Origin of the sequence: Ancylobacter amanitiformis (assembly GCF_030814815.1) — a bacterium.
Taxonomy (GTDB): domain Bacteria; phylum Pseudomonadota; class Alphaproteobacteria; order Rhizobiales; family Xanthobacteraceae; genus Ancylobacter; species Ancylobacter amanitiformis.
Window position 1 is genome coordinate 1 of the sequence record NZ_JAUSVR010000013.1, and the last position, 110481, is coordinate 110481.

Consider the following 110481-nt stretch of genomic DNA (forward strand, 5'->3'; position numbering starts at 1 on the left):
GCTATGATCGTTGCGCCCACACCTTCTTCTCAGCCATCTGCATCGCCGCTACCGTCATCTTCTGGCTCGGTAATCAATGAGTCCTGAGCCTAGATGACCGCGGCCCTCGCCAGCATGCTCATGGCGGAGGCGAAGCTGATCTTCGATCGAGGCTTCCCGCTGATGATCTGAGGAATAGCGGGCATAGGGCGCGACGCGGGTCATCGACCTTCCTGTCGTGTCTCCATGGTCAGCGGCGGACGGCACCACTTTTCTTCGCTCGTGCCAGTTCGATGAAGCTGGTCTTGATCTTCGCGAACAGCCCTGGCGGGATGAATCCGTAGCTGAACTCGCCCGGCTTGCCAGGAACCGGCGACAGCCCGCCATTCGGCCATTCGTCAATATTGTGCTCCGATACGATCACCCAACTCGGCTCGCTGTCGAGGCCGATAGCCTCTTTCACCGTCGCCGGAATCTCGATCCGCACCGTATCTCCGGACGGCGGCGTATGGGTGATCGGCAGCAGCACGACATAGCGAGGACGCACAAGGGAATCGGTCGCGGCAATGAGGCAGGTCGGGCGATCCTTGCCTTGATCGCGGCCGGCAGCGGCCTCGTGCGTCCAGAGATGATCATAGCGGAGGATGAGGCCGGGTTTTGGCTCGGGAAACGCCACGCCGAGCGCCTTACTTCAACAGGTCGTTCAGCTGCGCGTGCTCGGCGTCCATCTCCGCGCGCTCCACCGCGTCGATCACCACATCGATGGCATCGGCCGTGCGGTGGCTCCGCTGCGCGGCGGCCCGAAGCCAGTCATAATGGTCAGCCGACATCAGCACGAACTCGCGGCGTCCGTGCCGCGTGATCTCCACCGGCTCGCGCTGGGCCTGATGCTGGAACTCGCCGAACTTGCGCTGGAATTCGAGGGCGCCGACTCTCGCCATGGCGGGCATCCTTTCAGATCGAATGCCAGAATTATACGTATAATTTGTCTATCAGCAAAGCTGGAATCACACCTCCTCACCCGTCGACCGTTTCCTCCGCCCCATTGCATCCGAGAAACCCGAACCGGAAAGGCCCGGGAACGACCGAAGACCGATCCGAGCGCACGGGAAAGCCCCTGACGACGGCCGTGCGGCGCATAGGACGCCATCACGTACAAACAGGATGCCTTGACTGAGAGGTTACAGGCGCCTCAGCGAAAGCAAGGGCGCCGAATGCGCGGTTCCTGTCCCGAATGAGCGGCTTGTCAATCTGTCCCTCACGGTGCGTCTGCCTGCACTGCTACGAACGGATTGCGCATGCGGGAACAGACGCCACTTCTCTGCGCGACCTGTCGGCGAAGCTTGACGCGCTGATTGTTATCGGAGCTGATGGCGCCGAGGGGCGACAATTCCCGTGGCCGCACGGCGGCGCATCCGCAGGGATGTTGCACCATTGCTGCCGTTGTAGCGGCACGATGCAACCGGCTTCATTGCTTGACGCAGCGCTCGCGATGCCTGCGCAGCAAGCGCGAGCGCGTGGCTAAGACGCCAGCTTCTTGGTGTCGGCGGGAAGCATCTCCCAAAGCCGTATCAACTCGCCCACCGAACGGCTGCGCAATTTGCGCATCATATTGCCCCTATGCAGTTTCACCGTAATGAGGCTGATACCGAGATCGAACGCGATCTGCTTGTTCAGGCGGCCCGCGACCACGTGGTGAAACACCTGACGCTCCCGCTGGGTCAATTGGGCGAGCAGCGATTGGCTCAGGCGAACCTCGTCCCGACGATCGCGATGGCTCCGGTCGAGGGTAATGGCCTGACCGACCGCGTCGAGCAGCGCCTGATCACGAAACGGCTTGGTGAAAAAATCGACCGCCCCTGCCTTCATTGCCTGCACGGTCATGGGTATGTCGGCGAAGGCCGTGAGAAAGACGATCGGCTTCGAAATGCCGTCGTTCAGCAGTTGCCGTTGAAAGTCCAGCCCGCTAAGCCCCGGCATTCGGACATCGAGAAGCAGACACCCCGGCCGGTCGGGCATGCCCCGGCTCAACAGTTCAAGGGTCGACCCGAAGGCCATCGACTCCAGATCGACAGACTGCAGAAGCTCCGTGAGCGCATCGCGCATGTGGCCGTCGTCGTCCACCACAAGGACAAGCGGGCGGTCGGGCGCCGACGCCACTCCACGGGCACGCGAAAGCGGAGGATGAAGCTGATTCATGTCGGTCATCCCGCCAAGATGCGATCGGTTTCCAGTTGCGGTCGCCCCAAAATGTGGAAATCTTCGGCGACGACACTGCGCTTCCGTCGCCTGACAGGATGGCGAACTTCCCGTCACGGGAAAGCACCGAGAACGATCCCAATCACTGTACCAGGGCCCATGACCGACCCGCTTTCAATTGCTCTGGATCGTTCCGCGAGGACATCGCTTGCCGAGCAGATCCGCAGCGCCGTTGCGACCGCTATCGAGAACGGCGTGCTCGCTCCCGGCGCGCGCCTGCCCTCGTGGATTGACCTCGCCACCCAGCTGGGCGTCGCCCGGGGCACGGTTCGCGCCGCCTACGAAAAGCTGCTCGACGCGCAACTAGTCGTGGCTTCAACGGCGAACGGAACCCGCGTCGCCGAGCGGCCGCCGGACGCGTCGACAAGGACGGAATCGCCGGCCTCGCGCCCATTCATGATGATGTACCGGGAGCTGGCGGCCGGAAACATGATCTTCAAGATGGGCGTTCCCGCTCACGAGTGTTTTCCGGCCAAGCTGTTCTCGCGCATCCGCGCGCGATCGATCCGCGCCGAAGCGGGCCTGACGGCCAGCCATCCCGACCGGCAGGGCGAGCCTGGGCTGAGACGCGAGATCGCCGCCCATCTTGCGCTTGCGCGCGGCCTCAAATGCTCACCATCCCAGGTGTTCATTACCGCGGGCTTTGCTGCCGGACTCGGCCTCACCCTGCTGGCGCTGGGCCTTGAGGGACGCAAGGCATGGATGGAGGATCCCGGCTTTCCGCTGACACGCCGCGCCCTGGAGATCGGCCGGCTCTCGCTGGTTCCCGTTCCAGTCGATGATGAGGGGATCGACGTCGATTACGGCATCGCACAGGCGCCCGACGCGGCCCTCGCTCTGCTCACGCCCGGGCAGCAGGCGCCGCTGGGCACGACGTTGTCGCTGTCGCGGCGGTTGAAGCTGCTGGAGTGGACCGAAAGCAGCGGCGCCTTTATCATCGAGGATGACTATCTGAGCGAACTTCAGCTCAAGAACCGCGCCGCTCCGGCCCTCGCCTCGCTCGACCGCGCGGGCCGGGTCATCCATATGGGCTCGTTCAGCAAGACCCTGACGCCCAATCTGCGCCTCGGCTTCATCGTCGTGCCGCCGGAACTGATTGCCCGGTTCGCGGACTGCGCAACCTGCCTGGCGCCGGCGCCCGGCACAGCCGTCCAGCTTGCCATGACGGAATTCATGCGTGAGGGCCACTACATGCGGCACCTGCGGCGCACGAAGCGCGTCTACAGCGCGCGCGGCGCGGCACTGCTCGACGCCTTCGCCCGACGCGGCCGACCGATCGAGATAGGAGGTCTTGCCGCCCTGCTGCCCCTGCCGATCGACGTCGACGATATCAGGATCGCGCGCGAAGCCCTCAAATTCGGCCTGGCGCCGGTTCCTCTTTCTCCCTGGAGGATGCTGCCCTCGACGACGACCTCCGGGCTCCTTCTCGGCATCGCGACCACACCGACCGAGCATCTGGATGCCGCCTGCGACCGCATGATCGAGATCATCGAACGGCTCTCCTGAGCAAGCAGGGTCGCCTGCACCCGGCTTCTCGTCGTCGCCGATGACAATCGGAAAATGCGAATGGCACTCGACGAGCTCATGCTCTCGGTGGGGATTCAATGCGAAGGCCACGCCTCCACGCCGAGGCGATGTCAAATGGGCTTCCCGATCGTCCCGGTTGCCTCATTCTTGACTGCGCATGCCGGGGCTCAGCGGACTCGATCTGCAGAATCAGCTCGCGGCAAGGGTGTTACCAAGCCGCTCGTGCTCCTCGCTGCCGATGCCGATGTGCCGATGACCGTCCGAGCCATGAAGACGGGCGCGGTGCACTTCTTCACGAAGCCCTTGAGGCCCTAGACCATGGTATGGTTACGTGCGGGTGCTTTTCGCGCGACTGGTGGTGATGTGCCTGTGTCACCCGTTGCGGGAGCGGAGACCGTGTCCGATGTCCCCCTTCTCGCCGTGATCGAGGACGATGACGCCGTTCGCGAAGCGATGAGCGAGCTTCTTGGCGTTCTGGGCTATTGCACCCGCCTCTACTCATCCGCCGAACAATTCCTCATGGCACGCGATCGGCAGGCCTTTGCCTGCATCATCACCGACCTGAGGCTGCCCGGGCTCGACGGGCTGCAGCTCCATTCCGAAATGCTGGCCCGTGGCGACGCTGTCCCGTTCATTCTCGTCACCTCCTACATCACCCGCCCGGTGGCCGCGCGGGCCCTCCAGGCCGGCGTGCGCGCCATCCTGCTGAAACCGATTTCCGCCGCAGCGATCATCCGCGAGCTCACCGCGATCCTCGGCGACGGCAATGAAGCGGGCGTGCAATGCGACGCCACGGGCGCGCGGGGCGGAGAGATCCCGCCATGAGCCAGCCGAATGTCCCCGGCGTGGGAGAACTGGCGGATTTCGCCTCCGAGAGCCTTGTCGCCTGCGACCTTGATGGCCGGGTGACCTACTGGAACCCGGCCTCGCAGGGCCTCTACGGCTGGTCGGCGGCGCAGATGCTTGGCCGCAGGCTCGCGGAACTGGCCGGTGATGCCCGTCGTCATGGGGAAGACTGGGCCGCGCTGCTGGAGACGGGAAGCTGGGAAGGCGCCCTCACCCGCGTCACCGCCTCAGGCGCTCAGGTCGACATATGGGCGCGCCGCGTTCTGCGCCGCGATAGCCGCGGGCAGTTGCGTGACATCGTGGAGATCGGCAGCAGCGCCGCGCCGGTTCGCACCGGCCCGCCCGAAGGGCTGGCCCGCGAACACGGCAACGGACAGCTCATCCGGCACATGCCGGCCGCGCTCTGGCAGGTCGATTCGCGAAACGCGGGCGCCGCCTTCCAGGCTCTGCGCGCGCAGGGCGTGAGCGATATCTCCGCCTATCTCGACGCCCATCCCGAGCTGATCGAGCACGCCAAGGATGTCGTGCTGGTAAATGACGCCAACCTCGCGGCGGCCGCGCTGTTCCGGTGTGCCGCGCGCGAGGACCTCATCAGGCCGGTCCGCTATCTCTTCGCCGGCACCCCGGACATGGCGAAGCGGGTGATGATCAGCCATTTCAACGGTGATCGCAGCTACCGGGAACAGGCACAGATCATCACCTTCGACGGCCGGGTACGCGACGTGATCTTTTCCGTCACCTATCCCACCCTGTCGGAGATTCAGGACAATACCTTCATCCTCATCGAGGATATTACCGAGCGTCGGCGAACCGAAGTCCAACTGCGCCGCATGCAGGCCGATTACAGTCACGCCGCGCGCATCTCGACGCTGGGCGAACTGGCCACGTCGATCGCGCATGAAATCAAGCAGCCGCTCGCCGCCATCATCACCAATGCCGAGACCGGACTGCGCTGGCTGGCCAAGGAGCCGCCGAACCTTGAGAAGCTGGCGCAGCTCACCACCCGCGTCGCGGAGAATGCCCGCCATGCGAACGAGATCCTGCAGCGTATCCGCAACATGGCCACCAAGCACGAGCCTTCGCGGGCCCGGCTGCGCCTGGAGGACGTGATCCTTGAGGCGACGCTGTTCGTGCGGCACGACATCGAAACACGCTCGATCGACCTCGCGCTGGATATCGCCCCGGACCTGCCGCCGATCTGCGGCGATCGCATCGAACTGCAGCAGGTCTTCGTGAACCTGCTGGTGAACGCCATCCAGGCGGTCGCCCCGCTCCCGCTCGACAGGCGCCGCGTGGCCGTGCATGCCGCGCTCGATAGCCGCGACGTCGTGTCGGTGCGGGTGAGCGACACCGGGCCGGGCATCCCGGCGGAGAACCTGCGGCGCCTGTTCGAGGGCTTCTTCACCACCAAGGAGGGCGGCTTGGGCATGGGGCTGGCGATCTGCCACACGCTCATCGAGGCGCATGCCGGCACCATCTCCGGCGCCAATCGCGACGGGCCCGGCGCCGTGTTCGAGGTGCGCCTGCCGGTGTCATGCGGCGAGGAAGAAGACCGGGAGCACATCGCACCGACATCCGTTGATGCCAGCCGGCAAGCCAATGGCTGAAGTCGATTGGAATGACATGCTGCGCCAGTTCGTCGATCGATCGGCAGCGGATCCGTCAGGCGACAGACAGCAAACGCACATGATGGCCCGCGCGCCTCTTATCGAGCAGATGCCCATCGCGCTCTGGCAGGTCGATGCCCGCCCGCCCGGCGCGATCTTCGCGCGATTGCGCGAGATGGGCATCAGCGACCTCGCCGCCTATCTGCAGGATCGGCCGGAACTCATCGATCTTGCCGCGTCCACCGTCAGGGTTCTGCATGCCAATTGGGCCGCGATGGAGCTGACCAGGGCTCCGGATCGGGCATGGCTGATGGAATCGGTGAAGCCGATCTTTGCCGAGAGCCGGGATGCCGCCGGACGCCTGATGTGCGCCCGGTATGCCGGCGCGCTCAGCCATCTCGACCAGTTCACCTTGCGCCGCTTCGATGGGACATGCGTCGAGGTCCTGCTCCTTGTCACCTATCCGGCTCCCCCGGAGCTCCTCGACAACACCTTTCTGATTGCGCTGGATGTCACCGAGCAGCGGCGCGCCGGCTCCGGGCTTTCAGGGGAACAGGACGACCGGAAAGAACTGGCCAGCTTGCTCGTGCATGAAATCCGGCAACCACTCGGGGCGATTTCCGCCTACGGACAGGCCCTGATCCGCTGGCTCGACCGGCCGGACTTCGATCGCGAACGCGCCCAGAGCATCCTGCGTCGCATCGTCGAGAGCACGGAGATCGCGAACGAGGTGGTGGCAAAGGTCCAGTTGATCGCCTCTCAGCCGCCCGAAGCAAAGGGAATCATCGAAGCCGGCGCGGCGATCCGCGCAGCCTTGAAGCGTCTTTCGACTGATTTATGATGGCTCGTGCAAAACACCAACGTCAATGCGGACCGACGGAGCACGATTGATCAGATAAGCCGATCGGCAGTGAGGTATATATGAACCTACACCCGCGTATGGTTGCTCGCGATCGCCTACCGCCATTTTATGGTCAGGAGAGGTAATCGGCATAGAACGTTCCGAAAACCTCCGGTTTTATTTTTCAATGAACGGAGACGGTACGATGTGCCCTTCATCATTTGTTTCGGGTCGACGCCGATTTCTTTCATCGATGGCCGGTGCTGCAGCCGGTGTCGCAGCGACGGCCATAGCGGCCCGGGGGGCGGTCGCTCAGCCGGCCAATTACGCCGACCCCGCCAGATACGCCGATCCGGCCACTCCGGCCCTGCCCGCCTCTTCCATGGTGCTGGACTCCAGGCGAGCCGCCCTCGTCGTCATCGATCCGCAGATCGACTTCATGAGTCCCACCGGCAAGGCGTGGCCGGCCGTCGGTGAGAGCGTGACCGAGAACAATGTCGTGCCGAACCTTCACAGGCTGTTCCAGGCAGCCAAGGCCGCCGGCATCGTCGTCGCGATATCACCGCACTATTACTACGAATGGGACCACAACTGGAAGGTCCAGGGCCCTCTGGAACTCTTCCAGCACGATATCGGCATTTTCGATCGCAAGGGACCTTACGATCTCAGCGATTTCCGCAATTCCGGGGCGGACTTTCTGCCGGAATTCAAGCCGTACATCGAGGACGGCAAGACCATCATCGCCTCGCCGCACAAGCTCTATGGTCCGCAGGCGAATGATCTGCCGCTGCAGCTGCGAAAGCAGCGTGTCGATCAGATCGTTCTCGCCGGCATGCTGGCGAATATGTGCGTCGAATCGCACCTGCGCGAATTTCTCGAACAGGGCTTCGAAGTTGCCGTCGTCCGCGATGCCGTCGCCGCCCCCAAGATCCCCGAAGGGGATGGCTATCTCGCCGCCCTGATCAATTTCCGCTACATGGCCAATGGTCTCTGGACGACGGACGACACCGTCAAGCGTCTCAAGGCCGGTTGAGGCGCCCTCCATGGAACAGGAGCGGACAACCTCACCAGACGGACCGATCCGTTCCGTCGACCGGCAGCGTCGCCAGCTTCTCGGCGGCGCCGCCATCGGGCTCGGGCTTGGCGGACTTGCAACACTGAGCCTGGGGGGAGCGGACGCCACCTTCGCCGCCGATAGCGGGCTGAGGCAGATCGATGCGGGCCAGTTGCGCGTCGGCTATGCCGAATTCGGCCCGGCCTATGGGCAGCCTGTCCTCCTCCTTCACGGCTGGCCCTATGACATCCATACCTATGATGACGCGGCCGGTTTGCTCGCGAGGGCGGGTTATCGTGTGATCGTGCCCTATCTCAGAGGCTATGGCACGACGCGGTTCCTCTCCGACGCCACGCCGCGCAACGGCCAGCAATCGGTTCTTGCCGTCGATGCCATCGCCCTTCTCGATTCATTGGGCATCGAGCGCGCCATCATCGGCGGCTGCGACTGGGGGGCGCGGACGGCCAACGTGATCGCCGCGCTGTGGCCGCAGCGCTGCACGGCCATGGTCTCGGTCAGCGGTTATCTGATCGGGAGTCAGGAGCGTGGACGTATCCCGCTGCCGCCAAAGGCCGAACTGCAATGGTGGTATCAATACTATTTCGCGACCGAGCGCGGCGAGGCAGGTTATCGGATGCACACGCGCGATTTCGCGCGACTGATCTGGCAGCTCGCCTCGCCGAAATGGTCGTTCGACGAAGCGACGTTCGAGCGCTCGGCCCAGGCACTCGAAAACCCGGATCACGTCGCCGTCGCGGTCCATAATTACCGCTGGCGGCTCGGGTTGGTACCGGGCAACGAACGACTGGAGCCGCTCGAAACCCGGCTGGCAAGCTTCCCCGACATTGCGGTGCCGACCATCACTCTGGAGGGCGACGCCAATGGAGCACCGCACCCGGAACCGGCCAGCTATCGGGCGAAGTTCACCGGCCCCTATCAGCATCGGGATATCTCGGGCGGGATCGGCCACAACCTGCCGCAGGAAGCCCCGGCAGCCTTCGCTCAAGCGATCATCGATGCCGCGAAGCTCTGAAGGAGGGTCCGCGTTAGGACGATCAGGAATGATCGAGGCCGAGAGCCTCGCGCATGAAGGCGCGATATGCGTCTTCAGAGGTCTCGCGCCGCGCGGCGACCATCGGTTTGATATCCTCGGTTGCGACATAGCGCAGGCGATTTGTGCGATCGAGCGTCGCTTCGACGATGACCTCCGCCACCTCCTCCGACGTGGCGCGCCCCCGCGACTGGCGCAGGCGATCGAACAGGGCATGTGCGCTGTCAAGGAAGGGCTGATAGTCGGCAATGCTGCCGGCCGCCCCAGCCTCGCTGGCACTTCGCTCACCGAAGCGCGTGGTCGTCACGCCACCCGGCTCGACGATCTTCACGCGAATGCCGAGATCTGCGAGTTCATAGGCGAGAGATTCAGAAAATCCCTCCAGAGCGAATTTGGAGGCGCAGTAGAGCGAGATCATCGGCAGGGCGAACACGCCCGCACCGGAACTCACATTCACGATCACCCCGTCGCGGTTGGCGCGGAAATGCGGCAGCAAAGCCCGCGTCACGTCCATGGCGCCGAACAGGTTCACGTCGAACTGCTCCTGGATCTTCTCGCGCGATGTCGTCTCGAACAGGCCAAACAGCCCGAAGCCGGCATTGTTCACAAGCGCGTCGATACGGCCGAACCGCTCGATACCCGCGGCAACAGCCGTGTCGATGCTGGCGCGATCCTGCACGTCGAGGCGCGTGACGAGAATGCCGGGCTCGCGTGCAAGCCCCTGCACATCCTCCGGCCGGCGTGCGGTGGCGACCACGTTCCATCCCTTGCCGGCGAAAGCGCGCGCAGCGGCGGCGCCAAAACCCGACGAGCAGCCAGTGATCAGAACGGTCGATGTCATGGGGGGATTCTCCTGGTCAATACTGGCGCGGATATGGGAGCGGCGCCTGACGCGACAAGTTGGACAAGTCCGAACGGATTGATGCGATGATCCGGACAATCCGCGCCGGCGCGCAAGGCCATCGGAAGCGCGCGGCTCACGGCACATGAAACTTCGCCTCTACACACATCCCGAGAGTTCGGCAGGACAGCGGGTGCAGATCGCGCTCAATCTCAAGCAGCTGCCCTTTGAGTGCATCGCGGCGGCTTCGATCGACGCCCGGTCCTATCAGCGGATGAATCCGCAAGGGCTCATGCCGGTATTGGAAATCGACGGACGCCCGTTCGCCCAGTCACTGGCGATCATGGAATTGCTTGAGGAACTGATCCCCGAGCCGGCGCTATTGCCGCGCGATCCGCTTTTGCGTGCGCAAGTGCGTTCCTTCGCGCAACTCATCGCCTCCGATCTGCATCCGTTGAACAACCGGCGTGTCCGCGGCTACATCGCGGAGCATTTCGAGGCCGACGAGATCCGGCAGGACAATTGGTACCGACACTGGGTGAAACAGGCTTTCGTCAGCCTCGAAGCGGATCTGGCGCGGCGGCCGGTCGCATGGAATTTCTGCTTCGCCGACATGCCCGGCATGGCCGATGCCTGCCTCATCCCGCAGATGCAGAAGGCCCGCGATTTTGGATGCGACCTCTCCTCCTACCGCCTTCTGAACGCCGTTGATGCCGCATGCCGGGAGCGGGAGGCGTTCCAGGTCGCGAAAGTGCCGTTCGCCTCTGCCGAGGGCACAAAGGAGAAGGTCGGGCCATGATCGACTTGCGCCTGAGCGAGTTGGAGGCGCTACGCGAAGTCGCCGCCCATCGCAGCTTTCGCGCGGCGGCCCGGCACATGGGCGTCGCGGCCTCCTCGCTGAGCCACACGATCGCCAGTCTGGAGGCCAGGCTCGGCGTCAGGCTGTTCAATCGCACGACACGCAGCGTCGCGCTCAGCGAGGCCGGCGAGCTTTTTCTCGGCCAGGTCGGGCCTTGCCTGAGCGGGATTGCCACCTCGGTCGAGGCCATCGCCCGCTTTCGCGACGAGCCGAGCGGACAGGTGAAGATCAACAGTTCCGTCGCCGGTGCCCAGCGCATCCTGCCGCTGGTGAAGGGCTTTCTTGAAGCCCATCCGCAGATCACCCTCATTCTCACGAGTGAGGACAAGCTGGTCGACATCGTGGCTTCCGGCTTCGATGCCGGGCTCAGGCTGCGCAGCGCCGTGCCGCGTGACATGGTGGCGATACCTGTCGGCGGATCGCGCTCCTTCGCGCTCGTGGCGTCGCCGGATTATGTCGCCCGACGTGGTTCGCCCATGGTACCGGAGCAACTCACCGGCCATGAATGCATCCGGGTCCAGTTTCCCAGCGGCGCCCTTCACCGCTGGAGTTTCGAAGCCGATGGCGAGGAGAGTCGCCTCGATCCGCCCGGCCGCCTTATCGTTGGCGATGTCTCAACCGCACTCCAGGCCGCCCTCGGTGGTTTTGGCCTCGCCTTCATTCCCGAGGATCTCGCGCGCCCCTCCCTGGGACGCGGCGACCTGATCCGACTGATGGAAAAATGGACGCCGCCTTTTGAGGGGCTGTGCCTGTTCTATCCGCCGCAACGCTTCATGTCGCCGGCGCTGCGGGCCTTCATCGACCATGTCCGGTCGAGCCGGGGATAATGAGCCCAGCCTCCCGTGGCAGAACCCCACCATCTCCTTCAGCACCCTCGGCAGCATTGTTGCGGGGCGAATGCCGTCAGTCGCGATGAAACGGCCGGGCCCCCTCAACAATAATAAAGCGATCCGTCTCCCTTTACGCGGGCGTGTTCGAACACGTTGCTGGCGCGTTCCGTACAATCCGGTGCCTGCCGCTTCCGTGTGACGTCGATCCGCCTCTGTACTCACGGCAGAACAACGCACCTTGTCCCTTGCCAGAAAACGCCTGAACCTTGGGATAGGCTGAACTAATCTCTCACATGATCGACCCCGTCGAGGCCTCGCAGTAACCTGCAAGGGTGAGGGATGGGACTGTCAGCGCGAATGGGCGCATCGGTCCGACGGCTCTCGCAGCGCCTGCGCGACGTGCCGAACATGACGCGGACCCGGATGCCTGCGCGCCCGGCCCCGGAGCCGCGCGCGCGCCGTCGATCCACGCATGCCGACAGATCAACCGAGGAAGGCACGATGACGGATCCTGTGAACATTTCCCACCTCGACAGGCGGGCCGTGCTCGTCGCCGGCGGCGGCCTCGCGGCGGCGATCGCGCTGCCCTCGGGCCTCGGTTTCGGCCTGTCTTCCGCCATTGCAGCCACACATCCCGAAAGGACGGACACCATGGGCTACGTCACCACCAAGGACGGCGTCGAGATCTTCTACAAGGACTGGGGTCCGAAGGACGCGCAGCCGATCATGTTCCATCACGGCTGGCCGCTGTCGGCGGACGACTGGGACACGCAGATGCTGTTCTTCGTGCAGAACGGCTACCGCGTGGTCGCCCATGATCGTCGCGGCCACGGCCGCTCGGCGCAGGTGTCGGACGGGCACGACATGGATCATTACGCGGCCGACGCGCTGGCCGTGGTCGAGCATCTTGATCTGCGGAACGCGGTGCATATCGGCCACTCCACCGGCGGCGGCGAGGCGACCCGCTACGTGGCGCGCCACGGCCAGCCGCAAGGGCGCGTTGCCAAGCTCATCATCGTCGGCGCCGTGCCGCCCATCATGGTGAAGACGCCGGCCAATCCGGGCGGGCTGCCCATCGAGGTATTCGACGGGTTCCGCAAGGCGCTCGCCGCCAATCGCGCGCAGAACTACATCGATATCCCCGCCGGGCCGTTCTACGGCTTCAACCGTCCGGGCGTTGAGACCATCCCCGGCGTCGTCGACAATTGGTGGCGCCAGGGCATGATGGGCAGCGCGAAAGCCCATTATGACGGCGTCAAGGCGTTCTCGGAAACCGATTTCACCGAGGATCTCAAGAGCATCTCGGTCCCGACCTTCGTCGTGCATGGCGATGACGACCAGATCGTGCCGATCGCTGACTCCGCGCTGCTGTCGGTCAAGCTGCTGAAGAACGGCACGCTGAAGGTCTACGAGAAATTCCCCCACGGCATGCTCACCACGCATGCCGATGTGCTCAACCCGGACCTGCTGGCCTTCATCAAGGGCTGAGCGAACGACGCCCGCCCTCAGCACACGGCGTCCGTTTCCGCGGCTCCCGCGCCCATGCGCGGGAGCCGTCGTTCCTCTTCCAAGCCGCTTATTCTCCAATGAGGACGAACATGGACATCACCCCCCGTATCGCAGACTGGTACAAGCTGGCCCCGGCGGTCATGAAAGGCCTGATCGCGGCGGAGACGGCGCTGGGCGCCAGCGACCTCGGCGCCAATCTCATCGAACTGGTCAAGCTGCGTGCGTCGCAGATAAACGGATGCGCCTATTGCATCCACCTGCACGCGACGACGGCGCGCAAGCTCGGTGAATCCGAAATGCGGGTCGTCATGCTGGATGGCTGGCGCGAATCGCCGCTCTACACGGCCCGCGAACGCGCCGCGCTGGCCTGGACCGAAGCGGTGACGCGGGTGATCGAGACCCATGCCCCCAACGATGTCTATGAAGAGTTGAAGGTCCACTTCACGGAGGCCCAGCAGGTGCATCTCACCTTGGCCATCGGCGTCATCAATCTGTGGAACCGCATGGGCATCAGCCTGCGCGCGAGCCACCCGGTGGATACGGCCCAGAACGCAGCCTGAGCCGGGCCCCGAAGGCAGAAGAGCCGCCCCGCGCTCGAACGACAGGAACCGGCCGGGGGATCCGGCCGGTTCCTGTTTCCGTGTGACGGGTTCGTCGTCGGTACCCGGAACCCGCCCGGCGCGCACCTCACGCTTGGACGCGCACCCATGCCGGCACGAGAGGAAGCCTGCGCCTATTGCGGATCGGGAATGGTCAGCGGATTGTCGTCGGTGTCGACGACGAAAACCGCCAGAATCTTGGCCGGCGCCGTCGTGCTGGCATTGGCGCTCACGCCATGATGGTCGCCCGGCAGTTCGGTCCAATGCTCGCCGACCTCGTACTCCGTCTCGGGCCCGTCATTCACCTTGCTGCGCACGCGGCCCTCAAGCACCGTCGCATAGATGATGGCGGACCTGGCATGAGTGTGGGAGGGCGAATAGCCGCCCGGCCCATACTCGACCAGCACGCCCTTGAGGCTCTTGCCCGGAAGGTCCGGCAGCGGATGCTGGTAGACCACCGTCACGGTGGCGTCCTTCGATCCGGGCAGCCGAACCGTATTGGCCGCCTCCGTGCCATGGGCGGCGGCGGGGGTCGTGCCCATCGGCATCGATGTCATCATCGAAGCCAGCGCGACGCCGATCAGCGTTCTCATATCGCTCTCCTTTTTCCAGACATCTGGCGGCAGCTTCACGTGGACGCAGCTTCACGTCGCGGGATGCCGGCGGACCCATTCGGCCAGGCCGATTTTCCCCAGCCGCGCCTCCCCGGTCGGCACCAGCGAGTATTCCTCGACGCGCCCGCCGAAATAGCCGGCGTCGTGATCGGTCACCACCGGGCGGCGGTCGCCGATCAGGCCGAGATAGTCGCGAATGATCTGGTCGAACGGCGCCCGTTCCGGGCCGGCGATCTCGACGATGCCGTTGCGCGGCGGCGCCAGCGCGACTTCCGCCACCAGAATGGCCACGTCGTCGGCCGCGATGGGCTGGAACAGGCCGGTGGCGATGGGGATGACGCCGTCCCTCTCGCTGCCGTCGGCAATGGCGCCGAGAAACTCCAGGAACTGCGTGGCCCGCACGATGGTATAGGCAATGCCGGAGGCGGCGATGGCCTCCTCCTGCGCGACCTTGGCGAGGAAATAGCCATTGCCCGGCATGCGGTCGGTTCCCACGACCGACAGCGCCACGTGATGCTTGACGCCGGCCCGCCGCTCGCCGGCAAGCAGATTGGCCTCATGCGCCTCGAAGAAGGCGAGGACAGCGGATGCTTCGAAGGAGGGCGAATTGACGAGATCGATCACGACCTCCGCCCCCACCAGCACCGTGTCCAGCCCTTCGCCGGTCAGTGTGTTGACACCCGTGCTCGGCGCGGCCGCCAGCGCATCGTGCCCCGCCGCACGCAAAAGGGCGATGGTCTTCGAGCCGATCAGGCCCGTTCCGCCGACAACGACGATCTTCATGGCTCATTCTCCCGTGTGCAGGCGAGACTAGCGGCCGGGTGCGGCGTCACAATCAGACCTTGAGTTGCGAATTTTGCCGGCGGGGTTATGTCGACCTAGACCTTGATCCAGGGTGCCGCCGGCGGGCGGGCGGGCGTCGCGCACCCACGCGCCTTAATAATATGTATATTCAATCTATATTTTAGCGCGCGCGGCCGGAAACACGATCATGAAGCTCACGCAGTTTTCCGATTTTGCGCTGCGCCTGCTGATGTTTGCCGCCGCGCACCCGGATCGGCTCATCACCATCGAGGAGGCCGCCAACGTCTATGGCGTGTCCCGCACGCATCTGATGAAAGTTGCCAACCAGTTGACCCGGCACGGCTTCCTCACAGCGGTGCGCGGGCGCAGCGGCGGCCTGAGGCTCGCCCGCGCGCCCCAGGAGATTGGGCTGGGCGCCATCATCCGCGCGATGGAGCCTGATTTCGCCATGGTGGAATGTTTTGCGACGGGAAATCGCTGCGTCCTCACGCCGTGCTGCCGGCTGACGGGGGTGGTCGGCGAAGCGCTGGCGGCATTCCTCGCGGTGTTCGATCGGCACACGCTGGCCGACATCCTGCTGAAGCCGGAGGATTTCGGGCTCGCCATCCCCTCGCCCCGATCCACCCCGCGGCCCTCGGGGGCGGCGCGCTCCTGACATCCGGCGCGCCGCCAGGGGGTTCAGGCCGCGAGCAATTCGTCAGCCGGACCGAAAAACTCGTAATGCAGCCGATCCGGCGCGACCCCGGCCTGCGACAGGTCGCGCACCAGCTTGCGCAGGAAGGGCTTGGGCCCGCACAGGTAGAAGTCGCTGGCGGTGAAAGGGGTATTCCGCTCAAGCCAGTTCACCGAGATGAAGCCCTCATGGTCGTGGGAACAGCCGATCGCGTCGGTCGGGCCGGGCTCGCTGTAGAAGGTCGAAACCGCCGTGCGGCCGTGCTGGCGGGCCAGCGTGCGCACATGCCGGTCCATGGCATGCGTCGAACTGTTGAGCGCACCATGCACATAATGGGCTTCGACATCGGGATAGCTGGTGGCGATGGCCTCCAGCATGCTCACCATCGGCGTCAGGCCGACCCCGGCGGAGAGCAGCACGACGGGACGCGCGGGCTCGTCCGGCAGGAAGAAATCGCCCGCCGGCGGGGTGGCGTCGAGCACGTCGCCGATCTTCACCTCGTCATGCAGGAAGCGTGATCCCCCCTGCCCCGCCGCCTCGCGCTTGACGCAGATGCGGTAGCGGACATCATTGGGCGCGCAGGAAATCGAATAGTTCCGCTTGGCCTGCGCCCCGCCCGGCAGAGGGAGCCGGAAGGTCAGGTACTGGCCGGGACGGTGGCGGATGACGGCGCCGCCATCGGCGGGTTCCAGCACGAGGGAGGCGACGACCTCGCTCTCGCGCGTCTTCTGCGCGACGCGGAAGCGCCGCCAGCCGTTCCAGCCCCCCGCGCGCGCCTCGATGTCCGTGCGAATGTCCAGTTCCCGCGCCTTCAGCACGTCGGCGAGGAACCAGTAGGCCTCGCCCCAGGCGGCAAGGATGTCCGGCGTCGCGGCGTCGCCAAGCACGTCGGCGATGGCGTCGAGCAGGGCGGTCGCGACAAAGGGGTAATGCTCGGGCAGGATGTGATAGCCGATATGCTTGTGCGCGATGCGTTCGACCACGGGCGTCAGCGCGCCGAGATTGTCGATATTGCGCGCGTAAGCGAGGATCGCCGCGGCCAGCGCATGAACCTGCGAGCCGCCCTCTCCCTGATTGGCATGGTTGAACAGGTCGCGAATGGGCGCATCGCGGAACAGGCGGGCATACATCGCCCTGGTGATGGCAGGACCGTGATCGGCCAGGGCGGGAACGGTGGCCTTGACGAGCGCGATGGTGGTCTCGCTGAGAGACGACGGCATGGAAGGCTCCTCTTGAATGGTCGTCAGGACGAAAGCCCGACCGGATCGCGATCGTAGAATTCGACCTGCAGGCGAACCGATCCGGTGAGGGAGAGATGATGGGGCTGCCCGGGGCGGATCAGCCCCGGCGTGGCGCTGTCCAGTGTCAGGGGCTGCCGCGCGTCGTCCGGCCAGTAGCGGATCGTGCCGTCGAGAACGCGGATGATTCCCCAGACCCCGGCCTTGGTGGCGTGGTCGCGCAGCAGCGCCGGCGGGATCGTGGTCTCGTCGAAGGCCGGCGAGACGCGATAGGGCTCCAGTCGCTCGTCGGCTTCCGGGCGATAAATCGGGGCAGGAATGGCTTTGGGCCCATGCATGGCGAGCGACAGCCGTTCGGCGATCCGCGCCGCCTTCACCTGCATTGGCCGGGCGATGGCGGGATCGAGCATGTCGTCGGTGGTCTGGCGCCAGATATCGAGCCAGCGCTCGAACATGAAGGGGCGGATCTCGGCCGAGTGCAGGACATGCATGGCGACCGGATTGCCCTTGTAGCGGGCGCTGGTGAGCATGACCGACGACCAGAATTCCTCCAGCCGCACCAGATGCTCGCCCCAGTCGGCGACGATGCCCTCGAAGACCGGGCCGAGATGCCGGTCCTGGCGAACCCGCTGGTAGAACAGCGCCAGCAGGCGAGCGATCCCGGCGTCATCGAGTTCAGAGGATGGCATGACGCCCTCCAATTGATTCATTCAATAGTCATCTTTTAGGCCGCCAAAAGAAGTATTGTAAATACATCTTTTCACGTAGGCTCAATTGCCGCATGCCGTCGCCGACCGTTCGGCAACGCGGCGGCCTCTGGCGCGAAACGTTCCTGCAATGACCTATCTCGATGCGCTCCACGCCAGTCAGGCCCTGCAATGGCTCGCGGCGTTTGATCCGCATGTCGCGGGCACGCTGCCGCTCGGTGTGGCGGTCGCCGGCAGCGATATCGACATCCTGTGCCATGCGCCCGATCCGGACCTCTTCGGACAGGTAGCGTGGCGCCATTTCGCGCAGGAGCGGGCTTTCTCCCTGCACCAGTGGACCCACGGCGAGCGCGCGGTCATCGCCCGCTTCGACAGCCATGGCTGGCCATTCGAGATCTTCGGATCGAGACGCCCCGTGCGCGAGCAGGTGGGCTGGCGGCATTTCGAGGTGGAAGAGCGCCTGCTCGCTCTCGGCGGCGAGACGTTCCGCGCCGCCATACGCGTCCTGCGGGGCGACGGCCTGAAGACCGAGCCCGCCTTCGCCCGCGCCCTTGGTCTGGACGGCGACCCCTATGCGGCGCTGCTGGCGCTGCACGCACGGGACGATGCGGAATTGCTCAAGAGGATCGATCACAGCCGCCGCGATACCGCGGCCTCAAAGGCAGAGACGGCGCGCACGCCCTGACCGCAGGTTGCACTCAGCTACCGTTTCGCGTCAGTCTTGCCGGGGCGAATCCGACCCGTCCACGAAGCGCCCTCCGCCGGAGCGCGCTTCGCGCTGGGTCATTACGGGCCGGGCCTCGGGACGATGCTCGCCGCCATCATCGCCGCCCATCACGCTGGGCTTGCCGATGGGACCGACCTGAACATGCGCATGGCTGGGGCGGCCAGGCTCGTTCCGGCCAATTGGTCCACCCTGACCGGCCGCTACCGGACGCTGCCTCGCTGAAGCCGAGCGTTCCGCCACCGACGGGAGGAAGCCGGCGCTGGCGCCCGGGCTGTTCAGCCTCACCGTCAGTTCCTGCGCCAGCCCACGCTCCCCTCGCGGGAGCGTGGGTCGAATTCCCCGGCGTAGAGCCGGGCCGGAGGGGTCTGTGATCGCTCCCCACCGGGAGGCCGGCACGTAAACCTGCGTGCCTCGCGCTTCCCCGAAGGCCGGCGCTAGGCGCCGGCGACCTTGCGGTCGAGGAAATCGTGGATGAGGGGGAAGACGTCGTCGGCCTTGTCCTCCAGCACGAAATGACCGGTGTCCAGCAGGTGGAACTCGAGGTTGTTCAGGTCCCGCTTGTAGGGATGCGCGCCGGGCTCGGGGAAGATGAAGTCGTTCCTGCCCCAGACGAGGAGCGCCGGCGGCTGCTTGTCGCGGAGCCAGGCCTGCACCTCGGGGTAAAGTGGAAGATTGGTGCGGTAGTCGTACAGCATGTCCAGCTGGATGTCGGCATTGCCCGAACGGTCGAGCAACGGCTGGTCGTGCGTCCAGTTGTCCGGGGAAATCCGCGTCTTGTCGGACACGCCGTCGGTATACTGGAAGATGGTCGTCTCCAGCGTGAGCAGACCGAGCAGCTTGTCGCGGCTTTCCTTCGCGCCATCGGCCCAGTAGACCTTGATGGGGTCCCAGAATTCCTTCAGACCCTCCTCATAGGCGTTGCCGTTCTGGATGATCAGGCCGGTAATCGCGTCCGGGTGCTTCAGCGCCAGCCGCCAGCCGACGGGCGCGCCGTAATCCATCACATACATGGCATAGCGGGCGATACCGAGCTGGCTCAGCAAGCCATCCACCAGTTCGCCGAACCGGTCGAACGTGTAGGCGAACGTCGCGCGGTCGGGCGCCTCGCTCTGGCCATAGCCGGGATAGTCCGGCGCGATGACATGATAGCGGTCCGCCAGATAGGGGATCAGGTTGCGGAACATGTGCGAGGAGGTCGGGAACCCGTGCAGAAGCAGCACGACCGGGCCGTCCTTCGGGCCAGCCTCGCGATAGAAGATCTTCACACCGTCGACCGTTGCCGTGTGGTGATGCGTCACGGGATATACCGATGTCGGGCTCATGGCCGCCTCTCGCGAATGGCTGGAATTCAATAAAAGCTGAGTACCGGCGCCGCCGGACAATGGGCACCCGAGACCGCCACGGCCAATCCCGGGAGCGTGCCCAAGGGTTCATTTGCCATGAACTCCTGGGAACCCCCAAGTCGGCTATATGTGTATTTATCGAGTACGAAGCTATATCATCGCGAGACTCTCGGTAATTCAATAAATCCGAGAAGATTGATTGTCGATTCTGGGAAGATGGCCGGTGGACAAGCTCAACGCGATGGTGGTCCTGCTCAAGGTCGTCGAGGCCGGCACCCTGTCGGCCGCCGCCAAGCAGATGGACGTGCCCCTGGCCACGGTGAGCCGGCGGATCGCCGAGCTGGAGGCGCATCTGAAGACCCGCATGCTCAACCGGTCGAGCCGTCATCTCAGCCTGACGGAGGCGGGACGGCTCTATGTGGAAGCGTGCCGGCGCATCCTCGAACAGGTCGAGGAAGCGGAGCGCGCCGCCATGGGCGTTCACAGCCACCCGAAGGGCCGCCTGACCATCACGGCGCCGATCGTGTTCGGGCGTCTCCACATGATGCCGATCATCGCCGGCTTTCTCGACCAGTATCCCGACATCGATGTGAAGCTGATCCTCGCCGATCGCCTGCTGGACCTGCTGGAATCGGATGTGGATGTCGCCTTGCGGATCGGAGATCTGGGCGAAAGCTCCCTGATCGCCTCCAATGTCGGATCGATGCGCCGCGTGACCTGCGCCAGTCCATCCTATCTCGCGGCCCATGGCCGGCCACGGCAGCCGGAAGACCTGCAGAACCATGTCTGCGTCACCTTCGACAATCTGGCCTCGCCCGAAGCCTGGCGCTTTTCCGCGCGCGGCGGCGATAGGGTCGTGCCGGTGCATTCGCGGCTGACGGTGACGACGGCGGAAGCAGCCATCGCCGGTGCCGTCGCCGGGTTGGGGCTCACCCGGCTGCTCCATTACCAGATCACCGAGGCCCGGCGCGCCGGGCAGCTCGAAATCGTCCTGGAGGATCATGAACTGCCCGCCTGGCCGGTGAGCCTCGTCTATGCCGGCCAGCAGATGCTGCCCCGGAAATTGCGGGCCTTTCTCGATTTCGCCGCCCCCCGGCTGCGCGAGCGGCTGCGGGAGGAGACCGCGACCTTTGAAACGGAGGCCAGTTCCGCCATATGAGCGGAGAGCCGGCGCGCCTTCCAGTTCCTGGAAGGTTGGTTTCCAGTCGCAAGGGTTATGCCGTGGGCGAAAAAGCAGCATCATTCTGCACCGGGCAAAACCGGTGCGGGTGGCGCTCCTCGTCCAGCCGGCTTTCGCGGCCCTGCATCGCCGTCCCCGCAGGCCCGATCCTCATGCGGGGCGGCAACAGGAGCGGCCCGGTCCACGGGGCGCAGGGTGGTTCGTCATGACCTATGGTTTCCTCGACATTGCCGTGACGCCCAGCGTTCGCGCGGTGCAGGCGGAGATGGGGGTGGACCATCTCTGGCAGGACTTCAAGGGCGAGCGCACGTCCGATCGCTTTACCGAAAACGAAGCGATGTTCATCGCCGCGCGCGACAGTTTCTACATGGCGAGCGTCTCCGAAACCGGCTGGCCCTATGTCCAGCATCGCGGGGGACCGCGCGGCTTCCTGAAGCTGGTCGACGAGCGCACGCTGGCTTTTGCCGACTACCGGGGCAATCTCCAGTATATCAGCGCCGGAAATCTGGCGGCGGACAGCCGGGCCTGCCTGTTCCTCATGGATTATACCCGGCGCGCGCGCCTCAAGATCTATGCCCATGTCGAGATCCTGTCGCTCGATGCCGACCCGGCGCTGACGGAACGCATCAGCCCGCAGCCCTACCGGGCCAAGCTGGAGCGGATCTTCCGGCTGCGGCTGGACGCCTTCGACTGGAATTGTCCCCAGCACATCACCCCGCGCTTCACCGAGACGGAAATCGCCGAGGCGGTGCGTCCGCTTCGCGAGCGGCTGTCGGCGCTCGAAGCCGAGAATGCCACGCTGCGCGCCCGCCTCGGCGGCAGGGAGACGGACGGCGAGACCGCCTGAATCACCCGCGCCCTGCGCGCTCCCTGTGTGCGCGGCACCCGGCCGGTTGCGCGCGGCGGGCAGCTATAGTCTCCTCATCGCCCAAGGTTTGAGGAGACGATCATGGCGGCCCCGAGCGGCAACTGGCGCACCGATGGCACGCGGCTGTGGGACAGCCTGATGAGGATGGCGCAGATCGGCCCGGGCCTGCGCGGGGGCAATAACCGACAGACCCTGACCGATGCCGATGGTGAGGGGCGGCTTCTGTTTCAGCACTGGTGCGAGGCGGCGGGGCTGACCGTGGGCATTGACGCCATGGGCACCATGTTCGCCCGGCGCGAGGGCACCGACCCGGACGCCCTGCCGGTCCTGATCGGCTCGCATCTCGACACCCAGCCGACCGGCGGGCGGTTCGACGGCGTGCTGGGCGTGCTCGGCGCGCTGGAAGTGGTGCGCACCCTCAACGATCTCGGCATCCGCACCAGGCACCCGGTCGAGGTGGTGAACTGGACCAATGAGGAAGGCGCCCGCTTCCCCCCCGCCATGGTGGCCTCCGCCGTCTATGCCGGGGTGATGAGCCTGGAAGCGGCCTATGCCACGCGCGACAGCGAGGGCAAGACGCTCGGCGCCGAGCTGGAACGCATCGGCTTCAAGGGGGAGGAGCCGGCAGGCGCGCGCAAGGCGCATGCCTATTTCGAGCTGCATATCGAGCAGGGGCCGATCCTGGAGGCGGAGGGTCTCGACATCGGCGTCGTCACCCACGGCCAGGGCACGCGCTGGCTGGAGGTGACGCTCACCGGGCGCGAGGCGCATACCGGCTCGACGCCGATGCCGCGCCGGCTGAATGCCGGGCTCGGCGCCGCCCGCATCATCGAACTGGTGGACGAAGTGGCGTGGAAGTACGCGCCGCTGGCGGTCGGCACGGTCGGGCAGATCGATGTCCATCCCAATTCGCGCAACATCATTGCCGGCAGGGCGGTGTTCACCATCGACATCCGCCACCCCGAGCTTGCCGTGCTCGAATGGATGGCGGCGGAGATCCGCGCCGGCGCGGCGGCGATCGCGGAGCGGATGGGGCTCGGCATCGCCATTGCCGAGGTCAATGCCTTCGATCCCGTGACCTTCGATCCCGTTCTCGTGGGGCGCGTGCGCGCCGCAGCCGAGGCGCTCGGCTATGCCCATCGCGACATGGTCTCCGGCGCCGGGCACGATGCTTGCTGGGTCAACAAGGTCGCGCCCGCCGCCATGATCTTCTGCCCCTGCGTGGACGGGCTGAGCCACAATGAGGACGAGGCGATCACGCCGGAATGGGCGAAGGCCGGCGCCGACGTGCTGCTGCACGCGGTGCTGGAAACGGCGCAGATCGCCTAATTCAGGAGCACGCGATGTCCCGGACACGTTCCATCGTCATCAAGGGCGGCACGATCGTCGCCGCCGACCGCTCCTATGAAGCCGATGTGCTCATCGAGGGCGAGACGATCGCCGCCATCGGCGAGAACCTCACGGGCGACAGCGTGCTCGACGCCTCCGGCGCCTATGTCATGCCCGGCGGCATCGATCCGCATACGCACCTCGAAATGCCGTTCATGGGCACCACGGCGGCGGAGACCTGGGAGAGCGGCACCTTTGCCGCGCTGTCCGGGGGCACGACGATGGTGGTCGACTTCGTCATTCCCGACAGCGAGAACCTGATCGGGGCGCTGGATGCATGGGAGGCGCGCGCCAGCCGTCAGGCCAGCGCCGACTATTCCTTCCACATGTGCGTCACGGGCTGGTCGGAGCCGATCTTCGAGGCGATGGAGGCCGTTGTCGCGCGCGGCGTCAACAGCTTCAAGCATTTCATGGCCTATAAGGGCGCGCTGATGGTCGATGACGACCAGATGTTCGCCTCCTTCCAGCGCTGCGCCGCGCTGGGCGCGCTGCCGCTGGTCCATGCCGAGAATGGCGACATCGTCGCGGCGCTGCAGCAGAAATACCTCAATGAGGGCATTCGCGGCCCGGAGGCGCACGCCTATTCCCGCCCGCCGGAGGTGGAGGGCGAGGCGGTCAACCGCGCCATCATGATCGCCGATGCCGCCGGCGTGCCGGTCTACATCGTCCATGTGTCCTGCGAGCCGGCACATGAGGCGATAAGGCGGGCGCGGCAGAAGGGCATGCGGGTCTATGGCGAGCCGCTGGTGCAGCATCTGACCCTCGACGAGGCCGTCTACCAGCATCCCGACTGGGATCATGCGGCGCAGCGGGTCATGTCCCCGCCGTTCCGCGACAAGCGCCATCAGGACAGCCTGTGGGCAGGGCTTTCGGCCGGCTCGCTGCAGGTCGTCGCCACGGACCATTGCGCCTTCTCCACGGCGCAGAAGCGCATGGGGCTCTCCGACTTCACCCGCATTCCCAACGGCACGGGCGGGCTGGAGGATCGGCTGCCGGTGCTGTGGACGAGCGGCGTCGAGACCGGCCGGCTCACCCCCAACGAGTTCGTCGCGGTGACATCGACCAACATCGCCCGCATCCTCAACCTCTATCCCCGGAAAGGCGCGATCCAGCCCGGCGCGGATGCCGATATCGTGGTGCTGGACCCCAAGGCGGGCAAGACCATCCGCGCCAGCACGCAGAAATCCATCATCGATTACAACGTGTTCGAGGGGGTGGAGGTGCGTGGCCTGCCGCGCTTCACGCTGTCGCGCGGCGAGGTGGTCTATTGCGCCGGGCGCAACGAGGCCCCGCGCCCCGGCCGCGGCCGCTTCATCCCGCGCCCGGCCTTCGCCCCCGCGCACCGCGCGCTGTCGACCTGGAAGGCGCTGGTGGCGCCACGCGCCGTGTCGCGCGATCCCGCCCGCATGCCGATCGGGGTGTGAGCCCGATCGTGGCAGGGTCCTTCCTCACAGCGTCATCGGCGCGAGCACGCCGGCGCGGATGAGGGCACCGTCGCGCCCGGGCGGTTCGCCGAACAGCCGGCGATAGTCGCGGCTGAACTGCGAGGGGCTTTCATAGCCGATGGAGAAGCCGATGGCGGCCACTTCCATGCCCGCGCTCAGCAGCAGGCGCCGCGCCTCCTGCAGCCGGATCTGCTTCTGGAACTGAATGGGGGACATCGCGGTCGCGGCGCGGAAATGGCGATGGAAGCTGGCCAGGCTCATCCCCGCCAGCGCCGCCAGATCCGGCACTTTCAGTGGCGCGGCATAATGATCGCGGATCCACGCCACCGCGCGGGCGATACGGGCGAGCCGGCTGTCGGCAAGGCCGACCTGCCGCAGCATCGCCCCGTGCGGCCCGTTGAGCAGCCGCCACGCCATCTCGCGGCGGATCAGCGGCGCCAGCACGGCAAGGTCGCGCGGGGTATCGAACAGCGCCAGCAGCCGGGCGAGCGGATCGAGCAGGTCCGCCTCCATCTTGCCGATGGCGATGGAGGTAAGCGGGGCGGCCGCCGGCATCTCCGCCATGTCCAGCACGAGATCGGCGATCATCGCGGGATCGATGGCGAGGGCGAACGCCATATAGGGGCGGGCCGCGCTGGCCTCCACGATCTGCGCGGTGATGGGCAGGTCCATCGAGGCGATCAGGCATTTGCCGGTGTCGTAGCGAAAGGCCCGCTCGCCCAGCAGGCTGACCTTGGCGCCCTGCAGCACGCCGCAGAACGAGGCGCGATAGACCGAATGGATGAGCCCGGACGGCGCCGGCGCCACGGTCAGCGTCAGCCCATCCAGCGGCGGCTCGCGGCCGAAGCGCTGCCATTGCCGCCGCAGCAGCGCGCGGGGGCGATCGAGGGGGTTATCCTGCATGGTTCAATCGTAGCCGATGGCGCGGGCGGGGAAAGGCGTAAACGCGCGATTGCGACAATCGGGCAAGACACTGCGACGATCCGCGTCGCCGTGACGGCGTGCGGGGCCTATCTCTGGCGTATCGACATCCCGGCACAAGGAGCGTCCCCATGCGCTATCGCCAACTCGGCCCCTCGGGGCTTTTCGTTTCCGAACTCTGCCTCGGCACCATGACTTTCGGCGGCAGCGACGGGTTCTGGGGCCAGATCGGCCAGCTCCGCCAGGAGGAAGCCGACGCGCTGGTGAAGACCGCTGTCGACGCCGGCGTGAACTTCATCGACACCGCCAATGTCTATGCGGGAGGGATGAGCGAGCGCATTCTCGGCAATGCCATCCGCAATCTCGGGCTGGCTCGCGACGACCTCGTCATCGCCACCAAGGTGCTCGGCCCGATGGGCGAGGGCCCGAACGCGCGCGGCGCCTCGCGCAAGCACGTTCTCGACCAGTGCAAGGCGAGCCTGACGCGCCTGCAGCTCGACCATATCGACCTCTACCAGATCCACGGCTTCGACCCGGCGACGCCGCTGGTCGAAACGCTGGAGGCGCTCGACACGCTCGTGCGGCACGGCCATGTCCGCTATATCGGCCTGTCCAACTGGGCGGCATGGCAGATCGTCAAGGCGATCGGCATCGCCGAGGCACGCCGGCTGGCGCCGATCCTGTCGCTGCAGGCCTATTACACGCTGGCCGGCCGCGACCTCGAGCGCGAGATCGTGCCGATGCTGAAATCCGAAGGGCTGGGGCTGATGGTGTGGAGCCCGCTCGCCGGCGGCCTGCTCTCGGGCAAGTACAGCCGCGCCGACGAGGCCTCCGGCGAGGGGCGACGCGCGAGTTTCGACTTCCCCCCGGTGGAGCGCGAACGCGGCTATGGCGTGATCGACGCCATGCGGCCGATCGCGCGGGCGCACGGGGCGAGCGTCGCGCAGATCGCGCTCGCCTGGCTGCTGCACCAGAGCGTGGTCACCAGCGTGATCATCGGCGCCAAGCGGCCCGACCAGCTGGCCGACAATCTCGCGGCCACCGCGGTTCAGCTGTCGCCCGAGGATCTCGTCGCGCTCGATGCGGCCAGCGCGCTGCCGGCCGAGTATCCCGGCTGGATGCTGGAGCGCCAGGGCGCCTACCGCGCGCGCCCGGCCGGCTGAGCGGGCCGGCGGGTGCTCAGGCTATCAGCGCCCGCTCGACCCATGCCGCGCCGGCGAGCAGGTCGTCGTCCCGCCCCGGCGCGGCGCAGATCAGGGTAGAGAATGGCAGCCCGTCGGCCGTTCGCCCGGTCGGCAGGGCAACGCCCGGCATGTCGAGGAAGCTCGCCACCATGGTCAGCGCCAGCGTCGCGACATTGACCTGCGCGAACAGCAGCGGATCGGCCTCCAGCGGCGCCAGCGGCGGCGCGACATGCCGAACGGTGGGCAGCAGAAGAAGCGCCCCGTCGAGCGCCGCGGCGAGCGCGCGCATCTCCCGCGCCCGGATCGCCATCAGCTCGGCGGCGGCCTCGGCGGAGATGCGCGCCGCGCCGTCGAGCCGGCTCACCACGCGCGGATCGATGAGGTCGCGTTGCGGGCCGGTCAGTGTCTCCAGGTGCAGCGCCCGCGCCTCATAGGCACCGAGCCAGCCGAGCCGCGCGATCGCCTCCCGCGCGCGATGCCAGGGCTCTATGCGCTGGCGGCGGACGGGCGCCTGCCGCGACAGCTGTGCAATGACCGCCTCGACATGCGCCCGCACCGGGGCGGTGATCTCGGGATCGTCGAGAAGCACATCATCGACCACGATGGTGGGACGCGCGGGCACAAGGGGCGCCGCCACCTGCCCGCGCATCGCCGCGTCCATGATGGCGCAATCGGCCACGCTGCCGGCCAGCGGGCCGAGACTGTCGAGGCTCCCGGCCAGCGGGAACACGCCGGTCATGTCATACCGCGCCTGCGAGGCCTTGTAGCCGACGCAGCCGGTGAAGGCGGCGGGCACCCGCACCGAACCCGCCGTATCGGTGCCGATCGCGGCCGCCACCATGCCGCGCTGCACCGCGACCGCCGAGCCGGAGGAGGAGCCGCCGGGCATGCGCGGCTCGTTCACCGGCAGATCGGCGGTCGGCGTGCCGAAATGCGGGTTGGCGCCGAGGCCGGAAAAGGCGAACTCGCTCAGATTGGTCTTGCCGAGGGCAATGAAGCCGAGCCGCCGCGTCGCCGCGACGACAGGGGCATCCACGGTGGCCGGCGCGACATCGGCGCGCGTGCGCGAGCCGGCGCTGGTGCGCGTGCCGGCAATGTCGAACAGGTCCTTCCAGGCGATCGGTATGCCGTCATAAGGGCTGAGCGGGCGCCCCTGCGCCCGGCGGCGGCGGGCGGCATGGGCCTCGGCCAGCGCGGTTTCCGCCATCAGCGTTATGAATACGCTCTCGCATCCCCGCGCCCGGTCCAGCGCGCGCTCCACCAGTTGCACCGAATCGGTTCGCCCCGTGGCAAGCGCGGCTGCGAGGGTATCGAGGGTTTCCGCCATGACCGGCTCCGGCAAATGAGGGACGGCATCGGCCAGCGGCAGGCGCCGGCCGAACCGATGTGTCAGACGATGTGTCAGACGTGGCCGTATTTTGCCAGCGCGTCGGCGAGCGGGAGGCCATTGGCCAGTTCGGCGCGGATAGCCTCCTCGGTGCGGGTGAGCCGCTCGGCCTCGACCAGCACGGTCTCGACCACCTGGGCGGGAATAACGATCACCCCATCCTCGTCGCCGAGCAGGAAATCCCCGGGGGAGACCTCCACCATGCGGCTGGTCGCCCCGCGCATCACCACCGGCACCTGCCAGGCATTGACCTTCCAGCGGCCGATCGACTGGGTCGGGGTGCGGTAGCGCGCGAAGACGGGAAAGCCGTGCTGGCCGATCCAGCGTATGTCGCGGATACCGCCGTCGATCACCGCGCCGACGCAGCCGCGCTCCTTCATGCCCAGCGCGATCAGCTCGCCGAAATAGCACACGCCCTCGCCGTCGCCGCTCCACACGGTGATCTCGTCCGGGCCGACGCCGTGGCACGCCTTCATCTTCTCCGCGTCGCCGCCGAGCGGATAGGGCGTCTTCTGGCCGCGGATCGTGTAGGCCCAGCCGGCGACGCGGTCATGCTGCGCCGGATAGGGCGCGAAATCGGCGGCGAGGCTCTGGTCCATGAATCCGAGCGTGTCGAGCACGTCGGCGACGTTGGAGGTGTCGACGGCGAGGTAGCGGCGGCGGATATCGGCCTTCTGCTCGGGCGAGAAGGAAGGCGAGAGGGCCGGCATGTCGGGCGTTGTGGTCATGTGGGAGTTCCTCCGACGATCAGATGTTCTGCAGGTAGCCGCCATCGACCCGGATCACCGAGCCGGTGATATAGGCGGCGCGGGTGCTGGCGAGGAAGGCGACGGCGTCGGCATATTCCTCCGGCGTGCCGTAGCGGCCGACCGGAATGGCGCCGGTGCTCTGCGCGACGATGGCCTCCAGCGGGCGCCCTTCCCGTTTGGCCTTCTGCTCGTCGAGGAAGCGGATGCGGGCAGTGGCGATCCGGCCGGGCAGGATGACATTGGCGGTGACGCCATCCCCCGCCACCTCGCGCGCCAGCGTCTTCGACCAGCCGACAAGGGCGGAGCGCAGCGTGTTGGAGATGGCGAGATTGGGGATCGGCGCCACCACACCGGACGAGGTGGAGGTGACGATGCGCCCCCATTTGCGCGCCCGCATGCCCGGCACCACGCAGTCGGTAAGGTGGATCACCGACAGCACCATGGCGCGGAACTGCGCCTCCCATACCTGCGGCTCCACCCCCTGCGCCGGACTGGGCGGCGGCCCGCCAGTATTGTTGACCAGCACGTCGACCGGGCCGAGCGCGGCCTCGATGGCCGCGACATGGGCTGCCGCCGCGCCGATATCGGCGAGGTTCCAGGCGAGGGAGAGACAGGTCGCGCCCCGCGCGTCCAGCTCCGCCCGCGTCACGTCGAGGGCCTCCGCGTCGATGTCGACCAGCGCCAGCTTCGCCCCTTCCTCCGCCAGCGTGCGGGCGATGGCGCGGCCGAGCCCGCCGCCGGCACCGAGAACCAGCGCCGTGCGTCCGTTCAATCCGAGATCCATGATGCTGGCTTTCTACGATCCGACCCGCAGCGGCGCGTTGAGCTTGCGCAGGTAGGAAATCACCGAGAGCGCGGTGATGCGCCCGGTCTTGGGATTGTCGGTCGGCACATTGGCGATCGACATGGTGAAGCTGGCCGAATCCGCGTCGACCTCGATCGTGTGGGTGTTGCGGGTGAGCGCGGGATCGGCCCAGATTTCCAGCCGGGTTCGGTCCGGCCCGATGCCGGCCAGCGCCAGCGCCACCGCGACATTGAGATTGGCGGGAAAGCCGATGGCGGCCTCGCGCGGGGTGCCGTCGAACACGCGCAGCGGCTCGGTGATATCCTCGATGGCGATGGCGTGCTGGGCGAGATAGGGGGCGCCGACCAGCCCCTTCACCGGCTTGCGGGTGATCATGCGCACCGAGCGGATGTCGCCCTCCGCCGCCGCGGTCACGGCATCGAGCCCGATCAGCGCGCCGGTCGGCACGACGATCTGGCCGCCATGTTCGCGGGCGAGATCGAGCAGTCCCTGATGGGCGAGGATCGCGCCGGAAGAGAGCACGATAACCGTCTTGCCCGCCCGCAGGAACGGTTCGGCAATGGCGGGCAGCAGCGCCGCCGGCGCGCATTCGACGACGATGTCGGCCAGCGCCTCCAGCTCCTCGATCGCCACCACGGGCACCTTGTGCGCCAGCGAGGCGAGACGCTCGGCGGCCCTGGCGCGGTCATGGGCGGAAACGGCGGCGAGCACGCAGCCGGGCAGGCCGGCATCCAGCGCGCGGGCGATGCGCAGGCCGACGGCGCCGAGGCCGGCAATGGCGACGCGCCGCACGCCCCGGCGGGAGAGAGCGGCCGAGGGCGCGGACGCCGGTTCGGTAGGGGGGGAACTCATGTCTGCGGGCCCTGGGTGGGGGAAGCATTTGGCGTTTGGAGATGGTCGGGCGCGGGGAACAGCGAGGCGTAGTGCTGCGCGCAGGCGCCCGCGGTGGTGAACCAGATCTTGTCGCGGTGGCGGGCGAGCGCCTCCATCACCCGGCGGAACTGCCGCAGGCGGAAGGGCTGGCCGACGATGAAGGTGTGGATGGTGATGCCGTAGACGAGCGGCTGGCGCTCCGATTGCGCCAGCATCTCCTCCAGATTGTCGATCGCCATGTCGGCGAAGGCGCTGGCGGTGCCATCGTGCAGCACCACCATCGGCACGTCGTTGACCTCGTGCGGATAGGGCATGGCCAGCAGCGGGCCCCCGGCGGTCTTCATCCAGACCGGCTGGTCGTCGATCGGCCAGTCCAGGGTGTAGCCGTAGCCGGCCTGCGCCAGCAGGTCCTCGGTGCGCGCGCTGGGATGCGCGCCGGGGCTCATCCAGCCGGCGGGGGGCGTGCCCTCCTCCGCGCGGATGCGCGCCGTCACCCCGGCGATGAGCGCGCGCTCGCTCGCCTCGTCCATGCCATTCGGATGCTCGGAATTGGTGCGGCCATGGGCCACGATCTCGTCGCCGCGCCGGCGATGGGCGGCGACGAGTTCCGGGCAATGATCGTAGCAGGCGCTGTTGAGCAGCACGGTCAGCGGCAGGCCGTATTCCTCGAACAGCTCGATCAGCCGCCAGCCGCCGACCCGGTTGCCATATTCGCGCCAGCCCCAATTATAGGAATTGGGGTGGGCGAGCCCGGGCGAATAGGCGAGGCCGAGCCCGGAGCCATAGGCGAAATGCTCCACGCACAGCGCGACATAGACGGCGAGGCGCTTGCCTCCCGGCCAGGAAAAATCCGGCCGGGCGGAAATGGGCGAATAGGCGAAGCGGTCATGGGACGGCAGCATGGAAGGCTCCAGATCGATCAGGGGCGATAGTCGGCCGGGGCGACGACGAGGCTGAGATCGATGCTGCCGACATTGTCGGGCGTGACAAGCACGGCCGGCGTCACCACCTTAGCGTCCACCTTGCCCTTGGTGGCGGCGGCGACCGCCTGATCCAGCGCCGCCTTGCCCTGCGCGACGATCTGCTGGATCGAGGTACAGGCGAGATCGCCGTCCTTCAGCATCTGCTGCGCGGTCGGCGACAGGTTGGAGGCCGAGACCTTCACCGTCCCCTTGCCCGACGCCTTCAGCGCCGAGACCACGCCGGCCGCCATGTCATCGGTGGCGCTGTAGACGCCGGCGAGATCCGGGAAGCGCTGGATCCAGTCCTCGGCGGTGGTCAGCGCAGCGTTGCGGTTGTCCGCGAGGCGGGATTCCGCGACGATCGTCACATTGGGGGCGACCTTGGCGAGCGTTTCCCGGAACCCTTGCGCGCGCAGGTCCGACCAGGCCTGTCCGGCCGGGCCCGCCATCATCGCCACCTCACCCTTGCCGCCGATGGCTTTCGCCAGGCACTCCGCCTGCAACTTGCCCATGTCGTAATGATCGGCGCTGACGACGGCGGCGAGCGTGGGCGTGTTGGGCGGCGAGGAGATGCCGATGACCGGAATACCGGCGGCGACCGCCCGCTCGACGATGGCCTTCACCGCATCGCCATTGGTCGCGCCGACGATGATGGCATCGACCTTTCGCTGGATAAGGTCCTGGATCTGCGAGATCTGCTGGCTGGAATTGCCATCGCCCCCGGCGCTGAGCGTCACCAGCCTGGCCTTGTCGGCCTTGGCCGCGGTGTCGACGCCGTACAGCACGGAGATCCAGAAGGACGAGCCGAGATTGGGCACGGAAACGCCGATCACCGGCCCGGCGGCGCGTGCGGGAGCGAGGGCGGCGGCGAGCAGAAGGGCAGCGAGGGAGGCGGCACGGAACAGCTTCATCGGAACGTCCCTTTCGGTGGGGAGAGGCGGGATAGGCGCGTGAGGAAGGAGCGAAGGCCGGCATCCATCAGCCCGGAGGCAATGATCACGGCGCCGACGGCGATCTGGGCGATGAAGGGCGAGACGCCGGAAAGGTTGAGCCCGGTGAGCACCACCTGCACGAAGGTGGCCCCCGCGAGCACCGCCCACACATTGGCGCGCCCGCCGGCCAGCATGGTGCCGCCAATGACCGCGGCGGCGATCGACTGCAGTTCCATGCCCGCGCCCTCGGTGGGAAGCCCGGCACCGGCACGGGCGGTCATCAGCGCACCGGCAAGGCCGGCAAAGGCGCCGCACAGCTGGTAGGCGCTCATCTCGATGCGCCACGGCACCGCGCCGACCAGCGCCACCGCCTCGGGGTTGGAGCCGAGCATCAGGATGCGCCGGCCGACCAGCATGTGGCGCAGCACGACATGGGCGAGGCCGACCGCGGCAAGTGCCGCCCAGCCGAGCGGGGGCAGGCCGGCGACCGCGTCGAAGGACAGGCCGGCGGCGCGCGCCGCCTCTTCCAGCGGCACCACCTGTCCGTCATCGCTGACCAGCAGCGCGAGACCCTTCACCGCCAGCAGCGTGCCGAGCGTGGCGACGATCGGCTGGAAGCGCGCCCGGCCGATCAGCCAGCCATTGACGGTTCCGCAGGCAAGGCCGACCGGCACGGCCACGAGCAGCCCCGGCAGGCCGACGGCATTGGCGGCCATCGCCCCCAGCGTGCCCGACAGCGCCGCGACCGCGCCGACCGAGATGTCGAAGCCGCGTGCGGCGATGGCGAACATCTGCCCCACCGCCAGCAGAGCAAGGATCCAGATCTGCCCGGCCATGCTCAGCCCGTTGTCGAGCGAGAGGAAGCCGGGGCTGGCGAGGCCGAACAGGCCGGCGGCGAGGACAATGGCGGCGGGCGCCACCAGGAAGCGGGCACGGCCCGTGGAGCGCGGGGTCATCGGCCCCTCCTCCGCGCGAGGCGGGCCAGCGCCGCCCAGTCCTTCTGCAGGCCCACGGCGGCCAGCACCGCAAGCCCGAGCAGCACCAGCTGCCAGGCCACCGGCAGGTTGATGAGCACCACGGCGTTGTTCAGCATCGCCACGGTGAGCACGCCGAAGACCACTTGCGACACCCGCCCCCGCCCGCCGGAGAGCGGCAGCCCGCCAATGGCGCAGGCGGCGATGGTCTCGAAGGGCAGGTTCGGCGCGAGCGCGGGCTGGCCGGAGGCGACGCGGCTGGTCAGGATGATCGCCCCGACCGCGCAGAAGGCCCCGGCCACGGCATAGCCGAGCGTAGTGATGCGCGTGACATCGAGCCCGGCGAGGCGCGCGGCGACCGGGTTGGCGCCGACATGGTACCAGAGCCGGCCGATGCGCCCATGCGCCAGCATCAGGTGCAGCGCCGCGCAAGCGAGAAGCGCGGCCAGGATCGGCACCGGCACCCCGAGCACGCGCCCGCGCGCCGGCCAGGAAAAGGCGGCCGAGGGCGGCGCGTCGATCGGCAGGCCGCCGACCAGCCAGGCGGCGGCGCCCGAGGCCATCATCAGCGTGCCGAGCGTGACGATGACCGGCGGCAGCGCGAGGCGGCCGACCAGAAACCCGTTCACCGCGCCGATGGCGATCACGCTCGCCCCGCCCGCCGCGAGGCCGCCGACCGGCCCGAGAGCGGGCAGCGCCGTCACCGTCACCACGCTGGCCAGCGCGGCGGACGCGCCGAAGGAAAATTCGATGCCGCCGAGAAGGATCACCACGGCCTGCCCGCAGGCGACGACGCAGAGAATGGAGGCGACGCGCAGCACGTTCTCGATATTGCCGAAGCTGGCAAAGCGCGGCACGAAGGCGCAGCACAGCAGAAACAGGCCGAGGCAGACCAGCGCCACCGCCGGCGGGCGGGCGAGGCGCGGAAGGCCCCGGCGGCCGGGCAGCCCGGGTGTGTCGGGCAGGCGTTTCGTCCTCATGCCGCCGCGCTCCCCGACAGCGCCGCCAGCAGCGCCGCACGCGCCGCGCCGCGCGGCAGTTCGGCGGCAAGCGTGCCCTCGCGCACCACAAGGTAACGGTGGGCCAGCACCATGAGTTCGTCGAGATCGCTGGTGGCGACCAGCACCGCGACCCCGGCCACCGCCGCCTCGCGGATGGCTTCGTGGATCACCCCGCGGGCGGCGACATCCACGCCCCGCGTCGGCTCCAGCAGCACCATCGCCTTCAGTCCCGGCACGGCGAGGCCGCGGGCGATGAGCAGCTTCTGCTGGTTGCCGCCGCTGAAGGTCGCGGCTTCCGCCTCCGGCACCAGGGGATGCAGCTTGAGCCGGCGCAGCAGAGGATCGATCGCCTGCGCCTCGGCCCGCGCGCGCAGCCAGCCGAGCCGCGCGAGCGGGCCCAAAGCCGAGACCGAGCCATTGCGACGGGCGGACAGCGCGCCGAACAGGCCCTCGGAGTGGCGATCGGCCGGCACATAGGCGATGCCGAGCGCGGCGGCGCGGCGGCGGCCGCCGGGCGTGAAGGAGGCATCCCCCACCGACAGCTCGCCCGGCCCCGCCTGCGCCCCGCCGAGCGTGGCCGCCAGCGACAGCGCGCCCGAGCCGATGAGGCCGGCCAGCCCGACGATCTCGCCGGCATGAACGGTGACATCGATACCCGCCCGCCCATCCCGGCCCGCCGCGAGCCCCCGCCCCGCCAGCACCGGCTCGGCGCGCTCGGAAAGGCGCGCGGGAGCCGCCTCGACGCCGGCGCCGAGCATGGCGTGGGTGAGCTGCTCGCGGCTGTGGCGGCCGATCGGCGCCGCGTCGATCACCGTGCGCCCGTCGCGCAGCACCGTCACCTCGTCGGCGAGCGCCTCGATCTCGTCGAAGCGATGGGAAATGAACAGCGCCGCCGCTCCCCCCGCGCAAAGCCGGCGCACCACGGCGAAGAGGCGGTCGGCCTCATCGGCATTGAGGGCGGCGATGGGCTCGTCCAGCACCAGCACGCGGCAGTCGAGGCTGAGCGCGCGGGCCACCTCCACCAGTTGCCGCTCGCCGAGCGAGAGGCTCCCAAGCGGCGTGGCAAGGTCGATATCGAGACCGACCTCGTTCAGCCAGCCACGGGCGCGGGCGGGCTCGACAAGCCGCCGTCCGGTCCACAGCCCGCCTCCGGCAGCTAGCGCGAAGGCCGAGAGGTTCTCGTGCACGCTGAGTTCGGGAAACAGGCTGAGATGCTGGTAGATCGGCACGATGCCGGCGCGGATCGCCTGCGTCACCGAGCCGAAGGCGACCGGCGCGCCGGCAAACGTGATCTGGCCGGCATCCGGCCTGACCGCGCCGACAAGGATCTTCACCAGTGTCGACTTGCCCGCCCCGTTCTCGCCGAGCAGCGCATGAACGCGCCCACGCCGCAGGGCCACCCGGGCGCTGCGCAGGGCGCAGGTCGCGCCATAGGTCTTGGCGATGCCGGTGGCGACAAGCGCAAATTCGGCCGGTGCGTCGCCGGATGGCGCGTCGTCGGATGCGGACATAAGGGGAGTCCTCGCCCGGAGGCGGGATGCGCCCGGGATGGGGTGGTGCGGCGATGCGGCGGAACCGGCGAATGTCGGGTGTCGCCACGATGCCGGGCGGTGGCGCCTGTCACAAACGATTTGTTCGGCACTCATGCATGAGCTAGAATCATGCATGACGGAGGGTCTGAATGCGAAAGAGGCGATTGCCGCCCTTGAATGCCCTGAAGGGGTTCGAAGCGGCGGCGCGGCACCTCTCCTTCACCCGGGCCGCCGCCGAACTGCATCTCACGCAGGGGGCGGTCAGCCGGCAGGTGAAGGAGCTGGAGACCGATCTCGGCCAGGACCTGTTCGTGCGTCATACCCGGCGCATCGAGCTGACTCCCGAGGGCGAGCAGTTCTACCGCGTGGTGGAAGGCGTGTTCGACGAGCTGGAACGGGCTTCGTTGCGGCTGGCGCGCCGGCGCAGCGATCCGGCCGTCACCATCACCGCGCTGCCGACCATCGCCACGGTGTGGCTGATGCCGCGGCTGCACCAATTGGTGGCGCGCCACCCGGAAATCGAGGCGCGCATCGTCTCCTCGATCGAGGCGGCGGACCTGCTGGCCCATGACGCCGATATCGCCATCCGGGTCGGCCGGCTGCCGGGCCGGCGCTATGACCGCACGCAGCCGCGCATCGAGCTGCCCATGGTGACGCGCTGGGACGGCGTGCATGCCGACGAACTGTTTCCCGACCGGCTGGTGCCGGTCTGCGCGCCGGACCTGCTGGCCGGCCCGGTGCATTGCGCCGCCGATCTCGCCGCCTATCCGCTCCTCCACACCACCACGCGGCGCTATGCCTGGCCGGACTGGCTGCGGGCCAATGGCGTGCGCTTTGAGGCGGAGGGCGACCCGCACCTGCAATTCGGCCATTTCTTCATGGCGCTCGACGCGGCGCGGCAGGGGCGCGGCATCGCGCTGGTGCCCGATATCCTGCTGGTGCACGAAGAGGGCGCGCGCGGCCTGTGCATTCCCTATTCGAGCGAGATCGCCAGCGCGGGCGAGTATTACCTGCTCATCCATGAAACGCGGCTGGAAGACGCGCGCGTGCAGATGGTCCGCTCCTGGATTCTCGATCAGGCGGTGGCCCTGCGCAGCCCGCCGCCGCACCACGCGGCCCTGTTCCGGCCCTGAGGCCGAGGCCGTGCCCTGCCCGGCGGCGCGCGCTGGCCCCTCATGCGCGGGAGGCGTGGCGTCTGGACACAGGCTCGATTAAAAGGGATGTACCAACCCCCTTCCGATGGCTCCCCTTCGACGCCTGACGACATTGCGAGATAGGCGGAACCAGCCTTGCCCTTCATGACCACCAACCCGGCTCTCGCCCGCGCCCTGGCCGAGCGCGACTATCACAACCCGACGCCGGTGCAGCTCGCCGTGCTGGCCCCGGAAGCGACGGGCCGCGACCTGCTGGTCTCGGCGCAGACCGGCTCCGGCAAGACCGTCGCCTATGGCCTCGCCATGGCCGAGACGCTGCTGGGCACCGAGGAGCGCCTGCCGCCCGCCACCGTGCCGATGGCGCTGGTGGTGGCTCCGACGCGGGAACTGGCGCTGCAGGTGCAGCGCGAATTCGCCTGGCTCTACGCCGCCACCGGCGCGCGCATCGTCTCCTGCGTCGGCGGCATGGATCCGCGGCAGGAGCAGCGCCTGCTCAACCAGGGCGCCCATATCGTGGTCGGCACGCCCGGCCGCCTGCGCGACCATCTGGAACGCGGCCGGCTCGATATCTCGGCCCTGCGCGTCGCCGTGCTCGACGAAGCCGACGAGATGCTCGACCTCGGCTTTCGCGAGGATCTCGAATTCATCCTCGACGCCACGCCGCCGGAGCGGCGCAGCCTGCTGTTCTCCGCCACCATGCCGCGCGGCATCACCGCGCTGGCCCGGCGCTACCAGCGCGATGCGCTGCGCATCGAGGTGGCGAGCGCGGAAGGCGGCCACGCCGATATCGAATACCGCACCATCCGCATCGCCCCGACCGAGCTGGATCATGCGGTCGTCAACGTGCTGCGCTCCTATGACACGCCCAGCGCGATCGTGTTCTGCAACACCCGCGAGGCGGTGCGGCGCCTGCATGCCATGCTGCAGGAGCGTCAGTTCTCCGCGGTCGCGCTCTCGGGCGAACTGAGCCAGAACGAGCGCAACCACGCGCTGCAGGCGCTGCGCGACGGCCGTGCGCGGGTCTGCGTCGCCACCGACGTGGCGGCACGCGGCATCGACCTGCCCAATCTCGGCCTCGTCATCCATGCCGACCTGCCCAACGACGCCGAAAGCCTGCAGCACCGCAGCGGCCGCACCGGCCGCGCCGGGCGCAAGGGCGTGAGCGTGCTGCTGGTGCCCCCGTTCCGGCGCCGCCGCACCGAGGAACTGATGCGTGGGCTCGGCATCACCCCGGCCTGGTCTGGCCCCCCGACCGCCGAGGACATCCGCAAGCTCGACCATGAGCGGATGCTGCACGACCCGATGCTGACCGAGGAGCCGAGCGAGGAGGATGCCAGCGCCGCGCGCACGCTGCTCGCCGCCCACTCGCCCGAGCATCTGGCCGCCGCGCTGGTGCGGCTCTACCGCGCCGGCCTGCCGGCGCCCGAGGAGGTGGCCGATCCCGGCGAGCCGCGCGCCGCGCGCGACCGCATCGCCGACCGCGAGTTCGGCGGCCCGTCGGGCAGCGCCGGCGGCGCGTGGTTCCGCCTCAATATCGGCCGCCGCAACAATGCCGATCCGAAATGGCTGCTGCCGCTGATCTGCCGGCGCGGAAACGTGACGCGCAAGGAAATCGGCATCATCCGCATCTTCGACGAGGAAACCGCCTTCGAGGTCAGCCTCGCCGCCGCCGACCGCTTCGGCAAGACGGCGAAGAAGGCGGATGGCACGGACGTCATCATCGAGCCGATGCCCGGCGCCCCCTCGGCGGAGCGCTCCGAGCGCCCCGGCCGGGCGAAGCCGATGCGCGCCAGGCCGTCATCTGAAAGGCCTTCATCTGAAAGGGCTGCGCCTGAAAGGGCTGCGCCGGAACGCCCCCGTTATGACGGCCCTCCTCTGGACAGGGCACCGCAGGACAGGGCGCCGCACGCCAAGCCGCTGCGCGACAAGCCCTTCCGGGACAGGCTTCTTGACGACCAGCCGCTCAAGGACAAGCCCCATCACGGCAAGCCGGGTTACGACAAGCCTGGATATGACAAGCCGCCGCGGGACAAGCCGCCCTTCGGCAAACCGGCCTATGACAAACCGGCCTATGACAAGCCCGCTTACGCAAAGCCCGCCCGCGAGAAGCCCGCGCATGAAATGGCGCGCGAGCCCAAGCGGGACCGGCCGGACACGTTTGCGGGCAAGCCGGGCCGCGAAGGCAAACCGGACCGCGAAGGCAAGCCGGGTGGCGAGGGCAAGCCGGGAGGAAAGCGTCCGCGCCGCCCGTGAACTTGGGCAAGGCCGGTACGTTTCGCGAGGAGCAGGGCACGCGCGGCGCCTGAACTTTCTTGCGCAAGCGAGGGCGACGACCTAGCCTCCCCGCACCTTCGAGGGAGGTTGCCATGCAGCGGACCACCATCGCCTTCGACGACGATCTGGCCGCCGAGCTCGATGCCTATATCGCGGCCACCGGCGCGGCCAGCCTGTCCGAGGCGATCCGCGATCTGGTGCGGCGGGGACTGTCGGCCCGGGCGAGCGGGCCGACGCAGGCGCATTGTTTCGGTGTGATCAGCTGCACCGTCGACCAGTCGGTGCGCAATCTCGCCGCCCGCGTGCCGCAGGGGCGGCTCGACCGGCACGACCAGACCGTGGCGGCGCTGTCCATCCCGCTCGACCACAGCACCTCGATCGACGTGACCGTGATGCGCGGCCGGGTGGTCGACGTCTCCTCCTATGCGGAAGGGCTGTTCCTGGAGCGCGGCGTCATGCACGGCGCGCTGAGCCTCATTCCGGTCGCCGAGGACACGTCCCACCACGTGCACAACCAGGGCGCCGCGCACGAGCACACGCATCTTCGCGTCAAGAGCGGCTTCTGATCCACGGTCCCAACCGGCAGGCATTTCGCGGAACCGGGCCGCGCCGGTCGGGCGCCGGCCGGTTCCGCGAGGCGTGCAGGCGCGGCGCGTCAGGCTGCGCGCGTGGCGCTGGCCGGCGCGGGCTCGGAATGACGGATTTCCGTGCCCAGCACCTTCAGGCATTCGCGCATGAAAGCCGCCAGCGCGGTCCAGCCCTTGGCCGACACCATGTTGCCGTCGACCAAAGCATCGGTGGGCGACAGGTCGACATAGGTGCCGCCGGCCAGCCGCACTTCCGGCTCGCAGGCGCCGAGCGCCCCGACCCGCTTGCCCGTCACCACGCCATCCACCGCGATGAGGATCTGCACGCCGTGGCAGATGGTGAAGATCGGCTTGCCGGTCTCGTGGAAGTGGCGGACCATCGCCTGGATGCGCGTGTCGGTGCGGATATATTCCGGCCCGCGCCCACCCGCGCAATAGACCGCGTCATATTCCTCCAGATCCACCTCGGAGAAGGTCTTGTTGATGACGAAGTCGTGGCCCGGCTTTTCCGTGTAGGTCTGCCCGCCCTCGAAATCATGCAGCGAGGTCTTGATGATCTCGCCGGCCTTCTTGTCCGGGCAGATCACATGGACGGTGTGGCCCACGGCCTCCATTCCCTGCTGGAACACGAAGATCTCGTATTCCTCGGTGAACTCGCCGGTGAGCATCAGGATCTTCTTGCCTGGCATGGTCGTATCCTCCCGTTCGATTATTCTCGGTGTGATTGGCCCGGTGGCCCGATCGTAGCGCAAGCGCTCAGAACGGCGAGTCCGGGAAATAGTATTCGGCGGCGTTCGCCTTGGTGATCAGCGGCGCGTCGAGCTTGAACGAGCCGCGCACCGGGGCGTGGCCGGCGAAATGCGCGGCGGTCAGGTAGATGGCGGTCTTGATCATCGAGGGCGGATAGGGGGTCTCGACCGGCGTCACCGCGTCGCCCGCCATCACCTTCGCGATGATCTCCTTCATGCCGTTGCCGCCAAGCGCGAACTTGATCTCCTTGCGGCCGGACTGCTTGATCGCCTCCAGCACGCCCAGCAGCATGTCGTCGTCATTGGCCCATACCGCGTCGATCTGCGGGTATTTGGCGAGATAGTCCTGCATCAGCTTGAAGGCTTCGTCGCTGTTCCAGTTGGCATACTGGATGTCGAGGATCTTGAGGTCGGAACCCTTGATCCCGTCCTGGAAGCCCTTGATGCGCTCGTCATCGATCACGGTCGGAATGCCGCGCAGCACGACGAGGTTGCCCTTGCCGCCCATCTTCTCCACCAGGAACTTCGCCGTGTTGAAGCCGACTGCGATATTGTCGCCGGCGACATAGAGGTCCTGGATCTTCGGGTCATTGAGGCCGCGATCGACCACGGTGATGAAGCTGCCCTTGTCCTTGATCGCCTTCACCGGCGTGGTCAGCTCCTCGGACGAGTGCGGCAGGATCACCAGCGCGTCGAGCTTGCGGGTCGCCGACAGATCCTCGATCGCGCTGACCTGCGCGCTGGCCGAAGGCGAGGTCTTCACGATGACCTCGATATCGGGGAAGGCCTTGTTGATCTCCTTGGCCGCCGCGTTGGCGTGGTAGACGACGCCGGCGGTCCAGCCATGGTCGGCGGCGGGAATGGAGACGGCGATAATCTTCTTCTCGGCGGCCAGGGCCGGGCCGGCGGCGAGCAGCGCGGCCGTCACGCCGGACGCGATCAGGGTCTTCCTGAGCATGGTTTCCTCCTGTTGGTGCGGCAGTCTTGATTGATGCCCGGCGCGTCGCGGCTGCCTCGCGCGTGCCGGTTGACGCTCCGGCTACCTCTTCGACATGCGCTGGATCAGCATGGCGATGATGATGATCACGCCCTGCACCGCGGCGACGAGATATTCGGAGACGAAGTCGGAAAGGACCATGAGGTTGGCGATGAACTCGAGGATCACCGCCCCCGCCACCGTGCCCCAGATGCGGCCACGGCCGCCGCGCAGCGCGGTGCCGCCAATGACCACGGCGGTGATGACCTGAAGCTCCCACAGCAGCCCGGTGGTCGGCGTCGCCGCCCCGAGCCGTGGCACGTAGCAGATGGCCGCGATGGCGACGCAGGCGCCCTGGATGACGAAGGCCATCGTCCGCACGCGGGCCACGGAAATACCGGAATAGCGCGCCACGTCCTCATTGGCGCCCACCGCCACGCAGCGCCGTCCATAGCGCGTGCGGTAGAGCACATAGGCAGCGACCAGCGCCACCGCGAGCGACACCAGGATCGGGATCGGCACGCCCAGGACGTCGCCGAAATAAACCGGGCGGTAGGCATCGCGCAGGCTGCGATCGATGGCGACGGTGCCGCCGTCGGACATGTAGGTGATCAGCGCGCGGAAAATGCCCATCGTGCCGAGCGTGGCGATGAAGGGTTCGATGCGCCCGAGCGTGACGATGGCGCCGTTCATCAGCCCGCAGGCGATGCCGGTGACGAGCGCCACCGCCATGCCCAGCGGGATCGCCGCCGTGCCCACGCTCGGCGCCACCCAGTTCATGAACAGGATCATCACGCCGGTGATGAAGGCCGCCATCGAGCCGACCGACAGGTCGAGCCCGCCGGAGGAAATGACGAAAGTGGCGCCGATCGCGATGATGGCGATGAACGCGCTGCGGGTGACGACATTGGCGATGTTGTTGGCCGACAGGAAGTCGGGATTGACGAGGAAGCCGATCGCTATGAGCGCCGCGAGCGCCAGGAAGGGGCCGGCATCGCCCCAGCCGATCGACCAGCCCGGCTCGGCGCGCGGCGGCGCGGCGGCAAGGTCAGCCATGTGCGTTTCTCCCTGAGGTTTTTTCATGGGCCGCGCTGCTGCTGGTGGCGTGGAGCGCGACATTGCTTTCCGTCATGGCGTCGCCGGAGAGTTCGCCGTTGATCCGGCCCGAGCGCATCACGAGGATGCGGTCGCACAGGCCGATCAGTTCCTGCATCTCCGAGGAGATCACGATGCAGGAGCGGCCCTCCCGCACCAGGGACTGGATGAAGGCGTAGATCTGGCTCTTGTTGGCGATGTCGATGCCGCGCGTCGGCTCGTCGATGACGAGGATCGAGGGCTCGTTGAGCATCACCTTGGCCAGCAGCAGCTTCTGCTGGTTGCCGCCGGAGAGCTGGCCGGCCCGCGCGTCGCGGCTGCGCAGGCGGATGTCGTAGCTCGCCACCGCGCGCTCCAGCAGCTGACCCTCGCGGGCAAGGTCCAGCCCGGCCAGGGGGTGCACGCGGTCGAGCGCGGCGAGGGTGAGATTGGGCGCGAGGCGTTCGCCCAGCAGCAGCCCCTTGCCCTTGCGGTCCTCGGTCAGGTAGCCGATCCCGGCGGCCGCCGCCTGCGCGGGCGAGGCGAAATGCGCCGGCTTGCCATATAGCCGCACCGCGCCGAAGCTTGCCGGCCGGAGGCCCAGCAGCCCCTCGAACAGCTCCGTCCGGCCGGCACCGATCATCCCGGCAAGACCGAGAATCTCGCCCTTGTGCAGGGTGAGCGAGACGTCGTGCACGAAGCCGGGAACCTGGGCGTGCGCGATCTCCAGCACGGGCCCGGCAATATCGCGCGCCACCCGCGCGGGATAGAGGCTGGCGAATTCGCGCCCGACCATCAGGCTGGCCATGCGGTGAGGGGTCAGGCCTTCGGCGTCATAGGTGCCGACCATGCGCCCGTCGCGCAGCACCGTGACGCGGTCGGCCAGCCGCTCCACCTCGTCCAGCCGGTGGCTGATATAGAGAATGGCGACGCCGCGCTGCTTCAGCTTCACGATGATGTCGAGGAGCGGATCGACCTCGTCATGGGTGAGCACGGCGGTCGGCTCGTCGAAGATCACCACCCGATGCGTGCCGAGTAGCGCCTTGGCGATCTGCACCAGCTGGCGGTTGGCGAGCGAAATGTCGCCCACCCGCGCGCGCGGCGAGACCTTGCAGCCGACCTCCGCGAGCTGCGCGGCCGCGGCCTCGCGCATGGCCCGCTCGTCCAGCCGGCCGAAACCGCCGAGCTCGCGGCCGATGAAGATGTTCTCGGTGACGCTCAGCGCTTCGGCGAGCAGGATTTCCTGATGCACCAGCGCGATGCCGGCCGCCTGCGCGTCGGCCGGTCCCTGGAAGGCGATCGGTGCGCCATCCATCCACAGCGCGCCCTCGCTCGGGCGGAGATAGCCCGAGAGCAGGCGCATCAGCGTCGACTTGCCGGCGCCGTTCTCGCCGATGACCGCGTGGATCTCGCCCGGCCGGATGTCGAGCGAAATGTCCGACAGCACCGACACTCCGCCAAACGCCTTGGCGAGCCGCTCGGCGCGCAGCACCGGCACGCTGCCGGGGCCCGCCCCCATTGGGGAGACCGGCTGGGAGACGGGCGCGGCGTTCATAGGTCGAACGCCGGAAGAAGACGGTCGCGCGAGCGCTCCACATGCACCCGCATCGCCTGCTCCGCCGCCGCGGGATCGCGCGCGGCGAAGGCGGCGAGGATCGCCGCGTGCTCGTCCAGCGCCTCCTCGGTGACGCGGGCGTGGAACATCAGGCGGAAGATGTGGAAGTGGGTGTGCTGGTGGACCAGCGTCTCGCGGATCAGCTCATTGCCCGCGACTTCCAGGATCTGGTCGTGGAACACGGCGTCCTGCCGGGCGAACTGCGAATAGCGCGCGCGCTCGTCCGTCCCGCCATTGCGCGACATGACGCCGGCGGCGGCGGTCAGCTCCGCCAGCGCGACATCCGTCATGGTGGCGGCGGCGCGGCCGGCCATTTCCGGCTCCAGCAGCAGGCGCAGATCGTACAATTCCTCAAAACGGCGGCGGGTGATCTGCGGCGCGGCGCTGTAGCCGACCAGATGGGTCTTGACCACCAGCCCCTCGCCCTCCAGCCGGCCCAGCGCCTCGCGGATCGGCGTCTGCGACACGGCCAGTTCGCGCACCAGATTGTCGACCGTGATGCGCGCGCCGGGCGGGATCTTCAGCGCCATCAGCCGCGCGAAGATCGCCTCGTAGACCTCCTCGGCGAGGCCGGCGGCACGGTGGATGGCCTGCGAGCCACCGTGCGGTTCGGCGGCGATCTGGGAGGCGGCGAGAGGTTTCGGACTGCGCACGGTTTTGCCCCTTGACAATGATCGACAGCTAGCACGATCCTCTGCCGCATTCAATACGATATCCTATACGATTTCGTGCAGAACATCCTCATCAGGCTGAAAAATGCAGCCCAATCAATCGGATGAAACACCGTGACAGCCTATTCCGCGATCCGGTTGCCGACCGAAATCCTCTTCGGCAAGGGCCAGCGCCACGCCCTGCCCGCCGTGGCGCGCCGCCTCGGCTCGCGCGTCCTGCTGTGCACCGACGAACGCCTGTCCGCCTCGGTCGTGTTCGGCGACATGCTCGACGGGCTGCGCGCCGCCGGCCTTGCGGTGATGGTGCATGACCGCGTGCTGCCGGACGTGCCGCGCGACAGCGCGGCGGACTGCGCGCAGGAGGCCCGGCCCTTCGCGCCGGACCTGGTCATCGGCATTGGCGGCGGCAGCTGCCTCGACATGGCCAAATGCGCCGCGCTGCTGCTCAGCCATGGCGGCCGGCTGCCGGACTATTATGGGGAGTTCAAGGTTCCCGGCCCGGTGCTGCCGATCATCGCCGTGCCGACCACGGCGGGCACCGGCTCGGAGGCGACGCCGGTCGCGGTGATTTCCGATCCCGACCGCACGCTGAAAGTGGGCATTTCCAGCCCGCATCTCATTCCGAAAGCGGCGATCTGCGATCCCGACCTGACGCTGACCTGCCCGCCCTCGCTCACCGCCATAGCCGGCGCCGACGCGCTGACCCACGCCATCGAAGCCTTCACGGCCGGCCGGCGGCCGCCTTCGGCGGAACTGGCGCAGACCCATGTCTTCATCGGCAAGAGCGCGCTGACCGACCATTTCGCGCTGCTCGCCATCCGGCTTCTGGGCCGCAGCCTGGAGCGCGCCTGGCGCGACGGCTCCGACGAGGAGGCGCGGGCGGACGTGATGATGGCCGCGCTGGCGGCCGGCTGCGCCTTCGGCACGGCGGGAACGGCGGCGGCACACGCCATCCAGTATCCGGTCGGCGCCCTGACCCATACCGCGCACGGGCTCGGCGTCGCGACCCTGCTGCCCTATGTGATGCGCTACAATCGCGATTTCGCGCGGGACGAGATGGCGGAGATCGCCCTCGCGCTCGGCCTTCCCGGGCACGGCCGCTCGGTGGCGGCGCTGGCGGATGCCGCCATTGAGGAAGTGACGCGCCTGCTCGCCGCCATCGGCATTCCCGCCACGCTGGCCGAACTCGGGCTGCCGGCCGACAAGCTGGCCTGGACCGCCGAACAGGCGCTGGGCATCGAACGCCTGATCAAGAACAACCCGCGCCCGGTCGGCCCGGCGGACATGGCCCGCCTGCTCGACGCCGCCTATCGCGGCGATGCCACCGCCCCGGCCCTCGTCCTCGCACAGGATTGACGCTCATGAACGTCGCAACGCCTTCCCCCCTCACGGCCGCCCCGGCCATCGATCCGGCCGCCGGCGCGCGCGGCCTCTATATTGGCGGGCAATGGCTGTGGCCGACCGGCCGGCCCGCCATCGCGGTGATCGATCCTTCCACCGGCGAGCGCCTTGCGCAGGTTCCCGATGCCGGCGCGCCGGAGGCCGCCGCCGCGGTGGAGGCCGCCGCCGCCGCCGCCCCCGGATGGCGCGCGACACCACCGCGCCGTCGCTCGGAAATCCTGCGCCGCTGTTTCGAGCTGATGAGCGCGCGGTCGGAGGATCTTGCCCGCCTCATCTCGCTGGAAAACGGCAAGGCGCTGCGCGATGCGCGCGGCGAGGTCGCCTATGCCGCCGAGTTCTTCCGCTGGAACGCCGAGGAGGCGGTGCGGATTTCCGGCGATTTCGCGCTCTCGCCGGCGGGCGGCAACCACATCATCGTCGATTACGAGCCGGTCGGCATCTGCGTGCTGATCACCCCGTGGAACTTCCCCGCCGCCATGGCGACGCGCAAGATCGCCCCGGCGCTGGCGGCGGGCTGCACGGTGGTGCTGAAGCCGGCCAGCGAGACGCCGCTCACCGCCTATGCGCTCGCCGCGCTCTATGAGGAGGCGGGCGTGCCGCCCGGCGTGGTCAACGTTCTCACCACCTCGACGCCCGGCCCGGTGACGGCGGCGATGCTGGCGGACCCGCGCGTGCGCAAGCTCTCCTTCACCGGCTCGACGCCGATCGGGCGCGCGCTGCTGGCGGAAGCGGCGAAGAACGTGATCGGCTGCTCGATGGAACTGGGCGGCAACGCGCCGCTCATCGTGTTCGACGATGCCGATCTGGACGTGGCGCTGGAAGGCGCGATGCTGGCCAAGATGCGCAATGCGGGGGAGGCCTGCACCGCCGCCAACCGCATCTATGTGCAGGCCGGGCTCTATGAGCGCTTCGCGGCCGAACTGACCGCGCGCATGGCGGCCTTGCGGGTGGGCCCCGGGCCGGAGGCGACCACCGAGTGCGGGCCGATGATCACCGCGAAGGCGGTCGACAAGATCGAGCGGCTGGTGGACGACGCGCTGGGGCGCGGGGCGCGCCTGCTCTGCGGTGGCACGCGCCCGGCCGGACACGGCTTCTTCTACCCGCCCACCGTGCTGGTGGACGTGCCCGACGACGCCGCCATGGGGGGCGAGGAGATTTTCGGCCCGGTGGCGGCGATCAGCCGCTTCGAGACCGAGGAGGAGGCGATAACCCGCGCCAACGCCACCGAATATGGCCTCGCCGCCTATGTCTTCACCCGCGATCTCGCGCGCGGCCTGCGGGTGTCGCGGCGGATCGAGACCGGCATGGTCGGGCTCAATCGCGGCCTTGTCTCCGATCCGGCGGCACCGTTCGGCGGCACCAAGCAGTCGGGCCTCGGCCGCGAGGGAGGAACCCATGGCGTGCTGGAATTCCTGGAGGCAAAATACATCGCCACCAGCCTCTAGCCCGCGCGTCCATCACCATGGTCGATCCGTTCCGCACCCGCGACCACGTGCCCGATTTCGACCGGCACGTGGCCGCCTATGCCACCCGCAGCACGGCCACGCGGGCGCGGCTGCGCATGCGCGCGGACCTTGCCTATGGCCCCTCCCCGGCCGAGCGGCTCGACCTGTTCTTCCCGCCGCAGGGCGCGAGCGGCGCGGTCCACCTGTTCATCCATGGCGGCTACTGGCGGATGTTCGCCAAGGAGGACTTCTCCTTCGTCGCCGAGACGGTGACGCAGGCGGGCGCCATCGCGGTGATCATCGACTATGCGCTGATGCCCGCCGTGCGGATGGAAACCGTGGTCGGGCAGGTCCGCCGCGCGCGGGACTGGATCGCCCGGCATATTGGCGAGCACGGCGGCGATCCGGCCCGGCTGACGGTCAGCGGCCATTCGGCCGGCGCGCATCTGGCCGCGCTTCTGTTCGACGACCGCCAGCCGGCGGCCCTCGATGGCGTGCTGCTGCTGAGCGGCCTCTATGACCTCGCCCCGCTGCAGGCCTCGTTCCTGAAAGATCTGATCGCCCTCACCGACGCGGAAGTCGCCCGCTTCAGCCCACTCGGCCGCGTCTATGGGACGGGGCCGCGTGTCGATCCGCGGGTCGAATTGCTGGTCGGGGAGCACGAGACGCCCCCGTTCCACGCACAGGCGGACGCGTTCGCGGCCCATCTCGCCGGTGCCGGCCTGATGGCCGAGCGATCGACCATGGAAGGCGCCGACCATATGAGCATCATTGCCGATCTCGGAACGCCCGGCACGCCAACCGCCCGTCGTCTTGCCCGCCTCCTCACCGGCCCGCATCTTGTCCCTTAAGCCAACGGATTATCGTCATCCCGCTTGAAGGGAGACAGCTTAAGGGTGTGAATCAGCGGAAGGGGACGTGCCGTCCCCCGGCAGGCAGGCACGCAGGCAGGCACATGGGAATGAGCGGAATGATCCAGGCGACGCTTTGTGTGGCAGCGGGCGGCGCGATCGGCAGCGTGGCGCGCTTCTGGATCGCGCTGCTGATGGCACCCTACAGCCGCGACCTGCCCTGGGGCACGCTGCTCATCAATATCGTCGGCTCGTTCGTCATCTCCTTCTTCGCCACGCTCACCATCGCGCACGGGCGTTATCCCGCGCCCGAGCTGTGGCGCATCGGCGTCATGGTCGGCATCTGCGGCGGGTTCACCACCTTTTCCTCGTTCAGCTTCCAGACGCTGGAACTCATCCGCGCCGGCGCGCCGGGACGGGCGATGCTCAACATCGTCCTGTCGGTGGCGCTGTGCCTCATCGCGGTGTCGCTCGGCTATATCGCGGCCGAGCGACTCAATGGCGGCGTGGCGCAGCTGACCGAGACGCAGGTGGAGGAAGAGACCGCGTGAGCGGACGCGCGCGCAAACCCGCACATGCGTGTCTCCCGCCTCAGCGCCGCGTCGCCGGCTCGGGAATGAGACGGTCGTAGAGCGCCGACAGCCGCGCGCGATAGCGCTCTTCCGAGAACAGTGCGGCCTGCGCCCGCCCGCGCCCGGACAGCGCGGTGCGCAGGTCCGCATCGACCGACAGGGTCTTGATGGCATCGGCGATGGCGCGGGGGTCGTAAGGATCGACCAGCAGCGCGGCGTTGCCCGCCACTTCCGGGATCGAGGCGGTATTGGAACTGATGACCGGCGTGCCGAGCGACATCGCCTCCAGCACCGGCAGGCCGAACCCCTCATAGAGCGAGGGAAACACCAGCGCCTTGGCGCCACGGATCAGGCTCACCAGCAGGGGGAACGGCGCATAGTCGAAGCGCCGCACGCGGTCGCGCACGAAGGTGAGGTTGTCCAGCTGTTCGAGATAGCGGTTCGAGCCCTCGTTGAGGAAGCGCAGTTCCTCGCCCGCCTTCCACGCCGTCTTGCCCAGCAGCACCAGCGGTTCGCTGACCTGCGAGGCGAGATAGGCCTCGATGAGGCGGGAAATGTTCTTCTTCGGCTCGATCGCGCCGAAGAACAGGAAATAACCCTTGTAGGGAAGGCCGAAGGCGCCCTCGACTTCCTCGCGCACCAGATCATCGCTCTTGTCGGCGTATTTCCTCGGGATCGACACCGCCTGATAAGTATTGGTGATCTTCTCCTCGGGGTAGCCGAACAGATCGACAATGTCGCGCTTGGACGCCTCCGAGACGGTGACGATGTGATCGGCGCGCTTCAGCACGCCCTCGATCATGCGCTTGTAGAACTTCTTGTTGTCGAGCGTGGTGAAGGGCAGGCGCAGCGGCACCAGGTCGTGCAGCGTGTAGATGTTGCGCGTGCCCGGCAGGCGGATGGGCAGCGGGTAGGTCCAGTGCATCAGGTCCGGCCGCGTCACCCCGCTCACCGTGAGGAAGTGCTGGTAGGCGCGGAAATGCCAGTAGCTGCGCGAGAACAGTTCGGGCGCGTTCCAGATACGGTCGTAATGGGGCAGCCGCGACTGGAAGGAGCGGCTGATCACCCGGCCGGACAAGGGCACGTCGCGCGCGCGGATGCCCATGGGCGAGGTGCAGAGCTGCGCCAGCCGCCGGCCGACCTCCAGCAGGAAGGACGGCGAGCCGACATTCGGGTCGAAGAAGGAGATTTCGCGCAGCAGGGGGTCGGCGCTGGGCGCGGCGCGCGTGCCGTAGAGAATCTCCGTCCGATAGCCGAGCGCGCCGCAGGCGAAACTGAGGTTGCGGGCATAGGTGGCGACGCCGGTACCCGCCTCCAAAGCGAGGTTGTAGCCATCGATCAGGACGCTGCCGCGCCCGCCGGCGCGGCCCTCCATCACCGGCGGCGCGCCAAGCCCTTCCACTGGCGGCGCGCCAAGCCCTTCCTCGTCACCCCGCAACCGCATGGACCTCAGCAACCCGCCCGCGCTGCGGCGCGCCGCCGCCATGGGCGTAGGGAATGTCGCGGATCAGCGGGTGCTCGAAGATGGTTTGGCCCTTTGGCGCGGCGATCGGGGCGACATCGATCGGCAGCGCGTCGATGAGCGGATCGATATCGAACTCCACCGGCTTCCACGCGGTATCGATCGACCAGATCAGGTGCTCCCAGTCGGTTCGCTTGTTGCGGCGCTGCACATAGACGGGAATGCGCGGAATGCCCATGCCGAGATAGAGATCGGTGATGCGCAGGTCGAAGCCGTCATCGGGATCCATGACGCGGCCGATCAGCCCGTCCGGCGCGCCGCGCGGAGCGAAATAGAGGCAGGGAATGCCATAGCTCTCGGCGAACACCATGCCGTGCAGGCTGGTGGAAACGAGCCGCTTGCAGGACAGGATCTCGTCCAGCTTGGCGCGCATCGAGGCGGCGCTGATCTCGGTCAGCGTGTTGATGATGCGCACGCTGCCGGCCAGTTCCGGCGGGATATGGTAGCGGTCATAGGTCTCGCGCGGCTTGGCATCGAGCGAGCGGTCGGCCAGATCGGAGAGATGGACGATGACGCCGACCTCGTATTTCTTCTCCAGCGTGGGATTGTAGAAGCGCGGCAGCGCCCAGACCGGATCGCCGAAGACCGGCGCGCCGACCGCGTTCGCCTCGCCGAGGATGGCGCGGCTGACCGGCCCGCGCGTGGCGTGCACGCGGTAGCGGGTCGCCGGATCGGGCACGAAGGGGATGCGCTCGCCCTCGCCGCCGGTATTCAGATAGCGGGACGAGCCCGTGCCCCACACGCTGATGTCGCCGCCCTTGAGGTTCTGCGCGATGGTGCCGACCGCCGACATGCGGATGCTGGCGGCATCATGCGCCTGGTGGATGATGGGCTTGCCCGAAAGCAGGGCCACCATCACCGGGGAAAGGGCGTCGCCCAGGTTCAGGTAGTTCTGCACCCGCGTGGCGGCCACCCAGGACAGCGGCACGACGCCGGTGTCGCGGACGATCTCGCGCAGCGAAGGTTGCCTGCGCAGCGAAGGTTGCTGGAGCACGTCGCTGTTCCTTCTTCTGTTGATCAGGTCAGCGCGACGGCCACAGCGGCCGGAACGCGGTTATACACGTCGTCGAGGCGCACGATGTCGTCCTCGCCGAGATAGGAGCCGACCTGCACCTCGATGAGTTCGAGCGGGATGCGTCCCGGATTGGTCAGGCGATGGACCGCGCCGAGCGGGATGTAGGTCGATTCGTTTTCCTGCAGCATGAACACCTTCTCGTTCACCGTGACCTCGGCCGTGCCGTGCACGACGATCCAGTGTTCCGAGCGGTGGTGGTGCTTCTGCAGCGAAAGGCGCTCGCCGGGATCGACGATGATCTTCTTCACCCGGAAGCGGCCACCGAGATTGATGGTCTCGTAGCTGCCCCAGGGGCGGTGCATCCGCGGGTGCTCATGGGCCTCGTTGCGCCGCTCGGCCTTGAGCGCGGAGACGAGGTGCTTGACCTCCTCGGAACGCTCGGACGGCATGACCAGCACGGCATCGCCCGTCGCGACGATCGAGAGGCCGCTCACGCCGATCGCCGCGATCAGCGGCCCGTCGGAATGGACATAGCAATTCTCGGTGTCGATCATCCGCACCGGGCCGCGCTGGGCATTGCCGGACGCGTCCGTCTCGGCGATCTCGCGCATCGCGTTCCAGCTGCCGACATCGGACCAGGGGAAGCTGCCCTCGACCACGGCGGCGCGGCTGGTGCGCTCCAGCACGGCATAGTCGATCGACAGGCTCGGGGCGGCGTGGAAATCGGCACCCAGCCGGCAGAAGCCGAGGTCGCTCTTGGCATTGCCGAGGGCGCGGCGCACCGCGTCGACGATCTCGGGCTCGAAGCTCTCGGCCTCCTCCAGCATCACATGCGCGGGGAACAGGAAATTGCCCGAGTTCCAGAGATAGCCGGCTTCGATATAGTCGCGCGCCTTCTCGACGCTCGGCTTCTCGGCGAAGGCCTCGACAAGGGCGGCTGTACCCCCGTTCAGCGCGGCGCCGCGGCGTATATAGCCATAGGAGGTGCGCGGCTCGGTCGGCGTGATGCCGAAGGTGACGATATGGCCGAGATCGGCGGCACCGACCGCCTTGCGGCAGGCCTCGTGAAACGCGAACGTGTCGCCGATGACGTGGTCGGCCGCGAGCACCAGCAGTGTCGCCTCCGTTCCGTGCAGGCGCTGGGCGAGCAGCGTCGCCGCCAGCAGGGCGGGCGCCGAATCGCGCCGCGCCGGCTCCAGCAGCACGGTCGGCTCGATGCCGATGTCGCGCGCCTGGCGCTGGGCGAAGAAGCGGAATTCCTCATTGGTCACGATGATCGGCGAGGCGAACGTCTCGCCCGGCGCGACGCGCTGCAACGTGTCCTGATAGAGCGTCGCGCCCGAGGTCGAGAGCGGCAGGAACTGCTTGGGCAGGGAATCGCGCGAGATCGGCCAGAGCCGGGTGCCGGATCCACCCGCGAGAATGACAGGGACGATCTTGGAGCCAGCGGCCATCGATTGCTCTCCTCACATGGGGGAAGGTGATGTTCGGTAGATCGACTTGATCATATACCGGCACTTCGCACTTGCGAGATAGTATACACGAGACAAAATACGTCAACACAAATGTCGTTTTTGAAATTACTCCAATATTTGTTAGCTATTATTTCTCAATTTCGAAGAAAAATCACTCAATACGCAAAATGATACCTTGCGTCTATTTTGCTATAGGCACGCCATCGGGTGTTGAGGCGGCATCAACCGGCCGAATATTTGCCGCGAAGAACCGTTGCAGCACGGCGTCCCGCACCATCGCCGGCACGCAGCGCCCGAGCCCGATGAGGGCGACCAGCGGCCACGGAAACGCGATGGAGCGCGCCCCGCGATCGCTGGCATGGGCGATGGCGGCCGCGGCCCGTTCCGCGCTCCATTCCAGCGGGCGCCAGCCGCGATAATCGCGGCTCATGCCGGTGGAAATGAAGCCGGGACAGGCCAGCGTGAGGCGCACGCCCGCGGCCGCCAGCACCGGGCGGAGTGCCTCGCCAAAGGCAATGAGGCCGGCCTTGGTGGCGCTATAGGTCGGCTGGTCCGGCAGCGGCATGCGCCCCGCCAGCGAGGCGACCAGCACCACGCGCCCGGTCCCGCGCGCGCGCATCGGGTCTATGAGCGGCAGCACCGTCGCCACCGCGCCCTCGAAATTGGTGCGGATCTGCGCCAGCACCTCGTCAAGCCGCTCCGCCTGCCCCTCGCGACCGAGGCTCGCCTCGACGCCGGCATTGGCGATGACGGTGTCGATCGGCGTGCGCGCGTCGATCTCGGCAATGAGTGGCGCGAGCGCCTCGCTCGCGCGCACGTCCATCGGCACGACGCGGACCGTGGCCCCGCGCGCGCGGCATTCCAGCGCCACCCGCTCCAGCCGCGCCGCATCGCGGGCGATGAGAACCAGCGCGATGGCCGGCGCGGCATAGTGGCGGGCCAGCGCGGCGCCGAGGCCGCTGGACGCGCCGGTGATGAGGATGTGGCGCGCGCTCATGCCGGCTGCGCCTCCCCGGTCATCCGGTCACCGGCCATCCGGTCATCGGCCGCTTCATCCTGTGCCGCCCGATCTTCCGCCACGCGATCCTCGGTGGCCATGCGGGCGACGAGGCCCTCGACCGCCTGCGCGATCGATTCCGGCGCGAAGAAGCCGCCGGCAATCTGCGTGCGTGCCAGCACGACCCGGCAATAGGCCCGCACAAGCGCGGGATCGGGCGGCGGCGGCGCGGTCCAGAAGGCATCGAGCGCGCCCTGATGGGCAAGGCCCGGCATGTCGTAGGTGGCGCGACCGAGAACCTTGAGCGGCCGGCCATGCCGGAGCGCGGCGATCGCCGTGGTCGAATTGACCAGCACCACCCCGGCGCTGCGCGCCACCAGCGTATCGATGTCGCCATTTTCGAGGAACAGCACGCGCCCCTTGAGCCCGTGCGCGTCGATGAGGCGCGCGATCATGTGGCGCGTGGCCGGCAGGCGCGTATCATAGGGATGCCGCTTCACCACGAGGCGGGCGGCTTTCGGCGCTGTCGCGGCGAAGGAAGCCAGCACCCGTTGCGCCACCTCCTCCACCGAGCCGAAGCTGGAATGGACGCGCATCTGGAAGTCGCCTTCCAGTTGCAGCGGCAGCAGGAAATAGGTCGCGCGCCCGACCAGCGCCGCCTGCGCCAGACGGTCGCGCTCGCGGGCGGCGGCGGCATTGAACCAGCGCACCAGCCAGCCCGCATAATCCACCATCGGGTGCACCAGCGTGTGCCGCTGGTAGCGCGCGAAGAACGGCGCCAGCGCGGCATGGCCGGCGTGCCAGGCGACATCCCAGGCGGCGCGGCGGGCGAAAGGCTCGCTCACCGCCCCGCGCGGGCGCACCGGCTCGGGGGTCTCGCCGGCCGCCGCGCGCAGGCGCTCCGGCGTGCGCGGCAAATCGGAATGGGCATTCACGCCATGGCGCTCACGGGTGATCCAGCCAGGGCGGAAATAGCCTTCCTCCAGCAGATGCAGCCCGATGCCGCGCACCCGCGCGGCGGATACGGCCGGCACATGATAGGGCCGGCAATCGCCGAACAGCACGAGATCGCTCACGCCCTGCTCGGCCATGAGCCGCGCGACATAAGCCGGCCAATCCTCCAGCCGCCCGCGATAGAGCCGCGCGCGACCCGGCCAGAATACCAGATCGCCGCCGCATAGATGCACCTTGACGATGCGCGCGCCGCGCCGGCGCAGCGCCTGCGCGAGCCGGTAGGCAAAGGGCGAGGCCGGGCCCTGCAGGAACAGGAAGCAGCGGCCGGCCAGACCCGGCGCGGCGACAGCGGGGGTGTCACTCGCCGCATCGACACGCAGCCCCGCCCCCTGCAGCCCCATCCTCTCGAAGGCGGCGTCGGGCCTTTCGACGCGGTTCACCGCCGCGCGGCTCAATAGTCGATCCTGTCGACGATTTCCGGCGGCAATGCCCAGGAGGTCGCCTCCGGCGACACCGCGAGCGGCATGGGGAAGGCGCGGATCAGCGGGCCGTCATCATAGATCAGGGGTTGCCACTTGCCATGCACCCAGGCCAGCACGGCGTTCCAGTCGGTGGCGCGGGAGCGGTCGAGGCAATAGGAGGACAGGGTGCTGCGCCCGACGCCGGAATAGAAATCGCGCATGCGATGGTCGATCTGATGCTGCGGGTTGCCGAGTTCCAGCATGCGCCCCTCGCCATCGCCATAGGTGGCGAACCACGCGCAGGGGATGCCGTAGGTCTCCGAGAGCACGAGCCCGTGCAGGCTGGTGGAGACGATGGCGCGGCAGGAAACGATTTCCGCCACCTTGGCCTTCATGCCCTCCGGGGTCGGCGGGCAATGGGTGTTGATGAGGCGGATGCGGCCCTTGAAGTCGTCGGGGATGCCGTAGCGTTTCAGCGTGGGCTTCACCAGCGCCTCGGGCGTGCGGTCCTCCAGCTCGGTGATGTGGAGGATGACGCCGAGATCGTGCGTCTTCTCCACGTCCTTCATCGGCCAGAATCGCGGCAGCATCCACACCGGATCGCCGAACACGTCCGGCACCTGCATGCCGGCGGCGCGCAATGTGCGGGCGCTGTTGGGGCCGCGCAGCGCGTGGATATGGAAATCGGTATCGGAGGGGCGCACATAGCCGCGCACCAGCGGATCAACCGGGTTGCGCTCGGCATCGACCCCGGTGCCCCAGAAATGCAGCACGCCGTTGCGCTGGTTATGGCCGATCGTGCCCACCGCCACCATGCGCTCGATGGGCTGGTCGAAGCCGGCGCGCCGCACGGTAACGCCCGCCATGCCCGCCACGATCAGCGCGCTCAGCGTATCCCCGAGATTGGCGTGCGGCGATTCACGCGTCGTCGCCGCCCAGGACAGGGGAATGGAAATTCGGTCCGCATTCATGCGCAGCAGGGTGGCAACCTCGGGCGACATGGCCCGCGAGCCGCCCTTCACCTCCGCCACGACAGCCGGCACCCGCTGCGAGGCCGCCAGACGTATCACCGTTTCGCCGGTCCGCATCCCGTTCAACTCCTTAGCCGGCGCCGTAACAGCGGCGGATGTCGCGCTCGACTGTGCCTCGTTCGAACTGGCCTCGACCATCGGGGCCCCTTCCTCGTCGCGGTCCTGCTGGCGCAGCAGCGCCACGTCATGCTGCAGCACCAGCCCCTTCACGACCGGATGATCCCAGATGCTCCGGCCCGATGGCGCCTTGAGCGGCGACGGCGAGAAGGGAAAGGTCTCGATCAGCCGGTCGGCCTCGAAATGCGCCGGCTCCCAGGAGCGGTCCACCGCATCCATCACCGCCTGCCAGTCGGTCGGCAGGCCGCGGTCCTGGAAATAGGCGGGCACGTGCCGCCGCCCGAGGCCGAGATAGAGATCCACCATGCGCAGGTCCGCCGGCCCGTCCGGATCCAGATCCAGCCGGCCGAGGCCGCGCGGCTCCGACAGCGGGGGAAAATACAGGCAGGGAATGCCATAGGCCTCGGCGACGACCAGCCCGTGCATGCTCATCGAGACGATCCGCTCGCAGGCGAGGATCTCGTCCAGCTTGGCCTTCAGCGCGGGCACGCCAAGCGGCGTGACGGTGGTGATGAGATGGACATCGCCCTGGAACGCCTCGGGAATGCGATAGCGCACGAAAGCGGGTTGCGGCCGCGCCTCGTAAGAGCGGTCGACCAGTTCGGACAGGTGCAGGATGACGCCCAGCTTCCACTTCTTGCGGATGCGCGGACGATAGAAGCGCGGCAGCAGCCAGGCCGGATCGCCATAGACGCCGGGCCGCGGCCCGCCATTGCTCATCAGCCGCTCGGCCACCGGCCCGCTCGTGGCATGCAGCACGATGCCGTCATGGCCCGTGGGCGCGAAGGCGACGCGCCGGTCGACCGGGGCCGAGGGGTTTCGCCAGGGCGAGCAGCCGGTGCCCCACACATGCACCTCGCCGCCCTCGAACGTGTGGCCGATCGCCCCGATCGCCGACATGCGGACCGAGCGGGACTTGGCCGGCACGCGCCGCACCGGGACCCCCCCGACCATCGCCGTCATCACCGGGCTGAGGGCATCCTCGAAATTCAGATAGTCCATGAGGGTGGTCGAACCGGCCCAGCCGAGTCTCACCTCGCCCTCGGCCTGTACGATGGCGTCCAGCGGTGCCTTCATACTACCTCACGAATTTAAAGCAATTTCAAAATATCTACGTCGCATCGCCTCACATTCGGCGCCGCGTGAATAGTAGAATGATCATTTTCTTCGCCTCTGTCCACTCCACCACAACTATTTACTGTTTTTGAAACTTCCGGACCTCGCGGGAGTTGAATGCTCGCGGGCGCATCCCCTGCATCCGGAACGCCGCTTGCGGCAGGGATCCGCTCCCTGCGCAGAACCGCCCGCCTTCCCGCCAGCATCGCTCGCATGTCGGCTACGCGTCGGGCGCGCGCCACCTGCGCAGCCATGCTGCGATGCGGCAGACGGCGCATTCTGCGCGGTGCCACCCAATGGGGCGATACAAAATTTCTATAGAACCTTTTGCAAACCAATCGAAAATCCACGTTGTTGCCCCATTGTGGTGAGTCTATACGGGCCAACAACCGATCATTTTTTGATCTTATATCGATATCGAATTCATTCGAAATTCGATACATTAATATTTTAGAGTGCAATTACTTGAAAACAATGGTCTTAAAATACCATTTCCGCGAGGTATTGACGAAATACTACATAAAATAGCATCTAGACATCGCTTCGCTTTTGATGCTGCAATGCACATCTCGCGAAATATCTAAAGGCGATCTGGCTGAACTCGGAGACTGTTCCCGCGCCAGATCGCCCACCAAGGAAACGGGTGGCTCATGAATCTCGAAGCCTTCGGACGTCAGACAGGGCGCGATTTCGGCCAGACAAGCTTCGCTTCACTGGCCGAGAACCTGCGCGAGCGTCATGCGAGCGGCGATGACAGCAGGCCCGAAGATCAACTTCAGAGTGCATGGAAGCTGGCTGATTCGCGCCACAATTACTTACGAATTGCAAATGACGAACACATCGTCGGCGGCGTCTTCGTCGAGGGCGGACAGTGCATCGCCTGGGGCTTCAACCGGGCCGACCTGCTGAAGCCGGTAACGCTGCGCCTGGTGGTGGACGGGGCGACCGTGTTCGAACGCACGACCTCCCCGGAGGCGCTCATGCCGATACACCCCACCGGCTACCTGCTCGCCGGGCACCGGCAGATACGCCTCACCATCGACGGCGCGGGCGCCGCGGCCCCCGCCTTCGACGCGCAGGACTACTGGGCCGACGCCGAGACCCGCGAGGATCTCGCCAACTTCATCATCGGCATCGCCGACAGCGCTCGCGCGGGGCGCCTGCACCATCTGGTGTGGCACGAGATTCCCAACGTGACGCGGCGGCTGGAGACCTCCGACGAGCCGCCGGCGCGGTGGCGTGCCTCGACCTATACGCGCTACATGGCGGACCGCCTCGGCCTGCAGGGCAAGCTCTCGGGCGGCCAGTCGGTGGCCAACTGGATCGTCTCCGACGTCTTCGAGGACTGGTACAAGCGGCAGGTTTTCTGCCTCACCGACGAGATCCACGCGCTGCTCAGCGAACCGGTCATGAACCGGCGCGTGATGAAGCACGAAATCAGCCTGACGCTGTTCGCCTTCTGGCGGCGGCATTACCCGCATGTCGACATCTTCACGGACGATGGCTTGCGGCTGGTGCAGTACAAGTTCGCCACCGCGCCCTATATCTCCGACAAGAACAACGTGAAGCTGGTCTCGGAAGGCCTGCGGCGCTCGCTCTCGGCCCCGGCCGACATGTACCGCAACCGGGAACTGCCCTGGAGCTGGTACTGGCTCTTCCTGCTGGAGGACCAGGGGCTCGGCAGCCGCATGCGCGAGGAGGGCTTCGTCCGCCTCACCAGCTTCAAGGAGGTCGCGCTCGACGTCACCCAGCCCGACCGCCTGTCCTTCGCCCCGCATATCTGGCGCGCCTATTGGGGGGCCGGCGGCACCTCCGCCTTCACCCGCTTCGACCTCGCGCTGATCTCGATCATCGCCGACACGCCCACTCCCGAACTGGCCATCGCCGAGCGCGGGGCGGATTTCTGGAGCGAGCGGCTGCGCAGCGACGTCTACGCCCGCACGCCGCAGCTCTCGGTGCTGTCCGCCACCGGGCGGATCGAGGCGACGCCGGCCGTCATTGAGGACGAGGTGCCGCGCCGCGACCTCGTGATCATCGGCTATGCCAACACGACAGGCGTGGGGCGCAACCTCGCCATGTTCACCGAGGCGCTGTCGGGCTTCAACCCGCTGGTGTTCAACGCCGATGACGGCGCCTGCCTCAACCCCGAGACCGGCTATGATCCGGCCATCGGCGTGCGCGCCCGCGTGGTGCTGCTCTGCATCAATGCCGACCGCGCGCCGGAGATGATCGCCCGCTTCGCCGGCATCTGCGAGGACGCCCACATCATCGGCTTCTATCTCTGGGAGAGCGACCGGCCGCCGGCCAACCACACGCTGGGCGCGCTGACCGTCGACGAGATCTGGGCGCCCAGCAACTATGTCGCGGATGCCTACGCCAAGATCACCTCGGTGCCGGTCAAGGTGGTGGACAAGGGGCTGCACGCGCCGCTGGCCTATACCCCCTTCCTCGACCGTTTCCGGCAGGACCCCTCGGAGTTCATCTTCCTCACCGCCGCCGAGTTCGGCTCCTCCATCGTGCGCAAGAACCCGCTCGACGTGGTCAAGGCGTTCCAGCGGGCATTCGATGGCAGCGACCTCAACGTGCGGCTCGTCATCAAGATCCGCGAGGTCACGCCCGGCCACTGGAGCAACATCGATTCATACTGGGAGGAAATCGAGGAGCGGATCGCCGGCGACGACCGGATCAGCATTCTCGAAGGCAACCTGACCCCGGAGGAATACTGGACGCTGCTGTGGACGGTCGACGCCATGGTGTCGCTGCACCGCTCGGAGGGCTTCGGCTACGTGATCGCCGACGCGATGTTCGCGGACAAGGCGGTGATCGTCTCCGACTATTCCGGCTCGCAGGATTTCTGCGACGAGCAGACCGCCTTCCTCGTTCCCGTGCAGCAGACCCCGGCGCCGCCGGAATCGCTCGCCAGCCGCGGCTATATCGGCCAGTGGGGCATTCCCGATGTCGAGGCCGCCGCGCGCGCCATGTATCAGGCGGCGGAAGACGGCGACCTCAGGGCCATGCGCGCCCGCGCCGGCCAGGAGCGCGTGCTGCGCAAATACGACTTCACCAACTGGACGCAGGCGATTTCGGTCGAGATCGCCGAGCGGATCGAGCGCAGCCGTCGCAAGCTCGAGGAGACGGCGAACACGATCGCGCCGTCCGCGCCGGTGGCGACATCGCAATCGTAGGACGCTCTCGGGGCGCCCGCGCGCCGTCGCCTCCGCGATGGCGCGCCAGCGCGCGGCGGATGAGCCGCTGCACAGCCGGACCTCGACGTCCGGCGCAGCCAAATGAGGTGTCGTTTGGATAGTTTCGTTCATGGTGCGGGCGCTCCCCTGCCGTCCGCTTCCCCACAGGCGCCGCAGGATCAGGCGCCGCACGGCGCGGCCCGCAAGGCTGGCCGTCTCGCGGCCATTATCGGCTGTTCCTGCCGGCTGCCGGGCGCGCCCGACGAGGCCGCGTTCTGGTCGCTTCTGGCGCGCGGGGAATGCGCCGTCAGCGCCATTCCCGCCGATCGCTGGGCACATGAACGTTTCCTGCATCCGGCCCGCGGGGTGGCGGGACGCACCTACACGTTCGCCGCCGGCGTGCTGGACGACATTTACGGCTTCGATCCCGGCGCCTTCGGCCTCTCCCCGCGCGAGGCGGAGCAGATCGACCCGCAGCAGCGGCTGCTGCTGGAACTGGTGCGCGAGGCGTTCGAGGATGCCAATATTCCGCTCTCGTCGGTCGTGAACGCGCCGGTCGGCGTCTTTGTCGGCGCCTCCTCGCTCGACCACTCGCTGCACTTCGTCTCCGACATCGCCGCCGCCGACGCGCATTTCGTCACCGGCAACGCGCTGTCGATCATCGCCAACCGCATTTCCCACGTCTTCAGCTTCACCGGGCCGAGCCTCGCCATCGACACGGCCTGCTCGTCCTCGCTGGTCGCCTTCGACCGCGCGGTGCGGGCGATCGAGACCGGGGAGATCGACACCGCCGTGGTGGCGGGCGTCAACGTGCTGGCGAGCCCGTTCAATTTCGTCGGCTTCGCGCGGGCCGGCATGCTCTCGCCGACCGGGCTCTGCCGGCCGTTCTCGGGCCAGGCCGACGGCTATGTGCGCGCCGAGGGCGGTGTGGTGACGATCCTGCGGCGGCTGGAAGGTTCACGCGCCATGGGCGCCACGCCGCGCGCCGTGGTGGTGGCGAGCGGCACCAATTCCGACGGGCGCACGCTCGGCATCGCCATGCCCGAGAGCCGCGCCCAGCAGCGCCTGCTGGAAGAGCTCTATGCGGCGCGCGACATCGACCCCGACCGGCTCGCCTTCGTCGAGGCGCACGGCACCGGCACGCTGGTCGGCGACCCGGCCGAGGCCCGCGCGGTCGGCGCGGCTCTGGGCCAGCGCCGCCGCTCGCCTCTCCCGATCGGCTCGGTAAAGTCCAATATCGGCCATCTCGAACCGGCCTCCGGACTTGCCGGCCTGCTCAAGGCGCTGGGCGCGCTGGAGCGCGGACAATTACCGGCCTCGCTGCATCTGGACACGCTGAACCCGCAGATCGACTTCGCCGCACTCAACCTCGCCCCCGCCACCGAGACACTCGCGCTGCCGGTCGAGGCGCGGCTGGCCGGCATTTCCTCCTTCGGCTTCGGCGGCACCAACGCCCATGTGGTCATCCGCCTGCCCGAGGCGCACGAATTGCCTGCCCCCGGTCCGGCGCCGGCCGCGCGGGTGCTGATGATCTCCGCCCATAGCGCGCCCGCCCTCTCGATGCTGGCCGAGCGTTATGCCGAGCGGCTGGAAACCGAAACGGCGCCCGGGCGCCTCGCCCACGCCGCCGCGCATGGCCGCGCGCGGCTGGACCATCGCCTGGCGGTCTCGGTGAACGACCCCCATGCGGCGTCGAAGCTGCGCATGATTGCCCGGAATGGGGGCGAGGGTGCGCTGCTGCGCGGCACGATGCCGGGAGCCGGAACAGGCATCGCCTTCGTCTTCACCGGCAATGGCGGGCAATATGCCGGCATGGGACGCGCCGCCTGGCAGGCGAGCGCGGCCTTTCGAGCGAGCGTCGAGGAGATCGATTCGCGATTCGAGCCGCTGGCCGGCTGGTCGCTGGCCGGCGCCTTCCAGCGCCCGCCCGACGAGGCGACGCTGGCCGCCACCGAGATTGCCCAGCCGCTCATCTTCGCGCTCGAGGTTGCGCTGGCGCGGGTGCTGATGGAAGCTGGCTGCCGCCCCGCGGCGGTTCTCGGCCACAGTGTCGGCGAAATCGCCGCCGCGCATATTTCCGGCGCCCTCACCCTCGCGGACGCCGTCCACCTCATCCACTGGCGCAGCCGGCTGCAGGGGCGCACGCGCGGCACCGGCCTGATGGCCTTCCTGATGGCGAGCCCCACACGGGCGGCCGAACTGATCGGCGCCGCCCGGCAGCCGGACGTGGTCATCGCCGCCTTCAACGCGCCCAAGGGCGTCACCCTTTCCGGGCCGGCGGCGGGCATCGACGCCGTGCTGCGTCTGGCGCGGCGTCAGGGCATCGTGGGCAAGCGGCTCGGCATCGATTACCCCTTCCACTCGCCCGGCATGTCCGAACTCTACGAGCCGATGATCGAGGTGCTCGCCGGCCTGAAGCCGCGCGCGCCGGTCCTCCCGTTCATCTCCGCGGTCACCGGCGGGCCGATCACCGATGATTCCCTCGATTCCGGCTATTGGTGGGACAATATCCGTCACCCCGTGATGTTCGACGGCGCCATCCGCACGGCGGCACGGGATAATGGCATCGGCATTTTCCTGGAGATCGGCCCCAAGGCCGTGCTCACCGGCTTCGTGCGGGAGATCCTCGCCGATGCCGGCCGGCCGGCAACAGTGCTGGCCTCGCTGCAGGAGAAGGACGGCCAGGAGAAGGACAACGCCGACGAGGACCCGATCGAGCGCACCCTGCTTGCCGCGCTGGCCAGCGGCGCGGCGATGGACGAGGAAAAACTGTTCGGCCCCGCGCAGGCGCCCGGCCGCATCGACCTGCCCCGGACGCCCTGGCAGCGCCAGACCATCCGCCCGCCGCGCTCGGCGGAGGCGATCGACCTGACCGGGGCGGGCGTCGAGGATCACCCGCTGCTCGGCATCCGGCTCGATGGTGAGCGCCGCGAGTGGCGCGGCCTCATCGATATCGAATCGCGCCCCTTCCTCGCCGATCACAAGGTGGGCGGCCATGTCGTGGTGCCCGCGACGGGCCTGGCCGAAATGGCGCTGGCGGCAGGCCATGCGGCGTTCGGCAGTGCGTGGCTTCGGCTGGAGGATTTCGACATTCTCGCCGCGCTCCGGCTCACCCCCGGCGAGAGCATCGAGACGCGGGTGCGGCTGGAGAGCGAGGGCGGGGTGCTCATCCACGCCCGCCCCCGCGGCGCCGGGGAATGGGTGCTCCACGCCCGCGGCCGCGTGATCGCCGAGCCGAACGCCCCCGCGTCGCAACCGGTGACGCCGCTCCCGCTCCGCGACGGCGATGAGAGGCCCGATGGCGGGCTCGACGCGGAAGCGCTCTATGCCGCCGCGGCGCGGCTCGGGCTGGATTACGGCCCGGCCTTCCGCCTGGTCCGCCGCGCGCGCCGCACCGGGGCGACGATCGAACTGGATCTCGCCCCCGCCACGGTGCCGAACCATCCCTACATCCTGCCCCCCACATTGGCGGACGCCGCCCTGCACGGCCTCGTTCTGGCGGCCGATGCCCTGCCCGCCGCGGGCGGAATGGCCTATCTGCCGGTGCGCTTCGCCGCCCTCACCCTGCGCGGGACGAGCCCCCCGGCCCACGCCACGCTGACCGTGCTCCGCGCCAGCCCGCGCGCGCTGGCTCTCGACGTGCTGCTGCGGGACGGCGCGGGCGCCGAGGTCGCCCGTCTGGAAGGCGTCGAGCTGCGCGCCGTCGCGCTGGCGGTCGAGGACGCGCTCGAACACGATTTCCGCCAGAGCCTCGTGCAGCTGGGGCCGGCGCGGAGTGAGGCCCATGGCCGGATCGACACGTTCCTCGCCAGCCGCGAGGAGGCCCCCACCGCCGACGACGCGCTGCTGCTCGACGCGCTGGCCTATTCCATCGCCCACCGCGCGGTGATCGGCATCGCGGGCAAGGAACTGGCGGGCGACGATCTACCGACCGATGGTTCGATCAACCTGCCGGCGCTCATCACGGGCGGCCACCTCGCGCCCGAGCGGCGCGCGAGCCTGAACGCGCTGCTGGCACTGCTCGCCGAAGGTGGGCTCGCCCGCCGCACGGCGGAGGGAAACTGGCACGTGCTGGCGGACAGCGACCTGCCCCCGCCCGGACCGCTGCTTACCGAGATCGCGACGCTGGCACCCGATCGCGCCGCCGAACTCGCCCTGGGCGCGCGTCTCGCGGAGGATCTCGCGGCGCACCTGCGCGGAGAACTCACCATCACGCATCCCGCCGGCCTCGCCGAGCACTGGGACTGCGCCTCGCCCGCCGCCCGGCAGCTCGCCGAGGACGCGCGCGCGCTGACAGCGGCCTGCATCCACCCCGGCGAGGCTCCGCTCGCGGTGCTGCTGGTCGAGAGGCACGGCACCGTGCTGGAGGCGCTGCGCGATCTGGTCGATGCCGGCGCCATCACGCTGCAGGTGCTGCCGGCGGATGAGGCGGCGCGGCTGCGTCTTGCCGACCGGATCCGCCCGTCCAGCGGCATGACGCTCTGCGACGAGACGACGTTGCCGGCGGCCGACCTTATCCTTCACGCCGACCCGCGCCAGCCGCTCGATCCCGCCGGCGAGAGGACGGGGCGCCTCGGCCCGGCCCTGCGGCCGGGCGGCGCGCTCGTCGGCCTCGCCTTTGCCGGGAGCGGCTTCGCGCGCCTGCTGGCGGCCGACGCACCCACCCCGGCCGGCGGCGGGCGCCGGCTGCACGGCGCGCGGGCGGTGACGGACGTCACGCTCCTCGCCGCCGCGCCGGCTGCCAACACGCCGCGGCCGGCGCTGGAACAGGCGCTCGCCGCGCTGCTGGATGCCGAGGTCCGCGCGTGTCTCGTCACCGCCGACGGGCTCCGGATCGATCCCGACCGCATGGCGCTGGACCGCGCCGGTCCCGACAGCCATCTCCTCCACCGCCTGACGGCCCTGGAGAGTGCGGGCTCGCTCGCCACGGCGATGGACGAGGCGCGGGGGCTGCTGGAGACGCTGCGTGCGCTCGCCTCGCCGCCGACGCTGCACCTGCTGGTCGATGGCGCGCCGCTTGATGGGGGAGCGCTTGATGGGGGAGCGCTTGGCGAGGGGCCGGCAACGGCCGCGCTATGGGCCTTCGGCCGCGCCGCCAGCAACGAATATCCCGATCTCGCCATCAAGCTGATCGGCCTCGCGTCCCCGGTGATGGACACAAGCGCGCTGGGTGACCTCGCCCGCGCGATCGCCGATCTGCCGCAGGAGCGCGAACTGGTGGTCGGTCCGGAGGGTCTCCACGCGGTGCGGCTCGCCCCCGCCGCGCCGGAACCGGCCTCACGCGAGGACGCGGCGATGCGGCTGGTGATGGAACGAGCCGGCTCGCTCGACCGGCTGGCCTGGCGGCCGCAGGCCCGCCGCGCGCCCGGCGCGGGCGAGGTGGAGATCGCGGTGGCCGCGGCGGCGCTCAATTTCCGTGACGTGATGTTCGCGCAGGGGCTGATCGGCGACGACATGCTGGCGCAGGGTTTCGCCGGCCCGACACTCGGCTTCGAGGGCGGCGGCACCGTCACCCGCATCGGCCCCGGCGTCACCGGCATCCAGGAGGGTGACGCCATCGTCGCCTTCGCGCCCGGCGCCTTTGCAACCCATGCCACCATTCCCGCCGCCGCCGTGCTGAACGTGCCGGCCGGCATGTCGATCGAGGCCGCCGCGACACTTCCCGTCGCCTTCCTCACCGCCTGGTACGGCCTTGTGGAATGCGCCCGGCTGGCGGCGGGGGAAAGCGTGCTGATCCACGGCGCCGCCGGCGGCGTCGGGCTGGCCGCGCTGCAGATCGCCCGGGCGCGCGGCGCGCGCATCATCGCCACGGCGGGTTCCCCGGAGAAGCGGGCGCTGGCGCGGCTGTTCGGCGCCGATGTCGTGCATGATTCCCGCGACACCGCCTTCGCCGCGCAGATCGCGGCGGAGGGCGGCTGCGATGTGGTGCTGAACTCGCTGGCCGGGCGTGGCATGGAGCTTTCGCTGCGCGCGCTGAAGCCGTTCGGCCGTTTCATCGAGCTGGGCAAGCGCGATTTCGTGGCCAATACCAGCCTCGGGCTGCGCCCGTTCGCCCGCAACCTCACCTATTTCGGCGTCGACGCGGACCAGCTGATCGCCGGGCGGCCGGCGCTGATCCGTTCCATGCTGGCGGAACTTGCCGCGCTGTTCGCGGCCGGCACGCTGCGCCCGCTACCCTATCGCGTATTCGCCGCCGACGCGGCGCGCAGCGCCTTCCGGCTGATGCAGGGCTCCGGCCATGTCGGCAAGATCCTCGTCCGTCCGCCATCCACCCTCTCCGCGGAGCCGGCGAAAACCCGTTTCAAAGCCGCGCCGGACGGCGTGCATCTCGTGGTCGGCGGCACCAGCGGCTTCGGCCGGGAAACGGCGCGCTGGCTTGCCGCGCAGGGCGCGCGCCATGTCGTGGTCGCCTCCCGCCGTGGCGTGATCGAGCCGCCGCTGGCGGTGGAGGGCGCCACCTTCACCGCCGAACCGCTCGATGTGCGCGACGGGCCGGCCTGCACCGATCTCATCGCCCGGCTGCGCGCGCGCCACGGGCGCCTTGCCGGCATCGTGCACACCGCCATGGTGCTGGACGACGCGCTGATCCGCGATCTCGACCGGGATCGGATGGAGGCGGTGCTCGCGCCCAAGGTGGAGGGTGCGCGCCATCTCGACGCCGCCACCGCCGGGCTCGATCTCGATTACTTCGTGCTGTTCTCGTCGGCGACGACGCTGGTCGGCAATCCCGGCCAGTCGGCCTATGTCGCGGCGAATGCCTATCTGGAAGGCCTCGCCCGCCGCCGCCGGGCGCAGGGCCGGCCGGCGCTGGCCATGGCCTGGGGCGCGATTGCCGATGTGGGCGTGCTCGCCCGCGACGCCGCGACCTCACAGAAGCTGAGCCGCCGGCTCGGGCTCGGCACGCTCACCGCCGCCGCCGCGCTCGATCATCTCGGGGCGTGCCTCGCCGATGCGGCGACGCCGCCGGTGGTGGTGCATGCGCCGGTCGACTGGCGGGCAGCGCGCGAGCTGGCGGTAATGCGGGGAGCGACCTTCGCCGCGCTGCGCAGCCAGGGCGATGAGGCGAGCGGGGACGCGGGCGATGACGGCATCGCCGCGCGGATCGAGGGCCAGAGCGACAGCGAGGCGCAGGCCAGCGTGCTGCGCCTGCTCACCCAGGAAGTGAGCCGCATCCTGCGTCTCCCCGCCGATACGATCGATCCGGCCCGCCCGCTCGGCGATATCGGCATGGATTCGCTCATGGCGCTGGAACTCGACATGGAAATGCAGCGCCGCCACAAGGTCGCCCTGCCCGTGCTGGGCCTCGGCGCCGGGGCGACGCTGCAGGATGTCGCGGGCAAGCTGCTGCTCAAGCTGCGCCCCGATACGCGGGTGGAGAGCGAGGCGCCGCCCGCGGCCGGCATCCACCTGCCGGTCGACGAGACGGGGCTGATCGACCGACACCTGCAGATGGCGCCCACCGCCCCGGCCGTCACGGCCCTGCGGGCGCGGATCGGCGCGGAGAGCCGGCATGACGGGAGCCTGTTGCGATGACGGTGCATGACGGCATCCGCCTCGACGCCGCGGCAAAGGCCGCGCTGCTCGCGCGCATGCGCCAGCGGCCGACGTCGAGCGAGGGAGCGGCCGCCGAAGAGGGCCCGCTCTACGACGCCTCCTTCGAGACGCTTCCCGGCTTCGAGGAACTGCGCTTCATCCGCGCCACCGGCGAGGCGCTGGGCATCGCCAACCCGTTCTTCCGCCCGCATGAGGGCCGGGCCGGCGCGCTCAGCCGCATCGAGGGACGGGAGGTGATCAACTTCGCCTCCTATGATTATCTCGGGCTGAACGGCCACCCGCAGGTGAGCGGGGCCGCGCGGGAGGCGATGGAGCTTTACGGCACCAGCGTCTCGGCGAGCCGGGTGGTGGCCGGCGAACGGCCGATCCACCGCGCGCTGGAAGCCCGGCTCGCCGCGCTGCACGGGGCGGAGGACGCGGTCGTGTTCGTGTCCGGCCATGCCGCCAACGTCACCACCATTGGCAGCCTGCTCGGCCCGGACGACGTGGTGTTCCACGATGCGCTGATCCACAACAGCGTCATCGTCGGCGCCGAACTGGCCCGCGCCACGCGGCGCTCCTTCCCCCATAACGACTTCGCCGCGCTGGAACGGATGCTGGCGAGCGAGCGCGCCTCATCCCCCGCCTCCACGCGGACGCGGCGGGCGCTCATCGTCGTCGAGGGCCTCTATTCGATGGACGGCGACACGCCGGATCTCGCGCGGCTGGTGGCGCTGAAGCAGCGCTTCGGCGCCTGGCTGATGGTGGACGAGGCGCACAGCGTCGGCGTGCTCGGCGCGAAGGGGCGCGGCATCGCCGAGCAGGCCGGCCTCGATCCCGCGCTGGTCGATATCTGGATGGGTACGCTGTCCAAGTCGCTCGCCTCCTGTGGCGGCTATATTGCCGGCCCGCAGGCGCTGATCGACGTGCTGAAGACCTCGGCACCCGGCTTCGTCTACAGCGTCGGCCTGCCGCCCGCCGCCGCCGGCGCGGCACTGGCGGCGCTGGATGTGCTGGAGCGCGAAGGCGAGCGGGTGGCGGCGCTGCGCGCCAATTCCCGCCATTTCATCGAGGCGGTGCAGGCCGCCGGCCTTTCCACCGGCACGGCCGAGGGCCACGCGATCATCCCCGTCATGGTGGGCGACTCGCTGAAGGCGGTGCTCCTGTCGGAAAGGCTGCTGGCGCGCGGCGTCAACGCGCTGCCGATCATCCATCCCGCGGTGCCGCACCGCTCGTCGCGGCTGCGCTTCTTCATCACCGCCGCGCACCAGCGCGCCCAGCTCGACCAGACCGTGCGCCTCCTCACCGAGGCGTTCACCGAGAGTACCCGCTTCCTCGCCGAGCTCGGGCTCGGCGGGGAGGCGGATGGCGAGGAGGCGCCGCGGGCGTTTCCGCCAGCGTGGGGAGAGTAGAATGAAGGTCGTGCTCGACATTACCCGGCTGCTGCGGCGCTCGTCGCAGTCGACCCCGACAGGTATCGACCGGGTCGAACTCGCCTATGCCCGTCACCTGCTCGGCAGCCGCCATTATCAGGACGACGCCGCTTTCGTCGCCCGCCTGCGCGCTTCCACCTGGTATCTCGATGCGGAGACGGTAGCCGGCTTCGTCGACGCGCTGGCCAGCCGCTGGAAGCAGTCGGAGGGCAAGATCACCCGGCGCGAGCTTATCGCGGTCGAGAGCTTCCTCGATCTCACGCCCGGCGTGCTGACCCATCTCGACGCCGCGCCGAGCCGCACTTCGCTGCCGGACATGATGCCCCCGCTCAAGCGCCTGCTGTCGCCGGTCAACCTGCTGCCGCGCCTGCTGCGGCGGCGCAGTTCGAAGGGCGCGGTCTATCTCAATGTCTCCCATGAAGGGCTGAACTCGATCAACGGCGTGCGTTCCATGGTGCGCGGCCACGGGCTCAAGCCGATCTATCTGGTGCATGATCTCATTCCCCTCACCCACCCCGAATATGTCCGGCCGGGCGACGCGGAAAAGCACGAGACGCGCATGCGCACCGTGCTCGGCTCCGCCGAGGCGATCATCGCCAATTCGCACCACACGCTGGATCAGCTGAAATCCTTCGCCGAGCGCAACGACATGAGCGTGCCGGCAAACATCGTCAGCCCGCTCGGCATCGAGGACGAGTTCGGCATGGACGCGCCGGTGGAGGCGCCGGGCCACCCCTTCTTCCTCACCGTCGGCACGATCGAGCCGCGCAAGAACCACCTCGTGCTGCTGCACGCCTGGCGCGCGCTGGTGGAGAAGCTGGGCCCCAAGGCGCCCAAGCTGATCATCGTCGGCCGGCGCGGATGGGAGAACGAGAACGTCATCGACATCATCGAGCGCTGCCAGACGCTCGGCAACCATGTGCTGGAGTGCAACCGGCTGCCGGACGTGCACCTGCGCCGGCTGATGAAGCAGTCGCAGGCCGTGCTGTTCCCCTCCTTCGCCGAGGGCTACGGCCTGCCGCTCTTCGAGGCCATGGCGCTGCGGGTGCCGGTGATCTGCTCCGACCTGCAGGCTTTCCGCGACATCGCGGGGACCGCGCCGCGCTATCTCGACCCGATCGACGGGCTCGGCTGGGCGCGGGCGATCGAGGATTATGCGCGGCCGGATTCCACCGCGCGGGCGGTGCAGCTGCAGGCGCTGCAACATATCCGCATGCCGCGCTGGTCGGATCATTTCTCGATCGTCGATCGCCTCATCGAGGCCGTCGCCGCGCCCGCCCCCGCGCCGCTGCCCGCGCCGTCCTGGCGCCCGGCCACCAGCGCGGAGCGCACGAGGGCGTTGATTTCCGCCGGCGAACGCCTGGAGGGCGCCCGCCCCTCCTTCGGCTTCGCCGCCGCCCAACCGCATTCGAGCACGAGGTAGTCGGTGGCCCGGTCCTCAGCCAGCGCCGCGTGCCCGGGAAGGAGCGGGGCATGATCGCCGTAGAACACCAGCAGCGCGCGGTCGGTCAGCGTGTCCAGCGCCGCCGCCACCAGTCCGAGCATGGCATCGGCATTGGCGAGGTGGTGGGCATACTGGGCGACCGGCTCGTCGATGGCGGGCAGGCGGCCGGGCCCGTAAGGGTCATGCGCCTCCATCGAGATCGACATGAGGAACAGCGCCTCGCCGGCTTCCGCCGCGGCGGAAATCTCGCGGGCGATGCGCCGGCCGAGCGCCCGGTCGCCGACATAGGGACCACAGCGGTCGGCCGGCTGGAAGGCATCCTCGCCGATGAACCGCGCGAAGCCGAGACGCGGGATCGCCCGGTCACGCCGGAAGAAACGGGCATCGTGAGGATGGATGAAGGCCGTGCGCCATCCGGCCGTCGCGAGAAGCCCGGCCAGCGACGCGGAGGCGAGCCGCGCGGGCCGCAGATAGGGGTCGAAACGGTCCATGCGCTGGCGCGCGAACGGCACGCCGGTAAGCATCTCCACCTCGGAGCGATGGGTATAGGCACCATAGCAGGACACATCGAGCCGGCCCTGCGCCAGCGCGCGGACACGCAGCCGGTCGAGATTGGGCAGGCTGAGCGGAACGCCATGGCGGCGCAGATCGGCGAAGGATTCCATCTGCAGCATCACCACCGCCCGGTAGCGCCCGTTCACCGCGACGGGAGCGACCGGCGGATCCCCCCGCTCCGCCCGTCCATCCCGGCGCCACAGGGCGAAGCCGGCGACGAGCGAGGCACTGAGGCCGAGCCTGGCGACGAATTGCTCGGGCGGGGTTTCCAGCAGCGGCGGCGCGAGGCGGGCGAGCAGGCGCGCAAGGCTGCCCGCCGCCGCCGGCAGAACGGCCGCGACCAGCAGGGCGAGGGCGAGGAGGCCCATCTGCGCCGGCCCACCGAACTGGCGCGGCTCGAACCATGTCCAGCCGGCGATCACGCCGAGCAGCAGCAGGGCCGCGAGGCCGATGCCGGCTGCGCTCCGGCGATCGACATAGAACAGGTCGGGATGGCGGATCAGCGTCGTCAGGAAGCCGAGATCGCTGAACACCAGAGGTTCGCGCAGATAGGCATATTTGACGCGCGATATGGTCACGAACACACCGAGCGTGACCAGCGTCGCCACCGCCGCGAAGAGCGGGCGCGCCGACAGGCCCAGCCAGAGCAGCCACAGCCACAGCACGACCGCCGCGCCGAGCAGCCACGCCGCCACCGGCGCGCGGTTTCCCGCCGCATGGCGCGGGGTCGCCAGCCGGTCCAGGCCTGCGGCGGCGGCCAGCATCACCAGCGGGATGGATATCGTCATGGCTGGACTGATCAGATCGAACATCACGCTTCATGTATTCATTTGAAGGATGCAGCGAGACTAGACAATCAATCTGATCATATCTACGGTAAAAATACTATCGTGATCGAAGGTATAATATCGATATACGAACTATATATATCCAATATTCGAAATATACTCGAAGTTCATGCATGGTTGGGCCCGCGGCGCTGACGGTGGAGGTTGCATAGATGAGTAAGCTGCACCCGTTTCTCGGCATGGCGAGGGACACCTCGCTGGAGCCGGCGCCCGGTGCGCCGGCCAAGGCCAAGACCGCGCGGCCACTTCCGCACGCGCTGACGGAGGCCACGCCGGAGCCGGTGCGGGCGCGGGCCAAGCCGGCGGCGCGGCCGGTGGCCAAGCGCGATGCCTTTGCGCTGCCCGAGTTCGACGTGGCCGCTCTCGCCGAGCGGCTGCCGCGCAAGCGCCGGCAACGCCGCTCGATTGGCCTGTGGACCTCCTTCTTCCTGATGGTGGCGCTGCCGACGCTCGCCGCCGGCCTCTATTACGGACTCATCGTCTCCAACCAGTACCTGTCGGAATTCCGCTTCGCGGTGCGCAGCCAGGATTTCGCACCGGCCGGCGCCAGCGCCGCCAGCACCGCGCTCGGCGCGGCGGCACGGGCGGGCGGCTATACCGACAATTTCCTCGTCGTCGACTATCTCACCAGCCGCCAGGCGGTGGAGGACCTGAGCAAGACCCTCGATCTGCGGGCGATGTTCGACCGGCCCGGCGTCGACATTCTTTCGCGTCTCTCCGGCGACGACACGATGGAGAACCTCGTCAGCTACTGGCAGTCGATGATCGACGCCTCCTTCGACCTCGCCACCGGCCTCGCTTTGGTGCGGGTGCGCGCCTTCACGCCGGACGACGCCTATACGATCGCCGCAACGCTGGTGAAGCAGAGCGAAAAGCTCATCAACGAGATCTCGGCCCGCGCGCGCATCGACGCCGTGCGCTTCGCCGAATCCGACGTCAGCCGCGCCGAGCAGCGCCTGCGCGACGCCCGCGGCGCGCTGCGCCAGTTCCGCGACACCGAGCAGACGCCGGATGCGGCGCGCACCGCCGGCGGCACGCTCGACCTTGCCATGAAGCTGCGCGGGGAACTGGCCGGCCTGCAGTCGCAGCTCTCCTCGCTGCGCACCTACATGGATCCCAACGCGCCGACGGTGAAGGTGCTGGAAAGCCGCATCGCCGCCACGGCCAAGCAGATCACCGCCATCGAGCGCGAAATCGGCAAAGGCAACCGGGAGGTGGCCAACCGCGAGGTGGGCGGCCGCGAGGTGCAGGCCCCTGCCGCACAAGCCGGCACAGCCGGGGCGGCGACGGCGGCAGCGCCCGCCACCGGCAGCACGATGCCGGGCGCGGCGCCGGTGCTGTCCGACGTGCTGTCGAACTACGAGGATGTCGATCTCAGCCGTCAGTTCGCCGAGAAATATTACGACACCACCTTGTCGGCGCTGGAACTGGCCCGCTCGGAAGCGGCCGCGCAGCAGACCTATGTCGCGACCTATGTACAGCCGGCGCGGGCGCAGGCCAGCCTCTACCCGCAGCGGCTGATGACCACGCTGATCATCTTCCTCGCGGCCGGCGCCCTCTGGTTCGTCAGCGTGATGGTGTTCTTCTCCATCCGCGACCATGTCGCCTGAGCGGAAAGCGCGCGCGCCATGACCTTCAACCCGCTGTTCGACGCCTCCCCGCGCCGCCTGCGACCGGCCCAGATCGCGGCCGGCCTGCGGACGCAGGGGCGCGTCATCCTCGCGCTGATGCTGCGCGAGATGCGGCTGCGCTCGGTCCACTCGCGGCTCAGCTACCTGCTGGCGCTGCTGGAGCCGATCCTGCAGCTCACCATGATGATGGGCATTTTCTCGCTGATCGGCCGGCGGCCGGAATTCGGCACCAGCCTGCTCCTGTTCCTGGGAACCGGCATCCTGCCCTTCTTCCTGTTCACCCATGTCTCGGGCCGCACCACCGGCGCGATCCGCGCGAGCGGACTGGTGCGGGCGCTCACCCCCATCCAGCCGCTGGACATCATGGTGGCGCGCGCCCTGCTGGAGACGGCGACGCTGCTCATCGTCGCCATGCTGCTGTTCACCTTCATCTACGCGACCGGCGTGAAGGACGCGATCCCGGTGCGCCCGATGCTGGCCATCCAGGGGTTCGCCGCCACCGCGCTGCTCGCCATCGGCGTCGGGTTGATCAACGGAGTGATCGGCGCCTTCTTCCGGCTCTACGCGGTGATCTACGGCGTGTTCTCGCGCTCGCTCATCTTCCTGTCCGGCGTGTTCTTCGTGCCCGATTTCATGCCCCCGGCCATCCGCTACTGGATCAGCTGGAACCCGCTGCTGCACGGGCTGGAATGGTTCCGCTCCGGTTTCTACCTCACCTATCCCACGCTGACCCTCGACCGCACCTACCTGATCGGCTTCGGCCTCGTCTCGCTGCTGATCGGGCTGGCGCTCGAACGCGTGTTCCGCGCGAGGCTGGTATGATGGCGGTGGAACTGCGCGACGTCGCCAAGGGCTATCGCGGCCCGCACGGGCAGGCCCGCGTGTTCGAACATCTCGACGCTGCCTTTCCGCGCGGCGCCTCGGTCGGCATCCTGGGTGCGCGCGGCGCCGGCAAGTCGACGCTGATCCGGCTGATCGGCGGCTCCACCCTGCCCGATCGCGGCCGGATCCGCCGCCATGGCGCGATATCGCCGCCGGTGGCGACGACGCAGGCCTATCACGCCGCGCTGACCGGGCGCGAGAACCTGCATTTCGTGGCGCGGGTCAACGGCTTCGACGGCGAGGCGGCAGCCGATTTCGTCGCCCGCTTCGCCCAGCTGGAAGAGGCGATCGACCAGCCGCTGCAGAGCTACACGCGCGACCGGCGCGCCCGCTTCCTGTTCGCGGCCTCCTATGCGCTGCCGTTCGACATCTACCTCGCCGACGAGGTGCTGTTCGGCGGCGCCGGCGCCTTCCGCGCGCGCTGCGTCGACCTGGTGCAGGCGCGCCGGAGCCAGGCCAGCTTCATCTTCACCTCCCGGTCGCCGCAGATGCTGCGCCGCTTCGCCGATATCGGCGCGGTGCTGCACGAGGGCCGGCTGCACATGTTCGAGCGGATCGGCGACGCCATCCGTCTCTTTCGCACCCTCGACGCCAGCGCCGCCGCCGAACTGGACGACGCGCTGGAGGATGAGGACAGCGAAGCGGAGCGGCTGATCGACGAACCCTTCGGGCCGCCCGCCTGAAATCCCCCCTCCCCCTCGGCCGGGAATGCCCCAGCCCCAACCTGAAGGAGCCGACATGAGCGATCTTCCCGAAATCAGCCGCGAACTCGAGCGTTTCGTTGCCCGCCGCCTCGTGGAATTCGACCAGGCCGCGTGGAAGGAACTCAGCGTGCAGAAGCGCAAGGAGTGCATCCAGGCCGCTCGCCGCGCGCTGAAGGCGGAGCGCAACTTCTTCGCCCGCCAGGCCAACACCGCCGCAAGCACCGGCGCGGGCGCGATCTTCGCGGCCGAGTGAGCGACCAAAGGGGCCGGCGCCGGCCTGAACAGCCGGCGCCGGCTCGTTCCGGTGACAGTAGTCGCACCTTACCTTGCGTATATCGGCGACGGTATTATCGTATATTTCAAGATTACATGCATTTTCTTATGTGCCATAACGATCACACATATTGATTTTGCGAGACGATTTGACCTTGAAGTATAGAATTGATAACCCCGATCCGGCTTAGTTAAGCTGCATGAAAGCCATAAGGATCGATTGGTTTGATTATCCGGGGTCCAAAGGTCCGCATTGCCGGCCTTGCCATGCTGGGCATGCTGCTCGGCGGATGCGTGTTTTTCCCTGGTTCCGGGCCGACGACCCAGGAGGTCATGAAGCCGCAGGAGCCGATCGACTATGAAATCGTCGATGTCGACGCGGAGGCGGTGAACGCCATGCGCCTGTGGCGCTCGGCAAGCCTTGCCAGCAGCTTCGGCGTGCGCAAGCCGGCCCCCGAGACGCGGGTGAACGTGGGCGATGTCGTGCAGGTCTCGATCTGGGAAGCCAGTTCCGGCGGCCTGTTCGGCGGGCGCGGCGCGGTCGAGACGGGCTCGGGCAGCGAGACCCTGCCGCCGCAGACGGTGGATCGCGACGGCCGCATCAAGGTGCCCTATGTCGGCGAGGTGCCGGTGGTGGGCAAGCGGCCGAGCGAGATCGCCAGCAGCATCGAGAAGAGCCTCACCGGCAAGGCGATCGAGCCGCAGGTGCTCGTCACCCTGCCGCAGCAGACCTCCGCCTCCGTGGTGGTGGTCGGCGACCTCACCGGCGCCGGCCGGGTCAATCTCAACGTCAAGGGCGACCGGCTGCTCGAAGTGATCGCCCAGGCCGGCGGCATCAAGGCCCCGCCGCACGAGACCTTCGTGCGGGTGACGCGCGGCTCGCGCGCCGCGACGATGCAGCTTTCCGCCGTGCTGGCCAGCCCGGCCGAGGACATTTTCATGCAGCCCGGCGACACGGTCTACGTGTTCCGCCGGCCGCAGACCTTCACCGCGCTCGGCGCGGTCAAGGGCGCGGGCGAAGTGGCGATCGACCGCGAGGACTTCACCGTCGCCGAGGCGGTGGGCTCTTCCGGCGGCCTGATCGACGCCCAGGCCGACCCCAGCGGCGTGTTCATCTTCCGCTATGAGCAGGCGGCCGTGGTGCGCGCCATGGACCCCGATTCGCCGCACCTTTCCGGCAACAGCGCGGTGCCGGTCATCTACCGGCTGAACCTCAAGGACCCCTCGGGCTATTTCATCGCCCGCGCCTTCCCGGTTCGCGTCGGCGACATCGTCTATGTCGCCAACGCGCCCGGCACGGAATTCTCCAAGTTCCTGCGCATGGCGCTGATGATCAGCTCGCTCATCCGCACCAATGACGTGACCTGGTCCGCGGACTGAGGCATCGGGGCACTATCGGGCGGGACGTGAACGCATCACGCCCCGCCCGCCGCGGAAGGTTCGAGGGGGTCCGTGGGGGGCCAGGGAGGACATCATGCGGAAGGGCTTTCATTCGGGAGCGGCGCTCATTGCCTGCCTCGCACTGCCGCTCGCCGCGCCGGTGCGCGCGGCCGAGCCGGTACCGATCGCCGATTTCATGATCATGGATGTCTGCGTCGATGCGGGCGACCGCATCCTGCCCCGGCTCGTCCCGGGCGACGAGGCCTGCACGCGCCGCCGCGACATAAGACCGGGCGAGACGCCGCCTTATGAACTGCGCAACTTCCTCAATCCCGGCCATGGCTGCACCGAGGATGGCGGCACGGTCGCCAAGCTCAACCGGCCGGTGGCGCGGGACGGCACGATACGTATCGTCTCCTCCACCCTCAACGTGGCGGTGAGCGGCTGTGCCGGCACGCGCGGGCGGCCCGGCGCGGCGGGTGACGGGGGGGCCTCGATCCAGTGGTATGATGAGGGGTATGGCTTCATCATGGGCAGCTACAGCCCGGTGGCACTGTCCATCTACCAGACGCCGCTGTGCCGGGACGGCAGCACCTCGTCGCGGCGTTTCTTCCGCGGCTGGGTCATCGGGCCGTCGGCGGTCCCCGCCGTGGGGACGACCGGCTTCGGCGTGTTCGAGGGGCGCCTCGCCACCGGGGCCGCCTCGCAGCTCTCCGCCACCTGCCCCACCCGCTACCGGCGCGCGCTGACCAGCTGGCTGGTCGCACCGATGCGCTACAGATCCGGGCGTGAACTGGTCTCCATCGTCTCCAGCCATTTCGCGCAGGTGAGCCGCGACGGGCTCTCGCCGGGGGAGACGATGCAGATGGAGCAGACCTACTGGACCCGCGAATTCGGCCTGTCGCGCTGGGAGAAATGGGCACGGGAGGGCTGGGTGCATCCGCGCAGCGGCCGGCCGGCACCCGATCTCGCCCGCGAACTCTACCAGCGCGGGCGCTGCGGCGCCCCGGTCGCCGGGAGCTTCGACATCTCCCCGCGCACCCGCTTCACGCCGGCGCCCGGCCATGACGACGCGCGCGACGGCGCCTATGTGCGGGCCATCCTCGACCCGCAGACCGGCGCGCGCACCCTCTGGTACATGACGCTGTGCGAGGACTACACCAATATCCATCCGCTGGCGGCCGGCAAGGCGCCGCCCGATGTCTCGCCCATCGCCGACCGCGCCTACTGGAACCCGTGAAGCGGCGCTGTCAACGGAAGGGCGGCTCGTCGAAGGAGCGCAGCTTGCGCGAATGGATGCTGGCGCCGGCTTCCTTCAGCTTGTCGAGCGCGGCGAGGCCGATCCTGAGATGTTCGCTCACGGCACGCTCATAAAAGGCGTTGGCGGCGCCGGGCAGCTTGATCTCGCCATGCAGCGGCTTGTCGGAGACGCAGAGCAGCGTGCCATAGGGCACGCGCAGCCGGTAGCCCTGCGCGGCGATGGTGCCCGATTCCATGTCCACCGCGATGGCGCGCGAGAGGTTGATGCGGCGGCGCTCCTGGGTCCAGCGCAGTTCCCAGTTGCGGTCATCCTGCGTGACCACCGTGCCGGTACGCAGGCGCCGCTTGAGCTGCTCGCCGACCTCGCCCGTCACCTCCGCCGCCGCCTGCTGCAGCGCCACCTGCACCTCGGCCAGCGCGGGGATCGGAATGTCGGGCGGCACCAGTTCGTCCAGGATGCCGTCCTGCCGGAGATAGGCGTGGGCGAGCACGTAATCGCCGATCACCTGCGTCTGCCGCAGCCCCCCGCAATGGCCGACCATGAGCCAGCAATGCGGGCGCAGCACCGCGAGGTGGTCGGTCACGGTCTTGGCGTTGGACGGGCCGACGCCGATATTGACCAGCGTCACCCCTTGCCCACCCGGCCGCACGAGATGATAGGCCGGCATCTGGTAGCGGTGCCACGGCGCGCTCATCACCCGCTCCACCGCATCGGCGTCCAGACCCGCGCGGTCGATCCGCACCCCGCCCGGCGTCACCAGCGCCTGCGCCGTGCCCGCCGCAATCTCGGCAAGGCCGGCGCGCACGAACTGGTCGACATAGCGGTGATAATTGGTGAGCAGGATCCAGGACTGGAAGCACCGCCAGTCCGTGCCGGTATAGTGCACGAGGCGGCGCAGCGAATAATCGGTGCGTACCGCGTCGAACAGCGCCAGCGGGCGCGGCTCGCCCTCCACCAGTTCGAACGTGCCGTCGGCAATCTCGTCGCCGACCAGCGACAGGAGCGGCGTGGGGAAATGCCGGGCGAGATCGGAGGCCGTGACCGTGCCGCGGCCAAGCTCGTCGCCCCCCTCCAGCGCGTAGGGATAGGGAATTTCCTGGTGGCTGATGCCGGTCTCGATCCGCGCGCCATATTCGGCGACCAGCGGGGTCAGCTGGTCGAGCAGGTAGGCGCGGAATTCCGCCGGCTGGGTCACGCTGGTCTGATGGATGCCCGACACCGCGAATTTCGCATAGCCCCGCTGGCTCTTCACCATCGGGGAGAGGTAGGGCTCATGCGTCACGCGCAGCAGCGGGTAGCGGTAGCGCGCCCGCTCCTCGGGGGTCGGGGCCTGCCCGGTCTCGAAGAAGCGCTGCAGGTCGCCGCGCAGGGCCTCGCGTGCCGCCCGGTAGAGCGCGTCCAGCCGGTCGATGGCTGCCTCGGGAGTAGCCGCCGTCTCGAACATCATCGCACCCCTTGCCTGCCGACCCTGCTGCCAGAGCATCTCCGGTGAACTCCGGTTCACCGGAAATGCTCTAGGTCTTTGTTTCAACGCGTTTTCTTGACGCGAACCGGAACCCACTTCGCTCGAAAACGCTCTAGCGCGGATCGCGGCAAAGGTGAAGGGCACCGTCCGCCAGCCGGCCGGCCGTCCCGTGCTCAGCGCCAGCCGAGCGCCGGGGCGACATGGGTGAGGATGGCCTCGATGACATGGGCGTTATACGCGACGCCCAGCTGGTTGGGCACGGTCAGCAGCAGCGTGTCGGCCTCCGCGATGGCCTCGTCCTGCTTCAGCTGCTCGATCAGCCGGTCGGGCTCGGCGGCATAGGAGCGGCCGAAGATCGCCCGCGTGCTGGCGTCGATGAAGCCGACATGGTCGCTCTCCTGGCCCGAGCGGCCGAAATAGAGGCGGTCCTGATCATCCACCAGCGCGAAGATGGAGCGGCTGACCGACACGCGCGGGGTGCGCGTGTGCCCCGCCTCCTTCCAGGCTTCGCGATAGGCGCGGATCTGCGCGGCCTGCTGCAGGTGAAACGGCTCGCCGGTCTCGTCATCCTTGAGCGTCGAGCTCTGCAGGTTGAGGCCGAGCTTTGCCGCCCACATGGCGGTGGCATTGGAGCCGGCGCCCCACCAGATGCGCTCGCGCAGGCCCGGCGCATGCGGCTCCAGCCGCAACAGGCCCGGCGGGTTGGGAAACATCGGGCGGGGATTGGGTTGGGCGAAGCCCTCGCCCTTCAACGCCTCCAGCAGCACTTCCGCGTGGCGCCGGCCCATGTCGGCATCGTTTTGTCCCTCGGGCGGGGCGTAGCCGAAATAGCGCCAGCCATCGATCACCTGCTCGGGCGAGCCGCGGCTGATGCCGAGCTGGAGGCGCCCGCCGGAAATGAGATCGGCGGCGCCGGCATCCTCCGCCATGTACATCGGGTTCTCGTAGCGCATGTCGATGACCGCGGTGCCGATCTCGATGCGGCTCGTCTTCGCGCCCACCGCCGCCAGCAGCGGAAAGGGCGAGGCGAGCTGGCGGGCGAAATGGTGCACGCGAAAATAGGCGCCGTCCGCGCCCAGCTGCTCGGCCGCCACCGCGAGTTCGATGGATTGCAGCAGCGCATCGCCCGCCGAGCGCGTCCCGGAATTGGCCGAGGGCGTCCAGTGCCCGAATGACAGGAAACCGATCTTCTTCATCACATTCTACCAACATCGACAGGAAAACAGGCCGGCAGCCCGCGGCCCGGGAGCCAGCCGCGCGAAGCGGGGCGCCGGTGGACGCGGCGGCACAGCTTTACCCCAGAGATCGGCACGGCATCGATCGCCCGCGACACGATCGCGTGATCCTGCCGGCACCGCCGCCAAGCTACTTGCCTTAAAATAATTCGTTTCCTATCAATTAGCCATGAACGTACTTCCCCCGCCCGATCTGATGGCGCTCCAGCGCGCCTTGACCGCGCAGCTGCTCCAGGCCGGGCGGCACTGGCGGCGCTGCGCCGAGCGCGAGCTGGAATCCTACGGCATCTCCGAGGCCTGCGCCGCGCCGCTGCTCTGGGCCGGCCGGCTGGGCGGGGGCGTGCGGCAGGTGACGCTGGCGAGCCATGTGGGAATCGAGGGACCCTCGCTGGTGCGGCTGCTCGACCAACTTGCCGCCGCCGCACTCATCGAGCGCCGGGACGACCCCACCGATCGGCGCGCCAAGACCATCTGGCTCACCGCCGCCGGCGAAGCGCTCGCCGCGCGCATCGAGGACATGCTGGTCGGCGTGCGCGCGCGCGTTCTCGCCGGCTTCGACCGGGCGGACCTCGAAGCCGCGCTGCGGGTGCTCACCGCGTTCGACGAGACATCCGTCCGCCCTGCCGAGGAAGAGGCGCTGCCGTGACCCTGCCGCCGTGGCGCGACTGGCTTTTCACCGGCAAAGCCTTCCTCGCCTCCATGCTCGCGCTCTATATCGCCCTCGCCTTCGACCTGCCGCGCCCCTACTGGGCGATGGCGGCGGTCTATGTCGTGGCCAATCCGCTGGCCGGCGCGACGAGTTCCAAGGGACTCTATCGCGCGCTCGGCACGCTCATCGGCGCGGGCGCGGCGGTGTTCTTCGTGCCGCTCTTCGTCAACGCGCCGGAACTGCTCTGCCTCGTCGTGGCGCTGTGGACCGGTTGCCTGCTCTACGTCTCCATGCTCGACCGCACGCCGCGCAGCTACGTGTTCATGCTCGCCGGCTACAGCCTGCCGCTGATCGCCCTGCCGGTCGTTGGCAGCCCCGAACAGATTTTCGACGTCGCTCTGGCACGCAGCGAGGAGATCATCATCGGCATCACCTGCGCCACGCTGGTCGGCGCCGTGGTGTTTCCCACCAGCGTCGGCACGGCGCTTTCCGCGCGCCTGCGCGGCGTGCTCGGCGATGCCGCCGCCTGGGCGGGGGAAATCCTGCGCGGCGAAGGCGCGCTGCCGGCGACGCCGCTGCGCCGCCAGAAGCTCGCCGCCGACATTGCCGGGCTCGACCTCATCATCAGCCAGCTGTCCTATGACGCCGCCACGCGCGACGTGGTGCCCCAGGCGCGCGAATTGCGCGGACGGCTGCTCATGCTGCTGCCGCTGCTCTCCTCCCTCGCCGACCGTCTGCACGCGCTGAAGGCGCAGGGCGGCCGCCTCCCGCCCGACATTGGGACGCTGCTGAACCGCGCGGCCGATCTCCTCGCCGTGCCGACGACGGCGGAACCCGCGCAGGTGGACGCGCTCATCGCCGCCATCGGAGCGCTGCGGCCGCAGGAACCCGCCGACTGGAACGACCTGATGAGGACCAGCGCGCTCGACCGGCTCGGCGAGATCCTCGCCCTGTGGAGCGACACCCTCTGCCTGCACGCGGCCATCGAGAGCGGCCGACACGCGGGCCCGTGGCGGCCGCGCTTCCGCCATCGCAAGGTGGTCGGCCCGGCGCGCCATTATGATGTCGGCCTGATGCTGTTTTCCGCCGGCTCCTGCGTGCTCGCCACGCTGGCGGTCTGCGCGTTCTGGATCGCCAGCGGCTGGGCGAACGGGGCGGGCGCGGTGATGATGACCGCGGTCGCCTGTTCCTTCTTCGCGGCGATGGACCGGCCGGCGCCGTTCATCCGCTCCATGGCGATCTGGAGCGGGGTCAGCATCCTTGTCGCGGGCGTCTACCTCTTCGCCATCCTGCCGCTAGTGCATGATTTCGAGATGCTGGTTCTGGTCTTCGCGCCCCCCTTCCTGCTGCTGGGGCTGATGATCCCCCGCCCGCAGCTGACCATGCTGGCCATGCTGATGGCGGTGAACACCGCCTCCTTCGTGGCCATGCAGAACCGCTACAGCGTCGATTTCGGCAGCTTCGCCAATGAGGGGCTGGCGGCCATGGCCGGGCTCACCTTCGCCTTCGTGTGGACGCTCGCCACCCGCCCGTTCGGCGCGGAAATCGCCGCGCGCCGGCTGGTTCGCGCCGGCTGGGCGGATCTGGCGCAGACCGCGGCCGGGCGCCAGCGCGGCGATCCCGAGAGGCTGGCCGGCCGCCTGCTCGACCGGCTGGGCCAGCTCATTCCGCGCCTCGCGGTGATCGACGACCGCGAACTGGCCAGCGTGGACGGGTTCGCCGACGTGCGGGTCGGCTTCAACATCGTCGAACTGCAGAAGACCCGGCGCGCCATGGCCGCTCCCCACCTGAGCGCGCGCCACCTCACGGCGCCTCACCTCACGGCGCCCCACCGCGCGGCGATCGACGCGGTGCTCGCGGGCGTGGCCGCGCTTTATCGCCGGCGCGCCGCCAGCCGCCGGATGGTGCCCGCTCCGCCCGAACTGTGCGACGCGCTGGATCACGCGCTGCGGCTTGCCGCCGCCCGTGAGGGCGGGGAAGCCCGGCGCACGCTCGACGCGCTGGTCGGGCTGAGGCGGGTGTTCTTTCCCGACAGGCCGGGCCCGGCCGGCGATTTCCGACCGGCGCCGCGCGGCGAACCGATGCTCATGGCCGCGGAGTAGCGCGATGACCGGCGAACTCGATCTCTACGGCGTCTACATTCCCAACCTTCTCGCGCTGATGCTGGCGACGCTGCTGGTGAGCCTGATGGTGCGGCGGGTGCTGGCCTTTCTCGGCGTCTATGCCCTCGTCTGGCATCGCGGGCTGTTCGACGTCGCCCTTTATGTCGTCCTGCTGCAGGCCCTGTCCCTGCTGTCCCAATGGTGGCTGTCATGACCCTTTCGCTGCGCGGTACGCTCCGCGTCCTCGCCACGCTGGCCATCGTCCTCGCCGCGCTCGGGTCGGGACGCGCGCTGTGGTCGCACTACATGGACGAACCGTGGACACGCGACGCCAAGGTGCGCGCCGACATCGTGGGCGTCGCCCCCGACGTCACCGGCTTCGTCAGCGAGGTGCGGGTGCGCGACAACGCGGCTGTAAGACAAGGCGACGTGCTCTTCCGCATCGACCGCGCCCGCTTCGCCATCGCGCTGGAACAGGCAGAGGCGGTCCTCGACGGGCGCAAGGCGGCGCTGGAGCAGGCCACGCGCGACCGCCAGCGCTACGAGCAGCTCAAGGACGTGGTGTCGGACCAGAAGACCGAGCAGATGCGCATGTCGGAGAGCGAGGCCTCCGCCGCCTATCGCCAGGCGCTGGCCGACCGTGAGCTGGCGCGGCTCAACCTGGAACGCTCGGACGTGAAGGCGCCGGTCAACGGCACGATTGCCAATCTCAGCCTGCGGCCCGGCGACTATGTGAGCGCGGGCAAGGCCGAACTCGCGCTGGTCGACACCGATTCCGTGCGGATCGAGGGCTATTTCGAGGAGACCAAGCTGGCGCGCATCCATGTCGGCGCGCCGGTGTCGATCCGCCTGATGGGGCAGGACACGCCCCTGCATGGCCATGTCGAGAGCATCGCCGCCGGCATCGAGGATCGCGAGCGCACGGTGGGCAACGGGCTGCTCGCCAACATCAACCCCACCTTCAGCTGGGTACGGCTCGCCCAGCGCGTGCCGGTGCGGATCGCACTCGACGAGACGCCGGATCCGGCGCGGCTGGTGGCCGGCCTCACCGCCACCGTCTCCGTCGAGCCCGACAACCGCGCCCTCGCGACCGCGCCGGCGCCGGGCCGTTCGTGACGCGAGCCGCCCCGCGGGGCGGCTCCGTCTTCACACGGGCGCCTCAGCCGCGCGGCTGGATGCCGACCTGACCGCGCGGGAAGCGGGCGATCACGGCGGGGTCGATGTTGAGATGCTGGGCGACGAGTTCCGGCGGCGCATGGGTCAGCCAGTCGGAGAGATCGACCTCCTGATATTCCGCCGTCCGGAATACCGCGAGGACCTGCACGTCCTCGTCGCCGGTATTCTCGATGTAATGACCCTGGCTCTTCGGCACGACGCCGAGGTCGCCGGCCTGGAAGTCGATGGTCTGCGCGCGCGGCCCGGTGTTGAACACCGTCATGCGGCCGCGGCCCTTGATCCAGTACTGCCACTCATCGGCATTGGGGTGCCAGTGCATCTGGCGCAGCCCGCCCGGCTTTATGGTCTCGATCGCGGCGGCGACGGTCTTCGAGGCCTTGAAGGTGCGGCTGTCAGCCAGCTGCACCATGCCGGCGGCGTTCTGCTTCACCGGCTTGGTGCCGGTGAGTGAGAAGGTGAACGGCTCGGCGGGCGCACCGGCGCCGGCGACGGCGGCCTGATCGACCGCGAGCGGGGGCGGCTCCTGCCCCTGGAAAATCCACAGGTCCTGCAGCGGGATGTTCTTGAAGGTGTCCGCCGGCACGCCGAAATTCTGCGCCAGGATCTTCGGCGGGGTGTGCGCGAACCAGTCGGTCAGCAGCAGCGTGTTGTACTCGGACTGGAAGGCATCGTCGAAGACGAGGAGGAACTCGGCGCCATCGGGGCCGAGCCCCTGCAGCGAATGCGGGCAGCCGGCCGGGAAGAACCAGAGATCGCCGGCGCCGACGTCGGCGATGTAGGGATGACCGTACTGGTCGAGCACGGTGATCCGGCACTTGCCGTTGGTCATCAGCGCCCATTCGCCGGCGAGGTGCCAGTGCATCTCGCGGATGCCGCCCGCGCTGAGGCGCATGTTGACGCCTGAGACTTCCTTGGCGGCGGGAAACTCCGTGGCGGTGATCTGCCGCGCCCAGCCGCCGGCCTGGATGCGCTTGGGCATGATGTTGAAGGAGGACCACATCATCGGCATGTTGCCGACATCGGTGGCAGGCGGGTTCTGGAACGCGGGAATCTGCGCTTCCAGTGCCTTGTTCTGCGGGCCCGGGTTGGAAAGCGAGGAAGGGGTCGAGTTGATCGCGCCTTCCGGCGGCTGGTCGGGATTGCCGAAAGTGGCGGCGCTGGCGGTGCCCGAGGCAATGGCCGCGCTACCCATGGCACTCAGCGCCAATAGCGTGCGGCGGGAAAGGTCTTCCATGATCCGTGCTCCTGGTTTTCGCAGCCGGGCACGGAAGGGCGAGAGCCCCGCAGTGCATGCAGACCGGCCGAGGGACATGGCGGCGAACGCTCGCGGCTGTCCGGCGCCACGCTCTCCCCATGCATTCAGGCTGGGGGAAAGCTGCGCGGCAGTCTTTCCGCCCCGCATGGCGCACGAGCCGAGCCGTCGAATTGAAAACGACGGCGGCACGGCTTCAGTTTCCGCAGCCGATGCGCATCGAATCACCTACATTTCCAGTTCGAACGGCATGGTTTGACATCGAAGGACGGCCGACAACTCGGATCACCGTCGCCATCAGCTACTAAAATACCATGGAAAATCGAACTAAACCCGCGCGTCCCGCGGCGGGAGCTTTCGCAGCCCCGGTTTCCACAAGGCCGGCCCCGCCCGCGAGGGCCGCATCGTGCGATTGCGAAAGACCGACCGAGGGTAGATCCTGTTCGACGCTACGTCAGCCTGGCAGCCGCCGGGGATGACGGCCTTTCGCTCAATCTGGCGCCATGCTTTACGTTTGAGCAATCCGGTCCCCTCTTCCAGAAAGGGAGTTCAAAATGAACCGATCCCGCTTCCGATCCACCCTTCTCGCCTCCATCCTGCTGGCCGCGTTCAGCCTGCCGGCGGCGGCGGATGTGGTCTATAATCGCGGCAATTCGGCCGATCCGGAATCGCTGGACCCGCACAAGACCTCGACCGTCTACGAGGCGCATATCCTGCGCGACCTGTTCGAGGGTCTGGTGATGCAGGACGCGACCGCCAATCTCATTCCCGGCGCCGCGGCGAGCTGGACCGTGTCGCCCGACGGCACCGTCTACACCTTCAAGCTGCGGCCGGACGCGACCTGGTCGAATGGCGAGCCGCTGACCGCCGAGGACTTCGTCTATTCGCTGCGCCGCCTCGAGGACCCGGCCACCGGCGCCGAATATGCCTCCATGCTCTATGTCATCAAGAACGGCGAGGAAGTGAACACCGGCAAGGCCAAGCCGGAGACGCTCGGCGTGCGCGCCATCGATCCCAAGACGCTTGAGATCACGCTGAAATCGCCGACCCCCTATTTTCTCGAGGTGCTGACCCACCAGTCGACCTACCCGGTCAGCAAGGCCTCGATCGAGAAATTCGGCGCCGAGTGGATCAAGCCCGGCAACCTCGTCTCGAACGGTGCCTTCACGCTCACCGAATTCGTCCCCAACGACCACATCAAGCTGTCCAAGAACCCCAAGTTCCATGACGCGGCGACGGTGAAGCTCGACGCGGTGAACTACATTCCCACCGAGGATCGCTCCACCGCCATCAAGCGCTACGAGGCGGGCGAGCTGGATTCCAATGACGACCTGCCGACCGAGCAGTTGGCCGACCTGAAGAAGAAGTTCGGCGATCAGGTGAAGATCGGCCCGTATCTCGGCACGTACTACTACGCCATCAAGACCGACAAGGCGCCGTGGAACAACCCGAAGCTGCGCCGCGCCGTCTCGCTGCTGATCGACCGCGACTTCCTCGCCGAGAAGGTGTGGCAGAACTCCATGCTGCCGGCCTATTCCATGGTGCCCCCGGGCATTGACGGCTACACGCCGGCCGAGGCCGACTATGCCAAGACCTCGCAGATCGACCGCGAGGACGAAGCCAAGAAGATCCTCACCGATCTGGGCTACGGGCCGAACAAGCCGCTGAAGCTGGAAATCCGCTACAACACCTCGGAGAACCACAAGAACACCGCCGTGGCGATCCAGGAGCAGCTCAAGCCCTTCGGCATCGAGGTGACGCTGGTCAACACCGACACCAAGACCCATTACGGCCATCTGGAGCAGAAGGGCGACTTCGACTTCGCCCGCGCCGGCTGGATCGCCGACTACAAGGACCCCGAATCTTTCCTCGGCATCTCGCGCAAATCGAGCGGCAACAACTATTCCAGCTTCAACGACCTCGCCTTCGAGAAGCTGATGGACGAAGCCGCCGCTGCCGGCGGTGATCCGGCCGCGCGCATGAAGAAGCTGGCCGAGGCCGAGAAGGAACTGATCGACCAGCTCGGCAACCTGCCGCTGCTCTATTACAGCTACCACGACATCGTATCGCCCAAGCTCAAGGGCTGGCAGGCCAACGTCATGGACGTTCACCCCTCGCGCTTCATCTCGAAGTGATCACTGTCGAAGTGACCGCCTGACCGCTCTCCGCGGCGAGGCCGGCGGCCGGGATCATCCATCCCGCGCCGCCGGCCTCGCCTGCCAGCACGAGGACGACCCCCGTGGCACGCTACGTCCTGCGGCGGCTCTTGACCGCCATCCCGACGCTGTTCCTGATCGTCACCCTCTCCTTCTTCCTGCTGCGCGTCGCCCCGGGCGGGCCGTTCAGCCAGGAACACGGGCTGAGCCCGGAAGTGAAAGCCAATCTCGAGCGGGTCTACCAGCTCGACGCGCCGCTCTGGCGGCAATATCTCAACTATCTCGTCGGCCTGCTGCACGGCGATTTCGGCCCCAGCTACAACCTACCGGACTTCACCGTGGCCGACCTGTTCCGGGTCGGGCTGCCGGTATCGATGCAACTCGGCGCATCCGCACTCGTCCTGGCGCTGATCATCGGCTCGATCCTGGGCATCCTCGCCGCGCTGCGGCAGAATCGCGGCGTCGATTATGGCGTTGTGGCGCTCGCCACCGCCGGCTCGACCATCCCGACCTTCGTCATCGCCCCGCTCTACCAGTTGGTCTTCGCGCTGACGCTGGCCTGGGTGCCGGTGGCCGGCTGGGGCGGGGGCGCGCTGGTCAACAAGATCGGCCCGGTGCTGACGCTCGCGCTGCCGCAGATCGCCATCGTCGCCCGCCTCATGCGCGGGGCGATGATCGAGGCGCTGCGGGCCAACCATATCCGCACCGCCCGCGCGCTCGGCCTCAGCAGCTTCTCCGTTGTGGTCAAGCACGCGCTGCGCGGGGCGGTGCTGCCGATCATCTCCTATGCCGGACCTGCCGCCGCGGCGCTGCTGACCGGCTCGGTCGTGGTGGAAACGGTGTTCGCCATTCCCGGCGTCGGCCGCTACTTCGTCGATGCCGCGCTCAACCGCGACTACACGCTGGTCATGGGCACGGTGGTGGTGATCGCGGTCTTCGTCATCGTCTTCAACCTTCTCGTCGACCTCGCCTATGCGCTGGTCGATCCGCGGGTGCGCTATGAGTGACATGACAGCCCCGGCCGACGGCGCCGCCGTCCGGCCCTCCCTCACCCCCGCCGCGCCGCCGCCGGTCGCCAAGGGACGCTCGCTCTGGAGCGATGCGTGGCGCCGGCTCACCGCCAACCGCGCCGCCGTGGTCAGCGCCGTCTATCTCGTGGTGATGACCTTTGCCTGCCTGGTCGGCCCGCTGGTGACCGGCCACGACTACACGACCATCTACACCGACTATGTGCGCGTGCCGCCAAGCCTCACCCCCTACCCCAAGCAAGACCAGATCGCCGGCGCGCTGGAGGATGTGGTGAAGCGCATGCGGGTCGATCTCGTCGACTGGAGCGAGCAGGACGGGCGCGTCAGCGTCACCGTGCGTTCGGCGCGCGCCGTCGATCCGCGCGTGCTGCGCTATTTGGAACGCTCGCCGAGCTTCATCGACCCGCGCATCGAGAGCACGGAGCCGGATGGGCTCAGCATGACCATGAGCGCCGCCGTCGCCCGGCACTATTTCCTGTTCGGCACCGACAATACCGGGCGCGACCTGCTCACCCGGACGCTGATCGCCGGGCGCGTCTCGCTCGCCATCGGCCTGCTCGCCGGGCTGACCGCGGTGCTGATCGGCGTCACCTATGGCGCGGCCTCCGGTTTCCTCGGCGGGCGGGTGGACGATGTGATGATGCGCTTCGTCGACATCCTCTATTCGCTGCCCTTCATCTTCCTCGTCATCATGCTGGTGGTGTTCTTCGGTCGAAACTTCGTGCTGATGTTCATCGCGGTGGGAGCGGTGCAGTGGCTCGACATGGCCCGCATCGTGCGCGGGCAGGCACTCTCCATCCGCCGGCAGGAATATGTGCAGGCGGCGACGGCGATGGGCGTCTCGCCCGCCGGCATATTGTGGCGGCATGTGGTGCCCAACACGCTCGGACCGGTCGCGGTCTACATGACGCTGCTGGTGCCGCAGGTCATCCTCCTGGAGAGCTTCCTCTCCTATCTCGGCCTCGGCGTGCAGGAACCGCTCACCAGCTGGGGCGTGCTGATCGCGCAGGGCTCCAAGAACATTCCCTCGGCGAACTGGCTGCTGATCTTCCCCTCGCTCTTCCTGACATCGACGCTGTTCGCGCTGAACTTCCTCGGCGATGGCCTGCGCGATGCACTCGACCCGAAGGACCGCTGAGATGGAAGCGACCCTTTCTTCCGACCACCCGTTTTCCGACCACCCGTCTTCCGACAACGCGCCGCTGCTGGAGCTCAACGACCTCCGGGTCGGTTTCGACACACCGGACGGCGAGGTTCAGGCGGTGCGCGGCATCCGTCTCGCGCTTCATGCGCGCGAGACGCTGGCCGTGGTCGGCGAGAGCGGCTCCGGCAAGAGCCAGACCATGATGGCCGCCATGGGCCTGCTGGCCAAGAACGGCCGCGCCTCGGGAAGCGTGCGCTATCGCGGCCGGGAGATTCTCGGCCTGAAGGCAGCGGCGCTGAACGAGGTGCGCGGCGCCAAGATCGGCATGATCTTCCAGGAGCCGATGACCTCGCTCGACCCGCTCTACACGATCGGCAACCAGATCGCCGAGCCGCTGACCCGGCATCTGCGGCTGAGCGGCCGGGCGGCGCGCCAGCGCGCGGTGGAATTGCTGACCCTGGTCGGCATTCCCGATCCCGCCCGCCGGCTCGAAGCCTATCCGCACGAGCTTTCCGGCGGGCAGCGCCAGCGGGTGATGATCGCCATGGCGCTCGCCGCCGAGCCGGACGTGCTGATCGCCGACGAGCCGACCACCGCGCTCGACGTGACGGTGCAGGCGCAGATCATCGATCTCTTGCGCACGCTGCAGCAGCGTTTCGGCATGGGCATCGTCTTCATTACCCACGATCTCGGCCTCGCGCGGCACTTCGCCGACCGGGTGGCGGTGATGCGCCACGGCCTCGTGGTGGAGGAAGGCCCGGCGAGCGAGGTGCTCACCACGCCGAAGGCCGAGTACACGCGCATGCTGCTCGCCGCCGAGCCGACCGGCACCAAGGCGCCCCCGCCGGCCGACGCGCCCATCGTGCTGGAGGCGCGGCGCCTCAATGTCACCTTCAGGATCGGCGGCGGCCTGCTGGCCGGCCCCCCGCTGGTCATCCATGCCGTGAACAATGTCAGCGTCACGCTGCGCGAGGGCCAGACCATCGGCATTGTCGGCGAATCCGGCTCGGGCAAGTCGACGCTCGGCCGGGCGCTGATCCGGCTGATCGAGGCACAGGGCGATATCCGCCTGTTCGGCGAGCCGGCAAACGCGCTCGACACGCAGTCGCTGCGGGCGCTGCGCCGGCAGGTGCAGATCGTGTTCCAGGACCCGTTCGGCTCGCTCTCCCCGCGCATGACGGTGGGCGAGATCATCACCGAAGGCCTGCGCGTTCATGCCCCCCACCTCGACCGGCGGGCGCGCGAGCGGCTCGCGGTGCAAGCGCTGGAGGATGTCAGTCTCGACCCCGGCTTGCGCAACCGCTACCCGCACGAATTTTCCGGCGGGCAGCGCCAGCGCATCGCCATCGCCCGCGCGGTGATCCTCAAGCCCCGCGTGCTGGTGCTGGACGAGCCGACCTCGGCACTCGACCGCTCGGTGCAGAAGGACATCGTGGAATTGCTGCGGCGACTGCAGGGCGAGCATGGCCTGTCCTATCTCTTCATCAGCCACGACCTGTCGGTGGTGCGGGCGCTGTCGGACTGGATCATGGTGATGCGGGCCGGGCAGGTCGTGGAGGCGGGCCCGACCGACGAGGTGTTCCGCGCGCCCGCCGCCGCCTATACGCGCGAACTCATCGCCGCCGCGTTCGGCCTGAGCGATACGCCGGTCGCCCCGGCGGCTCCCGACCTGCCGCGCGGTGTGGCGCTCGGCTGAGCGGGGCGTGCACCGAATGCGCGGCGGGGCACGGCCCGCTGCGCATTCGGTCATGTGGACTTCGAATGCAGTCAATCAGCTGACGATGCGGGGGGTAGGCTTTTCCTTGCGGTGCCGGTGTCAACGGCATGATCGCCAACACGAGGGAACAGCAATGATTTCACGCCTTTTCGTGGCCTGTGCTGCCTTATCCGCAACGCTGCTTTCGCCGTCGGCCTTCGCTGCCGATCCGGCGGCCTGCGCCAAGCCGCGCTTTTCCGATGTCGGCTGGACCGACATCACCGCCACCACGGAGATCGCCCGGCAGTTGCTGGACGGGCTCGGCTACAAACCCGAAGTGTCGGTGCTCTCCGTCGCCATCACCTTCAAGGCGCTGGAGAATGGCGACCGCGACGTGTTCCTCGGCAACTGGATGCCGCTGCAGGAGCCGACGCAGGTGCCGCTGGTCAAGGCCGGCAAGATCGACATCGTCGCCACCAATCTCGAAGGCGCGCGCATCGGCTTCGCCACCTCCAAGGCCGCCTATGACGTGGGGCTCAAGACCTATGCCGACATCGCCAAGTTTCGCGACAAGCTCGGGGGCAAGATCTACGGCATCGAGGCGGGCAGCGGCGCCAACAATACCATCACCCGGATGATCGCGGACAACACGTTCGGCCTGAAGGGCTTCGATCTCGTCGAATCCAGCGAGCAGGGCATGCTGGCGCAGGTCACGCAGAAGATCCGCCAGAAGGAGCCGGTGGTGTTCTTCGGCTGGCGGCCGCACCCGATGAACGTCAACATGCCGATCGCCTACCTGGCCGACGGCAACGACGTGTTCGGCCCCCGGGATGGCGGCGCCACCGTGGTAACGCTCTCCCGGCCGGGCTACGTGAAGGACTGCCCGAATGTCGGCAAGCTGTTGACCAACCTCGTCTTCGACGTGGCGATGGAAGACCAGCTGATGAGCGACATTCTCGACAAGGGCCAGAGCGCGGATGTCGCCGTGCGCACCTGGCTCAAGGCCAACCCGGCCGCGGTGGACCGCTGGCTCGCCGGCGTCACCACGCTGGAAGGCAAGCCCGGCGCCCCCGCGGTCAAGAGCGGCCTCGGTCTCTGAGGCTGCCACCCAACGGCCAGTCGTGCCGAGGATGGCAGCCCTCCCCCCTCTCCCCGTCGGGGAGAGGGCTGGGGTGAGGGGTCTCGACGCTCCGCAAGCTTGTCTCCCCTCACCGACCCGCTTCGCGGGCCACCTCTCTCCAATGGGGAGAGGAATTGCAAGTCAGCCTCGTGAAACAAAGGGCCCGGTTACAGCCGGGCCCTTCGGGCGGCCGAGGGCGGCTGGCCGAACTGGCGGCGAAAGGCGCGCGACAGCGAGGCGATGGCGGAAAAGCCGGTGCGCTCGGCAATGTCGGCGATCGGCAGGTTGGTATCGAGCACCAGCCGCCGCGCCGCATTGAGCCGAAGCGTGACGTAATAGCCGCCCGGCGCCACATCCACCGTGCGCAGGAACAACGATTCCAGGCTGCGTGTCGACACCCCCACCCGCCGGGCGATGGCCGCGATGGTCAACGGCTGGTCGATATGCGTCTCCATGATGCGGATCGCCTCGGCCACGCGCGGCTCGTGCTGGCGGATGCGCCCCAGCGAGACGATGGGCTGCACGTCGGAGCCGGTCCGCACCTCCTCGTAGATGTAGAGGCTGGCCACATCCAGCGCCGCGGAATAGCCCTGCCGCGCGCGGATCAGCGCCAGCATGCAATCCAGCGCCGGCGTCGCCCCGCCGGTGGTGAAGACCGGCTCGTCCACCACCCAGCGATCCGGCTGCACGTCGGCATGGGGAAAGCGGGCGGCGAAATCCTCCAGATCCTCCCAATGCGTGGTGGCGCGGCGCCCGTCGAGCAGGCCGGCATAGCCGAGCAACCACGATCCCGATTCGATGCCGCCGACAATGGCCGAGCGCTTGGCCCCCATGCGGATCGCCTTGAGCACCGGCGCCGACGCATGGGTCGAGACATCGAACGCCGCCACCAGCACCAGCGCGTCCTGGCGCACGGCAGGGTCGAACGCGCCGTCCACCGGAATCGGCAGCCCGCAGCTCGCCACCGGCATCGCCCCGTCGATCGAGGTCAGCCGCCAGCGATAGGCGGGCCGGCCGAGCACACGGTTCGCCCCGCGCATCGGGTCCAGCGTCGCCGCCAGCGAGAGCAGCGACAGCCCGGAGAAGAGCAGCAACGTGACGTCGAGTGGCTCGTTGGAATGGGTGAAGATCATGGAGACACGATCGCGACGGCGGTTTCGCAAAAGGAAAAATGCTCTGCGGAACAAGTTGCGTCACATCGGCGCTTTGCCGTCAAGCTCGGCGCATCAGGTTGGAGGTTTCGATGCCACTTTCGATGAACCGCGATGTCTTCATCACCTGCGCCGTCACCGGCGCCGGCGATACGGTGGGCAAGTCTGCGCATGTGCCGGTGACGCCGCAGCAGATCGCCGCCAGCGCCATCGATGCCGCCCGGGCCGGTGCCGCCATCGTGCATTGCCACGTGCGCGATCCGCAGACCGGCGCGGCCTCCCGCCGGATCGATCTCTACCGCGAAGTGACCGACCGCATCCGCGCATCGGAGGTGGACGTGGTACTCAACCTCACCGCCGGCATGGGTGGCGACCTGGTGTTCGGCGGGGTCGAGAGCCCCTTTCCGCTCAACGCCGCGGCCACCGACATGGCGGGGGCCACCGAGCGCGTCGCCCATGTCGCCGAGTGCCTGCCGGAAATCTGTACGCTCGACTGCGGCACCATGAATTTCAGCCTCGGCGACTATGTCATGACCAACACGCCGGCCATGCTGCGCGAGATGGCCCGGCAGATGACGGCGCTCGGCGTGCGCCCCGAGATCGAGGCCTTCGACACCGGGCATCTGTGGTTCGCCAAGCAACTGGCCGAGGAAGGGCTGATCGAGGACCCGGTGCTGATCCAGCTCTGCATGGGCATTCCCTGGGGCGCCCCGGACGACCTCAACACCTATATGGCGATGGTCAACAATGTCCCCGCGAGCTGGACCTTCTCGGCCTTCTCGATCGGCCGCAACGCCATGGCCTACCCTGCCGCCGCCGTGCTGGCGGGCGGCAATGTCCGCGTCGGGCTGGAGGACAACCTCTATGCCGGCAAGGGCCAGCTCGCCACCAATGCGCAACTGGTCGAGAAGGCCGCCACGCTCGTGACCAACATGGGCGCGCGCATCATCGGCCCGGCCGAGGTGCGCGAGAAGCTCAAGCTGGTGAAGCGCTGAGGAGGCCGACATGACCCATCTCTCCCCCATCTCCCGCGCCGCCTGCATCGGCGGCGGCGTCATCGGCGGCGGCTGGATCGCCCGCTTCCTGCTCGCCGGCATCGACGTGACGGTGTTCGATCCGCACCCCGAGGCGCAGCGCATCGTCGGCGAGGTGCTCGCCAATGCCGAGCGCGCCTATGGGTTGCTGACCAATGCGCCCCTGCCACCGCGCGGGCAGCTCCGCTTCTGCGCCAGCCTTGCCGAGGCGGTGGCGGATGCCGAATGGGTGCAGGAGAGCGTGCCGGAGCGGCTCGACCTCAAGCGCCGCGTGCTGGCACAGATCGACGCCGCCGCGCCGCCGGATGCGCTGCTCGGCTCCTCGACCTCGGGCCTCAAGCCTTCCGACCTGCAGGAAGGGCTGGCGCATCCTGAGCGGCTGTTCGTCGCCCATCCCTACAACCCGGTCTACCTGCTGCCGCTCGTCGAGATCGTCGGCGGCCAAGCTACCGCGCCCGCCACCATCGCGCGGGCGAAGACGGTGCTGGACGCCATCGGCATGAAGGGCGTGGTCATCGCCCGCGAGATCGAGGCCTTCGTCGGCGACCGGCTCCTGGAGGCGCTGTGGCGCGAGGCGCTGTGGCTGATCAAGGACGACATCTGCGATGTCGAGACGCTCGACGACGTGATCCGCTATTCCTTCGGCCTGCGCTGGGCGCAGATGGGCCTGTTCCAGACCTATCGCATCGCCGGCGGCGAGGCCGGCATGCGGCATTTCCTCGCCCAGTTCGGCCCGTGCCTGCAATGGCCGTGGACCAAGCTCACCGATGTGGTCGACCTCGACGAGACGCTGGTGGAGAAGATCGGCGCGCAGTCGGACGCGCAGGCGGCGGGCCTGTCGATCCGCGAGCTGGAGCGCATCCGCGACGAGAATCTTGTCGGCATCGTGCAGGCGCTGAAAGCCGGGAACGGCGGCGAGGGCTGGGGCGCGGGCAGGCTGCTGGCCGATTTCGAGCGGCGGTTGCAGGCCAAGGCCGAGCCGGCCATTGCGATCGACGTCGAGGCGCCGCTCGCGCTGGTCGAGACGCGGGTGTCACCTGCCTGGATCGACTACAACGGCCACATGACCGAGCACCGCTATTTGCAGGTCTTCGGCGACGCAACCGATGCGCTGCTGCGGCTGATCGGCGTCGACCTCGCCTATGTCGAAGGCGGGCACAGCTACTACACCGTGGAAACTCACCTGCGGCATCTCGGCGAGGCGAAGCTCGGCGAGACGCTCCGCGCGACCTGCCAGATCCTCGCCAGCGACGACAAGCGGCTGCACCTGTTCCATCGCCTCTTTGCCGGGCCGGACGGCCGCGAGATCGCGACCGCCGAGCACATGCTGCTGCATGTCGATACCCACGCGGGACGCGCCACGCCCGCCCCGGCGGAGCTGCTCTCCCGGCTGGCCCCGCTCGCCGGCGCCCATGCCCGCCTGCCCGCCCCCCCGGCGGCCGGCCGGGCCGTGGGGCAGAAGCGGGCACCCCTCGCCGCCACCGCCTGAGACGCCGTCGTGACGGGGGCCGGCGGCCCCCCTCCCCGCGGCGGCGCAGCCGGGTTAGACAGGGGGCATGACCGCTCGCCCCCTCATCCTCTTTCCCGATCCCCGCCTCCGGCAAGTCGCCGCGCCGGTGACGCGTTTCGACGCCGAGCTATCCCGCCTCGCCGACGACCTCGTCGATACGATGCGGGCGGCGCCGGGCATCGGCATCACCGCCCCGCATATCGGCGTGGCGCTGCGCCTCGTCGCGCTGGAACTGCCGGACACGCGCGTGCGCCTCTATGCCAACCCGGTCCTCATCTGGCACTCGCTGGAGATGGCGCGCCATGCGGAAGGCAGCGTCTCCATGCCCGGCTTCACCGAGGAAGTGGAGCGCCCGGCCCGCGTGCGGGTGCACTATCAGGATCTCGATGGCCAGGTTCAGCAGGAGGAGGCCGACGGCCTTCTCGCCGTCTGCCATCAGCACGAGATCGACCAACTCGACGGCATCTTCTGGATCCAGCGCCTCTCGCGGCTCAAACGCGAGCGGCTGGTCAAGCGGCACCAGAAGCAATCGGCCGCGCGCTGAAGCTCTCTGCGCATGGGGAGGATGCAACGCCAAAATGGAAGGACGACGTCGCTCTGGCAACCCCGCGCACATGCGGGGCGATGATTCGTTGCCACCCGGCAGAATGCCCCCATGCGCGGCCGCTTCCCGACATCGAGCGATCGTTTCTCGCCGCGCCTTTGCGTTGGGATCGACGATTTTACACCCACGCACAATCGTTGAGAGGCTACGAAAAGTCATCGAATCAAGATAATATTTTCACAATTGAGTATAATTTCTCCGCGTTGCTTTTTAGAATATTTCAGTGTGAACGTAATTTGTAGATGAAAATGTATTTTAATTAAATTTTTACTTTTATATCTATTTTCAATCTGTCGCCGCAGAGGTTGTAATCATTCCAACAGAGCGCTGGCGTGGAACCTTCGAACCGGCTATGTCAGGGAGGCTGCGGTCAGGCGGAAGGATCGCGTGCGAATCCCGGTACGGATTGCGGAACGTGGGGAAAGAATGCTGACGGTTTCCACCGACAAGACGGCGGTCATCGCTGCCTATCTCGCCGAGACCGAGCAGGTCATCCGGCGCCTCGCGCCGCTCAGCGGCGTGATCGAAGCTGCCGCCGAGGCCTGGATGACGGCGCTGCGCAATGGCGGCAAGGTGATCTTCTGCGGCAATGGCGGCTCGGCGGCGGATGCCCAGCATCTGGCGGCCGAACTGATGGGCCGCTTCCTGTTCGACCGCGATCCGATGGCCGCCCTGTCGCTCACCGTGGACACCTCGGCGCTCACCGCGATCGGCAATGATTACGGCTACGAGAACGTCTTCTCCCGGCAGCTGCGCGGCATCGGCCGCGCGGGGGACGTGCTGGTCGGCATGTCCACCAGCGGCAACAGCGCCAATGTCGTGCGCGCCTTCGAGGCGGCGCGGGAGATGGGCATCGTCACCATGGGCCTCACCGGCGAAGGCGGCGGCGCGATGGCCGCGCTGTCGGATGTGCTCATCGCGGTGCCGCACAAGCAGACGAACCACATCCAGGAAGCCCACATCACCCTGGGGCACCTCATCTGCGCGCTGGTCGAGTCCGCCCTTTGCTCTCCCAAGCGCTGATCCTCTGCGGCGGGCTGGGCACCCGGCTCGGCGAGCTCACCGCCGCGACACCGAAGCCCATGCTGCCGGTGGCGGGACGCCCGTTCCTCGACCATCTCATCCAGCAGACCGCGCGCTACGGCATCACCCGTATCGTGCTGCTGGCCGGGCGCTTCGGCGAGCAGGTCGCCGCCGCCTATCACGGCCGCACCCTCTATGGCGCCACTATCGAGGTTGTGGTGGAACCCGCCCCGCTCGGCACGGGCGGCGCGCTTCGCTTCGCCGCCGACCGGCTGGAACCGGAATTCCTGCTGCTCAACGGCGATTCCTGGATCGATGCCGACATCGCCGGCTTCGCCCGCGCCTGGCGCACGGCCCGGGCCGATGACCCCACGCTCGCCGCGCAGATGCTGCTGCAGGTGGTGCCCGATGTCGCCCGCTTCGGCAGCGTGACGCTGGAGGGCAACCGCATCAGCGCCTTCCTGGAGAAGAGCACTGAGCGCGCCGGCACGGCCGGGCTGATCAATGCCGGCGTCTACCTTCTCACGCGCGACATTGTCGACCTCATCCCCCCCGCGATCGCCTGCTCGCTGGAAACCGACGTCCTGCCGCGCCTCGTGGCGCAGCGGCGGGTGGGTGCCGTGACGGCGCCGGAGGGCAGCTATTTCATCGATATCGGCGTGCCCGAGACCTTCGCCCGCGTGCAGACGGAACTGCCGCGCGTGCGCACGCGCCCGGCCCTGTTTCTCGATCGCGATGGCACGCTGAACCGCGATGCCGGCTATACCCACCGGGTCGAGGATCTCGACTGGATGCCCGGCGCGCGCGAGGCGATCGCGCATGCCAATGCCGCGGGCTATTACGTCTTCGTCGTCACCAATCAGGCGGGCGTGGCGCGCGGCCTCTATGACGAGGCGGCAATCGCGACCTTCCACGCGGCGATGCAGGAACAGCTTGGCGAAATCGGCGCTCATATCGACGCCATCGAGTGGTGCCCTCATCATGTGGATGGCACGGTCGAGACCTATCGGCGGGAGTGCGACCGGCGCAAGCCCGGGCCCGGCATGATCAACGACCTGCTGGCCGCCTGGCCGGTGGAGCGCGGGCTCAGCCTGCTGATCGGCGACAGCGATGCCGACATGGCGGCCGCCGAGGCCGCCGGCATCCGCGCCATCCGCTATCACGGCGGCTCATTGCTGGAACTGCTCAAGACATCGATCTGACCAATACCTTTAGCTACCAAGACTTTTCGCTGACCGAGACTTTCAGCTAATCAAGACTCCGATCCGAACGCCGAGGCATCACATGTGGATCAGCAAGACCCCGTTGCGGGCGAGCTTTCTGGGCGGGGGGACGGACTACCCCTCCCATTTCCGCTCCAACCCGGGCGCGGTGCTGGGCGGCACCATCGACAAATATGTCTACATCCAGGCGCTGCCGCTGTCCGCCGTCGCCGAGCAGGCGTTCCGCGTCACCTACCGTACCACGGAGAGCGTGCGGCGGATCGAGGACATCCAGCACCCGGTGGTGCGTGAAGCGCTGAAGCTCTATGGCTGGTCGGCGCCGCTCAACATCGCCACCATGTCCGATCTGCCGGGCAGCACGGGGCTCGGCAGTTCCTCCGCCTTCACGGTCGGCTTCATCAACCTCATCAACCGCATGCGCGGCATCGAGCTGACGCGCTACGAACTGGCGCGGCAGGCCATCCACATGGAGCAGGACATCCTGCAGGAGAATGTGGGTGTGCAGGACCAGATCCACGCCGCCTTCGGCGGGCTGGCGCGCTACGAGTTCACCGGCGATTCCTTCTCGATCGAGCCGCTGCGGCTGACCACGAGCCGCCTGACCCTGCTCAATTCCTCGCTGCTGCTGGTCTATACCGGTGGCCAGCGCAGTGCCTCGGCGGTGCTGCAGAACCAGGAGCAGCGCACCAAGTCCGGCGCCAACGAGGGCTACCTGCGCGAGATGTACGACATGACACGGGTCGGCGCGAGCCTGCTGGAATCGCAGGGCGACGACCTCAACACGGTCGTGCGCTTCGCCGAACTGCTCGACCATGGCTGGAAGCTGAAGCGCCAGCTGGGTTCGTCGGTCTCGAACTCGGCGATCGACGATCTCTATGTGCAGGGCAAGGAGCTTGGCGCCTGGGGCGGCAAGCTGCTGGGCGCCGGCGGCGGCGGGTTCGTGCTGTTCCTGGTGGACCCCAATCTGCGCCCCTTGTTCTCCGACCGGTTCGGCGACGGGAATGTAATACCGGTCTCGCTGACAAATGGCGGGTCGACGGTATCGAATATTCTCTGAGCGCGTTGCATCAAGGCGGCGATCAACGTTCTCATGTAGCAGAGTGAGACGAGCGCCCGGATGCTGGAAGGCAAGAGGCCGCGACCGGGGGGAGGCGAGCACATTGACGACGAACGGCGACCCGCCGCATCGTGAGGCGATTGCGTCCGGGAAAGACCGCGGCGCCCGGCCGGACCTTGCCGAGCTCGTGTCGCTTGATCTGCTCGCCGTGCTGTTCCGGCCGCTTGCGCGGCGTCCGTGGCCCGCTGCGACGGATGCAAGCGCGCTCTGCGTGCCGGCCCGCGACGACGCGCGCGGCGACGACGAACTGCGCGCCCTCGCCGGCGCGCAGGCCGTGCTGCGGCCGGACCTCGCCTCCGCGCGCGGGACGGGCGAGGTCCTTGCGGCGCTGGCCTCGGCGGACTTCGTCCTCACCGCATCGCTGCCGGTGGCGACGCTGGCGGCGGCCTGTCGCATTCCGTTCGCCTTCTGGGACGACGGCAGGCCGGGATCGGCCGCCGGGTGGCGGGAATTTGCCGATCGGATCGGCATCGATGCGCCGCCCCGCCGCACCATTCCCGAGGGCCGCGCCGTTTACGACACGCATATCCGCCCCGCGCTGGCGGCCGCTGCACAGCGGCCGGCGCCTGACTCCTGCGTCGATGAGAGCGAACGGCTCCGCACCGAGGCGGTCGCCCTCGGCCTGACGCTGGAGACGGCCCGCCTGACCGCGGAGCAGCAGGCGCGCAGCGCGGCGACGGATCTGGCGGCCGCGCACCGGCTCATCGAGACCTTGCGCCGCAAGGCAGGGGACAGCGAAACCAGCCGGCGCCGGACGGAACAGCGTCTGGCGGTGGTCTCCGCGGCGGGCGACCGGCTGGCGGAGGAGCTGCGCCGCGCCTATTCACGCCCGCTGCGCCCGCTGAAACGGGCGATCGAGCGCGCCGTGCTGCGCTTTCGGCTGCTGTTCGAGGGCAGCCTCCTCTCGCCCGAATCAGCCGAGCGACTGCGCCTGCGCATCGCCGAGCAGAAGCCGGCACCCTTCCGCCGCGACTGGTTTGCCGCCCGCAGCAGCGCCCTGCCAGCGGCCCGCGGCACGAACCCGGAAGCCGGCACCCCTCCCTACCCCGCCCCTCTCTCCGCTGCCGCGGGTCTCCGGGCCCCCACCCGACCCGCTCAACCCAAGGTGAAGATGTCGCTGCGCCGGGACTTGCATGTGAAGATGCTGCGGCTGGCGGCCCGGCTGGCCTCTCCCTTCTCCAAGCGCACGAAGGCACGGTTCTGCCGCTCCGCCGACAAGCGCGACCCTCGCGTCGCCTGGTTCCCCGCGCTGGGGCCGGGGGCCGAGACGCCCAATACGCCCCGTCGGGTCATCCAGCAGAAGAAGGCGCTGGCGGCCATCGGCGCGGAAACCCAGGTGCGGGTGCCGACATCCGAACAGCCGGTGGTCAGCATCATCGTGCCGACCTATGGCCAGGTGGACTACACCATGCGCTGCCTCGCCTCGCTGGCGGCCAATCCGCCGCGCCTGGCCTTCGAGGTGATCGTCATGGACGATGCCTTTCCTGGGCCGGAGGTCGAGCGGCTGCATCGCGGTATCGAGGGCGTGCGGGTCATCCGCAACGAGGTCAACAAGGGCTTCCTGCTCACCTGCAACGCCGCCGCCGCCGCCAGCCGCGGCGAGTTTCTGCTGTTTCTCAACAACGACACCGAAGTCATGCCCGGCGCGGTCGATGCGCTGGTCGATCCGCTTCGCGCCGACCCCGACATCGGCATGACCGGCTCCAAGCTGGTCTACCCCACAGGCCGCCTGCAGGAGGCGGGCGGCATCATCTGGAGCGACGGCTCGGGGTGGAATGTCGGCCGCAACGGCGATCCCGACCGGCCGGAATATGATTACCGGCGTGAGGTCGACTACATATCCGGCGCCTCGATCATGGTGGCCGCCGCGCTTTTCGCCGAACTGGGCGGGTTCGACCCGGCCTTTGCCCCGGCGTACTGCGAAGATTCCGATCTCGCCTTCCGCATCCGCCAGCGTGGCCTCAAGGTCGTCTACGAACCGCGATCGGTGGTGATCCATTTCGAGGGCATCTCGCACGGCACGGACGTGAACTCGGGCCTCAAGGCCTATCAGGTCACCAACACCGAAAGGCTGAAGAACCGCTGGAAGGACGTGCTGGAGCGCGAGCATTACGCCACGCCCGCCGAATTCGCCCGCGCGCGGGACCGCGCCCGGCACCGTCCGGTGATCCTGGTCGTCGACCATTACGTGCCCGAGCCCGACCGCGACGCGGGATCGCGGACGATGATGAGCTTCCTCATCGCGCTGCGCGAGGCCGGCTGGGTCGTCAAGTTCTGGCCGGAAAACCGGCTCTATTCCGCAACCTACACGCCGCCGCTGCAGGATCTCGGCATCGAGGTGCTCGATGCCCGCTGGCCCGGCGATTTCGAGAACTGGATGCGGGCGAACGGCGCGTTCGTCGACCACGTGCTGGTCAGCCGGCCGGCCGTGGCGCGCGGGGTGCTGATGGCGCTGATCACGCTCACCTCGGCGCGGCTCAGCTATTATGGCCACGACCTGCATTTCCTGCGCATGAAGCGGCAGGCCGAGGTGCTGGGCGACGCACGGCTGATGGCCGAGGCGCAGGAAATCGAGCGGCTGGAACGTCGGCTGTGGCGGCAGTTCGACGTGGTATTCTACCCCTCCCAGGTCGAGGCCGATCTGGTCCGGGCCAGCGCGCCGGGAACGCTGGCCAAGGCGGTGATCCCGTTCTGCTACGATCATTTCGAGGAACGGGCGGCACCCGTGCCGGGCCGGCTCATCCTGTTCGTGGCAGGCTTCGCCCACGCGCCCAATGTCGACGCCGCCGAGTTCCTGGTGAGCGAGGTGATGCCGCTGGTGCATGAGCGCCTGCCCGATGCTCGCCTTGCCCTGGTCGGCTCCAACCCGACGCCGGCCGTGCGTGCGCTCGCGGACGATCGCACCGAGGTGTCGGGCTGGGTCAGCGAGGAGCGGCTGCAGGCCTATTACCGGCAGGCCCGCGTCGCGGTGGTGCCGCTGCGCTTCGGCGGCGGCGTCAAGAGCAAGGTGATCGAGGCCATGGCCATGGGCCTGCCGCTGGTGACGACGCCGATGGGGGCGGAAGGCATTGACGGGCTCGAGCGGATCGCCGCCATCCACGAGGACCCGCGCGACATCGCCGCCAGCATCGTTGGCCTGATCGAAGCGGATGACGCCTGGATGCGGGCCTCGCAGGCCGGCATCGACTATGCGCGTCGTCACTTCTCGCGCAGCGCGCTGAAGGATTCGCTGCTCGCCGCGCTGGTGCCCAAGAGCGGAGCCGCAGACGCGAAAACGGGCGAACCCTGAGGGCCCGCCCGTTCTTCATCCGGATGATGATCCGTGCCGAACGCTCAGATATCGAGCGTGTTGTCGCGCTCCCACTGTGTCAGGTGGCGCGCATAGGCGTTCCATTCCTCGTGCTTCAGCTTGAGGAAACCATCGACGACCGGCGCGCCGAGCGAGTTGCGCAGCACGGTGGACTTCTCCAGCGCCCGCAGCGCGTCGAGCAGGTTCAGCGGCAGTTTCTTGGCGCCGCGCACCTTGTGGCCGTCCGTGTACATGTTGATGTCGAGACGCTTGCCGGGCTCGCGCTGGTTCTGGATGCCGTCGAGGCCGGCGGCCAGCACGGCGGCCGGCGCGAGATAGGGGTTGGCCGCGCCGTCGGGCAGGCGCAGTTCCAGCCGGCCCGCATCGGGGATGCGGATCATGTGGGTGCGGTTATTGCCGGTATAGGTGACGGTATTCGGCGCCCAGGTGGCGCCCGAGACGGTGCGCGGCGCGTTGATGCGCTTGTAGGAATTCACCGTCGGGTTGGTGAAGGCGCACAAGGCGTCGGCCGAGTGGATGAGGCCGCCGATGAAATTGTAGCAGAGGTCGGAAACGCCAAGCTCGCCATCCTCGTCCGCGAACAGGTTGGCCCCCTCCTCGCTCCACAGCGAGGTGTGCATGTGGCAGCCCGAGCCCGTGAGGTCGATGAAGGGCTTGGGCATGAAGGTGGCGCGCAGGCCGTGCTTCTCGGCGATCGCCCGCGCCATGTACTTGAAGAAGACGTGGCGATCGGCGGTCACCAGCGCATCGTCGAAGTTCCAGTTCATCTCGAACTGGCCATTCGCGTCCTCATGGTCGTTCTGGTAGGGCCCCCAGCCGAGCGCGAGCATGCAATCGCAGATCTCCTTGATCACGTCATAGCGACGCATCAGGGCGGACTGGTCGTAGCAGGGCTTGATGGCGTTATCGGCGGTGTCGGAAATCTTCGTGCCGTCGGCATTGGTGAGAAAGAACTCGCACTCGACGCCGGTCTTCATCTGGTAGCCGATGGATTCGGCACCCAGCATCGTGCTCTTCAGCACGTTGCGCGGGGCCTGCGCCACCAGTTCGTCATTCATCACGAGATCGGAAGCGAGCCAGCCGACTTCCGGCTTCCACGGCAGCTGGATCAGGCTTTCCGGATCGGGAACCGCGAACAGGTCCGCATCGGCCGGCGACATGTCCAGCCAGGTGGCGAAGCCCGCGAAGCCCGCGCCGGCCCGCTGCATGGAGCCGATAGCCGCCGCCGGTGCCAGCTTTGCCCTCAGGCCGCCGAACAGGTCGACATAGGAGATGAGGAAATACTTGATGCCGAGTTCTTGGGCGGCATGGGCAAGGTCATTTGCCATGGTGCATTCCGGTTCCGTGCTGTTCCTCGGCCCCTTTGGGGGCTCGTTGCGGCGAAGATATAAGGGCTTGAACGTGCAAACCCCGCGCCGAAGCGCGGGGTTTTTCAGCAGTAATCAGAAATTGCCGTTGCTGCCCGGGATCCAGCTGGTCCCGGCAAGCGGAACATTGGCCATGGCCGCTGCCTCGATGGTGAGCGCCACCAGATCCTCCGGCTCCAGATTGTGCACGTGGCTCTTGCCGCAGGCACGCGCGATGGTCTGCGCCTCCAGCGTCAGCACGGCGAGATAATTGGCGAGGCGCCGGCCGGCCGCGACCGGATCGAGCCGCGCCATCAGCGCCGGATCCTGCGTGGTGATGCCGGCGGGATCGCGCCCCTCGTGCCAGTCATCATAGGCGCCGGCGCTGGTGCCGAGCGCCTCGTACTCGGCCTGATAGTGCGGGTCGTTGTCGCCCAGCGCGACGAGCGCCGCGGTGCCGATGGCCACGGCATCCGCGCCGAGCGCGAGCGCCTTGGCCACATCCGCCCCGTTGCGGATGCCGCCGGAGACGATGAGCTGCACCTTGCGATGCATGCCGAGGTCCTGCAGCGCCTTCACCGCCTGGCGCACGGCCGCCAGCGTGGGGATGCCGACATGCTCGATGAAGATTTCCTGCGTCGCCGCGGTACCGCCCTGCATGCCGTCGACCACGACCACGTCGGCCCCCGACTTCACCGCCAGCGCCGTATCATAATAGGGCCGCGCGGCGCCGACCTTCACATAGATCGGCTTCTCCCAATCGGTAATCTCGCGCAGTTCCTCGATCTTGATCTCAAGGTCATCCGGTCCGGTCCAGTCGGGATGCCGGCAGGCCGAGCGTTGGTCGATGCCGACGGGGAGCGTGCGCATCGAGGCGACCCGCTCGGTGATCTTCTGGCCGAGCAGCATGCCCCCGCCGCCCGGCTTGGCGCCCTGCCCGATGACGATCTCGATCGCGTCGGCACGCTTGAGGTCGTCCGGATTCATGCCATAGCGCGAGGGCAGGTACTGGTAGACCAGCATGGTCGAATGGCCGCGCTCCTCATCGGTCATGCCGCCATCGCCCGTCGTCGTCGACGTGCCCATGGCGGAGGCGCCGCGACCGAGCGCCTCCTTGGCATTGGCGGAGAGCGAGCCGAAACTCATGCCGGCGATGGTGACCGGAATCTTCAGCGCGATCGGCTTCTTGGCGAAGCGCGTGCCGAGCACGACATCCGTGCCGCAGCGCTCGCGATAGCCCTCCAGCGGATAGCGCGACATGGAGGCGCCGAGGAACAGCAGGTCGTCGAAATGGGGAACCTTGCGCTTGGCGCCGGCGCCGCGGATGTCGTAGATGCCGGTCGCGGCGGCGCGACGGATTTCCGACAGCGTGTATTCGTCGAAGGTCGCGGAGTAACGCGGCTTGGTGCGCGGCGTATGGCTATGGTCGTTCATCGCCGTACCCTCAGTAACTCGACACGTTGTCGACGTGGAAATGATAGAGCGTGCGGGCCGAGCCATAGCGGCGGAATTCACCGATATCGACCTCGCCGAGGATGCCGGCCGCCGCGAGCTTGCCCGCCAGCAAGGCGCGGTGTTCCTCGCGCATCTCCTTCTCGATGCAATCCGCGCCGAGGCTGGCAACCGAGCCGCGCACGAACAGGCGCGCTTCATACAGGCTGTCGCCCAGCGCCTCGCCCGCATCGCCGAGCACGGCGAGCGTGCCGGCCTGCGCCATGAAGGCACTCATATGGCCGATCGAACCCTTCACCACGATGTCGATGCCCTTCATCGAGATGCCGCAGCGCGCCGAGGCATTGCCATCGACGATCAGCAGGCCGCCATTTCCGGTGGCGCCGACCGACTGGCTGGCATCGCCCTTCACATGGATGAGGCCGCTCATCATGTTCTCGCCGACGCCCACCCCGGCATTGCCATGGATGATGATATGCGCCTGCTTGTTCATGCCGCCACAGTAATAGCCGACCGGCCCGTTGATCTCGACCGTCACCGGCGCGTCCAGCCCGGCCGCGATGGCATGCCGGCCAGCCGGGTTGGCCACTTTCCAGTGGGTCTCGTTGGTGTCGGAGGTCAGCTTGTGCAGGGCGGAGTTGAGATCGCGCAGGGAAGACGTGGCGAGATCGACATGGGTGGCCGCGTCGGGCACCGCGCGGGAAAGAACGAGGTTCATGCTGCACGATCCCAGAAATAGACCTTAGCCGGCTCAGGCTCCCAAAGCTTCGCCGTGGCAATGCCCGGAAGGCCCGCGAGAGCGCGATATTCCGAGCCGAAGGCGACGTAGCCATCGGTCTCGGCCATGACCGCCGGCTTGCAGGCGATGGGATCGCGCAGCACGCCGAAGCCGTTCTCGGTGCCGACGACGAATGTATAGAAACCGTCGAGATCGTCGAGCGAGTGGGTCAGCGCCTCGCCCAGCGTGTCGCCGCCGCGCATGCGGTAGGTGAGATAGGCGGCGGCGACCTCGCTGTCATTTTCGGTGTCGACGCGGAATCCCTCCCGCGCCAGACGACGCCGCACGCCGGCATGGTTCGACAGCGACCCATTATGGACCAGGCACTGGTCCGGCCCGGTGGAGAAGGGATGCGCCCCCTCGGTCGTCACCGCGCTCTCGGTCGCCATGCGGGTGTGGCCGATCGCGTGCGTACCGGCCATCGTCTCGAGCTTGAAGCGCCTGGCGACATCCGCCGGCAGGCCGACCTCCTTGTAGAGTTCCATGCGTTGCCCGACGCCGACCACGCGAATTTCGGGAGCAAGCCGGCCGAGCGCCGCGCGCACCGTCGCCTCTTCCCCCACCGGCACGTTGAGCACCGCGTGAGTGTCGCGCGGGGTGACGGCATGCCCGCTCGCGGCGCCCAGCGCGGTGAAATCCGTTCCAGCCGGGCCGCGCAGGGTAAGCTTCACGAAGCCGGGCGCGCCGGCGCCATAGACAGCGAAGCCCGCGGAATCGGGCCCGCGATCGCACATGATATCGAGCATTTCCGCCAGCATGGCCCCCAGTTCGGGCTCCAGCTTCGGATCCTTGAGAAACAGGCCGACAATGCCGCACATTTTCGTGGGGCCTCCATAGCGAGGAGTGGTTGCCTTGTTTCTAGGCCTTGGGTGTCGGCGCGTCAATCTTGGGAATATAATTTTCTCTATAAGAAAAACATTCTGGCTCGTCGGATCACCTCGCCAGGCATCCATGTCCAGCCGCATCGATTTTGCTATCCCGGCGCGTCCCACCCCCTCGCGAGTCCGAATTCCGAGCCCTCCGGCCGAACACCACTTTAGCTGGCAGAGTCGCATCCAGCAGGTATCATCGATTGCATGCGGCTTCCCGACGGAGTGGCGATGATGGATGAAGAGAGTGTCGGCACACTACGTTATCGCGCGTGGAGAATGACAGCGCTTGCCATCCTCGGTTTCGACGCTGTGTTCGACACGGCCCAATGGCAAGCCATTTATTACCATTGTCATCTTTTGGAGTGCCGGTGGATTGACAGAATCAGCACGCTGACCGGATTGGTTGCATTGCTTCTCATGGCGCGTTTTTGGATTGGAAATGCTGACAGATCTTCAGACTTCTGGTCCAAATGCCTTTCGTGTTCCACCGTCGGCGCCGCAGCATTCCTGATTTTCTACGGATTCGGCGTCGCGGGTGAAGGTCCGTGCCCGGAATGGAAAACGAACTGCGGCGGCATTTGGAACGTCTGGCCCTGGATGCCGGGCCAGTAGCCGATTCTGCGAGCGCACCCGCCCCGTCCCCGCGCGATCCTTCGGCTGGGGCTTCCGCCCATTTTTGGGTGTGCCGGGATTGTTGAGTTGCGCTGTTGGGGGTGTTGTTACGAACGAAAACCCCGCCTGG

At 68.1% G+C, this 110481-nt stretch carries 89 protein-coding genes and 2 pseudogenes; 51 read left to right on the forward strand and 40 right to left on the reverse strand.

The genetic code is table 11. The features are described from left to right. Nucleotides 1-229 precede the first annotated feature (229 nt). The 3 genes from QOZ99_RS16775 to QOZ99_RS16785 form a co-directional block, all read right to left on the reverse strand. A complete protein-coding gene (locus QOZ99_RS16775; protein WP_306891153.1) occupies nucleotides 230-655 on the reverse strand; it encodes a hypothetical protein in 426 nt (141 codons plus the stop codon). 10 nt (nucleotides 656-665) lie between these two features. Continuing rightward, entirely contained in the window at nucleotides 666-920 is a 255-nt protein-coding gene (locus QOZ99_RS16780; protein ID WP_306891154.1) for a type II toxin-antitoxin system prevent-host-death family antitoxin, read from the reverse strand. Nucleotides 921-1500: 580 nt separating this feature from the next. After that, nucleotides 1501-2178 (reverse strand): response regulator transcription factor, encoded by a 678-nt coding sequence (locus tag QOZ99_RS16785; protein ID WP_306891155.1) that lies wholly within the window; start codon nucleotides 2176-2178, stop codon nucleotides 1501-1503. 159 nt (nucleotides 2179-2337) lie between these two features. Here QOZ99_RS16785 and pdxR point away from each other — a divergent pair, with 159 nt between their 5' ends. The 6 genes from pdxR (at nucleotide 2338) to QOZ99_RS16815 (ending at nucleotide 9146) form a co-directional block, all read left to right on the forward strand. Continuing rightward, a complete protein-coding gene (pdxR, locus tag QOZ99_RS16790) occupies nucleotides 2338-3744 on the forward strand; it encodes a MocR-like pyridoxine biosynthesis transcription factor PdxR (RefSeq protein WP_306891156.1) in 1407 nt (468 codons plus the stop codon). Between the two features lie 417 nt (nucleotides 3745-4161). After that, the gene (locus tag QOZ99_RS16795; RefSeq protein ID WP_306891157.1) at nucleotides 4162-4590 is read left to right on the forward strand and encodes a response regulator transcription factor; all 429 of its coding nucleotides are present in this window, start codon (nucleotides 4162-4164) and stop codon (nucleotides 4588-4590) included. Then, complete coding sequence (locus tag QOZ99_RS16800) at nucleotides 4587-6218, forward strand: PAS domain-containing sensor histidine kinase (RefSeq protein ID WP_306891158.1); 1632 nt, start codon at nucleotides 4587-4589, stop codon at nucleotides 6216-6218. The genes QOZ99_RS16795 and QOZ99_RS16800 overlap by 4 nt, the downstream gene beginning before the upstream one ends. Beyond that, the gene (locus QOZ99_RS16805) at nucleotides 6211-7059 is read left to right on the forward strand and encodes a histidine kinase dimerization/phospho-acceptor domain-containing protein (protein ID WP_306891159.1); all 849 of its coding nucleotides are present in this window, start codon (nucleotides 6211-6213) and stop codon (nucleotides 7057-7059) included. The genes QOZ99_RS16800 and QOZ99_RS16805 overlap by 8 nt, the downstream gene beginning before the upstream one ends. A gap of 205 nt (nucleotides 7060-7264) precedes the next feature. Next, a complete protein-coding gene (locus tag QOZ99_RS16810; RefSeq protein WP_306891160.1) occupies nucleotides 7265-8092 on the forward strand; it encodes a cysteine hydrolase family protein in 828 nt (275 codons plus the stop codon). A gap of 10 nt (nucleotides 8093-8102) precedes the next feature. Continuing rightward, nucleotides 8103-9146, forward strand: coding sequence for an alpha/beta fold hydrolase (locus QOZ99_RS16815; RefSeq protein ID WP_306891161.1), 1044 nt, complete (start codon nucleotides 8103-8105; stop codon nucleotides 9144-9146). 22 nt (nucleotides 9147-9168) lie between these two features. On the opposite strand, the gene QOZ99_RS16820 is transcribed toward QOZ99_RS16815, so the two are convergent. After that, nucleotides 9169-10005, reverse strand: coding sequence for an SDR family oxidoreductase (locus QOZ99_RS16820; protein ID WP_306891162.1), 837 nt, complete (start codon nucleotides 10003-10005; stop codon nucleotides 9169-9171). Nucleotides 10006-10150: 145 nt separating this feature from the next. Between QOZ99_RS16820 and maiA the strand changes: the two genes are divergently transcribed. The 4 genes from maiA (at nucleotide 10151) to QOZ99_RS16840 (ending at nucleotide 13763) form a co-directional block, all read left to right on the forward strand. Next, complete coding sequence (gene maiA, locus QOZ99_RS16825; RefSeq protein WP_306891163.1) at nucleotides 10151-10804, forward strand: maleylacetoacetate isomerase; 654 nt, start codon at nucleotides 10151-10153, stop codon at nucleotides 10802-10804. Continuing rightward, entirely contained in the window at nucleotides 10801-11691 is an 891-nt protein-coding gene (locus tag QOZ99_RS16830; protein ID WP_306891164.1) for a LysR substrate-binding domain-containing protein, read from the forward strand. The genes maiA and QOZ99_RS16830 overlap by 4 nt, the downstream gene beginning before the upstream one ends. Nucleotides 11692-12345: 654 nt before the next feature. Continuing rightward, the gene (locus tag QOZ99_RS16835) at nucleotides 12346-13182 is read left to right on the forward strand and encodes an alpha/beta fold hydrolase (RefSeq protein WP_306891236.1); all 837 of its coding nucleotides are present in this window, start codon (nucleotides 12346-12348) and stop codon (nucleotides 13180-13182) included. Between the two features lie 116 nt (nucleotides 13183-13298). Continuing rightward, complete coding sequence (locus QOZ99_RS16840) at nucleotides 13299-13763, forward strand: carboxymuconolactone decarboxylase family protein (protein WP_306891237.1); 465 nt, start codon at nucleotides 13299-13301, stop codon at nucleotides 13761-13763. Nucleotides 13764-13936: 173 nt separating this feature from the next. Here the strand turns inward: QOZ99_RS16840 and QOZ99_RS16845 are convergent, their stop codons facing one another. Both QOZ99_RS16845 and QOZ99_RS16850 read right to left on the reverse strand, forming a co-directional pair. Further along, the gene (locus tag QOZ99_RS16845) at nucleotides 13937-14395 is read right to left on the reverse strand and encodes a cupin domain-containing protein (RefSeq protein WP_306891165.1); all 459 of its coding nucleotides are present in this window, start codon (nucleotides 14393-14395) and stop codon (nucleotides 13937-13939) included. Between the two features lie 51 nt (nucleotides 14396-14446). Continuing rightward, nucleotides 14447-15199 carry an SDR family oxidoreductase gene (locus tag QOZ99_RS16850; RefSeq protein ID WP_306891166.1) on the reverse strand — a complete coding sequence of 251 codons (753 nt, stop codon included), beginning with the start codon at nucleotides 15197-15199 and terminating at the stop codon, nucleotides 14447-14449. Between the two features lie 208 nt (nucleotides 15200-15407). Here QOZ99_RS16850 and QOZ99_RS16855 point away from each other — a divergent pair, with 208 nt between their 5' ends. Beyond that, nucleotides 15408-15875, forward strand: a complete 468-nt coding sequence (locus QOZ99_RS16855; RefSeq protein WP_306891167.1) for an RrF2 family transcriptional regulator — start codon at nucleotides 15408-15410, stop codon at nucleotides 15873-15875. 23 nt (nucleotides 15876-15898) lie between these two features. Here the strand turns inward: QOZ99_RS16855 and hmpA are convergent, their stop codons facing one another. Beyond that, nucleotides 15899-17113, reverse strand: a complete 1215-nt coding sequence (gene hmpA, locus QOZ99_RS16860) for an NO-inducible flavohemoprotein (protein WP_306891168.1) — start codon at nucleotides 17111-17113, stop codon at nucleotides 15899-15901. Nucleotides 17114-17136: 23 nt separating this feature from the next. Beyond that, nucleotides 17137-17820 carry a TehB-like domain-containing protein gene (locus tag QOZ99_RS16865; protein ID WP_306891169.1) on the reverse strand — a complete coding sequence of 228 codons (684 nt, stop codon included), beginning with the start codon at nucleotides 17818-17820 and terminating at the stop codon, nucleotides 17137-17139. A gap of 148 nt (nucleotides 17821-17968) precedes the next feature. On the opposite strand from QOZ99_RS16865, the gene QOZ99_RS16870 reads away from it, so the two are divergent. Next, the gene (locus QOZ99_RS16870; RefSeq protein ID WP_306891170.1) at nucleotides 17969-18523 is read left to right on the forward strand and encodes a DUF4269 domain-containing protein; all 555 of its coding nucleotides are present in this window, start codon (nucleotides 17969-17971) and stop codon (nucleotides 18521-18523) included. A gap of 476 nt (nucleotides 18524-18999) precedes the next feature. Here the strand turns inward: QOZ99_RS16870 and QOZ99_RS16875 are convergent, their stop codons facing one another. Further along, entirely contained in the window at nucleotides 19000-19887 is an 888-nt protein-coding gene (locus tag QOZ99_RS16875) for an alpha/beta fold hydrolase (protein WP_370876876.1), read from the reverse strand. A 244-nt stretch (nucleotides 19888-20131) separates the two neighbouring features. Here QOZ99_RS16875 and QOZ99_RS16880 point away from each other — a divergent pair, with 244 nt between their 5' ends. The 4 genes from QOZ99_RS16880 to hydA all read left to right on the forward strand — a co-directional run bounded on the left by QOZ99_RS16880 (nucleotide 20132) and on the right by hydA (nucleotide 24769). Then, a complete protein-coding gene (locus tag QOZ99_RS16880) occupies nucleotides 20132-21067 on the forward strand; it encodes a LysR family transcriptional regulator (protein ID WP_306891172.1) in 936 nt (311 codons plus the stop codon). A gap of 226 nt (nucleotides 21068-21293) precedes the next feature. After that, nucleotides 21294-21935 carry a pyridoxamine 5'-phosphate oxidase family protein gene (locus QOZ99_RS16885; protein ID WP_306891173.1) on the forward strand — a complete coding sequence of 214 codons (642 nt, stop codon included), beginning with the start codon at nucleotides 21294-21296 and terminating at the stop codon, nucleotides 21933-21935. Between the two features lie 102 nt (nucleotides 21936-22037). Further along, nucleotides 22038-23285 carry a Zn-dependent hydrolase gene (locus QOZ99_RS16890; RefSeq protein WP_306891174.1) on the forward strand — a complete coding sequence of 416 codons (1248 nt, stop codon included), beginning with the start codon at nucleotides 22038-22040 and terminating at the stop codon, nucleotides 23283-23285. 14 nt (nucleotides 23286-23299) lie between these two features. After that, complete coding sequence (hydA, locus tag QOZ99_RS16895) at nucleotides 23300-24769, forward strand: dihydropyrimidinase (RefSeq protein WP_306891175.1); 1470 nt, start codon at nucleotides 23300-23302, stop codon at nucleotides 24767-24769. 24 nt (nucleotides 24770-24793) lie between these two features. Here the strand turns inward: hydA and QOZ99_RS16900 are convergent, their stop codons facing one another. Continuing rightward, nucleotides 24794-25693, reverse strand: a complete 900-nt coding sequence (locus QOZ99_RS16900; protein ID WP_306891176.1) for an AraC family transcriptional regulator — start codon at nucleotides 25691-25693, stop codon at nucleotides 24794-24796. A gap of 149 nt (nucleotides 25694-25842) precedes the next feature. Between QOZ99_RS16900 and QOZ99_RS16905 the strand changes: the two genes are divergently transcribed. Further along, nucleotides 25843-26874, forward strand: a complete 1032-nt coding sequence (locus QOZ99_RS16905) for an aldo/keto reductase (protein WP_306891177.1) — start codon at nucleotides 25843-25845, stop codon at nucleotides 26872-26874. 16 nt (nucleotides 26875-26890) lie between these two features. Here the strand turns inward: QOZ99_RS16905 and QOZ99_RS16910 are convergent, their stop codons facing one another. The 9 genes from QOZ99_RS16910 to QOZ99_RS16950 form a co-directional block, all read right to left on the reverse strand. Then, nucleotides 26891-28222 carry an amidase family protein gene (locus tag QOZ99_RS16910; protein WP_306891178.1) on the reverse strand — a complete coding sequence of 444 codons (1332 nt, stop codon included), beginning with the start codon at nucleotides 28220-28222 and terminating at the stop codon, nucleotides 26891-26893. A 74-nt stretch (nucleotides 28223-28296) separates the two neighbouring features. Then, nucleotides 28297-29010: an RraA family protein gene (locus QOZ99_RS16915; RefSeq protein WP_306891179.1), complete on the reverse strand. Its 714-nt coding sequence runs from the start codon at nucleotides 29008-29010 to the stop codon at nucleotides 28297-28299. A 19-nt stretch (nucleotides 29011-29029) separates the two neighbouring features. After that, the gene (locus QOZ99_RS16920; RefSeq protein ID WP_306891180.1) at nucleotides 29030-29815 is read right to left on the reverse strand and encodes an SDR family oxidoreductase; all 786 of its coding nucleotides are present in this window, start codon (nucleotides 29813-29815) and stop codon (nucleotides 29030-29032) included. A 12-nt stretch (nucleotides 29816-29827) separates the two neighbouring features. Continuing rightward, the gene (locus QOZ99_RS16925; protein ID WP_306891181.1) at nucleotides 29828-30688 is read right to left on the reverse strand and encodes an aspartate dehydrogenase; all 861 of its coding nucleotides are present in this window, start codon (nucleotides 30686-30688) and stop codon (nucleotides 29828-29830) included. Next, complete coding sequence (locus tag QOZ99_RS16930) at nucleotides 30685-31611, reverse strand: polysaccharide deacetylase family protein (RefSeq protein WP_306891182.1); 927 nt, start codon at nucleotides 31609-31611, stop codon at nucleotides 30685-30687. The genes QOZ99_RS16925 and QOZ99_RS16930 overlap by 4 nt, the downstream gene beginning before the upstream one ends. 17 nt (nucleotides 31612-31628) lie before the next feature. Next, nucleotides 31629-32582, reverse strand: a complete 954-nt coding sequence (locus QOZ99_RS16935; protein ID WP_306891183.1) for a TMAO reductase system protein TorT — start codon at nucleotides 32580-32582, stop codon at nucleotides 31629-31631. Further along, nucleotides 32579-33559, reverse strand: coding sequence for an ABC transporter permease (locus QOZ99_RS16940; RefSeq protein ID WP_306891184.1), 981 nt, complete (start codon nucleotides 33557-33559; stop codon nucleotides 32579-32581). Before QOZ99_RS16940 ends, QOZ99_RS16935 begins: the two co-directional genes overlap by 4 nt. Beyond that, on the reverse strand, nucleotides 33556-34557 hold the full coding sequence (locus QOZ99_RS16945; protein WP_306891185.1) for an ABC transporter permease: 1002 nt from the start codon (nucleotides 34555-34557) through the stop codon (nucleotides 33556-33558). Before QOZ99_RS16945 ends, QOZ99_RS16940 begins: the two co-directional genes overlap by 4 nt. Then, nucleotides 34554-36089: a sugar ABC transporter ATP-binding protein gene (locus tag QOZ99_RS16950; RefSeq protein WP_306891186.1), complete on the reverse strand. Its 1536-nt coding sequence runs from the start codon at nucleotides 36087-36089 to the stop codon at nucleotides 34554-34556. Before QOZ99_RS16950 ends, QOZ99_RS16945 begins: the two co-directional genes overlap by 4 nt. A 194-nt stretch (nucleotides 36090-36283) precedes the next feature. On the opposite strand from QOZ99_RS16950, the gene QOZ99_RS16955 reads away from it, so the two are divergent. The 3 genes from QOZ99_RS16955 (at nucleotide 36284) to nikR (ending at nucleotide 40104) form a co-directional block, all read left to right on the forward strand. Next, nucleotides 36284-37243 (forward strand): LysR substrate-binding domain-containing protein, encoded by a 960-nt coding sequence (locus tag QOZ99_RS16955; RefSeq protein WP_306891187.1) that lies wholly within the window; start codon nucleotides 36284-36286, stop codon nucleotides 37241-37243. Between the two features lie 156 nt (nucleotides 37244-37399). Beyond that, on the forward strand, nucleotides 37400-39517 hold the full coding sequence (locus QOZ99_RS16960; RefSeq protein ID WP_306891188.1) for a DEAD/DEAH box helicase: 2118 nt from the start codon (nucleotides 37400-37402) through the stop codon (nucleotides 39515-39517). Between the two features lie 113 nt (nucleotides 39518-39630). After that, the gene (gene nikR, locus QOZ99_RS16965; RefSeq protein WP_306891189.1) at nucleotides 39631-40104 is read left to right on the forward strand and encodes a nickel-responsive transcriptional regulator NikR; all 474 of its coding nucleotides are present in this window, start codon (nucleotides 39631-39633) and stop codon (nucleotides 40102-40104) included. 89 nt (nucleotides 40105-40193) lie between these two features. On the opposite strand, the gene QOZ99_RS16970 is transcribed toward nikR, so the two are convergent. The 6 genes and pseudogenes from QOZ99_RS16970 to QOZ99_RS16990 all read right to left on the reverse strand — a co-directional run bounded on the left by QOZ99_RS16970 (nucleotide 40194) and on the right by QOZ99_RS16990 (nucleotide 45126). Continuing rightward, a complete protein-coding gene (locus QOZ99_RS16970; protein WP_306891190.1) occupies nucleotides 40194-40814 on the reverse strand; it encodes a DJ-1/PfpI family protein in 621 nt (206 codons plus the stop codon). A 67-nt stretch (nucleotides 40815-40881) separates the two neighbouring features. Continuing rightward, nucleotides 40882-41832 carry a substrate-binding domain-containing protein gene (locus QOZ99_RS16975; protein WP_306891191.1) on the reverse strand — a complete coding sequence of 317 codons (951 nt, stop codon included), beginning with the start codon at nucleotides 41830-41832 and terminating at the stop codon, nucleotides 40882-40884. Nucleotides 41833-41913: 81 nt separating this feature from the next. After that, nucleotides 41914-42906: an ABC transporter permease gene (locus QOZ99_RS16980; protein WP_306891192.1), complete on the reverse strand. Its 993-nt coding sequence runs from the start codon at nucleotides 42904-42906 to the stop codon at nucleotides 41914-41916. Then, nucleotides 42899-43774, reverse strand: a complete 876-nt coding sequence (locus tag QOZ99_RS22365; protein ID WP_442320113.1) for an ATP-binding cassette domain-containing protein — start codon at nucleotides 43772-43774, stop codon at nucleotides 42899-42901. The genes QOZ99_RS16980 and QOZ99_RS22365 overlap by 8 nt, the downstream gene beginning before the upstream one ends. A 156-nt stretch (nucleotides 43775-43930) precedes the next feature. Then, nucleotides 43931-44356 (reverse strand): annotated as a pseudogene (locus QOZ99_RS22370) (ATP-binding cassette domain-containing protein); the annotation flags it as partial. Nucleotides 44357-44475: 119 nt separating this feature from the next. Then, nucleotides 44476-45126 carry a GntR family transcriptional regulator gene (locus QOZ99_RS16990; protein ID WP_306891238.1) on the reverse strand — a complete coding sequence of 217 codons (651 nt, stop codon included), beginning with the start codon at nucleotides 45124-45126 and terminating at the stop codon, nucleotides 44476-44478. A gap of 198 nt (nucleotides 45127-45324) precedes the next feature. Between QOZ99_RS16990 and QOZ99_RS16995 the strand changes: the two genes are divergently transcribed. From QOZ99_RS16995 to crcB, 4 genes are all read left to right on the forward strand, one after another. After that, nucleotides 45325-46566 (forward strand): iron-containing alcohol dehydrogenase, encoded by a 1242-nt coding sequence (locus tag QOZ99_RS16995; RefSeq protein WP_306891194.1) that lies wholly within the window; start codon nucleotides 45325-45327, stop codon nucleotides 46564-46566. Between the two features lie 5 nt (nucleotides 46567-46571). After that, nucleotides 46572-48056: an NAD-dependent succinate-semialdehyde dehydrogenase gene (locus QOZ99_RS17000; RefSeq protein ID WP_306891195.1), complete on the forward strand. Its 1485-nt coding sequence runs from the start codon at nucleotides 46572-46574 to the stop codon at nucleotides 48054-48056. A gap of 17 nt (nucleotides 48057-48073) precedes the next feature. Next, entirely contained in the window at nucleotides 48074-48907 is an 834-nt protein-coding gene (locus QOZ99_RS17005; protein ID WP_306891196.1) for an alpha/beta hydrolase, read from the forward strand. A gap of 122 nt (nucleotides 48908-49029) precedes the next feature. Continuing rightward, nucleotides 49030-49458, forward strand: a complete 429-nt coding sequence (gene crcB / locus QOZ99_RS17010) for a fluoride efflux transporter CrcB (RefSeq protein WP_370876879.1) — start codon at nucleotides 49030-49032, stop codon at nucleotides 49456-49458. Between the two features lie 40 nt (nucleotides 49459-49498). Here crcB and QOZ99_RS17015 read toward each other — a convergent pair whose 3' ends face one another. The 6 genes from QOZ99_RS17015 to QOZ99_RS17040 all read right to left on the reverse strand — a co-directional run bounded on the left by QOZ99_RS17015 (nucleotide 49499) and on the right by QOZ99_RS17040 (nucleotide 58128). After that, nucleotides 49499-50923 (reverse strand): glycosyltransferase family 4 protein, encoded by a 1425-nt coding sequence (locus QOZ99_RS17015; RefSeq protein ID WP_306891197.1) that lies wholly within the window; start codon nucleotides 50921-50923, stop codon nucleotides 49499-49501. Then, complete coding sequence (locus QOZ99_RS17020) at nucleotides 50907-51995, reverse strand: polysaccharide pyruvyl transferase family protein (RefSeq protein ID WP_306891198.1); 1089 nt, start codon at nucleotides 51993-51995, stop codon at nucleotides 50907-50909. Before QOZ99_RS17020 ends, QOZ99_RS17015 begins: the two co-directional genes overlap by 17 nt. A 23-nt stretch (nucleotides 51996-52018) precedes the next feature. Further along, the gene (locus tag QOZ99_RS17025) at nucleotides 52019-53470 is read right to left on the reverse strand and encodes a mannose-1-phosphate guanylyltransferase/mannose-6-phosphate isomerase (protein WP_306891199.1); all 1452 of its coding nucleotides are present in this window, start codon (nucleotides 53468-53470) and stop codon (nucleotides 52019-52021) included. Nucleotides 53471-53672: 202 nt separating this feature from the next. After that, complete coding sequence (locus QOZ99_RS17030) at nucleotides 53673-54488, reverse strand: SDR family NAD(P)-dependent oxidoreductase (RefSeq protein WP_306891200.1); 816 nt, start codon at nucleotides 54486-54488, stop codon at nucleotides 53673-53675. Further along, nucleotides 54485-55897, reverse strand: a complete 1413-nt coding sequence (locus QOZ99_RS17035; RefSeq protein WP_306891201.1) for a capsule polysaccharide biogenesis protein — start codon at nucleotides 55895-55897, stop codon at nucleotides 54485-54487. Before QOZ99_RS17035 ends, QOZ99_RS17030 begins: the two co-directional genes overlap by 4 nt. Continuing rightward, entirely contained in the window at nucleotides 55894-58128 is a 2235-nt protein-coding gene (locus QOZ99_RS17040) for a polysaccharide pyruvyl transferase family protein (protein ID WP_306891202.1), read from the reverse strand. Before QOZ99_RS17040 ends, QOZ99_RS17035 begins: the two co-directional genes overlap by 4 nt. A 689-nt stretch (nucleotides 58129-58817) precedes the next feature. Here QOZ99_RS17040 and QOZ99_RS17045 point away from each other — a divergent pair. The 4 genes from QOZ99_RS17045 to QOZ99_RS17060 all read left to right on the forward strand — a co-directional run bounded on the left by QOZ99_RS17045 (nucleotide 58818) and on the right by QOZ99_RS17060 (nucleotide 71741). After that, entirely contained in the window at nucleotides 58818-61352 is a 2535-nt protein-coding gene (locus tag QOZ99_RS17045; RefSeq protein ID WP_306891203.1) for a glycosyltransferase, read from the forward strand. 114 nt (nucleotides 61353-61466) lie between these two features. Continuing rightward, nucleotides 61467-68885: a type I polyketide synthase gene (locus QOZ99_RS17050; RefSeq protein ID WP_306891204.1), complete on the forward strand. Its 7419-nt coding sequence runs from the start codon at nucleotides 61467-61469 to the stop codon at nucleotides 68883-68885. Next, nucleotides 68882-70297: an aminotransferase class I/II-fold pyridoxal phosphate-dependent enzyme gene (locus QOZ99_RS17055; RefSeq protein WP_306891205.1), complete on the forward strand. Its 1416-nt coding sequence runs from the start codon at nucleotides 68882-68884 to the stop codon at nucleotides 70295-70297. The genes QOZ99_RS17050 and QOZ99_RS17055 overlap by 4 nt, the downstream gene beginning before the upstream one ends. 1 nt (nucleotide 70298) lies before the next feature. After that, a complete protein-coding gene (locus QOZ99_RS17060; RefSeq protein WP_306891206.1) occupies nucleotides 70299-71741 on the forward strand; it encodes a glycosyltransferase family 4 protein in 1443 nt (480 codons plus the stop codon). Between the two features lie 35 nt (nucleotides 71742-71776). On the opposite strand, the pseudogene QOZ99_RS17065 reads toward QOZ99_RS17060, so the two are convergent. Beyond that, nucleotides 71777-73129, reverse strand: a pseudogene (locus tag QOZ99_RS17065) (LTA synthase family protein); the annotation flags it as partial. A 188-nt stretch (nucleotides 73130-73317) separates the two neighbouring features. Here QOZ99_RS17065 and QOZ99_RS17070 point away from each other — a divergent pair. The 6 genes from QOZ99_RS17070 to QOZ99_RS17095 all read left to right on the forward strand — a co-directional run bounded on the left by QOZ99_RS17070 (nucleotide 73318) and on the right by QOZ99_RS17095 (nucleotide 79275). Beyond that, on the forward strand, nucleotides 73318-74775 hold the full coding sequence (locus tag QOZ99_RS17070; protein ID WP_306891207.1) for a KpsE/RkpR family capsule polysaccharide export protein: 1458 nt from the start codon (nucleotides 73318-73320) through the stop codon (nucleotides 74773-74775). 18 nt (nucleotides 74776-74793) lie between these two features. Next, entirely contained in the window at nucleotides 74794-75618 is an 825-nt protein-coding gene (locus QOZ99_RS17075; protein ID WP_306891208.1) for an ABC transporter permease, read from the forward strand. Continuing rightward, nucleotides 75615-76361 carry an ABC transporter ATP-binding protein gene (locus tag QOZ99_RS17080; protein WP_306891209.1) on the forward strand — a complete coding sequence of 249 codons (747 nt, stop codon included), beginning with the start codon at nucleotides 75615-75617 and terminating at the stop codon, nucleotides 76359-76361. Before QOZ99_RS17075 ends, QOZ99_RS17080 begins: the two co-directional genes overlap by 4 nt. A 55-nt stretch (nucleotides 76362-76416) precedes the next feature. Continuing rightward, nucleotides 76417-76635, forward strand: a complete 219-nt coding sequence (locus tag QOZ99_RS17085) for a hypothetical protein (RefSeq protein WP_183191902.1) — start codon at nucleotides 76417-76419, stop codon at nucleotides 76633-76635. A gap of 353 nt (nucleotides 76636-76988) precedes the next feature. Beyond that, nucleotides 76989-78035 (forward strand): polysaccharide biosynthesis/export family protein, encoded by a 1047-nt coding sequence (locus tag QOZ99_RS17090; protein WP_306891210.1) that lies wholly within the window; start codon nucleotides 76989-76991, stop codon nucleotides 78033-78035. Nucleotides 78036-78129: 94 nt separating this feature from the next. Beyond that, complete coding sequence (locus tag QOZ99_RS17095) at nucleotides 78130-79275, forward strand: hypothetical protein (protein WP_306891211.1); 1146 nt, start codon at nucleotides 78130-78132, stop codon at nucleotides 79273-79275. A 10-nt stretch (nucleotides 79276-79285) separates the two neighbouring features. Here the strand turns inward: QOZ99_RS17095 and QOZ99_RS17100 are convergent, their stop codons facing one another. Both QOZ99_RS17100 and QOZ99_RS17105 read right to left on the reverse strand, forming a co-directional pair. After that, nucleotides 79286-80743 carry an AMP nucleosidase gene (locus QOZ99_RS17100; RefSeq protein ID WP_306891240.1) on the reverse strand — a complete coding sequence of 486 codons (1458 nt, stop codon included), beginning with the start codon at nucleotides 80741-80743 and terminating at the stop codon, nucleotides 79286-79288. Between the two features lie 191 nt (nucleotides 80744-80934). After that, nucleotides 80935-81957 carry an LLM class flavin-dependent oxidoreductase gene (locus QOZ99_RS17105; protein WP_306891212.1) on the reverse strand — a complete coding sequence of 341 codons (1023 nt, stop codon included), beginning with the start codon at nucleotides 81955-81957 and terminating at the stop codon, nucleotides 80935-80937. A gap of 208 nt (nucleotides 81958-82165) precedes the next feature. Between QOZ99_RS17105 and QOZ99_RS17110 the strand changes: the two genes are divergently transcribed. From QOZ99_RS17110 to QOZ99_RS17125, 4 genes are read left to right on the forward strand one after another with little or no spacing between them, the layout of a single operon-like run. Continuing rightward, the gene (locus QOZ99_RS17110; RefSeq protein ID WP_306891213.1) at nucleotides 82166-82642 is read left to right on the forward strand and encodes a MarR family winged helix-turn-helix transcriptional regulator; all 477 of its coding nucleotides are present in this window, start codon (nucleotides 82166-82168) and stop codon (nucleotides 82640-82642) included. Further along, the gene (locus QOZ99_RS17115) at nucleotides 82639-84747 is read left to right on the forward strand and encodes an FUSC family protein (protein WP_306891214.1); all 2109 of its coding nucleotides are present in this window, start codon (nucleotides 82639-82641) and stop codon (nucleotides 84745-84747) included. The genes QOZ99_RS17110 and QOZ99_RS17115 overlap by 4 nt, the downstream gene beginning before the upstream one ends. Nucleotides 84748-84751: 4 nt before the next feature. Continuing rightward, the gene (locus tag QOZ99_RS17120; protein ID WP_306891215.1) at nucleotides 84752-84961 is read left to right on the forward strand and encodes a DUF1656 domain-containing protein; all 210 of its coding nucleotides are present in this window, start codon (nucleotides 84752-84754) and stop codon (nucleotides 84959-84961) included. Then, a complete protein-coding gene (locus QOZ99_RS17125) occupies nucleotides 84958-85863 on the forward strand; it encodes an efflux RND transporter periplasmic adaptor subunit (protein ID WP_306891216.1) in 906 nt (301 codons plus the stop codon). The genes QOZ99_RS17120 and QOZ99_RS17125 overlap by 4 nt, the downstream gene beginning before the upstream one ends. A gap of 43 nt (nucleotides 85864-85906) precedes the next feature. Here the strand turns inward: QOZ99_RS17125 and QOZ99_RS17130 are convergent, their stop codons facing one another. Further along, a complete protein-coding gene (locus tag QOZ99_RS17130; RefSeq protein WP_306891217.1) occupies nucleotides 85907-87157 on the reverse strand; it encodes a cupin domain-containing protein in 1251 nt (416 codons plus the stop codon). Nucleotides 87158-87729: 572 nt separating this feature from the next. On the opposite strand from QOZ99_RS17130, the gene QOZ99_RS17135 reads away from it, so the two are divergent. From QOZ99_RS17135 to choX, 5 genes are all read left to right on the forward strand, one after another. After that, entirely contained in the window at nucleotides 87730-89310 is a 1581-nt protein-coding gene (locus tag QOZ99_RS17135; protein ID WP_306891218.1) for a peptide ABC transporter substrate-binding protein, read from the forward strand. Between the two features lie 104 nt (nucleotides 89311-89414). After that, the gene (locus QOZ99_RS17140; protein WP_306891219.1) at nucleotides 89415-90338 is read left to right on the forward strand and encodes an ABC transporter permease subunit; all 924 of its coding nucleotides are present in this window, start codon (nucleotides 89415-89417) and stop codon (nucleotides 90336-90338) included. Next, on the forward strand, nucleotides 90331-91497 hold the full coding sequence (locus QOZ99_RS17145; RefSeq protein ID WP_370876878.1) for an ABC transporter permease: 1167 nt from the start codon (nucleotides 90331-90333) through the stop codon (nucleotides 91495-91497). The genes QOZ99_RS17140 and QOZ99_RS17145 overlap by 8 nt, the downstream gene beginning before the upstream one ends. Nucleotide 91498: 1 nt before the next feature. Next, nucleotides 91499-93199 (forward strand): ABC transporter ATP-binding protein, encoded by a 1701-nt coding sequence (locus tag QOZ99_RS17150; RefSeq protein WP_306891221.1) that lies wholly within the window; start codon nucleotides 91499-91501, stop codon nucleotides 93197-93199. A 154-nt stretch (nucleotides 93200-93353) separates the two neighbouring features. Then, on the forward strand, nucleotides 93354-94298 hold the full coding sequence (choX, locus tag QOZ99_RS17155; protein WP_306891222.1) for a choline ABC transporter substrate-binding protein: 945 nt from the start codon (nucleotides 93354-93356) through the stop codon (nucleotides 94296-94298). A gap of 188 nt (nucleotides 94299-94486) precedes the next feature. On the opposite strand, the gene QOZ99_RS17160 is transcribed toward choX, so the two are convergent. After that, nucleotides 94487-95452 carry a GlxA family transcriptional regulator gene (locus tag QOZ99_RS17160; RefSeq protein WP_306891223.1) on the reverse strand — a complete coding sequence of 322 codons (966 nt, stop codon included), beginning with the start codon at nucleotides 95450-95452 and terminating at the stop codon, nucleotides 94487-94489. A gap of 110 nt (nucleotides 95453-95562) precedes the next feature. Here QOZ99_RS17160 and bcoG point away from each other — a divergent pair, with 110 nt between their 5' ends. The 7 genes from bcoG to QOZ99_RS17195 all read left to right on the forward strand — a co-directional run bounded on the left by bcoG (nucleotide 95563) and on the right by QOZ99_RS17195 (nucleotide 105270). Continuing rightward, nucleotides 95563-96465 (forward strand): 3-dehydrocarnitine:acetyl-CoA trimethylamine transferase BcoG, encoded by a 903-nt coding sequence (gene bcoG / locus QOZ99_RS17165; protein WP_306891224.1) that lies wholly within the window; start codon nucleotides 95563-95565, stop codon nucleotides 96463-96465. A gap of 10 nt (nucleotides 96466-96475) precedes the next feature. After that, complete coding sequence (locus tag QOZ99_RS17170) at nucleotides 96476-97993, forward strand: carnitine 3-dehydrogenase (RefSeq protein ID WP_306891225.1); 1518 nt, start codon at nucleotides 96476-96478, stop codon at nucleotides 97991-97993. A 67-nt stretch (nucleotides 97994-98060) separates the two neighbouring features. Then, nucleotides 98061-98558: a peptide deformylase gene (locus QOZ99_RS17175; protein WP_306891226.1), complete on the forward strand. Its 498-nt coding sequence runs from the start codon at nucleotides 98061-98063 to the stop codon at nucleotides 98556-98558. 486 nt (nucleotides 98559-99044) lie between these two features. Further along, a complete protein-coding gene (locus tag QOZ99_RS17180; RefSeq protein ID WP_306891227.1) occupies nucleotides 99045-99641 on the forward strand; it encodes a D-sedoheptulose-7-phosphate isomerase in 597 nt (198 codons plus the stop codon). After that, complete coding sequence (locus tag QOZ99_RS17185) at nucleotides 99623-100843, forward strand: HAD-IIIA family hydrolase (RefSeq protein ID WP_306891228.1); 1221 nt, start codon at nucleotides 99623-99625, stop codon at nucleotides 100841-100843. Before QOZ99_RS17180 ends, QOZ99_RS17185 begins: the two co-directional genes overlap by 19 nt. An 82-nt stretch (nucleotides 100844-100925) precedes the next feature. Then, the gene (locus QOZ99_RS17190) at nucleotides 100926-101921 is read left to right on the forward strand and encodes a GHMP family kinase ATP-binding protein (protein ID WP_306891229.1); all 996 of its coding nucleotides are present in this window, start codon (nucleotides 100926-100928) and stop codon (nucleotides 101919-101921) included. A 187-nt stretch (nucleotides 101922-102108) separates the two neighbouring features. Continuing rightward, entirely contained in the window at nucleotides 102109-105270 is a 3162-nt protein-coding gene (locus QOZ99_RS17195; protein WP_306891230.1) for a glycosyltransferase, read from the forward strand. A gap of 44 nt (nucleotides 105271-105314) precedes the next feature. On the opposite strand, the gene glnT is transcribed toward QOZ99_RS17195, so the two are convergent. From glnT to QOZ99_RS17215, 4 genes are all read right to left on the reverse strand, one after another. After that, complete coding sequence (gene glnT / locus QOZ99_RS17200; RefSeq protein WP_306891231.1) at nucleotides 105315-106619, reverse strand: type III glutamate--ammonia ligase; 1305 nt, start codon at nucleotides 106617-106619, stop codon at nucleotides 105315-105317. Between the two features lie 114 nt (nucleotides 106620-106733). Continuing rightward, a complete protein-coding gene (locus tag QOZ99_RS17205; protein ID WP_306891232.1) occupies nucleotides 106734-108071 on the reverse strand; it encodes an FMN-binding glutamate synthase family protein in 1338 nt (445 codons plus the stop codon). 10 nt (nucleotides 108072-108081) lie between these two features. Continuing rightward, nucleotides 108082-108807 (reverse strand): GltB/FmdC/FwdC-like GXGXG domain-containing protein, encoded by a 726-nt coding sequence (locus QOZ99_RS17210; RefSeq protein ID WP_306891233.1) that lies wholly within the window; start codon nucleotides 108805-108807, stop codon nucleotides 108082-108084. Further along, a complete protein-coding gene (locus QOZ99_RS17215) occupies nucleotides 108804-109685 on the reverse strand; it encodes a class II glutamine amidotransferase (protein WP_306891234.1) in 882 nt (293 codons plus the stop codon). The genes QOZ99_RS17210 and QOZ99_RS17215 overlap by 4 nt, the downstream gene beginning before the upstream one ends. Nucleotides 109686-109967: 282 nt before the next feature. Between QOZ99_RS17215 and QOZ99_RS17220 the strand changes: the two genes are divergently transcribed. Further along, nucleotides 109968-110351 (forward strand): hypothetical protein, encoded by a 384-nt coding sequence (locus tag QOZ99_RS17220; protein WP_306891235.1) that lies wholly within the window; start codon nucleotides 109968-109970, stop codon nucleotides 110349-110351. Nucleotides 110352-110481: the final 130 nt, after the last annotated feature.

Bases quoted from the DNA above. Each gene is read 5' to 3' on its own strand.
- QOZ99_RS17110 (WP_306891213.1), top strand. From the start codon at position 82,166: ATGAACGTACTTCCCCCGCCCGATCTGATGGCGCTCCAGCGCGCCTTG.
- QOZ99_RS17180 (WP_306891227.1), top strand. From the start codon at position 99,045: ATGCTGACGGTTTCCACCGACAAGACGGCGGTCATCGCTGCCTATCTC.
- QOZ99_RS16865 (WP_306891169.1), bottom strand. From the start codon at position 17,820: ATGCCATCCTCTGAACTCGATGACGCCGGGATCGCTCGCCTGCTGGCG.
- QOZ99_RS16810 (WP_306891160.1), top strand. From the start codon at position 7,265: ATGTGCCCTTCATCATTTGTTTCGGGTCGACGCCGATTTCTTTCATCG.
- QOZ99_RS17005 (WP_306891196.1), top strand. From the start codon at position 48,074: ATGGTCGATCCGTTCCGCACCCGCGACCACGTGCCCGATTTCGACCGG.
- QOZ99_RS17120 (WP_306891215.1), top strand. From the start codon at position 84,752: ATGACCGGCGAACTCGATCTCTACGGCGTCTACATTCCCAACCTTCTC.
- QOZ99_RS17045 (WP_306891203.1), top strand. From the start codon at position 58,818: ATGAATCTCGAAGCCTTCGGACGTCAGACAGGGCGCGATTTCGGCCAG.
- maiA (WP_306891163.1), top strand. From the start codon at position 10,151: ATGAAACTTCGCCTCTACACACATCCCGAGAGTTCGGCAGGACAGCGG.
- QOZ99_RS17015 (WP_306891197.1), bottom strand. From the start codon at position 50,923: ATGCGGTTGCGGGGTGACGAGGAAGGGCTTGGCGCGCCGCCAGTGGAA.
- QOZ99_RS16850 (WP_306891166.1), bottom strand. From the start codon at position 15,199: ATGAAGATCGTCGTTGTCGGCGGAACGGGCCTGATCGGCTCGAAGACC.
- QOZ99_RS17070 (WP_306891207.1), top strand. From the start codon at position 73,318: ATGAGTAAGCTGCACCCGTTTCTCGGCATGGCGAGGGACACCTCGCTG.
- QOZ99_RS17055 (WP_306891205.1), top strand. From the start codon at position 68,882: ATGACGGTGCATGACGGCATCCGCCTCGACGCCGCGGCAAAGGCCGCG.
- QOZ99_RS17090 (WP_306891210.1), top strand. From the start codon at position 76,989: ATGAAGCCGCAGGAGCCGATCGACTATGAAATCGTCGATGTCGACGCG.
- QOZ99_RS16830 (WP_306891164.1), top strand. From the start codon at position 10,801: ATGATCGACTTGCGCCTGAGCGAGTTGGAGGCGCTACGCGAAGTCGCC.
- QOZ99_RS17025 (WP_306891199.1), bottom strand. From the start codon at position 53,470: ATGGCCGCTGGCTCCAAGATCGTCCCTGTCATTCTCGCGGGTGGATCC.
- QOZ99_RS16920 (WP_306891180.1), bottom strand. From the start codon at position 29,815: ATGGATCTCGGATTGAACGGACGCACGGCGCTGGTTCTCGGTGCCGGC.
- QOZ99_RS16805 (WP_306891159.1), top strand. From the start codon at position 6,211: ATGGCTGAAGTCGATTGGAATGACATGCTGCGCCAGTTCGTCGATCGA.
- QOZ99_RS17210 (WP_306891233.1), bottom strand. From the start codon at position 108,807: ATGAACCTCGTTCTTTCCCGCGCGGTGCCCGACGCGGCCACCCATGTC.
- QOZ99_RS17160 (WP_306891223.1), bottom strand. From the start codon at position 95,452: ATGATCTTCACCCATTCCAACGAGCCACTCGACGTCACGTTGCTGCTC.
- QOZ99_RS17170 (WP_306891225.1), top strand. From the start codon at position 96,476: ATGACCCATCTCTCCCCCATCTCCCGCGCCGCCTGCATCGGCGGCGGC.
- QOZ99_RS17075 (WP_306891208.1), top strand. From the start codon at position 74,794: ATGACCTTCAACCCGCTGTTCGACGCCTCCCCGCGCCGCCTGCGACCG.
- QOZ99_RS16925 (WP_306891181.1), bottom strand. From the start codon at position 30,688: ATGAGTTCCCCCCCTACCGAACCGGCGTCCGCGCCCTCGGCCGCTCTC.
- QOZ99_RS16820 (WP_306891162.1), bottom strand. From the start codon at position 10,005: ATGACATCGACCGTTCTGATCACTGGCTGCTCGTCGGGTTTTGGCGCC.
- hydA (WP_306891175.1), top strand. From the start codon at position 23,300: ATGTCCCGGACACGTTCCATCGTCATCAAGGGCGGCACGATCGTCGCC.
- QOZ99_RS16915 (WP_306891179.1), bottom strand. From the start codon at position 29,010: ATGACCACAACGCCCGACATGCCGGCCCTCTCGCCTTCCTTCTCGCCC.
- pdxR (WP_306891156.1), top strand. From the start codon at position 2,338: ATGACCGACCCGCTTTCAATTGCTCTGGATCGTTCCGCGAGGACATCG.
- QOZ99_RS16930 (WP_306891182.1), bottom strand. From the start codon at position 31,611: ATGCTGCCGTCCCATGACCGCTTCGCCTATTCGCCCATTTCCGCCCGG.
- QOZ99_RS17100 (WP_306891240.1), bottom strand. From the start codon at position 80,743: ATGATGTTCGAGACGGCGGCTACTCCCGAGGCAGCCATCGACCGGCTG.
- QOZ99_RS16815 (WP_306891161.1), top strand. From the start codon at position 8,103: ATGGAACAGGAGCGGACAACCTCACCAGACGGACCGATCCGTTCCGTC.
- QOZ99_RS17145 (WP_370876878.1), top strand. From the start codon at position 90,331: ATGAGTGACATGACAGCCCCGGCCGACGGCGCCGCCGTCCGGCCCTCC.
- QOZ99_RS17220 (WP_306891235.1), top strand. From the start codon at position 109,968: ATGATGGATGAAGAGAGTGTCGGCACACTACGTTATCGCGCGTGGAGA.
- QOZ99_RS16780 (WP_306891154.1), bottom strand. From the start codon at position 920: ATGGCGAGAGTCGGCGCCCTCGAATTCCAGCGCAAGTTCGGCGAGTTC.
- QOZ99_RS17105 (WP_306891212.1), bottom strand. From the start codon at position 81,957: ATGAAGAAGATCGGTTTCCTGTCATTCGGGCACTGGACGCCCTCGGCC.
- QOZ99_RS16870 (WP_306891170.1), top strand. From the start codon at position 17,969: ATGACCTATCTCGATGCGCTCCACGCCAGTCAGGCCCTGCAATGGCTC.
- QOZ99_RS16785 (WP_306891155.1), bottom strand. From the start codon at position 2,178: ATGAATCAGCTTCATCCTCCGCTTTCGCGTGCCCGTGGAGTGGCGTCG.
- QOZ99_RS22365 (WP_442320113.1), bottom strand. From the start codon at position 43,774: ATGGTCGGCACCTATGACGCCGAAGGCCTGACCCCTCACCGCATGGCC.
- QOZ99_RS17095 (WP_306891211.1), top strand. From the start codon at position 78,130: ATGCGGAAGGGCTTTCATTCGGGAGCGGCGCTCATTGCCTGCCTCGCA.
- QOZ99_RS17060 (WP_306891206.1), top strand. From the start codon at position 70,299: ATGAAGGTCGTGCTCGACATTACCCGGCTGCTGCGGCGCTCGTCGCAG.
- QOZ99_RS17135 (WP_306891218.1), top strand. From the start codon at position 87,730: ATGAACCGATCCCGCTTCCGATCCACCCTTCTCGCCTCCATCCTGCTG.
- QOZ99_RS17150 (WP_306891221.1), top strand. From the start codon at position 91,499: ATGGAAGCGACCCTTTCTTCCGACCACCCGTTTTCCGACCACCCGTCT.
- hmpA (WP_306891168.1), bottom strand. From the start codon at position 17,113: ATGCCGTCGTCTCTCAGCGAGACCACCATCGCGCTCGTCAAGGCCACC.
- QOZ99_RS17085 (WP_183191902.1), top strand. From the start codon at position 76,417: ATGAGCGATCTTCCCGAAATCAGCCGCGAACTCGAGCGTTTCGTTGCC.
- QOZ99_RS16980 (WP_306891192.1), bottom strand. From the start codon at position 42,906: ATGGCTGACCTTGCCGCCGCGCCGCCGCGCGCCGAGCCGGGCTGGTCG.
- QOZ99_RS16910 (WP_306891178.1), bottom strand. From the start codon at position 28,222: ATGGCGGAAACCCTCGATACCCTCGCAGCCGCGCTTGCCACGGGGCGA.
- QOZ99_RS16950 (WP_306891186.1), bottom strand. From the start codon at position 36,089: ATGTCCGCATCCGACGACGCGCCATCCGGCGACGCACCGGCCGAATTT.
- QOZ99_RS16940 (WP_306891184.1), bottom strand. From the start codon at position 33,559: ATGACCCCGCGCTCCACGGGCCGTGCCCGCTTCCTGGTGGCGCCCGCC.
- QOZ99_RS16970 (WP_306891190.1), bottom strand. From the start codon at position 40,814: ATGCCAGGCAAGAAGATCCTGATGCTCACCGGCGAGTTCACCGAGGAA.
- QOZ99_RS16935 (WP_306891183.1), bottom strand. From the start codon at position 32,582: ATGAAGCTGTTCCGTGCCGCCTCCCTCGCTGCCCTTCTGCTCGCCGCC.
- QOZ99_RS17175 (WP_306891226.1), top strand. From the start codon at position 98,061: ATGACCGCTCGCCCCCTCATCCTCTTTCCCGATCCCCGCCTCCGGCAA.
- QOZ99_RS16885 (WP_306891173.1), top strand. From the start codon at position 21,294: ATGACCTATGGTTTCCTCGACATTGCCGTGACGCCCAGCGTTCGCGCG.
- QOZ99_RS17205 (WP_306891232.1), bottom strand. From the start codon at position 108,071: ATGAACGACCATAGCCATACGCCGCGCACCAAGCCGCGTTACTCCGCG.
- glnT (WP_306891231.1), bottom strand. From the start codon at position 106,619: ATGGCAAATGACCTTGCCCATGCCGCCCAAGAACTCGGCATCAAGTAT.
- QOZ99_RS16800 (WP_306891158.1), top strand. From the start codon at position 4,587: ATGAGCCAGCCGAATGTCCCCGGCGTGGGAGAACTGGCGGATTTCGCC.
- QOZ99_RS17030 (WP_306891200.1), bottom strand. From the start codon at position 54,488: ATGAGCGCGCGCCACATCCTCATCACCGGCGCGTCCAGCGGCCTCGGC.
- QOZ99_RS16890 (WP_306891174.1), top strand. From the start codon at position 22,038: ATGGCGGCCCCGAGCGGCAACTGGCGCACCGATGGCACGCGGCTGTGG.
- QOZ99_RS16845 (WP_306891165.1), bottom strand. From the start codon at position 14,395: ATGAGAACGCTGATCGGCGTCGCGCTGGCTTCGATGATGACATCGATG.
- QOZ99_RS17080 (WP_306891209.1), top strand. From the start codon at position 75,615: ATGATGGCGGTGGAACTGCGCGACGTCGCCAAGGGCTATCGCGGCCCG.
- QOZ99_RS16945 (WP_306891185.1), bottom strand. From the start codon at position 34,557: ATGAGGACGAAACGCCTGCCCGACACACCCGGGCTGCCCGGCCGCCGG.
- QOZ99_RS16835 (WP_306891236.1), top strand. From the start codon at position 12,346: ATGGGCTACGTCACCACCAAGGACGGCGTCGAGATCTTCTACAAGGAC.
- QOZ99_RS17125 (WP_306891216.1), top strand. From the start codon at position 84,958: ATGACCCTTTCGCTGCGCGGTACGCTCCGCGTCCTCGCCACGCTGGCC.
- QOZ99_RS17000 (WP_306891195.1), top strand. From the start codon at position 46,572: ATGAACGTCGCAACGCCTTCCCCCCTCACGGCCGCCCCGGCCATCGAT.
- choX (WP_306891222.1), top strand. From the start codon at position 93,354: ATGATTTCACGCCTTTTCGTGGCCTGTGCTGCCTTATCCGCAACGCTG.
- QOZ99_RS17190 (WP_306891229.1), top strand. From the start codon at position 100,926: ATGTGGATCAGCAAGACCCCGTTGCGGGCGAGCTTTCTGGGCGGGGGG.
- QOZ99_RS17040 (WP_306891202.1), bottom strand. From the start codon at position 58,128: ATGAAGGCACCGCTGGACGCCATCGTACAGGCCGAGGGCGAGGTGAGA.
- nikR (WP_306891189.1), top strand. From the start codon at position 39,631: ATGCAGCGGACCACCATCGCCTTCGACGACGATCTGGCCGCCGAGCTC.
- QOZ99_RS16975 (WP_306891191.1), bottom strand. From the start codon at position 41,832: ATGCTCAGGAAGACCCTGATCGCGTCCGGCGTGACGGCCGCGCTGCTC.
- QOZ99_RS16905 (WP_306891177.1), top strand. From the start codon at position 25,843: ATGCGCTATCGCCAACTCGGCCCCTCGGGGCTTTTCGTTTCCGAACTC.
- QOZ99_RS16900 (WP_306891176.1), bottom strand. From the start codon at position 25,693: ATGCAGGATAACCCCCTCGATCGCCCCCGCGCGCTGCTGCGGCGGCAA.
- QOZ99_RS17130 (WP_306891217.1), bottom strand. From the start codon at position 87,157: ATGGAAGACCTTTCCCGCCGCACGCTATTGGCGCTGAGTGCCATGGGT.
- QOZ99_RS16855 (WP_306891167.1), top strand. From the start codon at position 15,408: ATGAAGCTCACGCAGTTTTCCGATTTTGCGCTGCGCCTGCTGATGTTT.
- QOZ99_RS16875 (WP_370876876.1), bottom strand. From the start codon at position 19,887: ATGAGCCCGACATCGGTATATCCCGTGACGCATCACCACACGGCAACG.
- bcoG (WP_306891224.1), top strand. From the start codon at position 95,563: ATGCCACTTTCGATGAACCGCGATGTCTTCATCACCTGCGCCGTCACC.
- QOZ99_RS17215 (WP_306891234.1), bottom strand. From the start codon at position 109,685: ATGTGCGGCATTGTCGGCCTGTTTCTCAAGGATCCGAAGCTGGAGCCC.